A 113,505-nucleotide genomic window follows, 5' to 3' on the forward strand; every position below is an offset into this window, starting at 1 on the left:
CGCCGTCTCCCCCCCTCCCATGGAAGAGGCAAGCCCCCCCCCCCCCGGTCCTCCACCCCCCCCCCCCCCCCCCCCCCCCGGCCCCCCCTCCCTCCCCCCCCCCCCCCCCCCCCCCCCCCCCCCCCCCCCCCGCGGCCGGCCCGGCGGCAGTCCGGCCCGCGCCGCCAGCTCGTCCAGCGCCTCCGACAGCCCCTGCGAGCCGCGTACGGCCGCCTCGCGCACCGCCTGTGCCCACGGCCCCGGCAGCCCGGCCGAGGCGCGGTCGGCCACCGTGCGGACCGCCTGCTCGACGCGCTGCCGTGCCGTGGCCTCCTCGTCGGCCTGCGTGCGCACCGCGTGGCGGCCCGTCGTGGAGTCGCCGCGCCCCTGGTACCAGCGCCACAGCCGCAGCCAGGGCGTGCCGCAGGCGCGGTTGGCGTTGCGCAGCCAGGCGCGCTCGGCGGCCTCTCCCGCCGCGGTGGCGCCCACCGCGTCGGCGAGCCGCGCGGCGAACTCCTCGCGCGCCTCCTCACTGAGACCGACCCGCCGTTCGGCGGCGTAGACGGGCCGCAGTTCGGCCGCGGCGGCGTCCACGTCGGCCGCGACCCGGCGGGCCGCCGCGCCACGCTCCGCGACGAACTGGCCGAGCGCCTCGCGCAGTTCACCGACGCCCTCGCCGGTGAGCGCGGACAGCGCGAGCACGGTCGCGCCCGGCTCGCCGTGCTCGCCGAGCGCGACGCCGTCCTCGTCCAGCAGTCGCCGCATATCGTCCAGGACCTGGTCGGCGGCCTCCCCGGGCAGCCGGTCGACCTGGTTGAGGACGACGAACATGACCTCGGCGTGGCCGGCCATGGGGCGCAGATAGCGCTCGTGCAGGATGGCGTCGGCGTACTTCTCCGGGTCGACCACCCAGATCACCGCGTCGACCAGCTTCAGGATCCGGTCGACCTGTTCGCGGTGCTGTACGGCGGCGGAGTCGTGGTCGGGCAGGTCGACCAGGACCAGCCCGCGCATCTCCGCCTCGGTGTCCGGGTTGTGCACGGGGCGGCGGCGCAGCCGCCCCGGGATGCCCAGCCGGTCGATCAGGCCCGCCGCGCCGTCGCTCCAGCTGCACGCGATGGGGGCGGCCGTGGTCGGGCGCCGTACGCCGGTCTCCGAGATGGCCACGCCGGCGAGGGCGTTGAACAGCTGTGACTTGCCGCTGCCCGTGGCGCCCGCGATGGCGATGACGGTGTGCCGGCCGGAGAGCTTGCGGCGGGCGGCCGCCTCGTCCAGGACCCGGCCGGCCTCGGCGAGGGTGCGCTTGTCCAGCCGGGCGCGGGAGAGGCCGACGAGTTCACGCAGGGCGTCGAGGCGGGAGCGCAGCGGGCCGTCGTAGGCCAGCGGGGCGGGCGGGTTGCTGCCCAGGCCCCGGCTGGTGGTCTCGCGTTCGGCGGCGAGCGCGGCGGCCCCGGCGTCCGTGACACGCCGCGCGATGAGGCCGTCGTCCCACGTCTCCGCGGAGTCGGCGTCGGCGTCGGCGTGCATGTGGGTGCCGGGGTCGGGGTCGGCGGTGCCGATGTCGGGCGTGCGGCGGGGGGTCGCCTCGTCGCTGGGGCCGGGCTGCCGGGGGGTACGGTGCGGTGGGCGGGAGCGCTGACCGACCCCCGCGCCGGCGCCGTTGCCCAGGGCGGACCTGTCCCGGCCCGCGCCCTGCTCCGCCACCCGCCCGTCGGCACCCTTCCCGACCACATCCCTGTCCCGCCCCGCGCCCCCCGCCTCGGCGCCCTTGCCGGGCAACGGCCTGCCCGGCGCCCTGTCCGCCACGCGCGCGTCCGCACCCTTCCCCACCACAGGCCTCTCCCGCCCCGCGCCCCGGTCCGCATCCGTGCCGAGCGCAGCCCCGTCCCGCCCCGCGCCCCGGTCCACCACCCCCGCCTCGGTGCCCTTGCCGGGCAACGGCCTGCCCGGCGCCCTGTCCGCCACGCGCGCGTCCGCACCCTTCCCCACCACAGGCCTCTGCCGCCCCGCGCCCCGGTCCGCGTCCGTGCCGAGCGCAGCCCCGTCCCGCCCCGCGCCCTCGGCTTCGGTGCCCTTGCCGGGCAACGGCCTGCCCGCGCCCCGGTCCGCCACCCCCGCGTCCGTGCCCTGGGCGAGCGCGGGCCTGCCCGGGGGCTTGTCCGGGACGGGCGCGTCGGCGCTCTTCCCCTGCACGGGCCCGTCCCCGCCCTGGTCCGTCACGCGCGCGTCGCGCTCGCCGGCCGGTTTCGCGGGCACCGCGCGGATCTGTGGCTCGTGGCCCGCGTCCGTGCCCCCCACGCGCGTGTGCCGCCCCTGCTCGCGGTCCTCGCTCCTGCCCGCGGCCGCACCCGGGTCACCGCCCTGGTCGTCGGCCTCGGCCGGGTTCTTCGCCGCGTCCGCGGCCGTCGCCGAGGCGGGCGGTTCGGAATCCCTGCCCGCGCCGTCCGCCCGGTTCCCGGGGGCGGCGGCGGGACCGGGCGGGGTACCGTCCTCCGGCCCGGCGCCGGCGTCGCCGGGCACGCCCGAGTTCGGGGGCGGCAGCTCCCCGAGCAGGTCGCCACGCTCCATTGGTCTCCTGACCTCGGCATCCGTGTGACCGCTGTGCTCGGTACGCGCCATGCGGTCGGTGTGCTCCCTGTGGTCCTGATCAGTGGCGGCCGTCACCGGTCACCTCTCCTTCTGCAGTACGGACAGCGCGGCGATGAGTTCGGCCTGGGGACCGGGGTTGACACCGAGGGCGTCCAGCGGGGCGAGGCGCCGCTCGCGCTCGGCCTGCATGACCCGGTCCACGTAGTCGGCCAGCAGGCGCGCCGCCCGGTCCCGCAGCCGTAGCGCGCCATGGGCGCCGAGCTTGTCGGCGAGCCCCTCGCCCACGTTGCGCGTCCGGCGCCCGCCCAGCAGCGAGGTGGCGACGACGGCGGCGACGACCTCGGGGTCGGGGGCGGACGTGCGCTCCAGCACCCGCACCTCGTCCTCGGCGTACTCCTCCAGCTCCCGCCGCCAGCGCCGTACGGCGAGGCCGATGCGGTGCTCGGCGCTCTCCGGGGAGTGGTCACGGCCGGCGAGGGCCGGGGCGCCGGCCGCGGGCTCGTGTCGCCAGGCCTCCTCGACCCGCTCGTCGGCGGCGGTGACGGAGCACAGCAGCAGGGCGGCCAGGCTCTCCACGAGCGCGTCGAGGAGTTCCCCGGGAGTGCAGTCCAGGGGGAAGGCCCGCCAGCGCTTGAGCGCGTCCCCGGCGAGCACCGCGCCGGCCTGCAGACGGCCGCGCACGCGCGCGTGCTCGCTGTCGTAGGCGGTGTCCACGGCGGCGGTGAGCCGCAGGGCGGCCGCGTACTGGGCGGCGACGGCGCTGGCCAGCTCGGGCATGCGCGACTTGAGCGAGTCGAGGAGGCCGTGCGCCGTGCGGGCGACCACCTGCTGCCGGGAGGCGGGGTCCTGGGCGTGGTGCACCAGCCAGGTCCGCAGGGGCGCGACGGCGCTGGCAGGCAGCAGCCCGGCGCCCCACGCCGACTCGGGCAGCTCGGGCACGGTGAAGCGGGGTACGTCGCCGAGCCCGGCCTTGGTGAGCAGGGCGCCGTACTGCCGGGAGACCTCGGCCACCACCTGGTGGGGTACCCGGTCCAGGACGGTGACGAGGGTGGCGTCGTACTCCTTGGCGGTGCGCAGCAGGTGCCAGGGGACGGCGTCGGCGTAGCGGGTCGCCGTCGTGACCATGATCCAGACGTCGGCGGCGCAGATCAGCTCCGCGGCGAGGACACGGTTGTCGGCGATCAGCGAGTCGATGTCGGGGGCGTCGAGGAGGGCGAGTCCGCGCGGGACGGTGTCGGTGGTCTCGATGCGCAGCACGCGCGCGGGAGTCTCGCGATCGGGCAGCAGCAGCTCGTCGACGGGGTCCTGCTGGTGCGCCCACACGCGCGTGAGCTCGGGGAGCACCCGCATCCCGCTGAACCAGTGATGATCGTCCGGGTGGCAGACGAGGACCGGCGTCCGGGTCGTCGGCCGCAGCACGCCCGCCTCGCTCACGCGCTTGCCGACGAGGGAGTTGACGAGCGTCGACTTGCCCGCGCCGGTGGACCCGCCGACGACGGCGAGCAACGGCGCCTCGGGCTCTCGCAGGCGGGGTACGAGATAGTCGTCGAGCTGCGCGAGGAGTTCGTCGCGGTTGGCACGCGCGCGTGCGGCCCCGGGCAGGGGCAGCGGAAAGCGTGTGGCGGCGACACTGTCGCGCAGAGCGGAGAGTGTGTCGAGCAGCTGAGGCCGTACGTCCAAGGTCACCACATGCGAAGAATGCCCAATTTTAGGGGAATTCTGAAGCATATAGACATGTCTGCGCGCCGAGGGGACAGAACGGACGGAAGGAACCATTGGGACACGGGCCCAGTCGAGGCATAACGAGTGCACAACACCCGGTGCGTCGGAGGCCAAAAGCGATGCACGAATCGCACCTGCCTGCGATTATCAGGACCGCTTCACCGAACCTCCACATCGAGCCACGGAGGCGAAGCGACAGGGTCAGGGAACCGGGAGCCCTATCCTTGTCTCCGGGCAACGTCAGGGATCAGCCTCTTCGGGGCACCCGGCACGAGGCCGCCACACCAGGCCCCCGTAGCTCAGTGGATAGAGCAGGCGCCTTCTAAGCGCTTGGCCGCAGGTTCGAGTCCTGCCGGGGGCGCCGGTTTCCGCCCTCCCTCCGGGAGGGCGTTTTCGTCGTTCAGGGCGACGCCGGGGCGACACACGGAGCGATCGGCCGCACACAGAAGAGCGCCGGACCCTGCCCCGGTGTTCGCGGGGAGGGTCCGGCGCCGTCTGTCCGCCGCCGGAGCCGTACAACTCCGGCGTGCGGCGCGAGCGGTCAGAGCGCCTTGCTGTTGCAGCCCATGTCCGAGCCGAGGTGGCTCTGCTGCGCGCCCGGGTTGCCTTCGCCGTTCAGCAGGTTGCCCGCCAGGCCATTGACGGCACCGACGCTGCCGAGCACATCGATGTTCATGTCGTGCGAGCGGCACTCGATGCCCTGCGTGACGTCGAGATCATGGCCCGGCTCGCCGTGTGCGGAGGCGGGGTTGACGCCGAAGGTGCCGACGCTGCCGAGAACGGCGCCCACGAGGACGGCCTTGTGAAACGTGCGCATTACTTCTCCGATGGTCTGGCGGATGCGATCTGCAGCAGATCGAGAGGGGGCGGCGGAACGCGGCGGAGCGGTCAGCCGAGGCGGGGAAGACCCAGCTGGCCGACGGGGGGCGCCGCGACCTGTCCGAGGCCGAGCCCGGGAACCTGCGGCGTGCCGGCCCCTGCGACCAGCGGATTGACGAGCGGGTTCACCTGGGGGTTCACCTGCGGGTTCACCTGAGGGGCGACACGCGGCGGGGCCTCGGTCGCACCGAAGGTCTGGGGCACGGCGACCTGCGGGGCGACCCGCGGCATGACCTCCGGCGCGGACTGCGGGCTGACCTGGGGCATGACCTGCGCCGCCGGCTGCGGCGCGGCGACGGGGGCGGCCTGGGGGGCGGCCTGCTGCGGGGCGTACGGCGAGTTGGAGGCCTGCGCGGATCCACCCGACGTGGCCGTCGCGGAGGCGTATCCGGTCTGCTGCGGCGGCGCGGGCGGAGGCGGAGGCGGCATCACCGGCTGGGCGTACGGCTGCGGAGCGGCGACCTGCGCGACGCCCCGCGAGTTGGCCGACGCCGCGGCCTGCGGACCGGGCGGCGGGGGCGGCGGGTACTGAGGAGCCGCGTACTGCGGTGGCGCGTACTGGGGAGCCGCGTACGGGGGTGGCGCGTACTGCGGTGGCGCGTACTGGGGAGCCGCGTACTGCGGTGGCGCGTACTGGGGAGCCGCGTACGGGGGTGCAGGGTACTCGGGAGCCGGCGCTGGAGCGGCACCACCGCCGTATCCGACGGGAGTGTCGGCATGGCTGACGCCGGCGCCGATGGCGGACAAGCCGCCGGCCGCCGCTACGACGAGCGCGGCCTTGTGAATCTTGCGCATGGAACCCTCGGCCCTTCAATACCTGAACAGGGAAATCCGTTGTATTCGGTGCGGTCTCGTGTGGCTCAGCCCGATGTTCGTATCGTCGTACTGCGCCGTTACAGAGGTAACTCACAGGCTGCACACGGACTTACGCCAGAGCTGGCAGCGAACTCCCTTTACCCCTCCGTGATCCATGATCGCTGCCCTCTCCCAGCTGGCAACGACATTTCCCCCACCCCGGTCACGGGGCCCAGAACTCCGTCACCCGTTTGCCATTGACGGACGGACGTGTCAGGTCAGGATCGCAGGGGAGTTCCAAACGCGATGCCGAGGCGCGCACACCCCTGGGGCAAATGGGTGACCGGGGCCCGACACCCGTATCCGGCTCCGCAGTTGTGTCGTTCCCCACGAGGACAGAGCGATGGTCCATCGCAGCCGCCCAGGGCAGCAAGAACCGCAACCGCTGCACTGAGACACCAGTATTCCGACACGTTCCGTGCACAGGTCAATGAAGGGCCGAGGGTTCCATGCGCAAGCTTCAGCAAGTCGCGCTCGTCGTCGCAGCAGCCGGGGGTCTGTCCGCCGTCGGCGCCGGCCCCAGCTCCGCCGCGGCTCCCGCCTACAACGGCTACAACGGCGCCGCTCCGCCCCCCGTTTCGCAGCTGGACGCCCAGGCCGACTCGGCCACTTCCGCCCAGGCCAGCACGCAGTCCTACGGAGCCCGGCAGGCCCCGCAGCGCGGCGCCGAGGTGACCCCGCAGGTCAACCCGACGCTGAGCCCGTCGATCAGCCCGCAGATCAGCCCGCAGGCCACCCCGGGGCAGGGCGACTCCTCGTCCCTGCAGAGCAACCTCTTCCGCCCGTCCCAGGAGTGCAGCCCGCAGTCCCTGCTCAACGCGGCCGTCCCGGTCGCCGTGCTCGCCGCCGCCGACACCCACGGCATCGACTGCGGCCAGTCCAACGTGCAGTCGAACGCCCTCGCCCACGCGACCGCGCACTAGGACCCTTCCGCCCTCGGACCGGCGTCGCACACCAGGTCAACTGGCCCTGGGGACACGGGACAAGCCAGACATCGACGCCCGTCACGGGCCCTTCAGGGATCGCCCCGAAGGGCCCGTTCGCATGCGTTGCGGCTTTCGGGTGCTTTTGCTCGGAGATCATCAAATCGGCGCGTCGATGTCCGTTTTGAGATATTTCTGATTAACCTCCCGTAACTGTAAGAAGTCGATCTGCCACAGATCGCAACTCACTTCACTCCACCGGAGATGACATGCACAAGCTTCGCAAGGCTGCCGTCCTGGTCGCGGCCGTCGGCAGCATCGCCCTCATGAGCGGCACCGCCCACGCCGGCCAGGACGGCTGGGGAGGCAAGGGCGGGGAGCGCAGCGACAAGTTCAGCGTCCTGCAGAGCTCCAACTGCAAGTCGCACGACCTGAACCTGGACGTCCTCGGCGAGGTCGGCATTCTCAACGGCCTCCTGGGCAACGCGCTCAACGGCGAGGGCGACCCGGGTGCCCAGTCGACCCACATCGGCTCGACGATGGGCTGCAACAACAGCGCCTTCTGAGGGCACGGTCGCACGGGCGACTAAAAGCGGGAAATAATACCGGCCCCGAGTCCAAGGCTCGGGGCCGGTTCCTTTCTGTGCGCGTATAGGCATTAAGAGTGACAGGAATTCCGAATTCGGCGCGTCGTCGATTGGCCTTGGTTATTTCGTATTAACCTCCATAACCGTACGAAGTCGATCTGTCACGGATCGCATCCACTTCATCACCCCACCGGAGATGACATGCACAAGCTCCGCAAGGCTGCCGTCCTGGTCGCCGCCCTCGGGAGCATCGGCCTCCTGAGCGCCGGCGCCGCCCACGCCGACCAGGGCTGGCGCAAGGGCGGCGGCGACAGCGACCGCTTCAGCGTTCTGCAGAGCACCACCTGCAGGTCGCACGACGGCAATGTCGACGTCCTCGGCGAGGTCGGCATCGCCAACGGCCTGGGCGGCAACCTGCTGAACGGCGAGGGCAACGCGGGGGCGCAGCAGTCGTCCCTCGGCTCGAGCATGGGCTGCAACAACGGCGTCGGAAAGTAAGCAGGAAAGCAAGTAGGAATCCTTCCCCGGTGTCCCGGCCGCTGGCCGGGGCACCGGGGAATTCCATGTCGCCAGAAATCCCTCTGCGGCCACGCAAAGCGGAAATGCCGGACCGGGACGATCCCGGTCCGGCATTTCGCTGTCGGTCGTCAGAACCCGATGTGGGGCTTCTTGAACTTCAGCTTCGGGATCTGGGGCTTCTTGATCTGAGGCTTCTTGAAGCCCTTGGGCAGCTCCACCTTGTTGGAGCAGTCCACAGCCGGCCCGACGTTCTTGGTTCCGCCGCCCAGCAGGTCGTCGTCGGGAAACACCACGCGCGGACGGTCGCTGACCGAGCAGTCCCGCGTCTGCTTGATGCCGTGGGTGCCGCGCTTGTCGTCGTGGGTCTCGCTCTTGCGCATGCAGATGGTGTCACCCAGAACGGTGTTCCGGCACTCGCTCCTGGGTTCATCGGCGTGCGCGTGCGCGGCGCCGACGCAGATCACGGCGAGACTTCCGACAAGCCCCGAGACGGTCGCGATCTTCTGCCGAGTGAACATGACTTGCGTTCCTTTGCACTGGAGGCCCGGGCGCCGACGCCGTCGACCGGCGTGCACCCGGGCCTTGGAGAAAGCCGAACGTGGGACCCAGCGCCTCGACGCATCGTCAGGTGCGCCCGGCGACGACACAGCCGCAGCCCGGACGCGCACCCTGAGGTGTCTGCCGCGCGTCCGGGCTGCCTTCGCCATGGGGTATTACTCAGCACACCGGCGAACAGTCCGAGTTGATCCAGGACAGGGACGTTCAGTTCGTGGGATGTGCATGTCGTGCTCCAAAGGGGTACCGATGCGCTACGACCGCAGCGCGCTCACACGTGCGCATCGAGACCTTGGGGGGTTCTTACTGCTGCTGCTGCTGACCGCCGCCCTCAGCCGGAGCGGAGTACTGGCCGTAACCCTCCTCGGGCGCGGCAGCGTCCTTGTGGCCGCCGTCACCCGGCTGGGGAGTGAAGTAACCGCCCCAGGTGGCCACGGCGTTGGCCGACGAGTTGGCCACCGCGTTGATCTGCGGAGGGGTGTCGTCGTAGCCGCCGGCAAAGCTGACGCCGACGCCGAGGGCGGACAGACCCGCAACCGCCGCGGCTACGACTGCGGCGCGCTGAAACTTACGCATGGTTTGACCCTTTCTTACCCGGGCACGAAGCCCTGGCTTGACTACTTAGTGTGAGCATATACACACGATCGGTAGCAATTTGGGATCTTCTCCACACGTCGTGTCGCATTACGGCGAGAATTCCGCCGGAAGGTTGTGCCGGAAGGTTCCGCCCGGAGGCTCAGCCCAACAGGTCGGACACCTCCGGCTTGTCACCCCTGTCGGGCGTCACACCCCTGCAGGTCACCTCGGGTCCGATCCGCATCGTCCCGTTGCCCAGGGCGGCGGGCAGCAACAGGGGCTGCACCGGCATGCAGTTCTCCTGGTGGGGGATGACACCGTTCTCGGGCAGTTCACCCTGGATCCGCTGGATGCAGCTGACGTTGCCCTGGAGGTCGCGCGTGCAGACGCCCGGACCGGCCGCGGCGTACGCCTGGGTGAGACCGGCGCAGGTCACGGCGAGGCCGCCAACAAGCCCCGAAACAGCCGCGATCTTCTTCCTACTGAGCATGTGATGCGTTTCCTTTGTTGAGATTCAGGCAACCGGCCCGGCGTGCACGGAACCCTCCGGGAGGTGGCCCGAAGGGTTCCGCGGAAGGCGTCGCACGCGATGACGCCGTCGACCTCAGCCAGTGAAAGCGTTGTTGAACTGGCCGCAGGTGGTGTCCATGGTCTGGGCGAGACCGAGCACGCCGATCGGGAGGTTGCCGTCGGCCACCGTCTGCGGGCTGCACTCCTGGTAGGGGCGGTAGAGGTCGTTCACCTCCAGCCCGCCGCCGCCGTGAGCGTAGGCGGTACCGGTGACGCCGCCGACGGCGGACAGACCGCCGGCCGCCACTGCTGCGATCACGACCTGCTGAAGCTTGCGCATGGAACCCTCGGCTCTTCTTGCTCGTACGTCGAGGCTGATTGCCTACCGTGACTGGCTGAACACTAGCAGTAGCGATACTCGGTATTCCACTTTGGCGGATATCCGTGTCCAAAAGGGGACATGAGCGCGAATGCATTTCTGGACGACGACAACTTCCGCCGCTCTGCCGCGGGTTGCCCGTCGGCCCACCAACACGAATGCAGGAAAAGGCAGTTGTATTACGAGAAGGTCGGTTCCGCGGCCCGGATGCGATCGGGTGCGGGCACGGAGACGACGAGGTCCCGCAGCGCCTCGATGTACCGCCGGATGTTCTTGTACGCGAGGTCGGTGTCGGGGTAACGGCAGGCGAGCCACAGGCCTTCGTGCAGCCGGTTGACCCAGACACACACCTGGTCGCCGTACGACACCCGGATCAGTCCGTACGCCTTCTGCTCGGTCCAGCGGGCCGAACCGGGCACGACGCGGCCGTCGACGTACGAGACGATCGAGTACAGGTCGGGCGAGGTCGGCCGGAAGTCCGCGCCGAGCAGCCGCAGTACACGGGGCAGCGGAATCCGCGCCAGCGACCGGTTGGCCTGCAACTCGGCGCGGACCGAGGCGAGCGCGGTGTCGAAGTCCCCCGCCGCGGGCACCTCGATGGGCGCGCCGCCGACGTACCACCCCACGGAGTCCGACCACGCGGATCTCACCCGGGTGTGGAACGGCACGACCGTGCGGTAGACCGGCTGCCCGCCGAGCTGGTGCACGATGACGCTGGTAGCGGCCAGGACGCCCACCATGCTGCCGCCGTAGGGCCGGCAGTACGCCTCGAACGCGGCGGCGGCGTCCGCGTCGACGAGCGGCTCGCGCAGCAGTTGCTGGGCGGGCAGTACGCCGGCGGGCCGCAGACCCAGGTCGACGGGAAAGTCCGGGAGTTTCCCGTCGCACCGGGCGATGAACTCCCGCCAGCGGGCGACGATCGCGTGCGTGTCGTCGATGCCGTCGGCGTTCGTCCGCTCCAGCTCGCAGAAGTCGACATAACTGCCCACGGCGGGATCGGCCACGGACCGGCCCGCGCGGCCCCCGCGGCCCGCCAGGTACAACTCGCGGATCTCGTCCGGGATGCGCTGGAGGGAGTAGGCGTCGACGTTGGTGTGGTCGAAGGCCAGGTACACGCTGGCGGAATCGTCACGGACCACCGCCGCGTAGATGAGGTTCGGCCAGCCGAGCGCGTCCGCCGCGACGTCGAACCGGTCCTGCAGGTACCGGGTCAGGGTGTCCGCGTCGGTGAAGTCGCCGACCACCTCGCGGCGCAGCGACACGTCGTCCTCGTCGAGCGTGAACCGGTGCATGTCGTCGCCGGCCCACCGGAAGCCGCTGCGCAGCGTCTCGTGCCTGAGCGTCCAGCCACGCAACGCCCGCTCCAGCGCGTCGAGTTCGCCTCGGCCCGGCAGATCGAACGCCGCGCCGATCCAGGTCGGCACGAACAGTCCGTCCTCGCGCACCGACCGGGCGGTTCTGATGTGCGACTCCTGGATGTACGCCGGCGGCCGCGGATCCGGCGGCAGCGCTGCCGCGGCGGCGACGGTCGCCGGCCTGAACGTCCACTCGACGAGCCGGCCGGGCCGGACTTCGCAGCGCTGAATGTCAGAAATTCGCACGGGGGCGTCTCCTTCGCAGAAGACACAGACTTGATCAAGGGGGAGCCTGGACCGAGTGGCGGGTTGCCGTGTCGCCGGCTTTTCAGCGGGACGTGTGACACCTCGAACGGCGAAGCGAACGCATGGGCACGTACGGGAAGTTGACGAAGCCCCGGACCCGGGGTGGAGCGCCGGTGTCTCGTACACCGGCGCTCCTCCTGTGTGACGTCTGCCGCAACGCGGCCTCACTCGTACCGGTAGATCCCGCTCAGGTCCTCCAACTGGTCCGGCGTCACGTCCCACGGCGGCAGTCGCTCGTGCCGGGCCACGATCCTGCCGTGCTGGGCGTCGCGCGCGCCGGGCGGCTCGGCCGGGAGGTAGCGGTGCTCGCGGTGGCGCTGCTGCCAGCGGGTCCACTGCAGGTCGACGAAGGAGTGGTGCAGCCAGAAGACGGGGTCGTTGACGGAGGCGCCGCCGACCATCACTCCGCCCACCCAGCGGTGCACCCGGTTGTGGTTGTGCCAGGAGACGCTGCCCCGGCCCTGCCCCCACCCCTCCAGCTTGTTGCGGAACCCCCTGGTGACCGTCGAGTCCCAGGGCGCCGTGTCGTAGACCGGGTCGGCCAGCGCCGACTCCAGGTCATGAGCGGTGGGCAGCTGGATCGGGTTCCGGGCACGGCCGAGGTCGCGGGTGAGGTACTGCCGGTCGGTCACGCCGTCGGTGATCTTCCAGTGGCCGGCCCGGTAGGCGAACGGACCGGTCATCACCTGCCGGTCCGAGCGCCGCCCGTCGCCGCCCATCAGATCGTCGGTCCACGGCAGCGAAGTGGGCGTGCGGTCGCGGGTCCAGTCCCAGTACGGCACCGTCACCGACGCGTCCACCCGGCGCAGCGCCCGCTCCAGTTCCAGCACCAGCTTGCGGTGCCAGGGCAGGAAGGAGGGCGTCATGTGGGCGGTGCGCAGCCCGCGTTCACCGTCGGGGGTGTTGTACGTGATGTGCATCCGCACGAACTCGTCGTACTCACCGCGCCGTTTGACCTCCAGCAGGGCGTCCACGAACCGGCGCCGCTCGGTGCGGGTCAGCTTGCTGACGTTCTTACGCGTGTACGCCATGCCCGCCTCCCCCGTGCCCCGGTGCGCCGCCCATCGGTCCCGGTGCCAGGTCTCGCACCTGCTCGTCGGGGCCCAGCTCGTCGACCGCGCCACGGGCCGCGGCGAGCGGGGTCGCGTACGAGCGGTAGTGGTCGACCATGCTCAGCCAGCTGCCGTCGGCGCGGCGCATCAGGTGCAGGGGGCGGCCGTCGATCGTGACCGCCCACTGGGCGGCGGTGGCCCGGCCGGAGGTGCGGACCTCGATACCGCGGATGTGGCGCCCACGGTAGGTCTCGTCGAAGGCGCCGGCCTGCCGGCCGTCGTCCGGGGTGTGCGGGGGCCGTCCGCAGGCCGCGGCCACCGGGGCGAGCGCCACGCCGACGGCCGAGGCGAGCAGCCTGCGCGTCACGTCCCGCCGCGTTCTGCCCCGGGGCCGCGCTCCGCCCGCGACCGGCGTCCCGCGCTGCCCGCCTCCCGGCACTCCGCCGACGCCAAGAACCATCGTTCACTCCTCGTCCGGTTCGGTTGTCCGAAGCCGTAAACCGATGTACGGCCCGGCCGGTCACCGACGTGCGGCCGGACCGGTGATCCGGACACGAGCCGGGCCTGCCGCGGGGGCGTCAGCCGAACACACGGCCCGCGTCGGCGGTCAGCCCGTACCAGCGGCGCGGGCGGCGCCGGCCGGCAGGCTCACGCCGACGCGGACCAGGGTGCCGTGGGCCACCGGACCGAGGGCGTGAGGCCGGGGCTGCCGCCCACCGTCCGGGGCACCGGTGCCGCCGCCGTCAGGCGGGGAGCCGTGCGGGCCGCGGCCCGCGCCGGCGTACCGGGCCTCGGCCCGGGCGGATCGGGACGGCACGGGGACGACCGCCCGGACCTGCCGCGCCGGCGGCGTGACCGTCCGGCCGGGCGGGACGGCCGGGCGGGACGGCCGGGCGGGACGGCCGGGCGGGACGGCCCGGGGCGGCGCGGCAAAACAGGCGCGTGCCGGTGGCGGCTGAGGTCACCGCGCGACCCTATCGGCACCTGACGGGTCGGCCCGGTGCGCGCTCAGCCGGCCGGAGGACGGCGGCCGGCGCTCCACACGATCGGGGGACGTCATGGGACGGCTCTCGACCGGGGCACCGTGGGCGCGCCCCTCGGCCCTGGTAATCGGGGGGCGCCCCACGACGCGCGCCTGGGCCGCCGCTGCGGTACGGCCCAGGTCGGTGCCTCGTCGGGAGGCCGGCAGGTCACCTTGGCGACGGTGTCCTCGACGGCCTGGACGAGGGTGGGGGCCTGATGGGTGGAGAACCGGCCGTTGCCGGCCTCGCGGGTGGACCGCCCATGGACGTTCCTTTCACCGGTGCGCCGGATCGCTGGTGCGTCGTTTCATGAGCCCACCGTGAGATCACCCGCCGACTTCGGCAACCGGTCAGGCTCATTCCGGTGAACCACCCGTCCGTTCGGGGCACGACCACCGCACGCACCCCATCGGCCACGGGCGGGCAATCGGGTGAATTCTCTGGCAATCCACGCCTCTCGGTATCTTCGGGCCTTCATATCTCGTTCACAGTTCGCAGGTCGTGGCGAGTGTGAACGTGCGGCATCACGGTCCCCTGCGGCGACCCTGTGGAACCCGGCAATGAGGAAGGCCGGATCAACGGCCGACGCCGGCTTCCCCTTCCCGCCTGAGAGAAAGACAACGAGAGTGCGACAGACCCTGACCAAGGGATTGGTCGTGGCCGCCGCCGCGACAAGCGCCCTGACTCTGTCCGGCACATGGGCGTTCGCGGACTCCGGTCCGCAGGCGACAGGGGCGGACTCACACACGGTGCTGTCGGGCGATACGGCTCCCCAGCAAGTCATCCCCGGTGAGTCAAGTGCCCTGAGGGCGATCGCTCGCGCAGAGGCCGTCGTGCGGCAGGCGCACAGGGAGGCGGGGTCCACGGCCCCGGCTTCCGACGCCCCCACGACGAAGGCGAGCGACCAGAGCTACGGATCCGACGACGACTCCAGCTCCACCGCCGGCAGCGCCAGCTCCAGCTACGGCGACGACGAGCCGAGTTACGGGTCCTCCTGCGCCTGCTACGGCGAGGACACGCCGACGCCTCCCCCCACCAAGACCGTCCCGCCACCACCCCGCAAGCACGTCCCGGCCCCCAAGCCCACCCCCGTGAAGACACCGCCCGTGAAGCGGACTCCGCCGCCCCCGGAGCTGGCCAAGACCGGCGCGGAGACCACCTCAGGAGCCATGGCCGCCAGCGGTGCGCTGCTGGTCGCCGGAACCGTCCTGTACCGGCGAGGCCGGGCCGCGGCCCGCCGCTAGTGCACCGGGTGCCGGACGCCTCGTGCCCGGCACCCACCGGTTCCGCCTGCGTCCGCTGCGCCGCCCGAGCCGGGAGCGCAGCGGACGGATGAACGTGCCGGTGAGCGTCGGCTCACGCCCGTCTGTCGAGGGCGTCGAGCAACTCCGCCGACTGCGGTGACGCGACCTTGCGGGTGAAGAACATCCGGGAGGCTTCGATCGCCGGGAGGTCGGCGAGGGTCCGCGTGCCCTTGAGCAGCCGGTCCAGGTGGTGGAAGTTGGTGAAGTCGGCGGTGCCGCGCCCGGCCCTCGGCCGCAGGACCGGGTCCTCCACCTCCTCGCGCCAGCCGCTGTTCCAGACGAGCGTGTGGAAGAACATCTCGTCGGGCGCGTGCGTCGTACGGAACAGGTTCTCCCAGCGGGGGTCCTCCGCCTTGCCGAGCAGGTCCGCGACGCAGTCGGCGGTCAGCGCCGTCCACTGACTGCCCGCCACCGGCTCGATGTCACCGAACACGGAGGGCCTGCGCCGGGGGGTCAGCTCCGAGATCCCTCTGCGCAGCAGGGCGCGGGGGAGATAGGTCGGCCCCGGTCCGGTCGGCACGGCGTCGAGACACCACCGCTTGAGGACACGGCCGGCGGTGGCCCTGTCGTCGAGCACCGCGGCCGCCCGGCAGTGCTGCCGGAACGGTGCCGAGGCGAGGTGTGCGGCGAATGCGCGCACCGGCCGGGCGGGGTAGCACTGCCCGGACAGCAGAACGATGTGGTCGGACGGCTGCGCGAACTCCAGTGCCGTGCGGTACAGGGCGAGCGTCGCGCGGACGACCGAGAAACCTCCCCACCGGACGGCGACGCGGTCGCGGACGTGCGTGGCGCGCGGCACCCCCGCGAAGTCGGCGGCGCGCGACCGTGCGTCCACGTGGACGACCACCGGGTACGGCGCCAGCCGCTCGGCGAGCCGCGCGAACAACTGGGGCTCGGTGTGGGCGAGCACGGCAAATACCGGCATCGTCATCTCCTCCCTCGGTCCACCGGCTTCTCCCCCACGGTGATCGCGAGGCCATGGGTCGCGGCGTGGGCTCGCTGGCGTGCGGGAGGGATGTCCCCCGAATGGCGCGTCACCGAAGGCCGGGCCGGCGTCACCCGGTGACGCCTGCGGGAGGGCCCCGCGGCGCTGTCACACGGCGTGGCCGAGCGGCATGGTGAAGCGCAGGGGCTGGAACATCTCGGCGTGGGCGCAGCCGACCCTGCTGCCGTGCAGGACGGCCCGCGCGCGGACCGCCTCGGCCCCCAGTTCGCTGCGGGTGCCGATCTGGGAGGCGTGCGCCGCGAGGAGGGCGGTCTTCCGCTCGATCACCGGGCTGATGTCCACGCTGATGCCCGACGACAGCAGGGGGGACCGGGGAGACTCGTACAGCAGTACGTTGTCCAGGCGCCGGGCGGCGACCCTGAGGGCCTGATGCGTCCTGACGTGGTCCTGGTGGATGTCCTCCGGCAGATGCGCGTAGACCAGGTCGGGCGCCGCGTTGGCGATCTCCTCCTCCAGGCGGCTCACCAGCTCGCGCAGCGGGCCGAGTTGGCCGTCGGGCCGGTGCAGCATCACCGCCTTGGCGCCCAGGAGCTGTGCGGCATGGTCCTGTTCGGCGGCGCGCACCACGGCGTCCCCGGCGAGGGCTCCGTCGCTGACGATGACCAAGGTGATCGACGCCCCCTGCGCCGCGTGCCGCAAGAGGGCACCTCCACAACCGAACTCGATGTCGTCCGGGTGAGCTCCGACCGCCAGCACTCTGTTCCACATAAGCGCCCCTCAGATGCGGCTGATGGTTCCTCAATGTCCTGATAGTACACATATGATCCACTTCCCCCACTGTCCTCACACACACCCCTCGCGCGCCCTCGTCACCGACCACAATCTCGTACCGAATGACATTGTTTTGTGAAGAATGCCTGATATAAGTAGTGGCCGAAGAGAGCGACTGGGGGCTTCTGAAGGAGAGCCATGGGGCGGTCCACCAACGCGGTGTCCGGGCAGGCGCCGTCCTCCACGCCGTACAGGACTCTTCACCGCGAAGGCACACGGGTTCACGGGTACGGCGCGCTCTCCGTCTGTGTGGATCTCGTCGGGGCGGCGCTGCCCCTGTCGGCGGCGATCCTGCAGGGCCGGGAGCCGCGTGCGCTGCTCCTGGCCGCTGCCGCCGCCGCGTTGTGGCCACTGATCGGCGTGGCCGGCAAGCGCTACGCCCCCGGGGTCTGGGCCGACGCGGTCGATCTGCGGGCCGTCCTGAGGGACTGGCTGATCCTGGTCGGCGCCCTGGCCGTGCTCCACGTGCTGTGCGGACCGGACAACGGCCCCATCGAGGCCTTCACCGCGCTGCTGCCCGCGCTGGCGCTCACCGCGACCTGCCAGAAGGTGATCCGTCGCCGGCTACGGGCCGCACGCAGGGACGCCCGCGTACTGCACCGGGTCCTGGTCATCGGCGAAGGGCCCCTGGTGGACGCCGTGGTCGCTCAGCTCGCCCAGCGCACCGACCACGGATACGTCATCGTCGGCGCCTGCGCGGTGGGCGGGCATCCGGTGTCCTCCGGAGTCGCCGTGTGCGTACGGCTGGCCGGCGAAGCGCCGCAGCCACCGGAGACGGACGCGGCGGGGGTGCTCGCCGCCGTCGACGAACTGGCGGCCGACCTGGTCTTCGTGGCGGTGAGCCGCCACATGTCGGGCGAGCGGCTGCGCCGGCTGTCCTGGGCGCTGCACGACCGGGGCTGCCCCCTCGTCGTGCTGCCCGGCATCGTCGACGTCGCACGCCGCCGGCTGCGGGCCACCTCCGCCGCCGGACTGACGATGCTGCACATCGCACCGCCCGCGCGTCACGGGATCCCGGCCCTGTTCAAGGCCGTCGTGGACCGGGTGGGCGCGCTACTGCTGATCGTCCTTCTCTCCCCCCTGCTGCTCGGCGTGGCACTGGCGGTGCGGCTCGGCTCACCCGGCCCCGCCCTGTACCGGCAGACGCGCGTGGGCCGGTGCGACACGCACTTCTCCATGTGGAAGTTCCGCACCATGGTGGTGGGCGCGGACCGGCTCAAGAGCGAGCTGGAAGAGGCGAACGAGAACGACGGACACATGTTCAAGCTGCGTCGTGACCCGCGGATCACCCCCGTGGGACGCGTCCTGCGCCGCTATTCGCTCGACGAGCTGCCCCAGCTGTTCAACGTCCTGCTCGGCCACATGTCCCTGGTCGGGCCGCGTCCTCCGTTGCCCGAAGAGGTCGTCAAGTACAACCCCGTGGAACGGCGCCGGCTCACCGTCAAACCGGGTCTGACGGGGCTGTGGCAGGTGAGCGGACGGGCGGACCTCTCCTGGAACGAGACCGTCGCGCTCGATCTGCGGTACATCGACAACTGGTCCCTGGCCGGGGACGTCACCGTGATGGCCCGCACCGTGCGAGCGGTACTGGACGGCCAGGGCGCCTACTGAAAGGTACAGCGTCATGGCAGCGACATGGTCTCTGCGCGGCTTCACCGGTGCCGGATACGACAAGGGGCGGCCCCTGTTCGTGCAGGCCGCCTGGTTCGCCGTCCAGCACCTGGTCTTCGTCAAGTGGTGGTGTCCGGACCGCTGGCGTCCGCCGCTGCTGCGGGCCTTCGGCGCCCGCATCGGACAGCGGGTGCTGATCCGGCACGGAGTGCGGGTGCACTGGCCGTGGAAGCTGGACGTCGGCGACGACGTGTGGATCGGCGAGAGCGCCTGGATCATCAACCTCGAACCCGTCACCATCGGCCACGACTGCTGTGTCTCGCAGAACGCGCTGCTGTGCACGGGCAGTCATCTGCGCCGTTCCCCCACGTTCGAGTACGACAACGGCCCCGTCCGCCTGGAGCCGGGCAGCTGGGTCGCCGCGCGGGCGGTCGTCCTGCGCGGCGTCACCGTCGGTCGGGGCGCCGTGGTGGGCGCCGGCGCCGTGGCCCACCGGGACCTGGCGCCGGGCACCGTCCTGACGGCGGGCGGCACACCGGGGACGGCCGCGTCCGCATCCATGAAGGAGGTCAGGGCATGAGAGTGGTCCAGGTGGTCACGCTCGTCAGCGACGACGGGACCTTCGGTGGCCCGCCGAGCGTGGCGATCGCACAGCTCCAGGAGCTGGCCGAACGCGGCCACGACGTACGGCTGGTGTCCCTGTGGCGGGGCACGGCGCTGGCTCCGCCGCGCATCGGCACCATCCCCTTCGTCTCCCGCCGGGCGCGGACCGTCGTCCCGGGCCAGGGGTGCCTCGGCCTCATGCATCCCCTGCTGCTGTGGGATCTGTGGCAGGCCATGGGGCGCGCCGGCGCCGTGCACCTCCATGTGGGAAGGGACCTCGTGTCCCTGGCCGCGCTCGCCGTCGCCCGGCTGCGCCGCGTCGACTTCGTCGTCCAGACGCATGGCATGGTCGAACCCCGGACCGGCATCGTCGCGCGCGCATTCGACAGCGTCTACGTCCCCCTGCTGCGGCGGGCGCGCCGCTGCCTCGTACTCACCGAACGGGAACGGCGGGCCCTGTCCGCGGTGCTGGGCACCGGGCACCCGCCGCTGGTGATGCTGGCCAACGGCATGCGACTGTCCCCTCACGTGGGGCACACGCAGCCGCGCGACAGCCGTGAAGTGATCTTCCTGGCCCGGCTGCACCCGCGCAAACGCCCCGAGGCGTTCGTGGAAATGGCGGCCCTGGTCCACAAGGAGATCCCCCAGGCGCGGTTCACCCTCTACGGCGCCGACGAGGGATCGCTGGGCCAGGTGCACCAGCTCGTCGCCGACCGGGGCTTGACCGACGTGGTCCGCTACGGCGGCCCGCTGGAACACTCCGCGGCGCTGGAGGCCTACCGCGGGGCGGCCGTGTACGTCCTGCCCAGTGTGAACGAGCCGTTTCCCATGACGGTTCTGGAAGCGCTGGCCGAAGGAACACCCGTCGTGTGCACGAGCAGCTGCGGCATCGCCGAGGAACTGGCGCACCGGCAGGCCGCGATGGTCACCGACGGCACCCCGGAGGCCCTGGCCGAGGCAGTGAGCACCCTCCTCACCGACGAACACCTACGCCACCGACTGACCGACGCCGGCCACCGCGCCATCGAGGAAACCTTCTCCATTCAGGCGGTAGCGGACCGCCTGGAGGGCATCTACCGCGACCAGTCCCGGTAGAGACGCCGTTGTCCGCGGGGGGCGGGGGGGCGCCGGGGGCGCTGCCACGGTGGAGTGCCGGCGGGGCGGGGCTGTCCCGCCGGGAGGCCGTCGGCCCCGGGGCGGGGCTGCCCCCGGGCGGGATCCCCACCGGCATCGGGCGGTGGTCCGGTGGGGGTCACCCGCCTGCTGGGACGGTGCCGCGCGCCGAGGTGGTGGTTGCCGTTCTGAGGATGTGCTCGAAGCGGGAGGCGGAGGCCTCCAGGGCGAACTCCCGCTCGGCCAGGACCCGGCTCTGCTTGCCCAGGGACGCGGCGAGTTCCGGGTCGGACAGGACGTCCCGGACCCACGCGGCGGCGCCCTCCAACGAGGATTCGTCCGGCGGGAAGACCACCGAGCCGGCCTGCCGCAGCAGCTGGGCGGCCAGGTTGTCCGCGGGCATCAGGCCGAGCACCGGACGCCCGGCGCACAGGTACGACAACGTCTTCGACGGCACCGAGAACGTCCCGGCGTCCCCTTCGAGAAGGACGACGAGCACGTCGCCCGTGCCCAGCACCTCGGGCAGCCGCCGGTAGGGCTGGAAGGGCAGCAGCGTCAGCTCGACCCCGCGGGCGGCGGCGGCCTCCCTGAGGACGGGCACGGCCGGGCCTTCGTTGACGACCACGAGACGCACCCGCTCGCCCCGCCGACGCAGGCGCTCCGCCAGCTGCACCAGCAGCACGGGGTTGTGCTTCAGGCCCAGGGTTCCGGCGTAGAGCAGGGTCTTCACGTCGCTCAACCGCTGCTCGTCCGACCATGCGTTGGCCCTGGCCACGGGAACGATCTCGTCCAGCGGCGCCCAGTTGGGGATCACGGTGACCTTGTCGGCGGTGCCCCACCGCCGGTGCACCGGCACGAAGGAGTCGGCGATCACCACGATGGCCGCGGCCTGCCGTGCCGCCCACTTCTCGCCGGCACCGAGGACCTTCGCCGCGATGCCCATCGCGCCGGCGACATCTGCGGCGGCGAAGCTCTTGAGCGCGACGGCGGTGATGTCCTGGTGCCACAGCACCCAGGGGATGCGCAGCCGCTTCAGGGCCGCCGCGGTCACGGCGAGGACCGGAACCGGCAGGTTGGACAACAGCGCCACCTCGGGCCTGGCCCGTGCGACCTGCTGGGCCAGCTCGACGCCGAGCCGGGTCTCCTGGCCGAGCCGGTGCACATAGGCCTGTTTCCTCAGCACCGTGCGCTCCCCGATGGTGGCGAAGCGCAGGCCGGCGACGTCCGCCCCGAGGTCGCCCTTGCCGCTGAGATAGGCCGCGCAGGTCGAGTGGACCACCGCGTGCCCGCGGCGTGCCAGCTCCCGGCTGAGCTGGGCCTGGAAGGGGTGACCGCTGTAGTCGTGAACGAAGATCCTCATCGGCTTGTCGCCCTCCCGCACCGTCGGTTCAGCCGTGCGAGCGCTTCACCTGGTCGTAGACCCAGGCGTAGGTCCGCTCCAGGCCGTTGAGCAGGGGGACCGAGGGTTCCCAGCCGTAGATCTCGCGGATCAGGGTGTTGTCGGAGTTGCGTCCGCGCACTCCCTGCGGGGCGTCGAGCCGGTAGCTGCGTTCGCAGCGGATGCCCGCGATCTGCTCGACGAGGTCGACGAGCTGGTTGATCGTCACGAGTTCCGAGGAACCGAGGTTGACCGGTACGCCGCTGTCCCCGCGCATGATCATCCGGGTGCCGTGCAGACAGTCGTCGATGTACATGAAGGAGCGGGTCTGCCGTCCGTCGCCCCAGATCTCGATCCGGTGGTCACCGCTGAGGACGGCCTCGGCCACCTTGCGGCAGACCGCGGCCGGGGCCTTCTCCCGGCCGCCGGCCCAGGTGCCGTGCGGGCCGTAGACGTTGTGGTAGCGGGCGACGCGGGTGGTGAACCCGTAGTCCTCCGCGTAGTGCCGGCACATGCGCTCCGAGAAGAGTTTCTCCCAGCCGTAGCCGTCCTCCGGCTGCGCCGGATAGGCGTCCTGCTCCTTCAGCGCGGTGACGTTCGGATCCGTCTGCTTGCCGGCGGCGTAGACGCAGGCGGAGGAGGAGTAGAAGTAGCGCTCGGCACCGGCCTCGTGTGCGGCCTGCAGCATGTGGGTGCTGGTGAGCACCGACATCATGCACGCTGCCTTGTTGTTCTCGATGAAGCCCATGCCGCCCATGTCCGCGGCCAGCATGTACACGTACCGGGCGCCCTGGACGCCCCTGCGTGCGCCGTCGAGGAGCGAGAGGTCCGCGATGACGTTCTCGGCGTCCTCGTGGACCTGGTGCCACGCGCGCAGGGGTTTGATGTCGATGGAGCGGACCGTCAGTCCCTGCGCCAGGAGGGCGCCCACGAGGTGCCCGCCGATGAATCCCCCGCCACCGGCAACGACGGCGTCGACCTGCTTGTTCATGGACAACTCCTCTGGTGATGGGGAGACCTGAGGTGGGGCCGACCGCGCCGGCACTGGACTTCCGCTCGCCCAGAGTATTCATTTCTGCCCTATTTGCCCTGCATTGGCGCGCCCTAGGTGATTTACGGCATAACGGCGCTATATATCGGCCAGTGAGGTTTCCGCAGCAGCAGTCGTCGGCCGCAGAAGTCCCGGTGCGGGACGCGGGCGTGCGCAGTGTGCCCGCGCTCTGCGTCTGGGCCGTCGTCCTGACCGTCCTGCTGCCGGTGCTGGTCCTGCGGCCGCACAACGGGCCGGTGCCGATGGCGCTCGTGCTACAGGGTGTCGTCGTGGCGCACACCGGGGCCGCCCTCGCCCGCGTGCTCACCGCACCCAAGGTCCGGCTCGTCGCTCTCGGCTTCTGGATGTTCTCCTACATCTGGTTCGGGCTGGCCCCCCTGCCGATGCTCACCTCGGACACCTATCCCTGGCCGTACCGGGCCGGCGCGGAAACCTCCCTGCGGGCCGTGGCGACGGTCGAGCTGGGGCTGCTCGCCTACAGCGCCGGAACCGCCCTCGCCGCCCGGCGTGCGCACCTGCACGCCGCCCGGCCCGGCCTGCCGGAACGGCTGCTCGCCCGCCGCCTCTCCCCCTGGCGCGTCCTGGTGCTGTGCGGCTGCGCCCTGTCCCTGGCGGTGCTGCTGCTGCACGGCCAACCGGGCGGGATCGGCGCCTACTTCACCAGCCGCGAGGCCATCAACGAGACCGGCGCCCTGGACGAGGCACCGGACGCCTTCCTGCAGCCGCTGCGCAGCTGGTCCCTGTCCGTGCCCGCGTTCTGGGGCCTGCTGAGCCTGCTGCGCCTGCCGCGCCTGCCGGACGGTGACCGTCTGCTGCGGGGCCTGCGGTGGCTGCTGCTGCCCCTGCTCGCCGCGGTCAACATCATCGTCAACAACCCCATCAGCAAGCCGAGGTTCTGGGCCGGCACGGTGCTGCTGACGCTGCTGTTCAACGTGCCCCGGCTGTGCCGGCCCCGGGCCACCCGCGCGCTCGCCGTCGCCGTACTCGCCACGGTGCTCGTCGTCTTCCCCTACAGCGACTACTTCCGCTACGACGACCGGCACGCGGTCTCCGTCGTCTCCCTGTCCGAGCAGTTCACCACCAAGGGCGACTACGACGCCTTCCAGCAGGTGCAGACCGGCCTCGACTACGCCCGCGAGAAGGGGATCTCACCCCGGCAGGCGCTCGGCCCGCTCCTGTTCATGGTGCCGCGCTCGGTGTGGCCGGACAAACCCGACGACACCGGTATCGCGCTGGCGCAGTACGCGGGTTACGACTTCCTCAACCTGTCGGCGCCCTTGTGGATCGAGAGTTACCTGTGGGCCGGCCCGCCCGCGGTGGCCCTCGTGTTCCTGCTGCTGGGCGCGGCGGGCCGCCGTATGGACGAGGTGCGGGACCGCCTGCTCGGCCGGCCCGGCACGCTGGCGGCCTTGCTGGTACCCGCCTTCGCCTTCTACCAGTTGATGTTCCTGCGCGGCAGCCTGCTCGGCATCACCGGCCCGATGCTGCTGCTGCTGACCGTCCCGCTGCTGATCTCCACGCCGGCCCGCCGGACCGTCGGACTCGCCTCACCGGCGCTGCTGTCCGCCCCCACCCCGCACGCCTCACCTTCGCACGCAGGAGGACACCTGTGACCGGCCCCATCCCCTTCGACGACCGTTACGACGAACCGGATCAGCTCCGCGAGCAACTGCGCCTGCTCCTTCGCCACCGCGTCGCGATGGCACTGGGAGTCGTCCTGGGCCTGCTCGGCGGGCTGGCCGTGGCGTGGTACGGCGCCGGCACCTACAGCTCCGCCAGCGACGTCCTCGTCCGTGTCGGCGCCGACCCGTTCGGCTCGGTCAGCGCGCCCGCCGACAACCAGATCAGCATGAGCACCGAGCAGCAGATCGCCGCCGGCGCCACCGTCGCCGTCCGCGCGGCGCACACCCTGGGCCAGCCCGCCAGCCGGGCCGCCGCACTGCAGAGGCATCTGCGGGTCACCAACCCGGGCAAGTCCCAGGTGCTCCGCTTCGAGTTCACCGCCAACGCCCCGGGGCGCGCGGCACGCGGCGCCAACGCCTTCGCCGAGGCCTATCTCGCCGACCGCGCAAGCCGCAACGACGCGGCCGTCCAGCGGGCCGTCGCCGGAATGAAGCAGCAGATCACGGCGCTGACCCGGCAGGCGAAGAAGGAAACGGACGACGACGGCGGGACCTCCCCCGCGAAGAGCGAGATCAACAGCCTGCACAAGCGCGTGTCCGAGATCAGCTCCCGTGACACCGACGGCGGCGACGTCGTGCGCAGGGCCGCCGTGCCCGCCAGGCCCTCGGGCCCGGGGATGCAGACCCTGGTCGTCCTCGGCCTGGCCGGCGGCGTCGTCCTGGGCATCATGCTGGCCTGGCTGTGCTCGGCCCTCGACCGCCGGGTCCGGTCGGTCCGCGAGGTGCAGACCGCACTGCGCGCGCCCGTACTGGGCGTCCTGCCCCACGAGCGCCGCTCCAGGAACGCTCCGCTGACGGTCGGCCGTACCCGCGGCGCCCGTGCACAGGCCTTCCGCTCGGTGGCCTACCGCCTGACGCAGGCGGGGCTCTCGGGGGGTGGCGGCTGCCTCCTCGTGGTGGCCCCGCGGCGCCACGGCGCCGCCGGGACGGTCGCCGCGAACCTGGCCGCGGCCCTCGCGGAGTGCGGGCGGCGGGCGGTGCTCGTGGACGCCGACCCCGACGCGCCCGGTCTCGCGGCGCGCCTGCCGCTGGTGCCGGAGGCGGAGCGCACCGGGCAGGAGACGCCGCTGCCCGAGGGGGGTCTCCTGGTCGACGCGGGGTCCGCGGGACGGTTCGCCCTCTGCTCCAGCGACAGGACCGGCGTGCCCCTCCAGGCCGATGTGTCCCGGACGATGGAGCAGGTGTCATCCGGCACCGGCTCGCCCGTCGCGGTCGTCGCCGCCAGGCCCCTGCTGGAGCACCCGAACGCACTGGCCGTCGCCGAGGACTTCGGCGGTGTCCTGGTCGTCACCGGACGCGACACCCGGCGGGAGGACCTCAGGCAGATGAGCGAACTGATCGGCTGCTCCGGCGGACGCCTGCTGGGCGCCGTGGTGGACGCCGGGCGCGCGCGGCGAGGCCTCGGCGCCGCCGTGCTCCGCCGCCTCAAGCCGCGCTCCCGGGCCGAGGGCGTCCGGCCGGCCACGCAGCGGGCGGGGCAGCACGACACCCTCACGGTCACCCGGGGATGACGGCGTCCGGGGCGGCCCCTGACGCCACCGCCGGGGGGGCCGGCGCCCGCGGCACGGTCGCCGCCGCCGCACGGGGCGGGGTGTGGGGCGCGGTGGGTTCCGGTACGAACGCCGTGTTCGCCTTCCTCCTGGTCGGCCTGATCACCCGGGCGGTCGGAGCCCACGGGGCCGGAGCGATCTTCGCCGGCGTCGCCCTGTTCACCATCGCCAGCAACGTCTGCAAGCTCGGCGCCGACACCGGGCTCGTCCGCTTCATCCCCGGTGACCTCGTCCTCAACGGCGGCCGCTCGGTGGGCTCGCTGCTGCGCATGGCGGTGCTGCCGGCCCTGGCGGCCTCCACCGCGGCGGCCATGGTGCTGCTGTGGTGCCCCGCGGTGGCGACCACGCTGCTGCCGCACCTGCCGCGCGCCGACGCGCTCGCGTTGATCCGGTTCTTCGGCCTGGTCCTGCCGGCCGCCACCGTCAGCCTGATCCTGCTCGGTGCCACCCAGGGGTACAGCACCGTGGTGCCGTTCGTCTCCGTGGAGCAGATCGGCAAGCCCGTGCTGCGGGTGCTGATCGCGGTACCCGTGGCGTACTGGGCGCCCGGAATGCTGACCCTGGCGGCGGCGTGGCTGCTGCCGGCGCTGGCCGGTCTCGCCGCCGCCTGGCTGGGCCTGCGCCGCTGCCGGGCCCCCCGCTCCGCACCCCTGCCCGCGGGCGGAGAGTCGGTTTCCTGGCGGGACTTCTGGGCCTTCTCCGCCCCCCGCGCGATCTCCTCCGTCTTCGACATCAGCGCGGTCTGGGTCGGGGTCCTCCTGCTGTCGGCGCTGGCCACGGACGCCGAGGCGGGGATCTACACCGCCATCGGCCGCGTCGTCACCGCGGGCACCCTTCTCCAACTCGCCGTCCGCCTGGCCGTGGCGCCCCAGCTCAGCCGGCTCCTCGCGGTCGGCGAGTTCGCCGAGGCCCAGCATCTGCACCGCACCTCGACCTGCTGGATCGTCCTCTTCTCCTGGCCGCTGTTCGTTCTGATCGCCGGATTTCCCCGCACGGTTCTCGCCGTGTTCGGGCCCGAGTTCACCCAGGGTGCCCCCGCCCTGGTCGTGCTGTGTGCCGCAGCCGTCGTCAATGTGGCGGTCGGCAACGCGCAGACCGTGCTGCTCATGGCCGGGAAGAGCTCGTGGCATCTGGCCTGCACCGCCGCGGCGTTCGCGGTGCAGCTCACCGTGGGTTTCCTCGCCGTGCCCCGGTGGGGCATCCTCGGCGCGGCCCTCTCCTGGGGTACGGCCATCGTCCTGGAGAACCTCTCGGCCGCCCTGCTGGTCCGGCTGCGCCTGGGCTTCGCGACCGTGGCCACCGGTTACACACGTGCCTTCGCCATCGCCATGGCCGTCTCGGTGGCGCTGGCAGGGGTGCGCACCCTGTCGGGTGACACCCCGTCAGGACTCGCACTCAGCCTGACAGTCGGAATGTCGGTATTTGGTACTTTTTTGTGGCGATACCGTACGCCTCTGGGAGTAAGCGAGCTGGTCCAGGTGCTGCGCCGTCGCACCGTATGAGGCATCGCCCCTCAACCTGCCCGCCCCTTTCCTTCGAGGTGTCCCTTGCGCCACAGCAAGCTCCGCAAGAAGGCGGTCACGGGTCCGGCTGCCGCAGCCCTCATGTGCGCAGGCGCCCTGCTCTGCTCCCCCGCCGCCGCGGTGACGCGGCACGATCCGGCAACACTCACCGCCGATCCCCTGGCCACCTGGCAGACGGACGGAGTCGTCTGGTCCCTGGCCTACGCCCGCGGTGTCGTCTACGCCGGGGGCAGCTTCGGCGCGGTCCGCCCGCCCGGTGCCGCCCCCGGCACCCGGCAGGTCCCGCGGCACAACTTCGCCGCGTTCGACGCCGCGACCGGCGCGCTGCTGCCCTGTGCCCCGTCCTTCAGCGAGGGTGCCGGCCCGTACAGCGCCGGCACGGTACGGGCCATGAAGGCCTCCCCCGACGGCCGGGTGCTGTACGTGGGGGGCTCCTTCGGCCACGTCGGGTCCACGGGGGTGGCCAACGCGGTGGCCCTGAACACCACCGACTGCACCCTGCGCAAGGACTTCCGACCCGCGGTGTCCGCGACCGTCCGGGCCATCGCGACCACCAGCAGAGCGGTGTACCTGGGCGGCGACTTCGACCAGGTCTACGGCCGGGGCAGGGCCCGCGTCGCCGCCTTGACCCCCGCGGGTTCCCTGCTGCCCTTCAGGGCGAACGTGGACCTTCCCGTCCGCGCCCTGTCGGCCGTGACCTCCGGGCGCCAGCTCCTGGTCGGCGGGGACTTCAAGTCGGTCAACGGCAGGCGGGTCCACGCCCTGGCCGCGCTGGACCTCACCACCGGGGCGACGGTCCGCACCTTTGCGGGCTGGCTGCCGTCCGGTTCGACGGTCAAGTCGATCGCACAGGACGGCTCCCGCTTCTACATCGGTGCCGAAGGCGAGGGGCTGGGCGTCTTCGACGGACGCATCGCGGGCCGGCTCCGCGACGGCGCCATGCTGTGGAAGGACACCTGCCTCGGCGCCACCCAGGCCGTGCTGCCCCACAACGGCGTGCTCTACAGCGCCTCCCACGCGCACGACTGCTCCCGGACCCCCGGCGGTTTCCCCGAGCGGGGTGTCCGGCACACCCTCCTGGCCCAGTCGGTCACCGACCGGAGGATCCTGCACTGGTTCCCCGACACCGACGGCGGACTCGGCGAGGGCGTGGGCCCCCGCACCCTGGCCACGGCCGGGGGCGCCCTGTGGGTCGGAGGTGAGTTCACCCAGGTCAACGACCGGCCGCAGCAGGGCCTCACCCGCTTCGGCGCCACCCCCGCCACGAGCGTGCCCCAGAGCCCCGCTCTCACGCTCCTGGCCACGCGCCCGGGAAAGGTCACCCTCGGCTGGCAGGCCACGTGGGACCGCAACACCGCCGTCCTGACGTACCGGCTCTTCCGGGACGGGCGGCTCGTCTCCCGGCAGGCCGCGTCCTCCGCGTCCTGGGACCTTCCGGTCATGAGCTACACCGACTCCGTGCCCGCCGGTTCCCGCCACCGGTACGCGATCGAGGTGACGAACGGCACCCGCACCTCTCCCCGCTCCGCCGCACTGTCCGTGACGGTGCCCGCGCGCACCGGCCGGACGAGCGGAGCGTGAGCTGTGACAGCGACACGCATCGGCTACGCGCCCGGCGTCTGGGACCTCTTCCACATCGGGCACCTCAGCATCCTGCGTGAGGCGCGCCGGCACTGCGACCGGCTCGTGGCGGGGCTGGCGTCCGACGAGCTGACCAGACGCCTCAAGGGCAGGCAGCCGGTGATCCCGCTGGCCGAGCGCCTGGAGATCGTCCGCAGTGTGCGACACGTCGACGACGTCGTCGTGGAAACCCACGGGGACAAGCTGCAGATCTGGAAGCAGGTCGGATTCCACGTCGTGTTCAAGGGCGACGACTGGAAGGGCACCCCCAAATGGGACATCCTCGAACGCCGTTTCGCGAAGGTCGGTGTCGAAGTCGTCTACTTCCCCTACACCGTGCACACGTCCAGCACGCTACTGCGCAGGGCGCTGGAGCTGATGCAGCTCGCGGAACCACTTCACCAGGAAGGCCACCATGAACAGGACATGAGCCACGAGGAGCACGCAGTACAGGGCAAGGAAGAGGTCCCGACTGCCAAGAAATAGAAAGCAGACGCAGGTCGTGCCGTAGTCGACCGGCAAAAGCAGGACGGACCCCCACGCCGAGGCAGGACCCCCGCCCCTTCCCGCCGCCACCCGCCCCTTGAGCTGCTGCGTGAGAATTCCGCCGAAAAAGATCACCACCGCGGCGAGCTGGAACAGCAGGGGGGCCAGCAGAAGGAGCGGACTGGGAAGGGCGAAGAAACGGTAGAACGCCACCAGCACCACCAGGTGCAGGGTGACGATCCTGACGCAGTCCAGCACATGGTCCAGCCATTCACCCGACAAGGTCGCGGAGCGCTGGCTCCGCGCGAGCTGACCGTCCGCGGAATCCAGGGCGAAACCCACGGCAAGGGCCACACCGACACCGACCGACATCACGGGCTCCGGCCGCAGCAGGGCCACAGCGGCCAGGGCCGGAAAAGTGAACAGGGCACCGAGTAGCGTCAGCTGATTGGGGGTCGCCCCGAACCGGGAGGCCAGCGCCGCCACCACACGGCCGGCCGGGCGATTGACGAACCGGCTGTAGACCGACACCCCCTTCGCCGGTTTCTGTGCCGTCGACAGTTGCCTCAGCATTTCCGCGAACTCGGCCATAACCCTCCTTGGTGAAAACCATGTGAGAAAGGAAGGCAACTATGACAGAACAGGGTGGCGAGATGGCCCGCAATCGTCGGCGTATCCTGCGCGGCGGAACATCGCTGCTGGTCGCGGCAGCCCTGCCCGCCAACAGTGCGTCCGCCAAAAGTGCGTCCGCCAAGCGTGCGGATATCGGGCCGATGTCCTCGGTCAATGTCACCGATCTCGGTGCCGTGGGTGACGGACGCACCGACGACACACAGGCATTCGAGACCGCGTACACGCTCGCCGCCGCCCGCGTCCGAGACGGCGTGGGCCGGCTGGTGGTCGAGATCCCCGCCGGCGACTTCCTCATCACGCGTCCGCACGCCCTGTTGAACGGCGTCGCCCCGCCACGGCCCGCGAACGGTCTGCGCTTTGTCGGGGCGGGCAAGAACATGACCGCCCTCGTCTTCCGTCCGGACACCGGCCCGGGCTCCTATCTGTGCCGGAACGAGGACAGCTGGTCCAACCTCTCCTTCGAGCGCATGCAGTTCCGCTCCGCCACGCCGGGCGCCTCCTTCTTCCGTTCGTACTCCACCGGACAGGCCCAGGACTACCGGTTCTCGGAGTGCGAATGGCTCGGGGAATGGGAGTACGGGCTGGCCCTCGACGGCACGAACACCAACTCGGAGATGCTGTGGCAGGCCTGCACGGTCGCCGGCAGCTACCGCAAGGCGTTTCTCTACTCGGGGCTCACGGGACGCAAACAGACCGCGCCGAACGACCAGGACCAGTTCCTGAACTACTGGTTCAACGACATGAAGGTCGAATACGAGTGGGGTAACTTCCTGGAGTTCCCCTACGGCGGATCCATTTCCTGCCGGGGCGGCTCCTACATCATCACCGGCAAACGCCCCGCGAGCACCGCGGAGTACGGCACCACCAGCACCTTCTTCCGCTTCCCGGTCGGCGAGCACCACGACTCGGTACAGCGCTTCCACGCCCAGGACATCCGCTTCGAGGTACGCGACCCGGACGTGCGGATCATCGACTGCGTGTGGAACAGCGGAACGGTCCACTTCACCGACTGCGACGACACCGCGAACGCCTACAAGGACTTCTCGGCCGACATCCGTCCGCACCAGTACAGCGTGGGCCCGCGGGGCCCGCTGATCCGCTACGACTCCTGCCAGCTCGTGGGCCGTCACCAGTACCGGACGACCGGCCGGCAGGACACCCAGCCGGCCGTCGTCCGCTACGACATGTGCCTGCTGCGCAGCCGGCCGCAGCGCGAGTTCGCCGTCACCGACGGCCCCCGCGCGACGCCCGCCCCCTTCGTACGCTTCACCGACTGCATCGACGCCGACCCCGCCGGCGCCAGGTCCGCACCGGCCACGCCCGCCACCCCGCCCGTGTCCCCCGGTGAGACCTCGCCCACGGACTGAACCCCGGCCGTCCGACTGCCTCCGGCGTGTGGGGGCCCGGAATGTCCCGGGCCCCCACATCTGTGTACGGCGCGGCGGTACGGCACGGTCAGGCGGTGCCGGGCGCCGCCGCGTCAGACGTACTTGGTGGGCTTGACGCAGAAGTCGATACGGGTGATGTCCGGGTCCTTACCGCTCGAGTTGGCCGGGGCGTGGAGTCCCGCGTCGGCCGCCGTGCCGTCGGGGAAGCCCGTCGAGCTGTCGTACTTGTAGACCTTGGCGCCGGTGCTGCCCGTGACCGTGACCTGGACGACGGCACGGTGAGCGGCCGAGGGGATGCTGAAGCCGAACGCCTGTCCCTGGGTGAGGTGGCTGACGGTGAGCTGGAGGTTTCCGTCGCCGGGGATCGCCACGGCTCCGCTCGCCGGATTGGTCACGCTGAACCCGGTCGAGCCCGCCGGGCAGGTCGGAGGCGGCGGGGGCGGGGTCGTCTGGCACGGCGTGCAGCCCGACGGGGGCGGCGTCGTCGGCTGGCAGGCCGAGCACCCTGACGTGCCGCTCGGCTGGCACGCCGAGCACCCCGACGTGCCGGTCGTCGGGCACGACTTGCAGGCCGGCATCACTCGGGGAACCGCGTGGGCCGACGCGGGGCCGGCGGCGATTCCGAATGCCACGGTCGCGGTCAGGCCGGCGCCGACGAGCCGCGCTCCCCAACTCCGCCCTTGTGGCTGCGTCTTCGTTCGGGCAGCTACTCGCATAACGAGTACTCCTCCTCAATGCTTGGGTACCTGACCTCGGGTACCTGATCACGCCCTGGCGAACTCTCACGCCATTTCCATTGGCAGTTCGAGCTTGACCAAGTGTCCGCCGCCGGGCGTGCCCACACTCGCACGAATGGACTGCCGTTATGGATTACGACTCCTTTTCCTAGGCCATTTGAGCTTCAGTAGGGGCCTGAAGGGTGGAGCGCCCGCTTGTCGAATCCGGTGACACGCGGCCGGGTGTCTACCTTCGGAAAGCTTCTCGCCCCCGTATCCCTCGACCCGGGATGTTCCATGCGTCTAAGGAAAAGCACTTCCAGGACCGCTACCACGGCCCTTGCCGCGGTCCTCCTTGCCGCCGCCTCACTCACCACCGCTTCCGGCGCGCAGCCGCGCGACGAAAAGACGCTGACCGCCGCCCCGTTGGCGACATGGCAGACGGACGGAATCGTCTGGTCCGTCGAGTACGCGCGGGGTGTCGTGTACGTCGGCGGCACCTTCGACAGCGTCCGCCCGCCCGGCGCCAAGCCCGGTGAGAAGGAGGTCGCCCGGAAGAACTTCGCGGCGTTCGACGCCGTGACCGGCAAACTGCTGCCGTGCGCACACTCCTTCACTGGCGGCATGGGCACGGTCCGGGCCCTGAAGGCCTCGCCCGACGGCAAAGTGCTGTACGTCGGCGGATCGTTCGGCCACGTCGACCGCACGGGTGTGACCAGTGCGGTCGCGCTCGACACGGCCGGCTGTTCACTGCGCAAGGACTTCCGCCCCGCGATGAGCGCGCTCGTGCGGACCATCGAGGCCACCGGTAAGACCGTCTACCTGGGTGGTGAGTTCACCGTCGTCGACGGCCGGTCCCGGAACCGCGTCGCGGCGTTCACCCCGAGCGGCTCGCTGCTGCCGTTCAGCGCCGACATCGACGAGCCGGTCCGCGCGATCCTGGCCGCGCCCGATCGCGGACAGGTACTCGTCGGCGGCGCCTTCCACCACGTCAACGGCCGTCCGGAGCAGGCGCTGGTCTCCCTGAATCCCACCACCGGTGCGACCGTGCGGTCCTTTCCCGACTGGATCCCGGAACGGTCCACGGTGACGTCGCTGGTGCGCAACGGCGACCGCTTCTACCTGGGTGCCGAGGGCGCGGGGACGGGCATCTTCGACGGCCGCATCGCCGGCCGGCTGTCCAACGGCGCGATGGTCTGGAAGGACACCTGTCTGGGTGCCACCCAGGATCTCGCCCTGTACAAGGGCATCCTGTACAGCGCTTCCCACGCCCACTACTGCGGGCTGACACCGGGGGGCTTCCCCGACGGGGCCCGCCGGCACTTCCTCGCGCAGTCGGCCGACGACAAGCGCATCCTGCACTGGTTCCCCGACACCGACGACGGCATCGGTGAGAAGGTCGGTCCGCGGGCGCTCGCGATGGCGGGCGACATCCTGTGGGCGGGGGGCGAGTTCACCGCCGTCAACGGCACACCCCAGCAGGGCCTGACGCGTTTCGGGGCCGGTCCCCGCAACACGGCTCCCCAGGAGACCCCCCAGCTCACGAGCGACGGCTCACGCACCGGGAAGGTCACGCTGATCTGGCGCGCCTCTTGGGACAGGGACGACGCGGAGCTGACCTACCGGATCTACCGGGACGGGTTCCCCGTGGCCACGCGGAAGCAGCGGTCGGCCGAATGGTACCGCCCGGAGATGTCGTACACGGATGCGGTCTCCCCCGGCTCTCAGCACCGCTACACGATCGCCGTCACCGACGGAAGGAACACAACACCCCGGTCGGCGCCGCTCGACGTGACCGCGTTCGCCGCCAAGTGACCGGCCGGGGCGCGGTGAGGGGACGACGCCGAAGGGACGGCGCCCTCACGTGGTGATGGACTCCCTGCTCTGGCTGGGCACGAACGGCGTGGTGCCGATGCCGAGCAGTTCGCGGTACACGTCGCTCACCGCGTCCCTGGTCTGCTGGATGTCGTGGGCGGCGACCACGTGCGCGCGGCCCTGCGCACCCAGGGCCGCGCGCAGCGGCGTACGGCGCAGCAGCGCGGTCAGCGCCCGCGCCAGCGCGTCGGAGTCCTCCGGCGGCACCAGGCAGTGCGGCAGATGGCCGGGCGGCAGGCTCTCGCGCACGCCGTCCACGTCCGTCACGAGGACCGGCCGGGCGCACGCCATGGCCTCCAGGGGGACGAGCGCCCGGCCCTCCCAGCGGGACGGCAGGACCACCACGTCGGCGGCCCGGTACCAGGGGGCGGCGTCGGCTGCCGGGCCGGCGAACTCCACCGACGCGGGCGCCGCCGCGCGCAGTCGTCCCGCATCCGGACCGCTGCCGACCAGCACCAGCCGGGCGTCCGGCACCTGCCGTACGACGGCGGGCCAGGCCCGCAGGAGCACGTCCTGCCCCTTCTGCCGGCACAGCCGTCCCACGCACACGACGAGGGGGCCGGTCGCGGACCGGGCGACGCTCCCCTCGGGCCGGAACCTGCGTGTGTCGACGCCGTCGGGGACCATGAGCCACTGGGCGGTGATGCCGTGCCGTTCCCCGGTACGCCGTTCCGCCTCGCTCACACAGAGGACGCGTGCCGCCCACCGCGCCCCGAACTGTTCCCAGCGCACGGCCGCTTGGGCCTTGACGCCGTCCACGGCCTCGAACGACCACGCGTACGGCTGGAAGACGGTCGGGAGCCGGCCGCGCACCGCGAGCCGGGTGGCCAGCCCCGCCTTGGTGCCGTGCGCGTGCACCACGTCGGGCCGCACCTCGCGCAGCACCCGGGCCAACAGGGCCACTTCACCGGGGAGCCGGGGTCCGGGTGAGCGGGTCGCGTTCCAGGGAAGCAGCCTGCAGCCCTCCGCGCGCAGCGCGTCCGCCAGCGCGCCGCGCGGGCAGGCGACACTGACCCGCAGCCCCGCGGCGAGCTGCGCCACCGCCAGGTCCGTCACGAACCGTGCGACACCGTCCTCGACCGGCTGAGTGACGTGCAGGACGTGCGGCTCACGGGGAATGCGCATGACCGAGGCTTCCCTTCCGAAGAAAAACGTGGAACCAGCGCAAAGCATCTAGTCCCTTTTTCCGCGGAACCGTCAACCGTGTCGGAAGAATTCACCTGCTTGGACCCGCGACCGGACGGCGTAACGCAAAGATAATCCGATAAGAATTCCTGCGATGTCGTTCAGGATGTATGAGTTGCGGGAACTTGCGGTCAACGGAGTTTCCCGTGGCGCCTCTCTCTCGTTAGCCCAGCGGAAGCGAGAGAAAGGAACACAATGAAGAGTCTGAAGGCTGCCGCCATCGTTGTCGGCGCACTGGCCATGGCGGGCGCCGCGGCGCCGGCTTTCGCGGCGGACGTACCGGCGCAGGGCCTCATCGATGACGGGAAGACGGTTGCCCGGTCTCTCCCCACCGCAGCCCAGATGCCGACCGGCGCACTGGCCAGCGACGTCAAGCACGCGGCGGACGGCGTGAAGAAGTCGGGTGTCGTCAAGACCCCCGTCCTGGGCGGCGCCCTGCCGAACCCCCTCAACGGCAAGCCGCCCGCCGCGCTTCCCGTCTTGAAGTAGAAGACGCATCCGCTGGGCTTTCAGGCCGGCTCCGGGGTTCTCGGAGCCGGCCTTCTCCGTGTGCGGGAAAAGCAGATGGCGGCCCGCCGAGCGTCGGCGGGCCGCCAGGCTCCGGGCTGCTCAGAACAGCAGACCACCGGTGTAGGGGGCCAGCTGCGTCTGGTCGACCGCCGCGGTGTTGCAGGCGGCGTAGTGCGAGTTCGGCGCGGCGACACCGGCGCCACCGAGGACGCCGACGGAGCCGTTGGACCACGGCGCGATGCAGCGGCCGTCGATGACCGAGCCGTTGGAGACGAGGAGGCCCTGCTGAGGGGAGTTCACGACGACCGGGGACTCCGAGAAGCCGTTGCCGCCGGTGACGGTGGTGACGTTGTCGTCGGCCGCAGCGGCGCCACCGGCCGCCAGGACGAGGCCCGCTGCCAGGACGGACAGGGCCGTAACCTTCTTACGCATGGATGCGCCTTTCGGATGGGGAGGGGCAGGTCGGGCGGGAACGTCTGCCGACGTCCCCGCCCTGCTCCGGGATGGTTCGGAGCATGAAGGGGGCTCAGAAGAGCAGGCCGCCCGTGTACGCGGCACGCTGCGACTGGTCGACGCCCGCGGTGTTGCAGGCGGCGTAGTGCGAGTTCGGCACGATGGTCGCGGCGCCGCCGAGGACACCGACGGCACCGTTGGACCAGGGCGCGACGCAGCGCAGGTCGACGAGCGTGCCGTTGGAGACGACGGCCCCCTGCTGCGGGGCGTTCACGACAACGGGGGATGACGAGAAGCCGTTGCCGCCGGTGACCGTCGTGCAGTTGTCGGCTGCGGCAGTGCCGGCGGCCGCGAGGACGACGCCCGCGGCGAGGGCGGAGATGGCCGTAACCTTGTTACGCATGGAGTGTCCTTTCCGGACTGCGAGGGGGTTCACCTGCTCGGAATGACTCGAAGCAGGGGTCAGAAGAGCAGGCCGCCCTGGTAAGCGGCCCTCTGCGACTGGTCGACCGGCGCTGTGTTGCAGGCGGCGTAGTGCGAATTCGGCACGATGGTGGCGGCGCCGCCGAGGACGCCGACGGCGCCGTTGGACCACGGCGCGATGCAGCGGCCGTCGATGAGCGCGCCGTTGACGACAACCACCCCCTGCTGAGGGGCGTTCACGACGACCGGGGACTCCGAAAAGCCGTCACCACCAGTGACGTTGGTCGTGTTCGAATGGGCGGAGGCAACGCCGGCGCTGCCGCAGAGCGCGCTAAGGGCGAGTGCAGTGACGACCGCGAACTTCCTGGTCAACTCGGTTCCTTCCTGGATTCACGGTAAGCCGCGCTTACATAGCAAGAAACCGAAATATGTGGCGAAAAGTCACGCGGACACCGGGCATACCGGGCGGATTCCACCGGATGGCGGAACGGCAGCCGTGCGCCGATTCATTCGGGCTGCACGGGTCCTGCGTCAGCGCCGACATGCGTCCGGCCCACTGGCAAGGAGGAATCCAGTGGGCCGGACAGGCTTGAGGCGGATGTGCGGCACGACATCGGCGCCGGGGTGGGTGCGCGGCACTGCGGTGTCGGGTCTCCGACGAGGGAACCGGATCAGAGTGTCAGAATCCTGGCCACGCCGACTCCTGACGGTTTCCGCGTCACCCCTGATTGAGGAGGCTACCGACCCCGGCACTGGTCGGCCCGTTCAACGGGTGGAGCTGAACGGATCCGGTTCCGAGCGGATTCTTCACCGGAATCGCGGGCTTCTTGTTGGTGCTGCGCCCCATACCGTCCAGGTATACGCCGGAGATTTTCGCGGCCTTGTTCTTGCCGGTGACCGACGACGCCTGGCTCTCGTCGAACGCGCTGCCCTTGGTAAGGCTGCCCTGCTTGGCCACTCGCATCACGGTGTCGGCCGCGGGCACGAGCGCCGGAGTGACATCGGTCTGGGACATGAGGCCGAGCGGACCGGTCGTTTCGCGAGCGGGCGCCTTGCCGGCGGCCGACGCGGCGACGGCGGAGCCACCCACGAGACTCGCGCCGATCGCCAATGCCGCAGTTGTGAAAACTGCCTTCTTCATGATTCACCTCACTTGAAGTTACCTCTGATCCGACAGACGCAGAACATAGCAGTCCGCAGTCCGCCAAAAGCGACGCACTACTCCATACGCATGAATGCCATGGGAGTGAAGGAGCGCATTCCCGGGATTTATACAGAGGTATTCACATCTGGTCGGCGAATCGATTGATCGTATGGTGCTTCAAGCATGGGAAATTCGCGGGAAAGTTATGACACCACGTCCTTGCGGGCGAACCCGCGGAAGGCCAGGGCGATGAGCACGAGTGCGTAACTCAGGGAGATCGCCGTCCCCTGGATCATGCCGGTCCACTCGGGGTGTGGCTGCACGGTGTCGGCCCAGGCGAACTGCCAGTGCGCGGGCAGGAAGTCACGCCAGTGGCCGAGGGCGGTGACGGCGTCCAGGACATTGCCGACGATGGTCAGGCCGACCGCACCGCCGACCGCGCCGAGCGGGGCGTCGGTCTTCGTCGACAGCCAGAACGCGAGCCCCGCGGTGACCAGCTGGGACACGAAGACGTACGCCACGGTCACCACCAGGCGCTGCAGCGCCGTGCCCGGGTCCAGCGCGCCACCGGTGGGGATCTGCAGCGGGCCCCAGCCGTAGGCCGCCGTACCGGCGGCGAGGGCGACCACCGGGAGCAGGATCATCGCGGCGAGACTCAGCCCGAGCGCCACGACCAGCTTGGACCACAGCAGCCGGGCCCGCGGCACGGGGGCTGCGAGCAGATAACGCAGGGAGGACCAGCTCGCCTCCGAGGCGACCGTGTCCCCGCAGAACAGCGCGACCGGGATGACCAGCAGGAAGCCGGCCGAGACGAACAGGTTCACGGCGGCGAAGTTGGCGCCGGACGCGGTGGCCGTGTCCATCAGGGTGATCCGGTTGTTCCGGCCGCCCGGGTCACCGCCGACGGCGAAGGCGATCAGCAGCACGAACGGCAGGAGCGTGAGGATCGCGCCCATGACCAGGGTGCGGCGCCGCTTGAGCTGGCGGACCAGCTCGACCCGCAGGGGCAGGGTGTGCCGCGTCCGGTAACCGGAGGCGACCTCGGTGAGCGTGCTCATGCGGAACCTCCGATCAGGGTGAGGAAGGCGTCTTCCAGGCGGCGGTGCGGGCCGACCGAGGCGACGGGCACCTCCAGCCGCACCAGCTCCGGGACCAGCCGCTCGGCCGTGCCGCCGGGTTCGAGCCGGACCAGCAGTCCGTCGTCGGTGCGCACCGCGGAGGCGACGCCGGGCAGCGCGGCGACCTTCTCCACGACCGGGTCCTCCACCGGGCCGGCGGTGCCGACGAGCAGGGTGCCGCCGGAGCCGGTGATCTCGCCGACCGGGCCGGCCTGGAGGAGCCGGCCGCGGTCCATGACCACCAGATGCGTGCAGGACTGCTCGACCTCGGCGAGGAGATGGCTGGAGACGATCACCGTACGGCCGCCGGCCGCGTAGCGGATCATCACCTCGCGCATCTCGCGGATCTGGGGCGGGTCGAGGCCGTTGGTGGGCTCGTCGAGGATGAGCAGGTCGGGCAGGCCGAGCATGGCCTGGGCGATGGCGAGCCGCTGGCGCATGCCCTGCGAGTAGGTGCGCACCGCGCGGGCGAGCGCGTCGCCGAGCCCGGCGATCCGCAGGGCCTCGTCCAGGTGGGCGTCCTCCGGCGGACGGCCGGTGGCCTGCCAGTACAGCTCCAGGTTCGCCCGGCCGGACAGATGCGGCAGGAAGCCCGCGCCCTCCACGAAGGCGCCGACCCTCGACAGCACGGGCGCGCCGGGCCGGACGGCGTGACCGAAGACGCGGATCTCGCCGGCGTCCGGGGTGATCAGGCCCATCAGCATGCGCAGGGTGGTGGTCTTGCCCGCGCCGTTGGGTCCGAGCAGGCCGAGCACCTGGCCCTTCTCGACGCGGAAGGACAGCTCACGCACCGCGTACCGGTCGGCGGACTTCGCGTACCGCTTGCTCAAGTCCCTGATCACCAGCGGGACGTCGGCCAGCCCGGGGTCGGGCGCGGGGCCGGCCGTACGGCGGCGGGCGGTGAGCAGCAGGGCGAGCGCGGCCCCCGCCGCGGCCACCGGCAGCCACCACACCCAGGCGGGCAGGGGCGCCGCGGCGGTGGTGACGGCCGGGGCCGTCGGCACGCTCAGGTCGCTCCTGAGGGAGACGGTGTAGGTGGCCGGGGCGGCCGGTGAGGCGTAGCCGAGGTCGGTGGAGGCGAGGACCAGGCGGAGCCGGTGACCCTTCTGGACCTCGTGGTCGATCGCCGGGAGGGTGAGTGAGACGTCCTTGCCGGCCTGGGCTCCGGTCACCCGGAAGGGGGCGACGAGCTGGGAGGGCAGCACCTGCTGGGTGCCGTCGGGGCCGACGTCGTAGACCTTGCCGAACAGGACGGCGTCGTCGCTGGTCGAGGTGAGGTGGACGGTCGCGGTCGGGGTGCCGGTGATCTGCAGGTCGCGGCTGAGCGGCGCGGAGTCGAACTTCGCGTACTGACCGGGGAAGTCGAGGGAGACACCGAGCCCGAGCGCGGACAGCTGGCTCAGTCCGCCCGGGCCGCCGAGGCCGGGCAGCGCGGAGACACCGGGCGGGCTGGCGCCGGCCGGGTTGGTGAGGTGCTGGGTGCCGCCGGTCAGGGCGATGCCGCGTGGGTGGTCGCGCAGGCCGGGGTAGGCGGCGGCGCTCGCGCCGCGCAGCTGGGCCGTGCCGTCGGTGGAGTTCACGCCTCCGGTGCGGGTGATCCGGAAGGCCGGGCCGGTGCCGGTGTGCTCGGCGCCCTTGAGATACCGGTCGAACCAGGCACGCACGCGCGCCTGGCTCCGGCCGCTCTCCATGTCGCCGCCGTCATGGCCGCCCGCGATCCAGTCGACGTCCACGGGGGCGCCGTTCGCCCGGATCGCCTTCTCGGCGGCGTCGGACTGGGCGAGGGTGAACAGGGAGTCCGTCTGGCCCTGCACGAGCAGCGTGGGCACCTTGATGCGGGAGCCGACGGCGGACGGAGAGCGGGCCTCGAGCATCGCGCGGGCGGCCGGGTCCGGGGTGCCGGACTCGGCGACCCGGTCGTACATCCGGCACAGCGCGGTCTCGAAGCGGGCGCAGCCGCCGCCGGTGTTGAAGAAGACCCCGGCCCACAGCTTCTTGAAGACGCCGTTCGGGAACAGGGCGTCCGCGAGGTTCCAGTAGGTGATGGCCGGGGCGATGGCGTCGACCCGGTGGTCGTATCCCGCGGCGAGCAGCGAGACGGCGCCGCCGTAGGAGCCGCCGGCCATGCCCACGCGCGGGTCGCCCGGTCTGTCGAGCTGGACCTGGGGCCGCTTCGCCAGCCAGTCGATGAGCCGGGAGACGTCGGCGACCTCGCCCTTCGGGTCGTTGAGCCCGATCTTCCCGGTGGACCTGCCGAAGCCGCGCGCGGACCAGGTCAGGACCGCGTAGCCGTCCCGGGCGAGGTCCTCGGCCTGCTCGCGCAGGTCGTCCTTGCTGCCGCCGAAGCCGTGCGCCAGCAGGACGGCGGGGTGCCGTCCGGCGGTGGCCGGGGTGAAGAACGACGTGTCCAGGCGGACGCCGTCCACCGCCATGACCTGCTCGCTCTCGCGCACCGCGGGCGGGTCGTCGGAGGCGACGGCCGCCGTCCATGTCCCGGCGCCGGCCAGCACCACGAAGGCGGCCGCGGCGACGACGAGCCGGCGCGGCCCCTTGAGCAGATCCCGCAGCGGGGGCACCCGAAGATCCATGCCTCAACGGTACGGGCCGCCACGGACGGCGGAGGAAGCCGATGGGCTGAACGCCGGGCCCTCCCCGGGGAGTACGGGGCGGGCCCGGCGTACACCAGGCGTGGTACGGCGGCCTTACGCCGCCGCCTCCTCGGCGAGCTGGACGTCCTCCGGGAGGGACACCAGCCAGCGGGTCCCGCGGCGCGGGCGGAGGTAGAAGGCCCAGTACAGGGTGGCGACGGCGGTGATGCCGCCGGTCCACCACAGGTACGTCGGGTCCTGCTCGACCAGGATGTAGACGAGGACCGCGATCAGCAGGGCCGGCATGGCCGGCCACAGCGGCATCCGCCAGGCCTGCCTGCCGCCGTGCGCCCCGCGGCGGGCGAGCAGCGCGGCGACCGCGACCAGCAGGTACAGGCCGGTGACGGCGACCCCGGTGACGCCGTAGAGCGTGTCGAGGTTGACGAAGCAGAGGAAGGCACCGGGGACGCCGACGACGAGGGTGGCGACCCACGGGGAGCCGAACCGGCCCAGCTTCGCCAGGGCCCTGTTGACCGGCGAGGGCCAGGCCTTGTCGCGGGCGGAGGCGAACAGGACGCGGGAGTTCTGGATGACCATGACGATGCCCGCGTTGATGATCGCGAGGGCGACGCACAGGCTGACGAAGGTGCCGACGGCCGAGTTGCTCCAGGCGATGACCATGCTGGAGATGTCACCGCCGGTCAGGGTCTTCAGGTCACCGGCGCCCACGGTGATCGCGGCGACCGGCACCAGGATGACCACGCTGGAGATGGCGAGCGTCGCGAGGACGGTACGGGCGACGTTGCGGCGCGGGTTCTCCAGTTCCTCGGAGAGGTAGACGGCGGTGGAGAAGCCCTGGGTGACGAAGAGGGCGATGGCGAGCCCGGAGACGACCATCATGGCCGTGACGGGGTTGACGTGCGCGTGTTCACCGGCGGCCTGCAGCGAGCCGAGGCTGCTCACCCCGCGGTGCGGGTGGCTGAAGCCGAGCACGGCCACCACACCGGCCGCGACGACCTCCAGGACCAGGAAGATGCCGGTGATCCAGGCGTTGGCGCGCAGGTCCAGCAGACCGGCGAGGGTGGCCGCGATCATCACGCCGGCGCCCGTGAAGGCGGGGTCGAGGTGGATGACCGGGGCGAGGTAGTCCGCGGTGCCCATCGCGATGACCGGAGGGACGATCATCACGACGAGCAGCGACATCACGAAGGCCAGCCAGCCGGCGAGCCGTCCGGCCAGGGTGGAGACGATGGCGTACTCGCCGCCCGCGCTGGGGATGAGGGTGCCCAGCTCCGAGTAGCAGAACGCCACGGGGATGCAGAGCAGTGCGCCGATGGCGATACAGAGTGCCGTCGCGGTGCCCAGGCTGGCGAACAGGTCGGGCACGATCACGAAGAGCGTGGAGGCGGGCGTGACGCACGAGAGAGTGAGCAGAGTGCCGCCGACGACTCCGATCGAACGCTTGAGCTTCTGAGGGCTGTCAGAAGCGTCTGCGACGGCTGTGTCGACAGGGCGGAGCGTGTCGGTCATGCGGCGGTTCCGATCGACTCGTGTGGCTGAGGGTTGGGGGACGGGAGCGCTATCGCCTCCGGCGGATCGTCGTACGTGCACTCGTCCGCTCCCGGCGCTGCCTAGAGAACCCCGACGAAAACCGCTGCGTCAATGGCCGTTTACCTTCGGAATCCGCACTTCCGACGGCACTCACGCCACATCAGATTCGTAGGTCGCGACGCCCAATGGGGGCATCCATCAAGCCTCATGGCAAAGTGACCTTGTTTTCAAAGGTGAGATGCCGAGAATCCCTTAGCCACCCGTTTCATCCCCTGTAAACGGGAACCGAAGCCGGCGGGTCAAAAAAATGTCAGGCCGTCCGGAATCCGGACGGCCTGACAGAGGGTTCGGGGCCCTCAGTGGTTGCGCGGGAAGCCCAGGTCCACGCCCGCCGGGGCGTCGGCCGGGTCGGGCCAGCGGGTGGTGACGACCTTGCCGCGGGTGTAGAAGTGCGTGCCGTCGTTGCCGTAGATGTGGTGGTCGCCGAAGAGCGAGTCCTTCCAGCCGCCGAAGGAGTGGTAGCCGACGGGGACCGGGATCGGGACGTTCACGCCGACCATGCCCGCCTCGATCTCCAGCTGGAAGCGGCGGGCCGCGCCGCCGTCCCGGGTGAAGATCGCGGTGCCGTTGCCGAACGGCGAGGCGTTGATGAGGGCCACACCCTCCTCGTAGGTGTCCACGCGCAGCACGCACAGCACCGGGCCGAAGATCTCGTCCTGGTAGGCCTTGGCGCTGGTCGGCACCTTGTCCAGCAGCGAGATGCCGATCCAGTGGCCGTCCTCGAAGCCCTCGACGGTGTAACCGGTGCCGTCGAGCACGACCTCGGCGCCCTCGGCCGCGGCGCCGGAGACGTACGAGGCCACCTTGTCGCGGTGGGCGGCGGTGATCAGCGGGCCCATCTCGGACGCCGGGTCGTTGCCCGGACCGATCTTGATCTTCTCGGCGCGCTCGCGGATCTTCTCCACCAGCGTGTCACCGATCGCGCCCACGGCCACGACCGCGGAGATGGCCATGCAGCGCTCGCCCGCGGAGCCGTAGGCGGCGGACACCGCGGCGTCGGCCGCCGCGTCCAGGTCGGCGTCCGGCAGCACCAGCATGTGGTTCTTGGCGCCGCCCAGGGCCTGCACCCGCTTGCCGGCGGCGGAGGCGGTGGTGTGGATGTAGCGGGCGATCGGGGTCGAGCCGACGAAGGAGACGGCCTTGACGTCCGGGTGCTCCAGGAGGCGGTCGACGGCCACCTTGTCGCCGTGCACGACGTTGAAGACGCCGTCCGGCAGACCGGCCTCCGACAGCAGCTCGGCGATCTTGACGGAGGCCGAGGGGTCCTTCTCGGACGGCTTCAGCACGAAGGTGTTGCCGGTCGCGATGGCGATCGGGAACATCCACATCGGGACCATCGCCGGGAAGTTGAACGGCGTGATGCCGGCGACGACACCGAGCGGCTGGCGGATGGAGGAGACGTCCACGCGGCTCGCGACCTGCGTCGACAGCTCGCCCTTCAGCTGCACGTTGATGCCGCAGGCCAGGTCGACGATCTCCAGGCCGCGCGCCACCTCGCCGAGCGCGTCCGAGTGCACCTTGCCGTGCTCGGCGGTGATCAGCTCGGCGATCTCGTCGCGGTGGGCGTCCAGCAGCGCCCGGAACCGGAAGAGGATGGTGGTCCGCTGGGCCAGCGAGGACTGACCCCAGGTCGTGAAGGCGTCCTTGGCGGCGGCTACCGCCGCGTCCACCTCCTCGACCGACGCGAACGCGACCTTCGTGGTGACCGCGCCGGTGGCCGGGTCGGTGACCGGCCCGTACGTACCCGACGCGCCTTCGGCGGTCTTCCCGCCGATCCAGTGGTTGACGATCTTCGTCATGCCCAGAGACTCCTTCTTACAGATGGCGGCGTCGGGTCGAGACGTGCCGTTCGTACAGCTCACGTGCCTTGACCGCCGACGGTCGGGTCGCGGTCTCGGCCACAGGAACATCCCACCAGGCCTGCGCCGGGGGCGCGCCCGACACAGTGTCGGACGTTTCGGTCTCCACGTAGACACATGTGGGAGTGTCGGCGGCCCGCGCCTCGGCGAGCGCCTCGCGCAGGTCCCGTACGGTCTTCGCGCGCAGCACCCGCATGCCGAGGCTGGCCGCGTTCGCGGCCAGGTCCACGGGCAGCGGGGCGCCGGTGAAGGTGCCGTCGCCGGAGGTGTAGCGGTACGCGGTGCCGAACCGCTCGCCGCCCACCGCCTCCGAGAGCCCGCCGATGGACGCGTACCCGTGGTTCTGCACCAGCAGGATCTTGATCGCGATCCCCTCCTGGACGGCGGTCACGATCTCCGTCGGCATCATCAGATACGTGCCGTCACCGACCAGCGCCCACACGTTCCGCTCGGGCGCGGCCAGCTTCACGCCGAGCGCGGCCGGGATCTCGTAGCCCATGCAGGAGTAGCCGTACTCCAGGTGGTACTGGTCGTACGACCGCGCCCGCCACAACTTGTGCAGGTCGCCCGGGAGCGAGCCGGCCGCGTTGACGATGATGTCCGACTCGTCCACCAGGGCGTCCAGGGCGCCGACGACCTGCGGCTGGCTCGGCCGGACGTCGATCTCCCCGGCCTCGAAGCAGGCGTCGACGCGCCGCTCCCAGCGCTCCTTGTCCTCGGTGTACCCGGTGACGTAGGAGTCGGCGACCCGGTGGCCGTGCATCTGCAGCCGCTCGGTCAGCTCCTCCAGGCCGCTGCGGGCGTCCGCGATCAGCGGGAGTCCGGCCAGCTTGTGGCCGTCGAAGGGCGCGATGTTGAGGTTGAGGAAACGGACGTCCGGGTTCTCGAAGAGGGTGCCGGAGGCCGTGGTGAAGTCGGTGTACCGGGTGCCGACGCCGATCACCAGGTCCGCCGTGCGGGCCAGCTCGTCGGCGGTCGCGGTGCCGGTGTGGCCGACCCCGCCGACGTCCTGCGGATGGTCGTGACGCAGGGAGCCCTTGCCGGCCTGGGTGGAGGCGACCGGGATCCGGGTGGCCGAGGCGAACTCGGCGAGAGCCCTCTCGGCCCGGCTGTGGTGGACACCGCCGCCCGCGATGACCAGGGGCCTGCGCGCCGCGCGGATGGCCCGCACCGCCTCGGCCAGCTCGGCCGGGTCCGCGCCCGGCCGTCGTACGGTCCACACGCGCTCGGCGAAGAACTCCTCCGGCCAGTCGAAGGCCTCCGCCTGCACGTCCTGCGGCATCGCGAGGGTGACCGCGCCCGTTTCCACCGGGTCGGTCAGGACCCGCACGGCCTGGAGGGCCGACGGGATCAGCGCCTCCGGCCGGGTGATGCGGTCGAAGTACTTCGACACCGGGCGCAGGGTGTCGTTGACCGACACGTCACCCGCGTACGGCAGCTCCAGCTGCTGCAGGACCGGGTCGGCGGGGCGGGTGGCGAAGACGTCGCCGGGCAGGAGCAGCACCGGCAGATGGTTGACGGTCGCCAGGGCGGCGCCCGTGACCAGGTTGGTCGCACCGGGGCCGATCGACGTCGTCACCGCGTGCGTGGACAGACGGTTCGACTGGCGGGCGTAGCCGACGGCCGCGTGCACCATGGACTGCTCGTTGCGGCCCTGGTGGTACGGCATCACGTCCGCGTACTCGATCAGCGCCTGGCCGATCCCCGCGACATTGCCGTGGCCGAAGATGCCCCAGGTGGCGCCGATCAGCCGCTGCCGCGCACCGTCGCGTTCGGTGTACTGGGCGGCGAGGAAACGGACCAGCGCCTGCGCGACGGTCAGCCGGGTCGTCGTCATCGGTAGCCCCCTGTGCTTTCTCCGTGGTCGGGGTGGAAGCAGATCCGCCACTCCCGGGTCTCGCCCGGACCCGCCATGACGTTCAGGTAGTACATGTCGTGCCCGGGCTGGGCGATGGACGGGCCGTGCCATCCGTCGGGGACGAGGACGGCGTCGCCGGAGCGGACCTCGGCGAGGACGTCCGAGCCGCCCTCGCGCGAGGGGAACACCCGCTGATAGCCGAGACCGTTCGGGCCCCCTATCTCGAAGTAGTAGATCTCCTCCAGCTCGGACTCCTCGCCCGGCCGGTGCTCGTCGTGCTTGTGCGGCGGGTACGAGGACCAGTTGCCGCCCGGGGTGACCACCTCGACGGCGATCAGCTTGTCGCACTCGAAGGAGTCGGCGGAGGCGAAGTTGCGCACCCGGCGGGCGCACCTGCCGCTGCCGCGCTCCTCGACGGGGACCTCCGGCGCGGGGCCGTAGCGGGCGGGGAGTCGTCGCTCGCACTTCGCTCCTGCCAGGGCGAAGCGGCCTCCCGCGCCGGAGGCGATCTGGACCCGGGCGTCCCGGGGCGCGTACGCGAAGTCGGAGACGTCCGCGAACACGCTTTCCCGGCCCAGGAGTTGGAACTCGCACCGCTCAGCTGATGCGGTCTCAATTTGTACGGTACATCCGCCTTGCAACGGAAGCACGATCCATTCACCGTCCCCCGTGGTGAACGTATGCGTACCGTCCGGTGTCAGCTCCACGACACGCAGGCTGCTGTGTGTCCAGCCGGCCCGCTTGGGGTCGATGTCGACGGCGTACCGGGCGTTCGCGGTGGCGCCCCGGGGCAGGTGCAGGTCGGTGCTGGTCATGCGGCCCTCACAGCAGTCCTACGGCGGTGTCCACGGCGGCGGCCACGTCGCCGTCCGCCGGGTACAGCAGTGAGCGGCCGACCACCAGGCCGCGCACGGTGGGGAGTTGCAGCGCGCCGCGCCACTTCTCGTACGCCTTCTCCTGGTCGCCTCCGACATCGCCTCCGAGGAGCACGGCCGGGAGTGTGGAGGTCTCCATCACGCGGGCCATGTCGTCGGGGTTCTCGGTGACCGGCACCTTCAGCCAGGTGTAGGCGGAGGAGCCGCCGAGGCCGGAGGCGATGGCGATGGACTTGGTGACCGCGTCGGCGGACAGGTCGTTGCGCACCTGCCCCTCGGGGGTGCGGCGGCTGATGAACGGCTCGACGAAGACCGGCAGCCGGCGCGCGGCCATCTCGTCGATGGCGCGGGCGGTGGACTCCAGGGTGGTCAGGGAGCCGGGGTCGTCGTAGTCGATGCGCAGCAGCAGCTTGCCCGCGTCGAAGCCGAGCCGCTGGATGTCCTCGGGGCGGTGCCCGGTGAAGCGGTCGTCCAGTTCGAAGCTGGCCCCCTGCAGTCCGCCCCGGTTCATGGAGCCCATGACCACCTTGTGGTCGAGGGCGCCGAGCAGCAGCAGGTCGTCCAGGATGTCGGCGGTGGCGAGGACGCCGTCGACCCCGGGGCGGCTCAGCGCCAGGCAGAGGCGTCCGAGCAGGTCGGCGCGGTTGGCCATGGCGAGCCTGCGGTCGCCGACGCCGAGGGCGCCGCGGGCCGGGTGGTCGGCGGCGACGATCATCAGCCTGCCGTTGTCGTTCAGCAGCGGGCGCCGGGCCCGGCGGACGGCGGCCTCGGCGATCGCCTCGGGATGGTGGGTGCGGACGCGGACGAGTTCGGCCACGTCGACGAGGGACCGCGCCGAGCCCGCGGCGCCCTCGCGGCGGGGGGTCGCGGTGGCGTCGGGGCCCGCCCCGCCCTCGGTGTGCGTGCCCGCGACACGACCGGCCCTCACAGCACCGCTCCGGCGTCGAGCGCGGCGGCCACCTCGTCCGGGGTGGGCATCGCGGAGGAGCACTCCAGGCGGGAGGCGACGATGGCACCGGCCGCGTTGGCGTACCGCATGATCCTCTCCAGGTCCCAGCCCTCGAGGAGGCCGTGGCAGAGGGAGCCGCCGAAAGCGTCTCCGGCGCCGAGGCCGTTGAGGACGTCGACGGGCAGGGGCGGGACCTCGGCCGAGTCGCCGTCGCGGCTGAGGGCGAGCACACCCTTCGGTCCCTGCTTGACGACGGCGATCTCGACGCCGGCCCGGAGGAGCGCCCGGGCCGCCGCATGCGGGTCGCGCACGCCGGTGGCGACCTCCACCTCGTCCAGGTTCCCGACGGCGACGGTCGTGTGCCTCAGGGCCTCGGCGTAGAAGGGGCGGGCCTCGTCGGGGTGGGTCCAGAACATGGGCCGCCAGTCGAGATCGAAGACCGTCGTGCCCGCCTTCGCCCGGTGGGCGAGGGCCGCGAGGGTGGCCGTACGGCTGGGTTCCTCGCTCAGGCCGGTACCGGTGACCCAGAAGACACGGGCCTCGTGGATGGCGTCGAGGTCCAGGTCGTGGGCGTCGATCTCCAGGTCGGGCGCCTTGGGCTGCCGGTAGAAGTAGAGCGGGAAGTCGTCCGGCGGGAAGACCTCGCAGAAGGTGACCGGGGTCGGCAGTCCGGGGACCGGGGTCACCCAGCGGTCGTCGACGCCGAAACCGCGCAGCGCCTCGTGCAGATAGGCGCCGAACGGGTCGTCGCCCGTACGGGTGATCACGGCCGTGTGCCGGCCGAGCCGGGCCGCGGCGACCGCGACGTTCGTCGCCGACCCGCCGAGGAACTTGCCGAAGGACGACACCTGGGCGAGCGGGACACCGGTCTGCAGCGGGTAGAGGTCCACTCCGATCCGCCCCATGGTGATCAGGTCGTAGGCCATCGGCTTCCCTTCGTCATGGCTCTCCCCGGCTTTGTAGTCCCGCATGCCGAGCCCTGTCAATGTTTTGTCCAGACATTCGGACCAGTGTCACCCTCTTCCCCGCTGTCCCGCATCCGGATCGGACGACCCGCGGTACCCGCCGAGGGGACCGCCCAAGAGCGCCTCGTGGGGTGCCAGGTTCCGAGGGTGCGGGCGTACCGGTTGTTCGCGGTTTCTCGCGCAGTTCCCCGCCGCCCTGCGGAAGTTGGCGTGCCGCTCGTAGCATGGCGGCGTGTGGGAGATCGTGCCCGCTTGGCCCCATCCGGCGCTGCGGCCCGGGGTGATCAGCTATCGCGGGATACGCATGGCCCTCAATCGGCCACGCCGTCGGCTGGAGACGCCGATCGGAGCCGCCACGCTGCTGCTGGGCTTCGAGCAGCCGGTGCGCATCAGCCGGGCAGGGCGGGCCCCGGTTTCGCTCGTCTCCGTGGTCAACGGGCTGACCACCACCCCCGCCCTCGGCGAGCACGGCGGCCGGCTGTCCGGGATCGAGGTGCTGCTGGAACCGTGGACCGCCTTCGCCCTGTTCGGCGTGGAGCAGCACGAACTCGCCAACCGGTCGGCCGGTCTGGACGAGTTGGACTCGGACCTCGCCCAACTGGCCGGAGCACTGGCCGTCTTGCCCGGCTGGCCGGAGCGGTTCGCTCTGCTCGACCGGGTGTTGCTGGAGCGGCTCCGCCCGGGTGCGCCCGTGTCCGAGCGGGCGGTGCACGCCTGGTCGCTGCTGCGGCGCAGCGCCGGCACGGTCCCGGTGCCCCGGCTGGCCGAGGAGGTGGGCTGGAGCGTACGTCACCTGGAGAACCGCTTCCGGGAACAGATCGGTCTGCCCCCGAAGGCGGCCGGCCGGGTACTGCGACTGCAGCGGGCGCGGCGGTTGCTGGCCGCGGGGCACGGGCAGGCGGAGACCGCGGCGATGTGCGGCTACTACGACCAGGCGCACTTCAGCGGCGACTTCAAGAACCTGACGGGCTGCACCCCGGGGGAGTTCCTGGCGGCCCGGCGGCTGCCGGCTGCGGACGCGGTGACCGACCGGCTGGCGGGCGAGCCGACCAGCCTGCTTCTCGCCTCCGGCCGCGGTGCGCTTTTTTCCAAGACCCGCGCGGGCAGGTCCTGACACGCTGATCGTCCGGCCTTCGGGGGCCCGTGGGAAGCGGGGGCCTTCGGCGGCCGGGGGGACGGGTCCAGGAGGTCCTCCCCCCGGGGGAAGTGGCCGCCGGAGGACGCGGGGAAGCCGGCGGGCCGGGTCTGACGCAGCAGACCCGGCCCGTCATCGGCCGACGGCCCTCGACGGCCGGTCCGGACGCCCACGGACCGCCACGAAGTCAACGCGACCCGCCGTTGCCCCCGGCGTACGCCTTTGTGGCGGCTGTGTCACAAACACCGCGTGTGTGTCACGCATGTCACATGTACGCCGGTTGTGCGTCACACCGTCTCGACAGGCGCTGTCCTCCAGTCACTCCGTGTCGTTCACCGGACACAGGCTTGGTGATCGCCAGCGCAGCGCCCGGCTCCCCCGACGACCGCCCCCCGGTCGCCGCTGCGGCGCGCGCAGGGAGGTGCAACTCATGACCGACCAAAGGCTCTGGTCGTGCAAGGAGATCGCGGCGCACATCAGAGTGCAGCCGGACACCGTACGGTCCTATCGCAAGCACGGGCTGCTCCCCCCGCCCGACCATGTGGAGAGCGGCAAGCCCTACTGGTACGCCGACACCGTCCGCGCCTGGGCCGCCTCCCGACCCGGCAACCGCGGCCGTCGACCGGACTGATCCAGCCGAGGGCGGCCGCGGTGGAGCACGCCATGCCGTCCGGGATCACCACCAGGGTGGCGCCGGCGTGATCGAGCGCCACGTGCTCGGCGAAGGAGCCCTGGTGGTGGCAGCCCGGCCGGGGCCGGCGTGCGCACACCTGCCGGCCGCCCGCGGCGCAGGCCGGGCAGGTGCGGCGTGGACTCCGGGTCGTGCCCCCCCGTCCAGCCGCGCCAGTCGTTTCGGCGGAGGCCGGTGTCCGCGCACGGCGGTAGCCGCGTATTCAGTGCAGCCCCGCGCTCCTGTGGGGCGCGTCTTCGCCGCCCTCACTCAGACCGAACCGTTCATGGAGGCGCCGCAACGGCCCCGGCGCCCACCACGTGGCCCTGCCCGTCAACCGCATGATCGCCGGTACCAGCAAGCTCCGGACGACCATCGCGTCCATCAGCACGGCGAGCGCGATGCCCAGGCCGAGCATCTTCGTGTTGGTCACCCGGGACGTGCCGATCGCGACCATCACCACCGCGAGGATGACCGCCGCCGCGGTGATCAGTCCACCCGTGCGCTGCAGTCCGTGCCGTACCGCCGCGTCGTGGTCGCCCGTGCGGTCGTACTCCTCCTTGATGCGGGAGAGCAGGAACACGCCGTAGTCCATGGAGAGCCCGAAGGCCACGCAGAACATCAGCACCGGAAGGGTGGTCTCGATGGAACCGGAGCTGGTGAAGCCGAGGGCGCCGGACAGATGGCCGTCCTGGAAGACCCAGACCACGGCGCCGAACATCGCGGTCAGACTGAGCGCGTTGAGCACCACGGCCTGCACGGGTATCAGCACGCTTCCGGTGAGCAGGAAGACCAGCAGGAGGGTGACGACGGCGATGAACACGGCCGCCCAGGGCAGGCGCTGGGCTATCGCGTGCTTGGTGTCGACGAGGACGGCGGCCGTGCCGGTCACCTTGGTGTCGAAGGGGGTGTGCAGCGCGCGCAGATCGCCGACCAGGTGCTGGGCCGCCTCGTCCACGGCCTCTCCCTTCGGCTGCACCGTGAAGTAGGCGGAGTCTCCCCTGACCAGTGGCCCGTCGACACGGACCACCTCGGGCAGGGCGGCCACCTGCTGCTTGTACGCGGCGTACTGGGACTCGGTGGCCCTGCCCTCGGCAAGGACCTCCAGACCACCGCCGGGGCTGCCCGGGAAACCCTCCCGGATGTGCTCCTGCACCATGTGGGACTCGGCGGCCGAGGGCAGCTGGCGGTCGTCGGCGGTGCCGAACCTCACGCCCAGGAAGGGGAGTCCGAGGGTGACCAGCAGGACGGTGGTGCCGAGCGCGAAGAGCGGGGCGCGGCGCATCACCAGGCCGGCGGTCCGTGCCCAGGCCGCCCCCTCGGCGGGCTTCGGACCGCGGTGCCGGCGCAGCAGGCGGCGCAGGTCCAGGGAGTTGACCCGGTGGCCGAGCAGGACCAGTGCGGCCGGCAGCAGGACCAGGGCGGCGGCCGCGGCGAGCAGGACCACGGCGATGCCGGCGTAGGCGAAGGACCGCAGGAAGTATTGCGGGAAGACCATCATGGCGGCCAGGGACACCGCCACCGTGAGGGCGGAGAAGAGCACCGTGCGCCCGGCCGTGCGCAGGGTCGCGCCGACCGCGGTCAACGGGCCGGCGCCCGCGGACAGTTCCTCGCGGTAGCGGCGGACGATGAACAGGGCGTAGTCGATGGCCAGGCCGAGCCCGAGGGCCGTGGTGAGGTTCAGGGCGAAGACGGAGACGTCCGTGAAGGCCGTCAGTCCGCGCAGGACGGCGTTGGTGCCGAGGATGGCGACGATGCCGACGCCGAGCGGCAGCAGGGCGGCGACGGCGCTGCCGAAGACCATCACGAGCAGCACGAGGGTGATCGGCAGGGCGATCAGCTCGGCGCGGGTCAGGTCCTCCTTGATGATCGTCTGCATCTCGTGCCGGACGGCGACGATGCCGCCGAGTTTCACCCGGACCGGGCCGTGCGTGCCCCGGTAGTGGGGCGCGAGGCGGTCGAGCGTCCTGCCCATCGCGGTCTCGTCGCCGGTGATGCGGGCGGCGATCAGCGCCTCGTGGCCGTCCTTGGCGCGCAGGGCCGGTGACCTGCTCTGCCAGTAGGAGCCGACGCCGGTCACGCCTTTCTCGCCCGCCAGCCGGCCGGCCAGGTCGCGGGCCTCGGCGGCGACCGCCGGATCGTCGACCGAGGCGCGGCCCGAGTCGACCAGGAGCAGGAGATTCGGCTGGGAGTCGGGGAACTCGCGCTCCAGCGCCTTGGCCGCGTACGTCGACTCGGCGGCCGGGTCCTCCCAGCCTCCGCTGCTCAGACGGTCCGCGACGCCGCCGCCGGCCAGCACGGCGAGCGCGGTGAGCAGCAGGGCCACCAGCAGTGACAGGCGGGGGCGCGCGGTGACGAGGCGGGTGTAGCGGCCGGTCCGGGGCGGCGCCTCTTGCGGCGCCCCCTCCCGTGTCCGCGGTGGCGTGTTGACTTCGGTCATCTTGCGGTGTCCCCTTCACCACGACCGTGCCCGCACGGACAGGCGGCACGGAGGAGTCGTTGCCATAAACTGGCAAACACGAGAGATCGCTCGCGTTTCTCCAGAATGCGAGCGACCACTCGCGTTTGTCAATGACCTTTGGAGAGCTGGGGATCACGCGTGTCCGACACCTCGGAGAAGGAGCAGCCGCGGGAGAAGGAGCAGCCGCGCCGCCGGCAGGCCCGCGGGGAGCGCCGTATCGCCCAGCTGCTCGAAGCGGCCGCCCGGGTCTTCTGCACCACCGGCTACACCTCCGCCAGCACCAACGCCATCGCCCGCGAGGCCGGCGTCTCGCCGGGCACGCTCTACCAGTTCTTCCCGAACAAGGAGGCGATCGCGATCGAGCTGGGCGACCGGCTCGTCCACGAGATGCGGGCGGCCTACGGCGAGGCGCTGGGCCCCGTCGACCCGGCCACCCCGCTGGAGCAGGCCATCGGGTCCGCCGTCGACCGGTTCATCACCTTCAACACCGAGCACCCGGTCTTCTTCGCGCTGATGCACGGCCCCGACGTCCCGGGCCGGATGGCCGAGCAGCACGACCAGCTGCACACCACCGTGCTCGGCCGGATCGAGGGCCTGCTCGCCTCGCTCATGCCCGGCGCCGCCCCGGCCGACGTCACCCGCACGGCGCATGTCTGCCTCGGTGTCTACAAGGCCGGCCTGGAGCTGGTCCTCGCCCACGACGGCGCCGAGCGGGCGGCCTATGCCCAGGAGATCAAGGACGTCCTGATCCGCTATCTGGAACCACTGGTGGGTGACCGGCCCGGCCGCGGGTGACGCCGGAGGCGGCCCCGAGCGGTGACCCCGGCAATCACCCGGACTGCGACACCCGGCACATCTGCCTAGAGTGCGGATAAATCGCCCAGCAGCCGTCCGAGGGGACCCCCGTGAGCCACTCCCCGCCTCCCGGCACACCCAAGGCCCGCATACCCGGCCCGCAGCAGCCCCCACCGCCGTACCCCCGCATCCCCGCCGGCCTGTGGCGGCGCTGCCTCGGCGGCGGGTTCGCCGTGTGGGCACTGACGGCGTGGGTCACGTACGAGACGCGGAACGGCGCACTGCTGCCCACACTGATCCTGCTCGGCGGCTTTCTCGTACCGGTCGCCTTCGTGCTGTGGGCGTACGAGCGGCACGGCCGCGACCTGGGCGTCAGCGCGGTCCTCGGCTGCTTCCTGGCGGGCGGGGCCCTCGGTGCGCTCGGGGCCTCGCTGACGGGGTCGTATCTGCTGCGCCCCTCCCCCGGGATGTTCGTCGGGGCCGGCCTGATCGAGGAGGCGGCCAAGCTCGCGGCGCTGGCGTTCGTGCTGCGCCGGCAGCCGGGCATCCGCGGACTGCGCGCCGGACTGGTGCTCGGCGCGGCCGTCGGCTTCGGCTTCGCGGCCCTGGAGAGCGTCGGGTACGCCTTCACCGCGGCCGTCTCCGCCGAGGGCATCGAGCTGCGGGCACTGCTGGAGACGGAGTTCCTGCGCGGGGTGCTCGCCCCCTTCGGGCACGGGCTGTGGACCGCGATCGCCGGGGGTGCGCTGCTGTCCCGGCGCCGCCTGAACGGACACTTCCGGTTCGCCGCGCCGGTGATCGGCACCGGCCTGGGCGTCTCCCTGCTGCACGCCCTGTGGGACTCCACGCAAGGGATCGCGATCTGGATGGTCGCCCGGCTGACGGGCACCGGCATACAGGGGCGGCTGTTCACCCAGGGGTACCTCGTCCGGCCGAGCCCCGGGCAGGAGCACCTCTTCACGCTGTTCTCGGTCGGCGGACTGGCCCTGGTGGGCCTGGCGGGCATCGGGTGGGCGCGCTCGCTGGCTCGCCGGGACACTCCTTGGAGAAATACCCCCTAGGGGTATAGTGTGGAAAGCGTGGGGCTCCCACCGTGGACCCCACCGGCCCCACACGCCTCGACGAGGAGTAACGACATGACCGCCCACACCGACACCCCGGGCTCCGTCACCACCGTCTACAAGGTGACCGGCATGAGCTGTGGCCACTGCGAGGGCTCCGTCTCCGGTGAGATCTCCCAGATCCCCGGCGTCAGCTCGGTGAAGGCCGTCGCGTCGACCGGCGAGGTGACCGTCGTCTCCGCCGCCCCGCTGGACGACGAGGCCGTACGCGCCGCCGTGGACGAGGCCGGCTTCGAGCTGGCCGGCAAGGCCTGAACACCACCCCTTCCCCGACCGGGCCGTGCCGACCAGCTCATACTGGATCCGTACGGTCCGGTCCGATGTCTGGAGTCCGGACATGACCAGCACCACCGCAGAGACAGCCATAGCAACGGGTACGACCTCCGAGGTCGAGCTGCTCATCGGCGGGATGACCTGCGCCTCCTGCGCCGCCCGGGTGGAGAGGAAGCTCAACCGGATGGAGGGCGTCAGCGCCACCGTCAACTTCGCCACCGAGAAGGCGAGGATCGCCTTCGGCGGGGGCGTCCAGGTGGCCGACCTGATCGCCACCGTGGAGAAGACGGGGTACACCGCCGAGGAGCCCGCGCCGCCCGAGCCCGAACCCGAGACGGCACCGGAAACCCCCGGGCAGGACCCCGGACTCGGCGCCCTGCGCCACCGCCTGCTCGTCTCCGCGCTGCTCGCCGCGCCCGTGGCCCTGCTCGCGATGGTCCCGGCGCTGCAGTTCGACAACTGGCAGTGGCTGTCGCTGACCCTCGCCGCGCCCGTCGTCGTCTGGGGCGGCGCGCCCTTCCACCGGGCCGCCTGGACCAACGCCCGGCACGGCGCCGCCACCATGGACACCCTGGTCTCGGTGGGCACGCTGGCCGCGTTCGGCTGGTCGCTGTGGGCCCTGTTCTTCGGTGACGCGGGCATGCCCGGCATGCACGACGAGTTCCGCTTCACCGTCTCGAGGATGGACGGCACCTCCACCATCTACCTGGAAGTCGCCTCCGGAGTCGTCGCGCTGATCCTGCTCGGCCGCTATCTGGAGGCCCGCTCCAAGCGGCGCGCCGGGGCGGCCCTGAAGGCGCTGATGGAGCTGGGCGCCAAGGACGTGGCGGTGCTGCGGGACGGCGGTGAGGTGCGGGTTCCGGTGGCGGATCTGGCCGTGGGCGACCGGTTCGTCGTACGGCCCGGCGAGAAGATCGCCACCGACGGCACGGTGGTCGAGGGCGTCTCCGCCGTCGACGCGTCCATGCTGACCGGCGAGTCGGTGCCGGTGGACGTGGGGCCCGGCGACCGGGTCACCGGCGCCACGGTCAACGCGGGCGGCCGGCTGGTCGTCGAGGCCACCCGGGTCGGCGCCGACACCCAGCTCGCCCGGATGGCGAAGCTGGTGGAGAACGCGCAGAACGGCAAGGCGGAGGTGCAGCGGCTCGCCGACCGGATCTCGGCGGTGTTCGTCCCGGTCGTCATCCTCATCGCGCTCGGCACCTTCGGCGTCTGGCTGGGCGTCACCGGTGACACGGTCGCCGCGTTCACCGCCGCCGTCGCCGTCCTGATCATCGCCTGCCCCTGCGCGCTGGGGCTCGCCACGCCGACCGCGCTGATGGTCGGCACCGGCCGCGGCGCCCAGCTCGGCATCCTCATCAAGGGTCCCGAGGTCCTGGAGTCCACGCGCCGCGTCGACACGGTCGTCCTCGACAAGACCGGCACCGTCACCACCGGCCGGATGACCCTCCAGGCGGTGTACGTCGCGGGCGGCGAGGACGAGAAGGAGCTGCTGCGGCTCGCGGGTGCCCTGGAACACGCCTCCGAGCACCCCGTCGCCCGCGCGATCGCCGCGGGCGCCGAGGAGCGGGCCGGAAGGCTGCCCGAGGTCGAGCACTTCGAGAACGTCCCCGGGCGGGGCGTACGCGGGCGCGTTGACGGCCGTGAGGTGGCCGTGGGGCGCCTGTACGACGAGCTGCCCCAGGAGCTGGCCGGCGCGGCACGCGAGGCCGAGCAGGAGGGCCGTACGGCCGTCGTGGCCGGCTGGGACGGGCGGGCCCGCGGGGTCCTCGCCGTCGCGGACGCGGTCAAGGAGACCAGCGCCGAGGCGGTGCGGGAACTGCGCACGCTGGGTCTGCGGCCGGTGCTGCTCACCGGGGACAACCGCACGGTCGCCGAGGCGGTCGCACGCACCGTCGGCATCGACGCCGGGGACGTGTTCGCCGAGGTGCTGCCCGAGGACAAGGTGGACGTCGTACGGCGGCTGCAGCACGAGGGGCGGGCCGTGGCCATGGTCGGCGACGGCGTCAACGACGCGGCCGCACTCGCCACCGCCGACCTGGGCCTCGCCATGGGCACCGGCACGGACGCGGCGATCGAGGCCGGCGATCTGACGCTGGTGCGCGGGGACCTGCGGGTGGCCGCCGACGCCATCCGGCTGTCCCGGCGGACGCTGGCCACGATCAAGGGCAACCTGGTGTGGGCCTTCGGCTACAACGTGGCCGCGCTGCCGCTGGCCGCCGCCGGACTGCTCAACCCGATGATCGCCGGCGCGGCCATGGCCTTCTCGTCGGTCTTCGTGGTCACCAACAGTCTGCGGCTGCGCCGGTTCCGCTGAAGTACCTCGGGGTTACCGGCGGTTCACCGCCAGCCGAAGCACGAGACCCTCTAGAGTCCTGCGCGAGCCTCACATAAGCTCTTCACAAGGCTCGCGCATCATCCTTACGCTTGAGCCTCGATCGCCGTATCGGGGCTCTTGCGCACCTAAAGGACATATGCAAGAGACGCAGATCACAGTGATGCGAACGTAACCATCGAAGGGGTTCGAAGGTCTAAGTTGGCGATGTCGGTTCGGCGTCTTGGGGGGCGCCGGTCGGCATCTGGGGATGTCTTGGGGGACTTCCTCAGAGATGCGTTGCCGGGGCACGCACACCGGGGAGCTTTGAGCGGCCCTCCCAGCGTGCGTTGTCCCGGCAGATCGCACCGCATCACCGGGGCAGGACGAGTTTTGCTCATTCTGCCCACAGACAGCGATTCAGGCGCTGTCCTCTCCGAGCGCCCGGCCGGATCCCGTGGGGGGAATCCGCACCGGGACATGGGAAGGCGCCCTGATCGTCGGCCCGTGGGGGGACCGGCGTCAGGGCGCCTTCCGCTTTTCCGCTCGTCGCTGCGACGTCTCTCCGCGGCCTTTCCTCGAGAGCCCGTCAGGCGCCCGGAGGGCTCACCGCCCCCAGGCGCCCGGAAGCAGGGCACACCACCCAAGCGGCGGCGCCACCGGCAGGTGTCAGCGCCACTGAACCGGCACGAAGTCGCGCTCGACCACGCCCGTGACCGGGCCACCCCGGGAGCAACCCCCGGGACCAACGGCCACCCAGAGGGACACCGCCCAGGCGGCGCCCCCACCGGCAGGTGTCAGCGCTCCTCGACCGGCACGAAGTCGCGCTCGACGACACCCGTGTAGATCTGGCGCGGGCGGCCGATGCGCGAACCCGGCTCCTTGATCATCTCGGTCCACTGGGCGATCCAGCCCGGCAGGCGGCCGAGGGCGAACAGGACCGTGAACATCTCGGTCGGGAAGCCCATGGCCCGGTAGATCAGACCGGTGTAGAAGTCGACGTTCGGGTACAGCTTGCGCTCGACGAAGTAGTCGTCCGACAGCGCGTGCTCCTCCAGCTTCAGGGCGATGTCGAGGAGCTCGTCCTCCTTGCCCAGCGCGGAGAGCACATCGTGCGCGGCGGCCTTGATGATCTTGGCACGCGGGTCGAAGTTCTTGTAGACCCGGTGGCCGAAGCCCATCAGGCGGACGCCGTCCTCCTTGTTCTTCACCTTGCGGATGAAGGTGTCGACGTCGGAGCCGGAGTCGCGGATGCCCTCGAGCATCTCCAGCACGGACTGGTTGGCACCGCCGTGCAGCGGACCCCACAGCGCGCTGATGCCGGCCGAGATCGACGCGAACATGTTGGCCTGCGAGGAACCGACCAGGCGGACCGTCGAGGTCGAACAGTTCTGCTCGTGGTCGGCGTGCAGGATCAGCAGCTTGTCCAGCGCCGCGACGACGACCGGGTCCAGCTCGAACTCCTGCGCCGGGACCGAGAAGGTCATACGCAGGAAGTTCTCGACGTAGCCCAGGTCGTTGCGCGGGTAGACGAACGGGTGGCCGATCGACTTCTTGTACGCGTACGCCGCGATCGTCGGCAGCTTCGCGAGCAGCCGGATCGTGGAGAGGTCACGCTGCTTCTCGTCGAACGGGTTGTGGCTGTCCTGGTAGAAGGTGGACAGCGCCGAGACGACCGAGGACAGCATGGCCATCGGGTGGGCGTCGCGCGGGAAGCCCTTGTAGAAGTTCTTGACGTCCTCGTGCAGCAGGGTGTGCCGCGTGATGTCGTTCTTGAACGTCGTCAGCTCGTCGACGGTGGGCAGCTCGCCGTTGATCAGCAGATACGCCACCTCGAGGAAGGTGGAGCGCTCGGCCAGCTGCTCGATGGGGTAGCCGCGGTAGCGGAGGATGCCCGCCTCGCCGTCGAGGTAGGTGACCGCGGATTTATAGGCGGCCGTGTTGCCGTAACCGCTGTCCAGAGTCACCAGACCGGTCTGGCCGCGGAGCTTCCCGATCTCGAAGCCCTTGTCACCGACGGTGCTGTCGACCACCGGGTAGGTGTACTCGTCGTCGCCGTACCGCAGTACTACAGAGTTGTCGCTCACGTCTTCCCTCACCGACGTAGTGCCTCATCTTCGAGGTGCCCTGACTGTCTCTACCATCCCCCATTTGGCTCAGGAGAGTGCACTCGGGGTCGACCATTGGGCCTATCGGCGGCACTCAGTGCCGCCAACCTGCTCATCCTGCCCCCTCCGAACGGCATCTGGAAGTGCTCTGTGACCTTCACGACTCATTTGATCGATCATTTTTTGTGATGCCGTCCGCCAGGCGTACGAGCCGGTTACGCCAGCCTGAAGTCGAGGGCCGTGCACCGCCGTCCGGCCGACACCGTGCGCACCGCCTGTCCGATCGCCTTGCGCGAACCGACGAGGACGACCAGCCGCTTGGCCCGGGTGACCGCCGTGTAGAGCAGGTTCCGCTGGAGCATCATCCATGCTCCGGTCGTGACGGGAATCACCACGGCGGGGTATTCACTCCCCTGCGACCGATGGATGGTCACCGCGTACGCATGCGCCAGTTCATCCAGTTCGTCGAATTCGTACGGAACCTCCTCATCCTCGTCCGTCAGCACCGTCAGGCGCTGGTCGACCGGGTCGAGCGAGGTGACGACGCCGACGGTGCCGTTGAAGACACCGTTCTTCCCTTTCTCGTAATTGTTGCGAATCTGGGTGACCTTGTCGCCGACACGGAACACCCGGCCTCCGAACCGCTTCTCCGGCACGTCGGGCCGCCCGGGCGTGACGGCCTGCTGCAGCAGGCCGTTGAGCACACCGGCCCCGGCCGGCCCCCGGTGCATGGGCGCGAGCACCTGCACGTCCCGGCGCGGATCCAGCCCGAACCTGGCCGGAATCCGCCGCGCGGCCACGTCCACGGTGAGCCGCCCGGCCTCCTCGGTGTCGTCCTCGACGAAGAGGAAGAAGTCCTTCATCCCGTCGGTGAGCGGATGCTGCCCGGCGTTGATCCGGTGCGCGTTGGTGACGACGCCGGACTGCTGGGCCTGCCGGAAGACCCGGGTGAGCCGGACGGCGGGGAGGGGGCTGCCGTCGGCGAGCAGATCCCGGAGCACCTCACCGGCGCCGACGCTGGGCAGCTGGTCCACGTCTCCGACGAAGAGCAGATGAGCACCGGGGGGCACGGCCTTGACGAGCTTGTTGGCGAGGAGGAGGTCCAGCATGGAGGCCTCGTCCACGACGACGAGGTCGGCGTCGAGCGGCCGGTCCCGGTCGTACGCCGCATCCCCTCCCGGCTTCAGCTCCAGCAACCGGTGCACGGTGGAGGCCTCGGCTCCGGTCAGCTCGGCCAGCCGCTTGGCGGCACGCCCGGTCGGGGCGGCCAGCAGCACCTTGGCCTGCTTGGCCCGGGCCAGCTCCACGATCGAGCGGACGGTGAAGGACTTGCCGCAGCCCGGCCCGCCGGTGAGCACGGCGACCTTCTCGCTGAGCGCGAGCTTGACGGCGGCCTCCTGCTCGGGTGCGAGGTCGGCGCCGGTACGGCCCTTCAGCCAGCCGAGGGCCTTGTCCCAGTCCACGTCCCGGAAGGCGGGCATCCGGTCCTGGTCGGTCCGCAGGAGGCGCAGCAGCTGGGCGGAGAGGGACAGCTCGGCGCGGTGGAAGGGGACGAGGTAGACGGCGGTGACGGGCTCGCCGGCGTCACCGTCCGGTCCGGGCACCTTCTCCCGTACGACACCGGGGTCGGCGCCGTCCTCTGCGGGTTCGGCCAGCTCGGCGAGGCACTCGATGACGAGCCCGGTGTCGACGGCGAGCAGCTTCACCGCGTCCGAGATCAGCCGCTCCTCGGGAAGGAAGCAGTGACCCTGGTCGGCGGACTGGGACAAGGCGTACTGCAGCCCGGCCTTCACCCGCTCCGGGCTGTCGTGCGGGATACCGACGGACTGGGCGATCCTGTCGGCGGTGAGGAAGCCGATGCCCCAGACGTCGGCGGCCAGGCGGTACGGCTGTTCCTTCACGACCCGGATCGACGCGTCCCCGTACTTCTTGTAGATCCGCACGGCGATGGACGTGGACACCTCGACGGTCTGGAGGAAGAGCATGACCTCCTTGATCGCCTTCTGCTCCTCCCAGGCGTCGGCGATCTTCTTGGTCCGCTTGGGGCCGAGGCCGGGCACCTCGATGAGGCGCTTGGGCTCCTCCTCGATGATCCGGAGCGTGTCCAGGGCGAAGTGCTGCGTGATCCGGTCGGCGAAGACCGGCCCGATCCCCTTGACCAGCCCGGATCCCAGGTAGCGCCGGATGCCCTGGACGGTGGCGGGCAGGACGGTCGTGTAGTTCTCGACATGGAACTGCTTGCCGTACTGCGGGTGCGATCCCCAGCGGCCCTCCATCCGCAGGGACTCCCCGACCTGGGCACCGAGCAGCGCGCCGACGACCGTGAGGAGATCGCCGCCGCCTCTTCCGGTGTCGACCCGGGCGACCGTGTAGCCGTTCTCCTCGTTGGCGTACGTGATCCGCTCCAGCACGCCTTCGAGCACAGCGAGCCGCCGCTCACCGCTCTGGGTCCCCGCCTGTTGAGCCATGACTCCGACAGTACCGGTGGGGTCTGACACGGAGCCCTGGACAGCAGGTCAGGTCACGTCCGACGGGTTCAGGCGGTACAGGGCGGACCGGTCGGCCGAGGAGGGCGGGGACGAGGGCGACTTCGAGGTCGAGGTGATCGCGAGCAGCGCCGGCAGGGACCAGCGGGGTGCCCGGTCCGCCGGCCCGGCCGGGGCGGGGCGTTCAGCCACACGTCCGGTATCGACTGGAACGCGTCGCGAACGGCCGTCGCGCTTACCTCTGTTGACCTTCCCTTTGTTCCCGCGTGAACGAATCACTGCCACCCGTCGGCCACTTGGAACTCCCGCCCTGGGAACATGCGTACAACTTCCGGCCGCCGCGACGAGTCAACCCAGAAGGCGCCGGTGTTGCGCCCACAACGACGTTCCCAGGGGGACCCTTCCATGACCCACCGCATGACCCGACGCGCCAGAGTGCTGGCGGCAGCCCTCGGCGCCGGCGTGCTCATACCCACCGTGGCCGCCGCCACCCCGGCCGCGGCGGCCCCGCCCACCGTCAGCTGTACCTCCGCCAAGGCGGGCCTCGCCGCCAAGCTGCAGAAGGACATCACGGCCGCTCTCGCGAACCGCAAGGGCACGGTTGCCGTCGGCCTGTACGACCGCAGCACCAGCACCACCTGCACCCTGCGCGCGACCAGCTCCTACGACTCGGCCAGCACCGTCAAGGTCACCGTGCTCGCCACGCTGCTGTGGGACGCCAAGAAGCACAACCGCTACCTGACCGACCGTGAGACGTCGCTCGCCAAGGCCATGATCACCCAGTCGGACAACGACGCGACGACCGCGCTGTGGAAGCAGCTGGGCATGACGAAGATCAAGGGCTTCCTGGCCGCCGCCGGGATGACCCGGACCGTGCCGGGCGCGGACGGCTACTGGGGCCTGACCCAGGAGAACGTCACGGACGAGCAGAAGCTGCTCAAGCTCATCACCGCCAGGAACAGCGTGCTGAGCGACAACGCCCGCGCCTACATCCTGAAGCTGATGGGCCAGGTCGTCTCCGACCAGCGCTGGGGCACCCCGGCCGGCGCTCCGTCCACGGTCTCCGTGCACGTCAAGAACGGCTGGCTGCAGCGCGCGACGCACGGCTGGCGGGTGCACAGCCTCGGCACCTTCAACGGCGCCGGCCACGACTACATGATCTCGGTGCTGACGCAGGACAACAGCACCATGGACTACGGCGTCAGCACCATCCAGAGCGTCGCCAGGGCCATCCACAGGGACATCGTGCCGGCCACGCCCGGCACGGCCGTCTACACCCCGACCAGCGAGCCCAGCGAGGCGTTCGTCGCGGTGCCGCCGCAGGGCTGACGCCGCGCGAGGTGGTTCACGGGGCGGACTCCCGCCGGACACCCGCCCGCCCTACGGTGACCGGCATGCGCCTGAGAACCGTACTCGCCGTCCTCACCGCCGGCCTGGCGGCGGCCAGCTCCCTGACCGCCGCCGGGCCCGCGACCGCCGCCAACTCCGCGAACGGCAATGCCTGTTCGCCGGCCGTCTCCCTCGACCGCTTCTCCGACGCGCTCGACAAGACGACGTACGACGGCACGTTCGTCGGCAACTTCTCCGCCCTCGCGGTGGACCGGGACGGCTCGCTCGCGGCCCTGGAGGACCGCTCGTCCCTGTTCACCCTGGACCCGACGACCCTTCAGCCGAAGGCGGCCGTCCACCTCGCCGACGAGAAGGGTGCCGACCTCGATTCCGAGGGCCTGGTCGTCGACAGGGACGGCACCCGGCTGATCACCTCCGAGACCGAGCCGTCCGTCCGCCGCTACTCCGTCGACGGCGGGATCCTCGACCGGCTCCCGGTCCCGTCCCCCCTCCTGGCCGCCCCGGCCGGCCGCGCCACGGCCAACCAGACCTTCGAGGGCCTGACCCTGCTGCCCGGCGGTCGCACCCTGCTGGCCTCCATGGAGGACGCGATCTCGGGTGACGCCACCGGGATCGTCCGCTTCCAGACCTGGACCCGCCACCACGGCCGTTTCCGCCTCGCCGCCCAGTACGCCTACCGCACCGACGCCGGCCTCGGCGTCCCCGAGGTCCAGGCCACCCCCGACGGCCGCCTCCTCGTCCTGGAGCGCGGCTTCACCGCCGGCGTCGGCAACACCGTCCGCCTCTACCTGGCCGACCTCCGCCGGGCGACCGACACCAGCGGCGTCGAGAACCTGACCGGTCAGTCTTCCGTCCGCCCGATCGGGAAGACCCTGCTGACGGACATCGCCGACTGCCCGAGCCTCGGCGCCGCGGCCAGACAGCCCCAGCCCAATCCCCTGCTGGACAACATCGAGGGCATGACGATCACGGGGCGTGACCGCACCGGCCGTCTGAAGGTCCTGCTGGTGAGCGACGACAACCAGAATCCGGCCCAGACGACGCGGTTCTTCTTCCTGAGGGTGCGGGTGCCGTTTGTTGCGGAGGGATGAAATCCGCATCCGCCGGCGTTGGTGCCTTCCGGTAGAGCAGGACAACAGGAGGGCACCGGCGTGGCAGCGCAACGGGGATGGGCACGACGTCTGGCGGCATACGCCTGGCGGTATCCGAAGGACGTCGTCCTCGCCCTCGCATCGTCGCTCGCCGGCATGGCGGTCATGGCCGTGGTCCCGCTGATCACCAAGGTGATCATCGACGATGTCATCGGGAACCACACCCGCTCCATGGGCCCCTGGGCCGGCGCTCTCATAGCCGCCGCCCTGCTCGTCTACGTCCTCACCTACATCCGCCGCTACTACGGCGGCCGGCTCGCCCTCGACGTCCAGCACGACCTGCGGACCGAGATGTACGGCACGATCACCCGCCTCGACGGCCGGCGCCAGGACGAGCTGTCGACGGGGCAGGTGGTCGGCCGGGCCACCAGCGACCTGCAGCTGATCCAGGGCCTGCTCTTCATGCTCCCGATGACCCTCGGGAACGTCCTGCTCTTCCTGATCTCCCTGGTGATCATGGCGTGGCTGTCGCTGCCGCTGACCGTGGTCGCCCTGGCCGTGGCACCGGCCCTGTACGCGATCGCCAAGCGCAGCCGCAGCAAGCTCCACCCCGCCACCTGGTACGCCCAGGCCCAGGCCGCCGCCGTCGCGGGAGTGGTCGACGGCGCCGTCAGCGGCGTACGCGTGGTGAAGGGCTTCGGGCAGGAGGAGCAGGAGACCGGGAAACTCCGGGAGGTCGGCCGCCGGCTCTTCGCCGGGCGGCTGCGCACCATCCGGCTGAACAGCAGGTACACCCCCGCCCTGCAGGCCGTCCCCGCCCTCGGCCAGGTCGCCATGCTGGCCCTCGGCGGCTGGCTGGCCGTGCGCGGGCACATCACGCTCGGCACGTTCGTCGCCTTCTCCAGCTATCTCGCCCAGCTGGTCGGCCCGGTACGCATGCTCGCGGTGGTCCTCACCGTCGGCCAGCAGGCCCGGGCCGGCACCGAGCGCGTCCTGGAGCTGATCGACACCGAGCCGACGATGCGGGACGGCACGAAGACGCTGCCGGCCGACGCGCCCGCGACCGTCGAGTTCGACGACGTGTCCTTCGGGTACGACGGCGGGTCCAAGGTCCTGGGCGGGCTGAGCTTCGAGATCCGGCCGGGCGAGACCCTGGCCGTCGTCGGCTCCTCCGGCTCCGGCAAGTCCACCCTCTCCCTGCTGCTCCCCCGCTTCTACGACGTCACCCACGGCGCCGTCCTGATCGGCGGCCACGACGTGCGCGAGCTGACCCTGGACTCGCTGCGGGCGGCGATCGGGCTGGTGCCGGAGGACTCCTTCCTCTTCTCCGACACCGTCCGCGCCAACATCGCCTACGGCCGCCCGGACGCCACACAGGAGGAGATCGAGGCCGCCGCCCGCGCCGCCCAGGTGGATCGTTTCATCGCCGAGCTGCCCGAGGGCTACGACACCAAGGTCGGCGAGCAGGGCCTGACCCTGTCCGGCGGCCAGCGCCAGCGCGTCGCACTCGCCCGCGCCCTGCTCACCGACCCGCGCCTGCTGGTCCTGGACGACGCCACCTCGGCCGTGGACGCCCGCGTCGAGCACGAGATCCACGAGGCGCTGAAGCACGTCATGCAGGACCGTACGACCCTGCTCATCGCGCACCGCCGCTCCACCCTCAACCTCGCCGACCGCATCGCCGTGCTCGACGGCGGCCGGCTCGCCGACCTCGGCACCCACGAGGAACTCCAGCAGCGGTCCGCGCTGTACCGGCGGCTGCTCACCGACCCGGACGAGCTGGGCGGGGTCTCGCCGGGCCACGCCGAGCCCGCCCTGCCGGACGAGGACACCTCCGTCCGCGAGGAGCTGGACGCCGAGTTCGACGCCGAGCGGGGCGTGACCCCCCGGCTGTGGACCGGCGACCGGGAGCCCAAGGACCAGGCGCTGTCCGGCACCCCGGCCACCCCGGAACTCCTCGCCCAGGTCGAGGCGCTGCCGCCGGCCACCGACACCCCGGACGTCGACGAGGCCCGGGCGGTCCGCCGCGAGAACTCCTACGGCCTGCGCCGCCTGCTGCGCGGTTTCGGCGGGCCCCTCCTGCTCAGCCTGCTGCTGGTCGCCGTGGACGCGGGCGCGGGCCTGCTGCTGCCGGTGCTGATCCGGCACGGCATCGACTCCGGTGTGACGAAGGCGGCCCTCGGCGCGGTCTGGGCGGCCTCGCTGGTCGCGCTGGTGACCGTGCTGGTGCAGTGGGCCGCGCAGATCGGCGAGACCCGGATGACCGGCCGTACCGGCGAGCGGGTGCTGTACACGCTACGGCTGAAGATCTTCGCGCAGCTCCAGCGGCTCGGGCTCGACTACTACGAGCGCGAGCTGACCGGCCGGATCATGACGCGGATGACGACGGACGTCGACGCCCTGTCGACCTTCCTGCAGACCGGCCTGGTCACGGCCTTCGTCTCGGTCGTCACCTTCTTCGGCATCATGGCCGCCCTGCTGGTGATCGACCCCCAGCTCGCCCTCGTGGTCTTCGCGACGCTGCCCCCGCTGATCGTCGCGACCTTCTTCTTCCGCCGGGCGAGCGTGAAGGCGTACGAACTGGCCCGGGAACGCGTGTCGTCGGTCAACGCCGACCTGCAGGAGTCGGTGGCCGGGCTGCGGATCGTGCAGGCCTTCCGGCGCGAGCGGGACAGCCGGCGGCGGTTCACCGAGCGCAGCGACAGCTACCGGAGCGCCCGCATCCGCGGCCAGCGGCTGATATCGGTCTACTTCCCGTTCGTGCAGCTGCTGTCGTCGGTCGCGGCGGCGAGTGTGCTGATCGCGGGCGCACACCGGATCGAGGCGGCCACGCTGACGACCGGCGCCCTGGTCGCGTACCTGCTCTACATCGACCTGTTCTTCGCCCCGGTCCAGCAGCTCTCCCAGGTCTTCGACGGCTACCAGCAGGCCACGGTGTCCCTGGGCCGCATCCAGGAGCTGCTGCGCGAGCCGACGTCCACGAAGTCGGCGGACGAGCCCCTGGAGGTCCTCTCCCTGCGGGGCGACATCGCCTTCGAGGACGTGCACTTCGCGTACGGGGGCGAGGAAGAGGCGCTGACCGGCATCGGCCTGACGATCCCCGCCGGGCAGACCGTGGCCTTCGTCGGCGAGACCGGTGCCGGCAAGTCGACCCTCGTCAAGCTGGTCGCGCGCTTCTACGACCCCACCGCGGGGCGGGTCACGGTCGACGGCACGGATCTGCGCGCCCTGGACCTGACCTCGTACCGGCACCGCCTCGGGGTCGTCCCGCAGGAGGCCTACCTCTTCCCGGGCACGGTCCGGGACGCCATCGCCTACGGCCGTCCCGACGCCACCGACGCCGAGGTGGAGGCTGCGGCGCGGGCGGTCGGCGCGCACGACATGATCGCCACGCTGGACGGCGGTTATCTGCACGAGGTCGCCGAGCGCGGCCGTAACCTCTCGGCCGGCCAGCGCCAGCTGATCGCGCTCGCCCGCGCCGAGCTGGTCGACCCCGACATCCTGCTGCTGGACGAGGCCACGGCCGCCCTGGACCTGGCCACCGAGGCCCAGGTCACCCAGGCCACCGACCGCCTGGCGGGCCGCCGTACGACGCTGGTGGTCGCCCACCGGCTGACCACGGCGGCCCGCGCGGACCGGGTGGTCGTGATGGACCACGGCCGGGTCGCGGAGGACGGCACCCACGACGAGCTCCTCGCCCGCGACGGCCGGTACGCCGAACTGTGGCGCACCTTCATCGGCCGCCCCGAGCCCGAGGAGCCGGTCACCGCGTCCCGCTGAGGACGTTTCCGAGGACCCCGTCGACGCGTGCCGCTGACGGCCGTGCAACCATCCGACATACGTCGCGCGTCCGTACATCAGTACGGCATCCGCGGGTGCGCGACCGCATGCGGGGGAGGACGACAGTGGACAGTGGTGGGATACGTCGGCGCCTGGCGCTCGGCGCGGCTGTGCTGGCCGCGACCGGAGTGCTCGGTCTCGTGACATCGGGCACCGCCGAGGCGGGCACGGCCGGCGGGTGCGCCGGGCGGGAGGTACGGACCCTGCCGTTCAGCAGCGGGGTCACGCACGTCTACAAGCGCGACGGCTACATCTGCGCCGTCACCATGGCCCGGCACCCCGGCCCTACGCAGACGATGTCGGTGAGCGTCCAGGCACGCGGCGGCCGGGCGGTCGTCGACCAGGGCAGCTACCGGCACCACGCGGGCCCGGTGACGGTGCACGCCGGCCGTCGCTGTGTGTGGATCAGGGGCTCGGTGGGGCCGCACGGGTCGACCAGCTCGGGCTGGATCCTGTGCTGACGGACGGCCCGGTCACCGCGCTTCCCGCAGCCGCGCGAACGTCTCGTGGAACTGCGGGAACGTCTTGCGGACGCAGCCCGGGTCGTCGTAGGTGAGACGGGTGTGCCGGGCCGGATCCCGATCCGGCCGGGGCCGGTCGTCACGCCCACGCCGAGCCGCCGCAGGTCGTCCGCGCATGCCTTGAGCCGGTCGCACTCCCTCACCCGGGTGTGGGCCACGTCCTCGATGCGGGCCGGGCCGGAGGCGAACGGCGCGATCGCGGCCGGCGTCGGCATGGTGTCGGAGATGCCCCGCATGTTCACGGTGAGCCCGCGCACAGGGACTGGAACGGGCACCGTTCGCGCTCGTCCCACCGGCCGCGCACGGCGGCCCACCCTCTGCGCCGCGGCACGGCCGACGGTGCGCCGCCCCGACGCGCCCCCTCCCCTGCGCCGGTGACGGCCCCTTCTGCGGTTACTGTGCATTCCCTTGACGGAAAGAAACTTCCTGGATATTGGTGACTCCTCGGAAGTTTCCTTCAGCGGTTCTCCTCTGGAAGGAGCGCACGTGCCCGACACCAGCACGGGAAGCGACACCAGCACGGGAAGCACGGGAAACACCGCACGGCCCTCCAGACGCGCCGTCCTCGCCGCCACCGCGGGCCTCACCGCCGCGCTGACCGTACCGACGACCGCCCGCGCCGCCGCACCCGGTGACGACCGCCGGCTGCACGCCCTGATCTCCCGGATGACGCTGCGGGAGAAGGTCGGCCAGCTCTTCGTGATGCGGGTCTACGGCCACTCCGCCACCACCCCCGACCAGGCCGACATCGACGCCAACCTCAAGGAGATCGGCGTCCGCACGGCCGCCGAGCTGATCGCGAAGTACCGCGTCGGCGGGATCATCTACTTCACCTGGGCGCACAACACCCGCGACCCGCACCAGATCGCGGACCTCTCCGCCGGTATCCAGCAGGCCTGCCTGGACCAGCCGCGCGGCCTGCCGGTGCTCATCGCCACCGACCAGGAGCACGGCGCGGTCTGCCGGGTCGGCAAGCCCGCCACCCTCTTCCCCGGCGCCATGGCCGTCGGCGCCGGCGGCTCCCGCTCCGACGCGCACACCCTCGGCCGGATCTCCGGCGCCGAGCTGCGCGCGATGGGCATCAACCAGGACTACTCCCCGGACGCCGACGTCAACGTCAACCCGGCCAACCCGGTCATCGGCGTACGGTCGTTCGGCGCCGACCCGGACGCGGTCGCCGCGCTGGTGGCCGCCGAGGTGAGGGGCTATCAGGAATCCCGGGTCGCGGCCACCGCCAAGCACTTCCCGGGCCACGGCGACACCGCCGTCGACAGCCACACCGGCTTCCCCGTCATCACCCACAGCCGGGACCTGTGGGAGAAGCTGGACGCCGTACCGTTCCGGGAGGCGATCGCCGCCGGCATCGACTCCGTCATGACCGCGCACATCCAGTTCCCGGCCCTCGACGACTCCGGCGACCCGGCCACCCTCTCGCACCCGATCCTCACCGGCATCCTGCGCGGCGAACTCGGCTACGACGGGGTCGTGATCACCGACTCCCTCGGCATGGAGGGTGTGCGCACCAAGTACGGCGACGACCGGGTGCCGGTGCTCGCGCTCAAGGCCGGCGTCGACCAGCTGCTCAACCCGCCGTTCCTGGACGTGGCCTGGAACGCCGTACTGAAGGCCGTCCAGGACGGTGAGCTGACCGAGTCCCGGCTGGACGAATCGATCCTGCGCATCCTGCGCCTGAAGGCCCGGCTCGGCCTCCTCGACGACCCGTACCCCGACCGGACCCGCATCGAGCGCACGGTGGGCACCAAGGCGCACCTGGCCGCCGCCGACCGGATCGCCGAGCGGACCACCACCCTGCTGGTCAACGAGGGCCGCACCCTCCCCCTCGCCCCCCGCACCGCGCCCCGCCTCCTCGTCGTCGGCGCGGACCCGGCCTCCCCCTCCGGCACCACCGGCCCGCCCACCGCCGTGCTGGCGGACGCCCTCACCGAGCTGGGCTTCACCGCCACGGCCCTGGCCACCGGCACCTCGCCCTCCGCCGCGGCCATCGCCCGGGCGGTCGCGGCCGCGCAGGACGCGGACGCGGTGATCGTGGCGACGTACAACGTGACGGCAGGCAGTGCCCAGCAGACGCTGGTGGACCAGCTGCTGGCCACCGGCAGCCCCCTGGTGGCCCTCGCCGTCCGCAACCCCTACGACGTGGCCCAGCTCCCCGCCGTGCGGGCCTGCCTGGCGTCCTACGGCTGGACAGACGTCGAAGTCCGCGCCGCCGCCCGCGTGATCGCCGGACGCGTGGCGCCGCGCGGCAGGCTGCCGGTGCCGGTGCAGCGGGCCGACGACCCCACGCAGGTGCTGTACCCGATCGGGCACGGGCTGACGTACTAGCCGTACGCCACACACCGGGCGCAATACCCCCAATGGGCGGAAACCCTCCCGCATGTCTGGCGTGGCCGCGCTGCCAAGGGCCACGCTGGACCGGGGTGTCAGGGGGGTTGCCATGCCTGGGAAGGGTGCCGCAGGACTCGCGTGCCTGCTGCTGGCCGTCCTGCTGACCGGCTGCCGGGGCCCGGCGGGCGCCCCCGTCGGCGACGCCCGCCCCACCCCCGCCGCGACCAGCGGCTACGGCGCCGAGTTCCTCGCGGTCGGCGAGTGCAGCTCCTTCGGCACGACCAGCTTCACCGAGGTGCCCTGCACCAGCGAGCGGGCGGCGGCCAGGGTCGTCGCCCGCTACGACGGCGCGGCGAGCGACGGCCCCTCGTGCCCGGCGACGACCGACTTCGTGCTGCACGTCAGCGCCCAGGCCGCGGCCGGCGACGAGGACGGCGACGGCGCCATCCCCCAGGGCTACGCCTGCATGCGCGACCTGGAGCCCCCGCACCCCGGCGACCCCGGCGGCGGGGGCGGCCCGCGCACGATCCCCGGCGACTGCGTGTACACCTCCGGCGAGGGCCAGGTCCGCGAGACGCCGTGCGACGGCTCCGGCGGACACCGGCCCCAGTACCGGGTCACCAAGGCGGCACCGGACCGCGAGGACTGCCCGGCGTCGACGACGTTGTACGTCCAGCTGGGGGGCCGGAATCCGGTGGGGTGCGCCAGGCGGGTGTGACCGACCGCTACGGCCTCAGCGCGGGCTCGCGCTCGACGTCCCGGCCGTCCAGCCCGGCGTCGAACCTCGCCAACGGCCTGGCCCGTGCCACGTCGGCGGAGGAGACCCCGGCCCACTGCAGGATGCGCTCCGTGGCGAGGCCCTTCTGATCCGGCACCAGGCCCGCCACGTTCGCGCCGTGGTTCATGCCGGGCGCCGTGAGGACATACGAGTCACGCGCCCCCGAACCGAGCCGGAACCGCTCCGAACCCCAGGGGTCGTTCTGGCCGTACACGAAGAGCATGTGCGTGGCGTGGTGCCGCACCCACGTGTCCACGTCCCGCATCACACCGGGCTGCCACCGCATCGGGATGGAGCGGGGCACGTAGTTGCGCGGCGGCTGGTAGCCGTAGCGGATCAGCTTCCGCCCGATGTACGGGAAGTGGATGGTCGGCGCGCCGAGCTGGGTGCCCGCCTGGTAGTAGTACGGCGTGTACTGCGCGAGGCCCTGGTCGGTGTAGGCGGAGAAACCGGAGATGGTGTCGACCGAGTTCCAGATCTCCTCGTCGCTCGCCGTGGCCGCGTCCGCCGGGACGGTGTCGCAGTCCTTCAGCAGGCTGTACTGCCAGAAGCCCCACACGTAGTCTAGGACGACCGCCTCGTACGCCTTGTCCAGCCCGCCGACGGTGTCGAAGGTGTAGCCCTTGTCGGCGGCGTACTTTGCGTACCGCTGCTCCAGCGGCTTCCGGCGCACCAGCGCCTCCCGCTGGACGGCGTTCAGCCGGTCCCGGCACCGCTTGGTGCCGACGTGCGCGAAGAAGCGGTCGTAGGCGGAGTCCTCGTCGTTGACGACGTCGTTGGGGGCGACGTAGGCCACCACGCCGTCCATGTCACGCGGGTAGAACCGCTCGTAGTACGTCGCCGTCATACCGCCCTTGGAGCCGCCGGTGGCGAGCCAGTGGCCGCCGTAGACCGGCTTCAGCGCCTCGTAGACCCGGTGCTGGTCACTGGCCGCCTGCCAGATGTCGAGCTTGGACCAGTCGGCGGGGTCGGGGCGGGACGGAGTGAAGAAACGGTACTCCAGGGAGACCTGGTTGCCGTCCACGATCTGCGTGGGCTCGCGGCGCGAGGGGGCCGTGGAGACGTTGTAGCCGCTGGTGTAGAAGACCGTCGGGCGGCTGGTGTCCTTGTGCAGCACGGTGATCCGCTGCTGGAAGGTGCCACGGTCCGGGTGCCGGTGGTCGATCGGCTGGGTGTAGTTCAGGACGAAGAAGCGGTAGCCGGGATACGGCTTCTCCTCGATCAGGCTCATGCCCGGTATGGACAGCAGCCGGTCCTTGATGTCGGTGGGCCCGGACCGTGCGGCGGTGGCCGCGCCGGCCGCTGTGCTGCTGAGCGTTCCTATGAACACCGCGAGCGCCAGCAGCCATCTGAGCACCTTGCGCATGCGCACTCTCCCCTGTGTGACTGTTGTGAGACACATGTGCGCCGGAAGCTATCGGAGCAACTGGTGTCACGCCAGGGGGAATTGCGCGAGTGTGAGGTCAAGTGAGCGTTCGGGGCGGTTGGTGAGGACCCGTCAACTGCCGGGCGCGGTCGCGGGGCAGCGCCCCGTCAGGGGCGCGCGGAACTGCGCGAGAAACCACGACGGACCCGCACCCGGCCATGGTGCCGCAGCCCGTGGCCGGTAGCCGCAGTGGACCTACGCCGCCTCGTCCAGCAGGCGCAGCAGATGTTCCCTACCAGCGCCCAGCAACCCCGCAAGCGGGGCGGCAGCCTCATACCACCGCTTCTCGTACTCCCAGCACAACCACCCGTCCCACCCGTGCCGCAAGAGCACATCCACGCACTCCGTGAGCGGCAGCACCCCCGAGCCCAGCGGCAGCGGCAGCGTGTCGTCGGCCGACGCGATGTCCTTGACCTGCACGTACCCCAGGTGCGGGGCGAGCGCCGCATAGGTGTCGGAGGGCTGCTCACCGCCCAGCCAGGTATGCATGACGTCCCACAGCGCACCCACCTGCCGGTGCCCCACCGGCCCCAGCACCCGGATCGCGTCGGCACCCGTGCGATGCGAGTCGTGCGTCTCCAGCAGGATCCGCACCCCCAGCGCGGCAGCGTCCTCCGCGGCGGTGCCGAGCCGCCGGGCGGCGAGCGCGTCGGACTCCTCGGCGGGACGCTCGGGGTCGGCGCCGGGGAAGACCCGGACGAAGGGCGCGCCCAGGTCGTGGGCGAGGTGGAGGAGGTCCCGGATCTCCGCCAGTACGGGCGCGTCGTCACCGGGGGCGGCGACGCGCGCGTACCCGGCGACGCCCAGCACCTCGACCCCGGCCGCCTTGAACAGGGCGGCCGTCTCGGCGCGTTCGGCGGCGGGGAGACCGGGGTGCACCGGTTCCTCCGGGTGGGCGCGCAGTTCGACGCCGTGGTAGCCGTGCGCCGTCGCGAGCGCGAGGACCTCCGGGACGGGCAGGCCGGGGACACCGAGAGTGGAGAACGCCAGCTTCATGGGGCGGACCCTACTCGCCACGCGCCCGATTCGCGTAGATCCAGCACCCGGTATTGGCCGATCAAGACCTCGCCGAAGGGACGGTCCGGTCTATCGGCGGCACGGACGACGCGCCGCCGATCGCGGACGGGCGGGTGCCACCGACGGACAGGGCAGGGCAGGCGCGGTTCCTCACGTACCCGGTCCGCGTAGATCCAGCCGCCAGTCCTGGCCGATCAGGTCCTTGCCGAAGGAGCGGTGTGGTTTCTCGGTGGTGAGGGTGAAGCCGTGCCGCTGGTAGATGCGGCGGGCACCGCTCAGTACGTCGTTGGTCCACAGCACCAGGTCCCGGTAACCGGCCCCGCGCGCGAAGTCGATCACGGCCCGCACCAGCCGGTCCCCGATGCCGTGCCCGCGCGCCTCGGGCTCGACGAGCAGCAGCCGCAGCCGCGCGGTACCGGGCGCGTCGTCCCGTACGCACATCACACAGCCCACCGGCCGCCCGCCCCGCTCGGCGATCCACACCCGCTCCAGATGAGGGTCGTGATCCTCGGCGAAGTCGGCGACGATCCGGGCGACCAGCCCCTCGTAGTCGGCGTTCCAGCCGTACTCGGCCGCGTACAGCGCGGCGTTGCGCTGCACGATCCAGCCGAGGTCGCCCGCGAGCGGCTCGCGCAGCACCACCTCGCCGGACCGGGCGCGCCCCTCGCCGAGGAGGTCCCGGATGGTCCGCATGGCCTCCGCGAGCCGTGGCCGGTCGTCCGGGGCCACGGTGTCGAGCATGGCCACGACCGTCTCCCGGGCCCGCTCGTCCAGCAGGGCGGCGGCCTCCCGGCCCCGCGTGGTCAGCCGCACCCGGCGCCGGCGCGGATCCTTCTCGGAGGGGCCGCGCTCGATCAGCCCGGCGTCCTCGAACCTGTTCAGGATCCGGCTCAGGTACCCGGCGTCCAGACCGAGCAGGGTGCGCAGGTCGACCGCGTCCAGGTGCGGCACCTGGGCGAGTTCGTACAGCACGCGGGACTCGGTGAGGCTGTACGGGGCGTAGAGATGGCGGCCGTAGTCGAGGGCGCCGATGACGCCCGTGTAGAAGCGGTTGAAGACGCGGACGTCCTGGACGGTCATGATCGCCCCCGGATGCTTGACTCAGTCAGAGATACCGTCCTCCGAGCGTAAGCCCCCGGCCCGTCCGCGTCCACGGCTGCGGAAACAGCTTGTCCGCACGGGAAGTTGGGCCTTGCCCCCGGCCCCTTGCAGCACCGCCGCTGCTTTTGACTTCGTCGCATTCTCGTCGTAGTTTAAGAACAAACGTCACATATGCCCGTTCTGTAACGGAAGTGACGATCCGCCGCCCGAGCGCATCGTGGGCGGCGGGATGACGCACGGAGCTACGCGCAGGCTCCGGAGCGCGGACTGCGGCCCGTCATGGCCGCCGGAAATCAATCACACCCTCCCGAGAGGGGCTCATCATGCGCGCACACACGACCCGCATCAAGAGAGTGGCCGTCGCGGTCTGCTCGGCACCGATCCTGGCCATCGCAGCCGGAGCGGGAGCCGCCAGCGCGGCCACCACCACTGCCGCTCCCGACCACGTCGTCGCCTCCGACAACGGTGGCGGCTGGGGCGGAGACCACGGCGGCGGGGGCGGAGACCATGGCGGCGGTTGGGGCGACCATGGCGACGGTTGGGGAGGAGGAAACGACCACGGTGGCTGGGGCTGGGGCGATGACGACGACGACTACTGAGCCGGCCGTCGTGATCGACACGCTCTGACAGCGACAGGGGATCCGGGTGCCCGACCCACGGGGCGCCCGGATCCATGTCAGGACAACTGCGGTGGGCACGACGCAGGGGCCTTCGGGCCCCGCGACCGCGAAGGCGGCGGGAGGACCTGATGAGGATCGTCTGCGTGGGCGGAGGCCCTGCCGGGCTGTACTTCTCGATCTCCGCGAAGCTGCGGGACGCCGGGCACGAGATCATCGTCATCGAGCGCGACCCGCCCGAGGCCACGTACGGCTGGGGGGTCGTGTACTGGAACGACCTGCTGGACATCCTGCACCGCAACGACCCCGAGAGCGCCCGCGCGGTGAGCGCCGGTTCCGTGCTCTGGCAGGACCAGGAGATCCACCTGCACGGCAGCCGCCACGACGGCACGGCGTACTTCGGGGGCTACGGCTACAGCATGGGCCGCGCGGCCCTGCTGGACGTCCTCACCCGGCGCGCGCGGGCACTCGGCGTCGACGTCCGGCACGGTCAGAAGCCCGAGGACCCGGCCGATCTGCCGGAGGCCGACCTGATCGTGGCCGCCGACGGCGCGGGCAGCCGGATCCGGCAGAGCCGCGCCGGCCACTTCGGCACCCGGATCGAGACCGGCCGCAACCCCTACATCTGGCTCGGCACGGACCGGCGGTTCGACAGCTTCGTGTTCGACTTCGAGGAGACCGCCGCGGGCTGGATCTGGTTCCACGCCTACCCGTCCGTCAAGGGCCGGATCAGCACCTGCATCGTGGAGTGCTCACCGCAGACCTGGCAGGGCCTGGGCCTCGACTCGCTCGAACCCGAGGAGTCCCTGCCCCTGCTGGAGAAGATCTTCCACCGCGCCCTCGACGGCCACTCCCTGATCAGCAGCTCACGCGGCGAACCGGCGAAGTGGCAGCGGTTCCAGCACCTCAGCAACAGGACGTGGTACGACGACACCGACGGCAACCTCGTCCTCGTCGGCGACGCCGCGCACACCACACACTTCACGCTGGGCTCCGGCACCCGGCTGGCGATGATCGACGCGATCGTGCTGGCCCACGCCCTCGCCCGGTACCCGGATCCGCGGGTGGCGCTGCACGAGTACGACCGGCACCGCCGTGCGGAACTGCACCCCGTGCAGGCGGGAGCGCGCTCCAGCATGGCCTGGTTCGAGCAGCTGGACGACTACCTGGACCGCGACCCCGTCTCCTTCGCCTACGCCATGTCGGTACGCCAGGGCCGCCAGCACCCCTGGCGCTACCAGGTCCACCTCGCCACCCAGATCGCCGCGGTACGCCGGGCCCGGCGGGCCTACGACACGGGCAAGCGCTGGTACCGGGACCGCCGCAGGGGCGAGGCCCCGCTGCCGCTGCTGGGCCGGTCGCTTCCCGGCCGGCAGTGAACGGGACCCCTTACGGCGACGCCCCCTTACGGCAGTTCAGCCGCGGGGCACCCCCGAGGACCCCCGGACCATCAGCTCCCCCTGGACGGCCGCAACACCTCCGAGCGGCGGCTCGTCCCGCCCCATCGCGATGCGCCCGGCCCGCGCCCCGGCCTCCGCCAACGGCAGCCGCACCGTCGTCAGCGAAGGCACCGCGTCAATGCTGAAGGGCAGGTCGTCGAAGCCGGCGACCGACACGTCCTCCGGGATCCGCAACCCCGACTCCCGCAACGCCGCACACGCCCCCAACGCGACGGAGTCGTTCGCGGCGACGACCGCCGTCAGCGACGGATCGCGGCGCAGCAGCTCCGCCGTGGCCTCGTACCCGGACTGGCGGTCGTAGCGCCCGTGCACCGTCCGGCGCGGGTCCTCCTCGATGCCCGCCGCGGCCAGCGCCGCCCGGTGGCCCTCCAGACGGTGCCGGGTGGTCGTACGCTCCTCGGGGCCCGCGATGTAGCCGAGACGGCGGTGGCCGAGGCCGATGAGGTGCTCGGTGAGCCGGCGGGCGCCGCCCCGGTTGTCGAAGGTGAGGGCGACGGCGCCGGTGTCGGGCGCCGGCGGGCGCCCGCACAGCACCACCCGGGTCCCGGCCTCCGTGAGCTTGCGCAGCTTCGCCGCGACCGCCGCCGCGTGCGGCGCGTCCTCCACGGCCCCGCCCGTCAGCACCACCGCCGCCGCCCGCTGCCGCTGCAGCAGGGTCAGGTACGTCAGCTCGCGCTCCGGTGAGCCGCCCGTGTTGCAGACCACCGCGAGCCGCTCACCCCCCGCGCGGCCGCCTCCGACGCCCCCGATCTCGGCCTGGATCGCGCTCGCCATGATTCCGAAGAACGGGTCGGCGATGTCGTTGACGAGAATGCCGACCAGATCGGAGGTGGCCGCGGCGAGGGAGCTCGCCGGACCGTTGAGGACGTAGTCCAGCTCGTCCACCGCCCGCAGGACCCGTTCGCGCGTGGAGGCGGCCACCGGGTAGTTGCCGTTCAGCACGCGCGACACCGTCGCTGGGGAGACCTGGGCGCGGGCCGCCACATCCGCCAGGGTCACCGTCATGTCGTCGTCCTCCGGTCGCGCATCGTGTCGTACGCCCTCGTAGACAGCCAGGTCGTGCTGCCGGTTCCGGGAATCCGTCGAGCAGACCTTAAAGCCATGGCCCTCGATCGTTCGCCCCCTCGAACGACTCGAAGGGGACACGGTCTTGTACAGACACCGTCGAGAGGCTAGCTTCTGATCAGATAGAAAGCGCTTGCTGCACGTGTGTCCATGCCGGCGAAGGGAACTGACGTGACACGCAAGACGGTGCGTATCGCGATGAACGGCGTGACCGGGCGCATGGGCTACCGCCAGCACCTCGTCCGGTCGATCCTCGCCCTGCGCGAGCAGGGAGGCCTCGACCTCGGCGACGGCACCGTGCTGTGGCCGGAGCCGATCCTGCTGGGCCGCCGCGAGCGCGCGCTGCGGGAGATCGCCGACCGGCACGGTCTGGAGCACGTGTCCACCGACGTGGACGCGGTCCTCTCCGACCCCGCCGTCGACCTCTACTTCGACTCGCAGGTCACCTCCGCCCGCGAGGAGTCGGTCAGGAAGGCGATCGCCGCGGGCAAGCACGTCTACACCGAGAAGCCGACGGCGACGGGACTGACGGGCGCCCTCGAGCTCGCCCGGCTCGCCCACGAGAAGGGCGTCAAGCACGGGGTCGTCCAGGACAAGATCTTCCTGCCGGGCCTGCTGAAGCTGAAGCGGCTGATCGACGGCGGCTTCTTCGGCCGGATCCTCTCCGTCCGCGGCGAGTTCGGCTACTGGGTGTTCGAGGGCGACTGGCAGCCCGCCCAGCGCCCGTCCTGGAACTACCGCACCGAGGACGGCGGAGGCATCGTTGTCGACATGTTCCCGCACTGGGAATACGTCCTGCACGCGCTGTTCGGCCGGGTGACCTCCGTCCAGGCGCTGGCCACCACCCACATCCCGCAGCGCTGGGACGAGGACGGCAAGCCCTACGACGCGACGGCGGACGACGCGGCCTACGGCATCTTCGAGTTGGAGGGCGGCGCGATCGCCCAGATCAACTCCTCCTGGACCGTCCGGGTCAACCGCGACGAGCTGGTGGAGTTCCAGGTCGACGGCACGGAGGGCTCCGCGGTGGCCGGGCTCAGGAAGTGCAGGGCGCAGCACCGGTCGGCGACCCCCAAGCCGGTCTGGAACCCGGACGTCCCCGCCGCCGAGGTCTTCCGCGACCAGTGGCAGGAGGTGCCGGACAACACGGACTTCGACAACGGCTTCAAGGCCCAGTGGGAGCTGTTCCTCAAGCACGTCCACGCCGACGCGCCGTACCACTGGGACCTGCTGGCCGGCGCCCGCGGCGTCCAGCTCGCCGAACTCGGCCTGAAGTCCTCGGCGGAGGGCCGCCGCATCGACGTACCGGAGATCACGCTTTGACCATCCGACTGCCGGACTTCCAAGGGGGTTCTTCCCGGGCCTACGAGCCCCGCACCGAACCGCTGACGGTGACACCGGGCATCCCCTTCACCTCCCGTACGGTGTTCTCGGCGGCCCACGTCGTCGCCGACCCGTACGCGGACACGAGCCCCGACTCCCCGGCCGCCGTCGACTGGGACGCCACCCTCGCCTTCCGCCGCCACCTGTGGTCCCACGGACTCGGCGTCGCCGAGGCGATGGACACCGCCCAGCGCGGCATGGGCCTGGACTGGGCGGGCGCGGCCGAACTGATCCGCCGGTCGGCGGCCGAGGCTCACAGCGTGGGCGGCCGGATCGCCTGCGGGGTCGGCACCGACCAGATCGCGGGCGGATCCCTGACGGAGATCCGCGCGGCCTACGAGGAACAGCTGGCCGTGGTCGAGGAGTCGGGCGCCCAGGCGATCCTGATGGCGTCGCGGGCGCTGGCTTCGGCCGCCTCCGGTCCCGAGGACTACCAGGAGACCTACGGCCATCTGCTCCGCCAGGCGGCCGAGCCGGTGATCCTGCACTGGCTGGGCCCGATGTTCGACCCGGCGCTGGAGGGCTACTGGGGCTCGGCCGACCTCGATGCGGCGACGGACACCTTCCTGGAGGTCATCACGGCCCACCCCGACAAGGTCGACGGCATCAAGGTCTCCCTGCTGGACGCGCAGCGCGAGACCGACCTGCGCCGCCGCCTCCCGCAGGGCGTGCGCTGCTACACCGGCGACGACTTCCACTATCCCGAGCTGATCGCGGGCGACGACCAGGGCTTCAGCCACGCCCTGCTCGGCATCTTCGACCCGCTGGGCCCGCTGGCGGCGGAGGCGGTACGGGTCCTGGACACGGGGGATGTGACCGGCTTCCGGGGGCTGCTGGACCCCACGGTGGAGCTGTCCCGCCACCTCTTCCAGACCCCGACCCGCTTCTACAAGACGGGCGTGGTCCTCCTCGCCTGGCTCGCGGGCCACCAGTCGCACTTCACCATGGTCGGCGGCCTCCAGTCGGCCCGCTCCCTGCCGCACCTGGCGCGCGCCTACGAACTCGCCGACCGCCTCGGCCTGTTCCCGGTACCCAAGCTCGCGGAGGAGCGGATGAAGAACCTGCTGTCCCTGTACGGGGTGGACCAGTGACCGATCTCGGGCGTTTCAGCATCAACCAGATGACGGTGAAGCAGCTGTCCCTGCCGGAACTCGCCGACTCGTGCCGCCGGTTGGGCATCGGTCAGGTCGGCCTGTGGCGCGAACCGGTCCACGAGTTCGGCTTGGAGAGGACCGCCAAGCTGGTCCGGGACACGGGCCTGACGGTGACCTCGCTGTGCCGGGGCGGCTTCTTCACGGCGATCGACCCTGCGGAGCGTTCCCGCGCCCTGGACGGCAACCGGCGAGCGATCGAGGAGGCGGCGGCCCTGGGCACGGACACCCTCCTCCTGGTCTCCGGTGGCCTGCCCGCGGGCTCCCGGGACCTGCGCGGAGCGCGCGAGCGGATCGCCGACGCCCTCGCCGAACTGGGCCCCTGCGCCGAGCAGCACGGCGTACGTCTCGCCCTGGAGGCGCTGCACCCGATGTACGCCTCCGACCGCTGTGTGGTCTCCACCCTGGCCCAGGCCCTCGACCTCGCCGAACGCTTCCCGGCCCACCAGGTCGGCGTCGCCGTGGACACGTACCACGTCTGGTGGGACGACCAGGCGCCGACGCAGATCGCCCGGGCGGGCGCGGGCGGCCGTATTCATGCCTTCCAACTCGCCGACTGGATCACCCCGTTGCCGCAGGGCGTCCTCAACGGCCGCGCCCAGATCGGCGACGGCGCGATTGACATGCGGGAGTGGAAGGGCCACGTGGAGGCGGCCGGCTACACCGGCCCGATCGAGGTCGAGCTCTTCAGCGAGCAGCTGTGGGCCAGGGACGGCCGGGAGGTGCTGGCGGAGACGGCGGCGCGGTTCGTCGAGCAGGTGATCCGCCGGTAGTCCGCGGCCCGGCCCGCGCACCGGGTCGGGCCGGGTTCGCCCTACCGTCCACGGCCGGAGATCCGGCCCTCCTTGACGGCGGTCACGAACGACCGCCAGCTGTCCGCCGGGAAGAGCAGGGCCGGACCGGTCACGGCTTTGCTGTCGCGGACGGGGACGACGGCGTGGCCGCGGGCGACTTCGAGGCACTCACCCTGGTCGCCGCCGCTGTAGCTGGACTTGTACCACTCGGTGAGCGTGGACGAGTCGTTGACGGTGTGCTCACTGCTGAACATGTACGTGTTCCTCTGCTGCCGCCCTGACGAGGGCCAGTGACTGCCTGTGCGACATCGCGTCGCTCAGGGCCAGAGCGTAGGCGGCCTGGCAGGCACTCACCAGGGCTGGGTCATCCATCAGGTTGCCGGTCAGGAAGCCCTCGACGTAGGCGACCGGGGCGGAGTCCTGAAAGCTCATGAGGGTGAGCAGGCTTTGCATGAGCGCGTGTGCCCCTACGCCGTACGGCAGAACGTGCAGACGCAGCCGCCCTGCCTCGGCCAGGTCCGCGATCCTATGCAGTTGTTCCGCCATGGCCTGTGGGCCGCTGACGCGGCGACGCAGGACGGCCTCGTCCAGCAACGTCCAGACGACCGGCTGCGACGGTCCGTCGAGGATGCGGCGGCGTTTTGTTCGGATGACGACGAACTCGTCAAGTTCCTCGGCTGTGTAATTCGGCCGGTAGGCGCAGAAGAGGGCACGCGCGTAGTCGTCGGTCTGCAGAATGCCGGGCACCAGCGACAGCGCGAACTGGTGGATCAGCGTGGCCTGTTGCTCCAGTTCGGCGACAGCGGCGAAGTGATCGGTGTACTTCGACTCCAGATCCTCCAGCCAACGCTCGAAGAACCCGTCCGTCTCCAGCGCCAGGTCGATCCGCCGCGCGTCATCCGGCTTGGGAAGCCTCCTCCCCGCCTCGTAGTGGCTGATCAGTGTCGGTGAGCACACCACGCGCTCGCCCAGATCCTCCTGAGTGAGCCCAGCCGCGATCCGCCGCAGCCTCAGCTCCTCCCCGTACTTCTCGCGCGGCGTCCGCGGCCTGCCCTCAACGCTCATCCGGCCAACTCCCGTTCCTGACAAAGGCGCTGTCAAGTCCCCGCCCCTAGAAGCGTAGCCACCACCGAACCCACTCTGTGAGTGATTCACCACAGAACGCAGTCACCGCAGGTGAGAAAGCAGGTCGGCATGAACGTCTCCTGGCCCGACAGCCCACTCGTCCGCCCGTACCTCGACCAGGTGGAGACCTACGCATGAACGAGCGCCTGCTTCCCTGGACCGGCCCGGAGGGCAAGCCCTGCTACCTCGTGGGCGACGGCACCGGCTACGTCTCCCGGCTCGCGGACCAGATCGAGAGCGTGCAACTCGACATGGCGGGCGGCCTGCTGGACCACGCGGCCGAACTCCTCGCCGAGCAGCGGCTGACCGGGGAAGAACTCCGCTACCTCGCCCGGAGGCTCAGCGAATCCCTGCGGGACGTCAAGCGGGTCGCGGAGAGCAGAGGCGCACGGCTCGGTGGGGGAACGCCCGGCCGGGTGACAGCGTCATGTACCAGTGGAACCACATCGAGCGCGTGATCACCCGCGCCCCGAGCCGAGGAGCTGACCGTGCAGCCGAAGTTGATGCGGGCCGCCGCGGTCTCGGTCGTCCTCGGTGCCGCTCTGACGGCCTGCTCGCGCGGACAGGACAGCCTTGACTACCAGACGGACTACGCGAACCACCGTCCGCTGCGGGTGACGGGCCACCCCAGCACGGGCAGTCTGGAGACGGTCCAGAAGGTCGTCTGGCGGCTCGCCGACAAGGACGCCGACGGCCTCGCCGCACTGAACTGCGAGGACGGCGACGCGGGCCCGGCGGCCCGCGCCTGGGTCAAGGCCTACGGCGAGGCGGCCCGCGCCGAGGTGACCGCCGACTTCCTCGACGAGGGTTCCGTACGCCAGGACGTGGTTCTCCATTTCTCCGGCCCGCGCCGTACCCAGGAACTCACGGTGCGGCTCGGAAAGGGCGACGCCTGGGGCATCGTCCTGGACGGTCCTCACGCGTCAGGGCGCTAGAAGAACGCGTCCGGCGCGGAACGCCGGGTCCACCACGCGCGGCCCGTGCGGGATCGGCGTCCCGCGTCGCACACCAGCACCCCGCCCTCGTGTCCCGACTCGGCGAGAGCCCCGCCGGAGGGCGGTTGGGGATCCCCGCCTTCTTCACAGGGTGTCGACCTCCTGCGCCGTCGGATACGACTCCTGCGCGCCCCGCTTCGTCACGGCCGCCGCGCCGACCCGGGCCGCGTAGGCCGCCGCCTCGGCCAGCGGGGCACCCGCGCCCAGCTGCCAGGCCAGCGCGGCCGTGAACGCGTCCCCGGCCCCCGTGGTGTCCACCGCGTCCACCTTCACCGACTCGACCCGCGTCACCCCGGAGCCGTCGCACACCAGCGCGCCCTGCGCGCCCAGCGTCACCACCACCGAGCGCGGGCCCTTGGCCAGCAGCAGCCGCGCCCAGTCCGCCGGCGCCTCGCTCACACAGGCGTCGCCGAGGATCACCCGCGCCTCGTGCTCGTTGACGATCAGCGGGTCGCAGGCCGCGAGCACCTCCGTGGGCAGGGGCCGGGGAGGGGAGGGGTTCAGCACGAAGCGGCTGTCCGGGGACAGGTTCCGTACGACCTCCACGACCGTCTCCAGCGGGATCTCCAGCTGCGCCGACACCACCCGGGAGGCCAGGAACAGGCTCACCGCCGTGCGGACGTCCGCCGGGGCGAGCCGGGCGTTGGCACCCGGCGACACCACGATGCTGTTGTCCCCGGACGGGTCCACGGTGATCAGTGCCACGCCGGTCGGCGCCCCGCCCACCAGCACGCCGACCGGGTCGACGCCGGCCGCGCGCAGGGAGTCAATGAGCAGCCGGCCGTGGCCGTCGTCGCCGACCCGAGCCAGCAGGGCCGTGTCCGCGCCGAGCCGGGCGGCGGCGACCGCCTGGTTGGCGCCCTTGCCGCCGGGGTGGACGGCCAGGTCGCCGCCGAGCACCGTCTCTCCGGCGGCCGGCCGCCGCTCGACATCGATCACCAGGTCGGCGTTGGCCGAACCCACGACCAGCAGGTCGTAGTCGTACATCCCGTGACTCCCCATGACTCCCCGCGACTCCCCGTGTCAGCCGCTGAAACCGGCCACGTCGTCCTTCGTGACCACCTTCACCGGCACCTTCACCGTCGGCTCCACCTTCTTGCCCTGAACCGCCTTCAGGGCGTCGTCCACGGCGATCCTCCCAACTGCTCCGGCTGCTGGACGACCGATGCGTACAGCGTGCCGTCCTTCACCGCCGTCACGCACCGCATCACTTGGAGCACCGCCCGCGGCAAACGTGCGGAGCTGTCGTCAGGCCGGGCCGGCAGGGGCTGGTCGACGTCGAACTGGGCGTCCTCGACCATCTGGATCCCGAGGTCCACACCCGGCAACTCAGGCGCGCGCACCTGGTCGGTGTCGCCCGCAGCGGTCATCCCCTCTTCGGCCGGCGGATCGACGCCCGCCGTTTCGCCGCGGCCGACCACATCGCTGTCTCCCGGCTCGGCAAGCGCACCGGGCCGATCGACCGCGCGCTCGCGGACCTCGGACTGCGGCGCCGGACCGCGGTGGTCGTGCCCGGTTACACGGCCGCGCTGATGCTGGCCCGGGACACCGACCTCGTCGCGCTCACCCTGCCCGACCGGCTCCCCGGCACCATCGCCGCGCCGGGCCTGCGTACCTTCCCGGTCCCCCTCGACCCGGCGCCCCTGGACCTCGGGATGGCCTGGTACCCCCGCAACGCGGCCGACCCCGGCCACCGCTGGTTCCGCGACCATCTGGCGGCCGCGGTCCTGGCACCGGACGGGAACGCCTGAGGAACGACGAACGTCCGCGGACGCGCCGCTACCCCTGCGTGCCGAAGCAGTGCCGTTCGCCGTCGCGTACCAGGCAGGCGCGTACGTGGTCCAGGTCGGACCGGGAGGCGGCGACCATCGGGGTGGACAGGGAGTCCTTGGCGTCGTACCGGTCCTTGACCTGGATGCGCCACGGCGCGTGATGCGGTACGAGGATCTCCGCCCGGTCCCCCACCTTCCCGAGGTCGATCCGCGCCCACACCGCACCGCAGGCGGTACTGTGCCGGATCTTGACCACGGTCGGCCCCGGGAAGCTCTGCCGGCCCAGGGTCACCGGCACGGGGGCGGCTCCGCAGCCGTACGTCTCAGGGTCCTTGCCCGTGCAGCCACTGCCGTGGCATCCCTGCACCAGCACGGAGGGGGACGCCGAGCGCGGGGTGCGCGGGCCCGGGCCGGACCCGCTGAAGGCGCCGGTGAGCAGCAACGGCACGACGACCGCGACGACCGCGAGCCCCCCACCCACGGCTCCGGCGATCAGGCGCCGGGACGGCCGCCCGGACGGGCGCTCGCCCTCTTCGGGCGGGAGAGTCCCGGCCGTGGACGCAGCGGGCGACGGCACCTCCGTGAGCGGGCGCCCACCGGGCGCGGCCACGCCTGCGGCACACCCGCCGGCCACACGCCCGCCGACCACACGCCCGCCGTCCGCACGCCCGCTCGACACCGCGTCGGCCAGTTCCCACAGCGCGACCAGTCGGCCCGGGTCCTCGCCCGCCAGCTCGCACAGTTCCGCCACGGCCTGCCGGGGCGGAACGGTCCCGCCACGGAGATAGCGGTCCCAGGACGACTTGCTGTACGGCGTCTTCGCGGCCAGTGCGGCCAGGCTCAGCCCGGTCCGGGCCCGAAGCCCGCGCAGCGCCTCCGCCAGCCGCTCGCACTCCACCGCCCGGTCGCCGGACGTCATTTCCGCAGCACCCCCCAGGTGTCCTCGCCGACGACCCCGTCCACGCGCAGGTGCGCCCCCTCCTGCAACCGCTCCACCGCACGCTCGGTGCGGGAGCCGAACGCGCCGTCGGCGAGCCCCGGCGAGAGGCCGTGGTGGCGCAGCAGGCACTGTGCCTCGACGACGGACCACTGTGCGGATCCCTTGCCGATCAGGCCGACACGGGTCGTGCTGTACCCCGCGTACAGCAGCCCGTCCCGGGCCCGGTGCACCCTGCAGGGGTAGTCCTTGCCGGCCCGGAACACGAACGCCCCCTTTCCCGCACCCGACTCCGTCTCCGCCCCCGAGGCCGATGCCGTGGCCTGTGCCGGGGCCGGTCGGCCGTCGGTCCGCCCCGGTCCGCCGTGCCAGGGCGCGGCCACCAGCAGGACGACCACCGCGGTGACGAGCAGGACCGAGGTCAGTACGGCGGCGAGCACCTTCCGCCCCCGTACGCCCTTCTCCTGGTCCGTGCCCGCCGGTTCCTCCCCGACCGGACCGGAGTCCGGATCCGCGTCCGCTTCCGGATCCGCCGGCCGCCCCGGGCCGCCCCCGCCCCCCGCCGCCACGGCCACCTCGTGCAGGGCCAGCAGCCGGGCCGGGTCCATGTCGCAGGCGCGGGCCAGCGCGGCCACCGCCTCCTGCGGCGGTAAGGAACGGCCGTTGAGGTAGCGGTCCCAGGAGGCACGGCTGTAGCCCGTCCGGGCGGCCAGTGCCTGCAGGCTCAGACCGCTGTGGTCCTTGATACGGCGCATCTGTACGGCGAGTTGCCGCACTCGCGGGTCGAGCGAGTCCGGCAACTGTTTCCAACGAGACATGCTCCACCCCATGTCTGTTGCAGCTCCCCGCAAGGAGGATGCCCCACAAAGAGCGCCCGGTTCCCGTGGCCTGCCGTGTGAGCGCATGGTTTCGGCCGCCTCGGGGGACGTTCCCGCGTCCCGCCAGTGCCTCATGGCGCACGGCGTTTCCACAGGTCGGAGGGTGGGACGTCCCGCGTCGGCGGCACCTGTCCGGCGGGTCTGGCCCCGTCCTGGACTCGGCTTGCACTGTCGGTGCTGCACGACGGGCGGTGCGGTCCACCCCGCACCGCCCCAAGGCACCCGGCGGCCCGCCCTCACGGGGGTGGGGCGGGCCGCCTCAGGCAACCGAACCCAAGGAGCGTCCATGCGATTCCGTATCGCGACCGCAGCCGTCCTGACCGCGTGCGCCATGGCCGGCAGCGGCCTGGCCCTGTCCGCGCAGACCGCATCCGCGTCCACCGCGGCCCGCCCCAGCTGCCCGTATCCGTACGTGTGCTTCTACAACGGCAACACGATGACGGGGAAGTTCAAGGACACCGGCTACTGGCAGACCCTCGGCGCGAGCCGCAAGGCGAAGGGCGCGGTCAACACCCGGCACGACGACGTGGCCTACGTGAAGTTCTCCGACTACCCCACGATCTGCATGAAGCCGGGCCAGGGCTGGTCCTTCGGCTCGGCGCACCCGACGCAGGTGTACATCAGCACGTCGAGCACGTGCCACTGAGGCACCCGCGGATCCGGCGGTCCCGGATCACGCCGTGAGGTGCGTCGGCGCGAACATCCGCAGGACCGCCGGGAGTACGACCACCGAAGGTCCGGGCGCGGACAGCGCCTTCGCCAGGTCCTCCTCCAGGGTCTCCGGGGTCGTACGGACCCCGGGGACGCCGAAGGACTCCGCCAGGGCCACGTAGTCCGGGCGGGTCAGCTCCGTCGCCGTCGCCCGGCCGAAGGCGTCCGTCATGTACTCGCGGAGGATGCCGTAGCCGCCGTCGTCGACGATGAGCCAGGTGACCGGCAGGTCGTACTGCTTCGCCGTCGCCAGTTCCGCGATCGAGTACAGCGCGCCGCCGTCGCCCGACACCGCCAGCACCGGGCGGGTCGGGTCGGCCGCCGCCGCGCCCAGCGCCGCCGGGAAGCCGTAGCCGAGGCCGCCTGCGCCCTGCGCGGAGTGCATGGCGTTCGCACCGCGGGGATCGAAAGCGGACCAGGCCCAGTACGCCAGGATCGTCATGTCCCAGAAGGACGGGGCACCGGCGGGCAGGGCGCGGCGGACGGCCCCCAGTACCTCCTGTTCCAGGGCGAGTTCCTGGGAGGCGATACGGGAAGCCACCTTCTCCAGCAGCTCCCGCACCCGCCTCGGCGCCGACTCGTCCGTCCGCTCCTCCACCGTCTCCAGCAGCGCCTGCAACGCCAGCCGGGCGTCCGCGTGGATGCCCAGTGCCGGGTGGTTGGACTCCAGCTTGCCGAGGTCGGCCTCGATCTGGACGACCCGGCCGCGGGGCTTGAACGTGTGGTAGTTGGAGGAGAGTTCGCCGAGCCCCGAGCCGATCACCAGCAGGACGTCCGCGTCCTCCAGGAAGTCCGTGGTGTGGCGGTCCTCCAGCCAGGACCGGAGCGACAGCGGGTGCTCCCAGGGGAACGCGCCCTTGCCGCCGAACGTCGTCACGACCGGCGCGTCCAGCTTCTCGGCCAGCTGCAGCAGCTTTCCCGAGGCGTCGGATCGTACGACCCCGCCGCCCGCGATGATCGCCGGGCGGGCCGCACGCGACAGCAAGTCGGCCGCCACCGCCGTCAGTTCGGGGCGCGGGACCAGGTCCTCCGGGGTCGCGTCCGGCGCCGTCACCACCGGCAGCGCGGTCGGAGCCAGCAGCACGTCCTGCGGGATCTCCACCCACACCGGGCCGTGCGGTGCCGTCAGCGCCGACTTCCAGGCCGCCGCGATCGCGGAGGGGATCTGGGACTGGGTGCGGACCGTGTGGACGGACTTGACCACACCCCGGAAGGATGCGGCCTGGTCCGGGAGTTCGTGGAGGTAGCCGTGACGGCCGCCGCCCAGGCCGGCGGTCGGGATCTGGCTGCTGATCGCCAGTACGGGGGCCGAGGCCGCGGCGGCCTCCTGCAGGGCGGCCAGGGAGGTCAGGGCTCCCGGGCCGGTCGAGAGGAGCAGCGGGGCCGCCTCACCGGTGACCCGGCCGTACGCGTCCGCCGCGAAGCCCGCGTTGTTCTCCACCCGCAGACCGACATACCGCAGGGAGGAGCGGCGCAGGGCGTCGAACATCCCGAGGGCGTGCTGGCCGGGCAGGCCGAAGACGGTCGTCGCGCCCAGCCCGGCCAGGGTCTCCACGACCAGGTCTCCGCCGTTGCGGCCCGGGGGAGGGTTCAGCGCGGCCTCCTGCTGTGCCTCGGTAGGGCGGAGTACCAGGTCGTGGTCGTGAGTCACTGCTCTCGGTCCCCTAAGGAGAGTTAGGCGTTGCGGGCCGCCGCGATCTGGCGGCTCATGATGGTGGTCAGTTCGTAGGCCGTGTGCGAGGCCGCGACCGAGGTGATCTCGGCGTGGTCGTACGCGGGCGCCACCTCGACGACGTCCGCCGAGACCAGGTTGCAGGACGCCAGGCCGCGCAGGATCTCCAGCAGCTCGCGGGAGGTCATGCCGCCGGCCTCGGGGGTGCCGGTGCCGGGCGCGTGGGCCGGGTCGAGGCAGTCGATGTCGATGGAGATGTACAGCGGGCGGTCGCCGATGCGCTGGCGCAGCTGGTCGGCGACCTCGTCGGCGCCCCGGCGGTAGATGTCGGCGGACGTGACGATGCCGAAGCCCATCTTCTCGTCGTCGGTGAGGTCCTGCTTGCCGTACAGGGGGCCGCGGGTACCCACGTGCGACAGCGCCGACGTGTCGAGGATGCCCTCCTCCACCGCGCGGCGGAACGGGGTGCCGTGCGTGTACTCGGCGCCGAAGTAGGTGTCCCAGGTGTCCAGGTGCGCGTCGAAGTGCAGCAGGGCGACCGGGCCGTGCTTCTTGGCGACCGAGCGCAGGAGGGGCAGTGCGATGGTGTGGTCGCCGCCCAGGGTCATCAGGCGGGCGCCCGTGCCGAGCAGCTCGTCCGCCGCCGCCTCGATCGTCTCGACGGCCTCGTTGATGTTGAACGGGTTCACCGCGATGTCGCCGCCGTCGGCGACCTGCGCCAGGGCGAAGGGGGAGGCGTCCTGCGCCGGGTTGTAGGGGCGCAGCAGCCGGGACGCCTCGCGGATGGCGTTGCCGCCGAAGCGGGCGCCCGGCCGGTACGAGACGCCGGAGTCGAACGGCACGCCCACGACGGCGACGTCGGCGGTGCCGACCTCGTCCAGGCGGGGCAGCCGGGCGAAGGTCGCGGGTCCGGCGTACCGCGGGATGCGGGAGGAGTCGACAGGGCCGCGGGGCGTCTCGTTGCTGCTCATGGTGAATTGCCTTCTTTCTTGCGCTTCATCGCGCATGTACTGCTTTCCCTACGACTCTACTGGGGAGCCGGGACCGGTTCGGACACGAGTTCGGGGTTCTGTCCGGCGAGGCGCCCGCGCCAGACGGCGAGGACGGTCTCGTCGGTGGGCCTCGTCGCCAGGGAGACGGCGAGGTAGGCGGCGAGGGAGGCGAGCAGGCCGTAGTAGACCGGCTCGTTGGCGAGGATGCCGTAGCCGGCCATCAGGCCGATCACGGCGAGGCCGCCGACGATCACGGAGGCCAGCGCGCCCTGGACGGTGCCGCGCTTCCACAGCAGGCCGCCGAGGATGGGGACCAGCAGGCCGCCGACGAGCAGGTTGTAGGCCACGGTCAGCGCCTCGACCACGTTGTTCAGGGCGATCGCCGTACCGATCACCGCCACGCCCATGATCAGGATGAAGGCGCGGTTGCCCGCGACCTCGTCGTGCTGGTCGCCGTCACGCCGCACGGCACCCTTCAGGCGCGACCAGATGTCGTTGTTCGCGACCGTGGCGCAGGCGATCAGGGCGCCGGAGGAGGTGGACATGACGGCGGCGAGGGCGGCGGCCAGGACCAGGCCGCGCACGCCGACGGGCAGTTCGTCCTTGACGATGGTGGCGAAGGCGTCGTCGGGGCTGCCCAGCTTGGGGTAGAGCACCTTGGCGGCGGTGCCGATCACCGCGCCGGCGAGGGCGTAGGCCAGACAGTAGGTTCCGGCCACCGTGCCGCCCCACCTGGCGGTCCTGTCGCTGCGGGCGGTGAACACGCGCTGCCAGATGTCCTGGCCGATCAGCATGCCGAACGTGTAGATCAGGACGTAGGTGAAGACCGTCTCGCCGCCGATGCCCAGCGGGTCGAAGTACGAGGCCGGCAGCTCGGCCTTCATCTGGGCGAAGCCGCCCGCCTTGACGACGGCGATCGGCAGGAGCAGGAGCAGCACGCCGATGGTCTTCACCACGAACTGGACCATGTCGGTCAGCGTGATGGACCACATGCCGCCGAGAGTGGAGTAGGCGACGACGATGGAGCCGCCGAGGATGATCGCGACCGTCCGGTTCAGGTCGAAGAGGACGTCGAAGATCGTGGCGTAGGCGATGGTCGAGGTGACGGCGAGCATGAGGGTGTACGCCCACATGACCACGCCGGAGATGACCCCGGCCCGGCCGCCGTAGCGCAGGTCCAGCATCTCGGAGACGGTGTAGACCTTCAGGCGGGCGATGCGGGCGGAGAAGAAGACGGAGAGCGCGAGGAGCCCCAGGCCGATGGTGAAGACCATCCAGGCGCCGGACAGTCCGTACCGGTATCCCAGCCCCACGCCGCCGATGGTGGAGGCGCCGCCGAGGACGATCGCCGCCATGGTGCCGGAGTACATGGCCGGCCCCAGGCGGCGGCCCGCCACCAGGAAATCGCTCTTGGACCTGGCGCGGCGCATGCCCCACCAGCCCATGGCCAGCATGCCGGCGAGATAGACGACGATCACTGTGTAGTCGACGGCCATACGGGGCCCTCCTTCGCGCACTGTCCGGTGGCGTGTCGTGCAGATGCAGTGGGGACGGACGGCAGCGGCTCGCGAGGACATCCGCCCGTACCCGCGGCTGCCGTGCTGACTTGACACTAGGTGGCCGGAAAGCGACTGCGAAGTGTACGTTTCATCCATATGGACGGGGCGGGATGGAGGGAAAGCACACCATGCCGGAGACGATCACCCCAGCGGTCCCACCGACCCCACCGGTACCGCTGTCGGCACTGCTCGCCCGCGAGGATCTCGGTCTACGGCAGATCGCGGGCCCGTCCGATCCCTCCCTCGTGATCCACTGGGCGCACACCTCGGAGATGGCCGACCCGTACCCGTACCTGCTGGGCGGCGAGCTGCTGCTCACGGCGGGGGTGCACGTCCCGGAGGCGGCGGGTTCGGGCACCTACTTCGACGACTACGTCTCGCGGATCGTGGCCGCGGGCGGGGCCGCCCTGGGGTTCGGCCTGGCGCCGGTCCACGACACGGTTCCGCGCGCGCTGGCCGCCGCCTGCGAGCGCCACGGGCTGCCGTTGCTGGAGGTCCCGCCCCAGACCACCTTCTCGGGGGTGGCCCGCGCGGTGTGGCAGCTGATGGCGCAGGAGCGGCTCGCCGAGCTGCGCCGCGTCACGGAGGCCCAGCAGGGCCTCGCCTCGGCCGCCGCCCGCCCGGACCCGGTGCCGTCGGTGCTGCGCCGCCTGGCCCAGCACCTCTCCGGCCACGCGGTGCTCTACGGCCCGGACGGCACGGCCCTCGCCGCCGCGGGCCGCGACCCGGCCGACGAGGTACGCGACGCACTGGCCGAACTGGCGACGGTCGTACGCGCCACCGGCGACCCGGCACCCGAGGCGGCCCCGCACGCACCGGGCGCAGACGCGGCCCCCGCCCCCTCCCGTCCGCTCCCCACCTCCGCCACCGACACCGGCGGCTCCGCGCACCTCGCCGTCTACGCTCTCGGTGCCGGTGACGGGTTCGTACTCGGAGTGGCCGGCGCTCGGCGGGAGCCCGCGGACCACACCATCGCCTCCGTCGCCGCGGTGCTGCTGTCGCTGCTGACCGGGGAGCACCACAGCGGTGCCGGGGCGGCGCGGTCCTCGGCGCTGGTGCGGCTGCTGCTCGGTGCCCCGCCGGAGGCGGTCGCGCCGCTGCTGGGGGAGGGCGGCTGGGTCGTCGTACACGCCCGGCCCGAGGGGCAGCTCCCGGACGCCGTCGCCGCCTCCGCGCTCGGCGCCGCCCTGGTGTCACCGCTGGTCGACCTCGCCCATGACGTCGTACGGGTGCTGGTGCCGGGCGGCCGGGTACCGGAGCCGCAGGCCGGCTGGACGCTCGGGGTGAGCGCCGCCGTCACGCCGCGGGAGTGGGCGGACGCCGACGCCCAGGCGGCCCGTGCCCTCGCCCGGGCCCGCGCCACCCGCACCCCGCTGGTCCGGCACGGCACCCGGCCGGGGTGGCAGACCCTGGTGCCGCGGGCGGACGCCGAGGCGCATGCCCGGGCCGTACTCGCGCCGCTCGCCGGCCGGCCCGAGCTGGCTGAGACCCTGCGCACCTGGCTGTCCCTGCACGGGAGTTGGGACCGTACGGCGGTGGCGCTGGACGTGCACCGCAACACCGTGCGGCAGCGGATCGCCCGCTGCGCCGCCCTGTTGGACGCCGACCTGGACGACCCGGACGTACGCATGGAGTTGTGGTTCGCGCTGCGACAGGGCTGATCCGGCGGGTGAGCCGCGTCCCACCGGGCGATACGCCGAGGACGCCCGCAGTGCGCTGCCCCACAATGGGAGGCATGCCGATATCCGGGACACCCAGCCGCGCCCAGCTCGTCGACCACCTGGTGAGGACCCGTATCGCGGGGGACGTCGCCACACCCCGTGAGAACAACCTCTCCCACTACCGCCAGCTCGCCAACGGTGTCCGCGCCTTCTGGTTCGGCCTGGAGTTCGGCGAGCGCTGGACGGACGAGCAGGACGTGCTCGCGGTGATGGCCGAGCGGGTGGGGGTCAGCGACGATCCCGAGTACCGGTACGGGCAGGACACGATCGACCCCGAGTTGACCGTGGACGCGCTGGAGCGAATGGCGGCGCGGTTGCGCAAGGCGGCCGAGGGGCAGCAGCGGGTGCTGTTCGCGACCGGTCACCCGGGCGGCCTGCTGGACGTGCACCGGAGCACGGCCGCCGCGCTGCGCGCCGCCGGCTGCGAGATCGTGGTCATCCCGGACGGGCTGCAGACGGACGAGGGGTACGTCATGCAGTTCGCGGACGTGGCCGTGCTGGAGCACGGGGCGACACTGTGGCACACCCACTCGGGTGAGCCGATGCGGGCCGTTCTGACGGGACTTGAGCGGGAGGGCCGCCCGCTGCCGGACCTGGTGGTCGCCGACCACGGCTGGGCCGGGTACGCCGGACAGCACGGCCTGGACGCGGTCGGGTACGCCGACTCCAACGACCCGGCGCTGTTCCTCGCCGAGTCCGAGGGCACCCTGCAGGTCGCCGTACCGCTCGACGACCATGTGGTCAGCCCGCGTCACTACGACCCCCTGACGGCGTATCTGCTGGCCGAGGCCGGACTGGCGTAACACGGTACGCGGCACCCCGGGAAGGACGGATCCGCCAAGGGCTCAGCGCGGGACGCGGACCACGCCCTCCTGGATGACCGTGATGGCGAGCCGGCCGTCCTGCGTGTAAATACGGGCCTGGCCGAGGCCCCGGCCGCCGTGCGCGGACGGCGACTCCTGGTCGTACAGCAGCCATTCGTCGGCACGGAAGGGCCGGTGGAACCACATCGCGTGGTCCAGGGAGGCGCCCACGACATCCCCTACGGCCCAGCCGCCGCGGCCGTGCGCGAGCAGCACGGAGTCGAGGAGGGTCATGTCGGAGACATAGGTGGCGAGGACGACGTGCAGCAACGGGTCGTCGTCGAGCTTGCCGTTGGTGCGGAACCACACCTGGCTGTGCGGCTCGCGGGGCGCGCCGAACCGCCCGTACGGCGGCTCGTCCACGTACCTGAGGTCGATCGCCTCCCGGGCCTGAAGGAACCGCTCGACGACCTCGGGCGCGAGGTGGTCGTAGCCGCGCAGCCGCTGCTGCGAGGTGGGCAGGGTCGCCGGATCGGGCGAGGCGGGCATCGGCGCCTGGTGCTCCAGCCCCTCCTCGTACGTCTGGAAGGACGCCGAGAGGTGGAAGATCGGCTTGCCGTGCTGGACGGCGACCACGCGGCGGGTGGTGAAGGAACGGCCGTCGCGGATGCGGTCGACGGTGTAGACGATCGGCGCGCCGGGGTCGCCCGGGCGCAGGAAGTAGGCGTGGAGGGAGTGGGCGGGACGGTCCGCGGGGACCGTCCGCCCGGCGGCGACCAGCGCCTGCGCCGCGACCTGCCCGCCGAAGACGCGGGGGACGACGGCGGAGCGGGACTGGCCGCGGAAGATGTTCTCCTCGATCTGCTCCAGGTCGAGCAGATCGAGGAGATCCTGGAGTGCCTGACTCATGGGTTCTGGTGGTACCAGCCGGTGACCGCGCCCGGTCGCACGGCCCTTACAGGCCCATGTCCTTGGCGATGATCGTCTTCATGATCTCGCTGGTGCCGCCGTAGATGCGGTTGACGCGGTTGTCCGCGTACAGGCGGGCGATCGGGTACTCGTTCATGTAGCCGTAGCCGCCGTGCAGCTGCAGGCAGCGGTCGATCACGCGGTGGGCGACCTCGGTGCAGAACAGCTTGGCGCTGGCGGCCTCGGCGGGGGTCAGCTCACCGGCGTCGAGGGCCTCCGTGGCGCGGTCGGCGACGGCCTCGGCGGCGTCCACCTCGGCCTGGCAGGCGGCCAGCTCGAACTTGGTGTTCTGGAAGTGGGCGACCGGCTTGCCGAAGACGGTGCGCTCCTGGACGTACTGCTTGGCGAACCGGACGGCGGCCTTGGCCTGCGCGTAGGCGCCGAAGGCGATGCCCCAGCGCTCGGAGGCCAGGTTGTGGCCGAGGTAGTAGAAGCCCTTGTTCTCCTCGCCGAGCAGGTCCTCGACCGGGACCTTGACGTCGACGAAGGCCAGCTCGGCGGTGTCGGAGGTCTTCAGGCCGAGCTTGTCCAGCTTGCGGCCGACGGAGTAGCCCTCGGACTTGGTGTCCACGGCGAACAGGGAGATGCCGTGGCGGCGGTCCTCGGCGGTCGGCGCGGCGGTGCGGGCGCAGACGATCACGCGGTCGGCGTGGACACCGCCGGTGATGAAGGTCTTGGCGCCGTTGAGGACGTAGTGCGTGCCGTCGTCGGAGAGCTTGGCCGTGGACTTCATGCCCGCGAGGTCGGAACCGGTGCCCGGCTCCGTCATCGCGATGGCCCACATCTCCTCGCCGCTGACGAACTTCGGCAGGTAGCGCTTCTTCTGCTCGTCGGTGGCGAGCATCTTGATGTACGGCAGGGCGAGCAGCACGTGCACGCCGGAGCCGCCGAAGTTCACGCCCGCGCGGGCGGTCTCCTCGTAGATGACGGCCTCGAACTTGTGGCTGTCCAGGCCCGCGCCGCCGAACTCCTCGGGCACGCTGATGCCGAAGACGCCCAGCTCGCCGAGCTTGTAGTAGAAGTCGCGCGGCGCCTGGCCGGCGGCGAACCACTCGTCATAGACGGGGACGACCTCGGCCTCGATGAAGGCGCGCAGGGTCTCCCGGAACGCCTCGTGATCCTCGTTGAACACCGTACGGCGCACGCCGCCCACCTCCACGTACCTGTCTAAGCGCTTGCTCAGACTCGAAGATACCGGCGAGTACGGCCAGGCGTCCAGAGATACAGGTCACTCCGGCGACAAGGAGACGGCACTCACAGGGCGCGATGCCCACAGGCACCTCGACGGCGCCCAGCACGCGCGCGTGGGCGAGGAGGGCCACACGGGGCGCCGCGGCCCGGCTGGACACCGGTGCGGCCGAGCCGGCAGCCCGTGACCCGGCAGGGCCGATCGGCGGCGACGAGGCCGCCCGCTCACCCACGCGCGCAACCCGAAGCGGACCCCGGCACCCCCGGACATCAGCGGACGCAGGACGAGACCGGGAACGCGGGTCGGCAGACCGGGCCGGCAGGGAGACGGCACCCACAGGGCCATGCCCACACACACCCCGGTGCCGCCAGCACGCGCGCGTGGCGAGCAGGGCCGCACAGACCACCGCGACCCGGCCGGCGCAGGTCCGGGTGCGGTCGAGCCGGCAGCCCGTGGCCCGGCGCGGCCGATCGGCGGCGACGAGGCCGCCCGCTCACCCACACGCGCAACCCGAAGCGGACCTCGGCGCCCCCGGACGTCAGCGGACGCAGGACGAGACCGGGAACGCGGGTCGGCAGACCGGGCGCCGGACCTGCGGTGGGCCCTCAGCCCTCCCCCGCCGCCTCGAACGCCCCCCGCGCCATCCGGTGCAGCAGCGCCGCCGTCGCCCCCCGCCCCGGCAGGGTCCCCGCCCGGCCCAGGTGCGGCGTGGAGTTCAGCAGGCCGAAGACCGAGTGGACCGCCGAGCGGGCCGAGGGCTCCGACAGGCCCGGATAGACCTCGCGCACCACCTCCACCCACAGCTCCACGTACTGCCGCTGGAGCTGGCGGACCAGCTTGCGGTCGCTGTCGCGGAGGCGGTCCAGCTCACGGTCGTGCAAGGTGATCAGGGGACGGTCGTCCAGGGCGAAGTCGATGTGGCCCTCGACGAGGGAGTCGAGGACGGCGGAGGCGCCCATCCGGCCGTCCGCCTCCGCCAGGCGCCGCTTGGCCCCGGTCAGCAGCTGGCCGCTGATGCCCACCAGCAGCTCGGCGAGCATCGCGTCCTTGCCCGGGAAGTGCCGGTACAGACCGGGGCCGCTGATCCCGACCGCAGCGCCTATCTCGTCGACACCGACGCCGTGGAAGCCGCGCTCGGCGAAGAGCCGGGCGGCCTCCTTGAGGATCTGCTCGCGGCGGGTCGGGGCGTCGGTTCTGGTGACCATGCAGGCAATTCTAGACAGCGAGGTTAGCGGTCGTTAACCTGGAGGAAATGGTTAACGCTCATTAACTCGTTCGACCAACAGGTTCGATCACCGGTGAGGGGACCGCAGGATGCAGGAGGCACCGGAGCTCCGGAGCGCGGCAGATCCCGCGTCGGAGGCCTGGCGGGCCAATGAACAGGCTCATCTCGCGCTCGTCGAGGAGCTGCGCGGCAAGCTGGCCGCGGCGGCGCTCGGCGGCGGCGAGAAGGCGCGGGCCCGGCACACCGCGCGCGGCAAGCTGCTGCCCAGGGACAGGGTGGACACACTGCTCGACCCCGGGTCGCCGTTCCTGGAGCTGGCCCCCCTCGCGGCCGACGGGATGTACGACGGCCAGGCCCCGGCGGCCGGGGTGATCGCCGGCATCGGCCGGGTCGGCGGACGCGAGTGCGTGATCGTCGCGAACGACGCCACGGTCAAGGGCGGCACGTACTACCCGATGACCGTGAAGAAGCATCTGCGCGCCCAGGAGGTGGCCCTCGACAACCGGCTGCCGTGTGTGTACCTGGTCGACTCCGGTGGCGCCTTCCTGCCCATGCAGGACGAGGTCTTCCCCGACCGGGACCACTTCGGGCGGATCTTCTACAACCAGGCCCGGATGTCCGGCGCCGGGATCCCGCAGATCGCGGCCGTCCTCGGCTCGTGCACGGCCGGCGGGGCGTACGTCCCGGCGATGAGCGACGAGGCCGTGATCGTCCGCAACCAGGGGACGATCTTCCTCGGCGGTCCGCCGCTCGTGAAGGCCGCCACCGGTGAGGTCGTCACGGCGGAGGAGCTGGGGGGCGGCGAGGTCCACTCCCGGGTCTCCGGTGTCACCGACCACCTCGCCGAGGACGACCCGCACGCCCTGAGGATCGTCCGGAACATCGTCGCCACCCTCCCGGCCCGGCGGTCCCTGCCCTGGGAGGTGCTGCCGGCGGTCGAGCCGAAGGTGGATCCGTACGGCCTGTACGGCGCGGTCCCGGTCGACTCCCGCACCCCCTACGACGTCCGCGAGATCATCGCGCGCGTGGTCGACGGCTCCCGGTTCGCCGAGTTCAAGGCCGAGTTCGGGCAGACGCTCGTCACCGGCTTCGCGCGCATCCACGGCCACCCGGTCGGCATCGTCGCCAACAACGGCATCCTCTTCTCCGAGTCCGCCCAGAAGGGCGCCCACTTCATCGAGCTGTGCGACCAGCGCGGCATCCCGCTGGTGTTCCTGCAGAACATCTCCGGGTTCATGGTCGGCAAGGACTACGAGGCGGGCGGCATCGCCAAGCACGGCGCCAAGATGGTGACGGCGGTGGCGTGCACGCGCGTGCCGAAGCTGACCGTGGTGGTCGGCGGGTCGTACGGCGCGGGCAACTACTCGATGTGCGGCCGGGCCTACTCCCCCCGCTTCCTGTGGATGTGGCCCAACGCCAAGATCTCCGTCATGGGCGGCGAGCAGGCCGCGTCCGTCCTCGCCACGGTCAAGCGCGACCAGCTGGAAGCGCGCGGCCAGGAGTGGCCCGCCGAGGACGAGGAGTCCTTCAAGGCACCGATCCGGGCGCAGTACGAGCGCCAGGGCAACGCCTACTACGCCACCGCCCGCCTCTGGGACGACGGCGTGATCGACCCGCTGGAAACCCGTCAGGTGCTCGGACTCGCCCTGACGGCCTGCGCCAACGCGCCCCTGGGAGAGCCCCAGTTCGGCGTCTTCCGGATGTGAGGAGGGGAACCGTGTTCGACACAGTGCTGGTCGCCAACCGGGGCGAGATCGCCGTACGCGTCATCCGTACGCTCCGCTCGCTGGGCGTGCGCTCGGTGGCGGTCTTCTCCGACGCCGACGCCGACGCGCGGCACGTCCGGGAGGCCGACACGGCGGTGCGGATCGGGCCGGCGCCCGCGGCCGAGAGCTATCTGTCCGTCGAGCGGCTGCTGGAGGCCGCCGCCCGCACCGGCGCCCAGGCCGTGCACCCCGGTTACGGCTTCCTCGCCGAGAACGCGGGCTTCGCGCGCGCGTGCGAGGAGGCGGGGCTTGTCTTCATCGGCCCGCCCGCCGACGCGATCGCGCTCATGGGCGACAAGATCCGCGCCAAGGAGACGGTGCAGGCGGCCGGGGTTCCGGTGGTGCCGGGTGGCCGTGATCCCGACCTCGCCGGGGCGGCCCGCGAACTGGGCGCGCCCGTGCTGCTCAAGCCCTCGGCCGGGGGCGGCGGCAAGGGCATGCGACTGGTGCGGGACATGACCGTGCTGGAGGAGGAGATCGCCGCGGCCCGCCGCGAGGCCCGCGCCTCCTTCGGCGACGACACGCTGCTGGTGGAGCGGTGGATCGACCGGCCCCGGCACATCGAGATCCAGGTGCTGGCCGACGGCCACGGGAACGTCGTCCACCTCGGCGAGCGCGAGTGCTCGCTCCAGCGGCGGCACCAGAAGATCATCGAGGAGGCGCCCTCGGTCCTGCTGGACGAACGGACCCGCGCGGCGATGGGCGAGGCGGCCGTGCAGGCGGCCCGGTCCTGCGGGTACCGGGGCGCGGGCACGGTGGAGTTCATCGTGCCGGGCGGGGACCCGACGCAGTACTACTTCATGGAGATGAACACCCGTCTCCAAGTGGAGCACCCGGTCACCGAGTTGGTGACCGGACTCGACCTGGTGGAGTGGCAGCTGCGGGTCGCCGCCGGGGAGCGGCTCGGCTTCGGGCAGGAGGACGTGCGGCTGACCGGGCATGCCGTGGAGGCCCGCATCTGCGCCGAGGACCCCGCGCGCGGGTTCCTGCCCTCCGGCGGCACGGTACTGCTCCTGAACGAGCCGCAGGGCGACGGCGTGCGCACCGACTCCGGGCTCAGCGAGGGCACCGAGGTGGGCAGCCTGTACGACCCGATGGTGTCCAAGGTGATCGCCTACGGCCCCGACCGGGCGACGGCGCTCAGAAGGCTCCGGGCGGCACTGGCGGAGACGGTCACGCTGGGTGTGCAGACCAACGCGGGCTTCCTGCGCCGGCTGCTGGCGCATCCGGCGGTCGTGGCCGGCGAGTTGGACACGGGGCTCGTGGAGCGGGTGGTGGACGAGCTCGCACCGTCGGGGGTACCCACGGAGGTCTACGCGGCGGCGGCCCTGCTGCGGCAGACCGCGCTCGCGCCCGCGGGCGGCTCCGGCCGGGCGGACCCGTTCGCCGCCGCCGACGGCTGGCGCCTGGGCGGGACGCGGGCCTGGACGCCGCATCATCTGCGCGTGCCGGGGCACGACCCGGTGACCGTGCGCGTGCGCACCACGCCGGACGGCGGCACGGAGCTGCTGCCGCCCGGTGCGGACGAGCCGCTCCGGGGGTCCGGGGGTGTGACCTCGCGGCCCGGCGCCGAGCACCGGTTCACGTTCCTGCTGGACGGCGTCTCCCACACCTTCGCCACCGCGCCGGACGGCACCTGGCTGGGCCGGGACGGCGACGCCTGGCACGTGCGCGACCACGACCCGGTCGCCGCATCCCTCACCCGGTCCGGACACGCGGGCGCGGACTCGCTGACCGCGCCCATGCCCGGGACGGTGACCGTCGTGAAGGTCGCGGTCGGCGATGAAGTGGCCGCGGGCCAGAGCCTGCTGGTGGTCGAGGCGATGAAGATGGAGCACGTCATCTCCGCCCCGCACGCCGGCACGGTCGCCGAGCTGGACGTGACGCCGGGCACGACGGTCGCCATGGACCAGGTGCTCGCCGTGATCGCACCACACGACGAGGAAGGGGTGGTGGCGCAGTGACCGCCGACGGACTGCCCATGGTCGTACCGGCCACCGACCTGCCCGCTCGGGTGCGGATCCACGAGGTCGGCGCGCGTGACGGGCTGCAGAACGAGAAGATGGCCGTACCGACGTCGGTCAAGGCGGAGTTCATCCGCCGCCTGGCCGAAGCGGGCCTGACGACGATCGAGGCGACGAGTTTCGTGCACCCCAGGTGGGTGCCCCAGCTGGCGGACGCCGAGCAGCTGTTCCGGCAGGTCGCCGATCTCGGCGTGGACCTGCCCGTCCTGGTGCCGAACCAGCGTGGCCTGGACCGCGCGCTGGCACTCGGCGCCCGCCGGGTCGCGGTGTTCGCCAGCGCCACCGAGTCCTTCGCCAAGGCCAACCTCAACCGCACACTGGACGAGTCGCTGGCCGTGTTCGAGCCGGTGGTCCGGCAGGCGAAGGACGCGGGCGTGCACGTACGCGGCTACGTCTCCATGTGCTTCGGCGACCCCTGGGAGGGGGCAGTCCCCCTCCACCAGGTGGCCCGCGTCTGCACGGCCCTCAGGGACATGGGCTGCGACGAGCTGAGCCTCGGCGACACGATCGGCGTGGCCACGCCGGGCCATGTGCTCGAACTGCTCAACCTGCTCAACGAGAAGGGCGTGCCGACCAACATGATCGGCGTGCACTTCCACGACACCTACGGCCAGGCGCTCGCCAACACCTATGCGGCCCTGGAGCACGGGGTGACCACGATCGACGCCTCGGCCGGCGGGCTCGGCGGCTGCCCGTACGCCAAGTCCGCCACCGGCAACCTCGCCACCGAGGACCTCGTCTGGATGCTGCACGGCCTCGGCATCGAGACCGGCGTCGACCTCGGCCGTCTCACCGCCACCAGCGTGTGGATGGCCGCCCATCTGGACCGGCCCAGCCCGTCCCGTACCGTCCGCGCTCTCTCCCACAAGGACCAGTGATCAGCATGGACCACCGTCTCAGCCCCGAGCTGGAGGAACTCCGCCGTACGGTGGAGGAGTTCGCGCACGACGTGGTGGCGCCGAAGATCGGCGACTTCTACGAGCGGCACGAGTTCCCGTACGAGATCGTCCGCGAGATGGGCCGCATGGGCCTGTTCGGGCTGCCGTTCCCGGAGGAGTACGGCGGCATGGGCGGCGACTATCTGGCCCTCGGCATCGCCCTGGAGGAACTGGCCCGGGTGGACTCGTCCGTGGCGATCACCCTGGAGGCGGGCGTCTCCCTGGGCGCCATGCCGATCCACCTCTTCGGTACGCAGGAGCAGAAGCGCGAGTGGCTCCCCCGCCTGTGCGCGGGCGAGATCCTCGGCGCGTTCGGCCTGACGGAACCGGACGGCGGAAGCGACGCCGGAGCCACCCGTACGACGGCCCGGCTGGACCCGGACACCGACGAATGGGTCATCAACGGCACGAAGTGCTTCATCACCAACTCGGGCACGGACATCACGGGCCTGGTGACGGTGACCGCCGTGACCGGCCGCAAGCCGGACGGCAAGCCGCAGATCTCGTCGATCATCGTCCCGTCCGGCACGCCGGGCTTCACGGTCGCGGCCCCCTACTCGAAGGTCGGCTGGAACGCCTCGGACACCCGCGAGCTGTCGTTCCAGGACGTGCGCGTCCCGGCCGCCAACCTCCTGGGCGAGGAGGGCCGCGGTTACGCCCAGTTCCTGCGCATCCTGGACGAGGGCCGCATCGCCATCGCGGCGCTGGGGACGGGCCTGGCGCAGGGCTGCGTCGACGAGTCGGTGAAGTACGCGAAGGAGCGCCGCGCCTTCGGCAAGCCGATCGGCGCCAACCAGGCCATCCAGTTCAAGATCGCCGACATGGAGATGAAGGCCCACACGGCGCGCCTCGCCTGGCGCGACGCCGCCTCCCGCCTGGTCGCGGGCGAGCCCTTCAAGAAGGAGGCGGCCCTGGCCAAGCTCTACTCCTCCACCGTCGCCGTCGACAACGCCCGCGACGCCACCCAGATCCACGGCGGTTACGGCTTCATGAACGAGTACCCGGTGGCCCGCATGTGGCGCGACTCCAAGATCCTGGAAATCGGCGAGGGCACGAGCGAGGTGCAGCGGATGCTGATCGCAAGGGAGTTGGGGCTGGTGAGCTGAGGTCCTGCTCGGGTGCGTAGCCGTGGGGTCCGCCGCCGGGCACGGCGAGCAGGCCGAGCCGCCGGGTCCGCAGTGCCTCTCCGGCCCTCACCTGTCAGGGCCTGTCGACCGACTGCGCGAAGTCCGCGAAAGGGAGGGCGAACAGCCGCTTCCCTCCCCATGGCGCCGGGCGCGGTCCGCCCTGACCCTGGACATCGACTGAGGTTAGGCTAACCTACCTTCGAACCTGTCCGGCGGGCGCTCCGCCCCGTTCGAAAGCAGTCATGCCCATGCCCCACGCCCGTGCCACCCACCTCACTCGCCGCGGCCTCCTCGCCGCGGGCGGCGCCGTCGGACTGGCCGCCGCGGTCACCGCCTGCGGGGACGACAAGGGCAAGGACAGTGGCGCGGGCAGTGGGTCGAAAGCGGCCAAGTCCGGCCCCTGGTCCTTCAAGGACGACCGCGGCACGGCCGTGAAGCGTGACCACGTCCCGGCGGACATCGTCGCCTTCACCGGCGTCGGCGCCGCGCTCTACGACTACGGCATCCAGGTCAAGGGCGTCTTCGGCCCGACGACGACCAAGGCCGGCAAGGCCGACGTCCAGGCCGGCGACATGGACGTCAGTAAGGTGACGGTCCTCGGCAACACCTGGGGCCAGTTCAACATCGAGAAGTACGCCTCGCTCGCGCCGGACGTGCTGATCTCCACGATGTTCGACGACGCCGGCACGCTCTGGTACGTCCCCGAGGAGTCGAAGAAGAAGATCGCCCAACTCGCGCCCAGCGTGGGCATCTCCGTCTACGACCGTCAGCTCACCGAGCCGCTGCAGCGCATGTGGGACCTGGCCGAGTCGCTCGGCGCGGACATGAAGGCCGCGAAGGTCACCGACGCCAAGAAGCGGTTCGAGGCCGCCGCCGCCCGGCTGCGCGCCGCCGCCAAGGCCAAGCCCGGCCTCAAGGTGATGGCCGGCAGCGCGAGCGACCAGCTGTTCTACGTCTCCGGCACCGACCTCTCCGTCGACCTGGAGTACTTCAAGGCCCTCGGTGTGAACTTCGTGGAGCCGCCGGAGAGCGCCAAGAAGCAGGGCGGCGGCTGGTTCGAGTCGCTGAGCTGGGAGAACGTCGACAAGTACAAGGCCGACATCATCATGATGGACGACCGGTCCTCGGCGGTCCAGCCCGCCGCCATCACCAAGGCGACCTGGAAGAAGCTGCCCGCGGTGAAGGCCGGGCAGGTCATCCCCCGCTCCCCCGAGCCGATCCTGTCGTACGACAAGTGCGTGCCGCTGCTGACGAAGTTGGCCGAGGCCCTGGAGAAGGCGAAGAAGGTCAGCTGACCCGGGCAGACCCTGACACAGCCCTGAAACCCACCCTCAGGAGCCACCCATGACGACGGCCGTAGCCGCCCCGTTCCGTTTCTTCTCCCTGCAGGTTGTACGGACCAGGCGGCTGGGGCCGTCTCTGGTCCGCGTCACCTTCGGCGGAGCCGACCTGCACGCCTTCCACTCCGGCGGACGTGACCAGTCCCTGTCCCTCTTCCTGCCCCATCCGGGTCAGGCCGAGCCCGTCGTCCCACTGGAGCTGGGGGACGGCTGGTGGCAGGGGTGGCGGGAACTGCCGGACGACGTGCGGGCCGTGATGCGCTCGTACACACTCCGGGCCCTCAGGCGGGACCCGGACGAGATGGACATCGACTTCGCGCTGCACGGCGTCGAGCCCGCCGCGTCCCCCACTCCCGGCTCCGCCCGCGCGGGGGGACCCCCGCCCCCGGCCGGACCCGCCTCCCGCTGGGCCTCCCGGGCGACCGCCGGTGACCGGGTGCTGCTGCTCGGGCCGGCCGTCGCCGACAACCGCGCGATCCGCTTCCGCCCGCCCGAGGACACCGACCTCGTCGTCCTGTGGGGCGACGAGACCGCCGTACCGGCCGCGACGGCGATCCTCGAATCCCTGCCCGTCGGCACCCGCGCCCGCGCCTGGCTGGAGGTGCCGCACGCCGGGGACATCCAGGACGTGCGCACGGAGGCGGACGCGGAGATCACGTGGTTCGTACGGCACGACGGGTCCCCCATGGCCGTCGATGCCGTACGAGCCGCCCAACTGCCCGCCGCCGAGCGGCCGTACGTGTGGATCGCCGGTGAGTCGGGGCAGGTCAAGGCGCTGCGGCGGCACTTCGTCGGCGAGCGTGGCGTCGACCGGCGGCGGGTGACCTTCGTCGGGTACTGGCGGCGGGGGATGACCGAGGAACAGCTGCGGGCCGCCGAGTAACTCCCCTGGAGTGACGCCGGTCACGGGTCAGGCATGCCTTGATCCAAATAACTTAGGTTAGGCTAACCTAAGTTAAACCCCCGCACGGACTGTCCCCTCGGAGGACCCCCACATGCGCTCGCACCTGCTCAATGGCCTCACCGCGGAGCACTACCGCAGCTCCGTGACCGAAGGAGTCGAGCGGGTGGCGGCCAAACTCGCCACCACCGACCGTCCGTTCACCGGCGTCACCGTGGACGCCCTCTCCCCCCGGATCGACGCCATCGACCTCGACCGGCCACTCGGCGACACCGCCGCCGTACTCGACGAACTGGAGGACGTCTACCTCCGGGACGCCGTCTACTTCCACCACCCCCGCTACCTCGCCCACCTCAACTGCCCGGTGGTCATCCCGGCGGTACTCGGCGAGGCGGTCCTCTCCGCGGTCAACTCCTCCCTCGACACCTGGGACCAGTCGGCCGGCGGCACCCTCATCGAGCGCAGGCTCGTCCACTGGACGGCCGAGCGCATCGGCCTGGGCCCCGCCGCCGACGGTGTGTTCACCTCCGGGGGCACCCAGTCCAACCTGCAGGCGCTGCTGCTGGCGAGGGAGGAAACCAAGACCGGCACCCTGGCCGAACTGCGGATCTTCGCCTCCGAGGTCAGCCACTTCAGCGTGCAGAAGTCCGCGAAACTCCTCGGACTGGGCCCGGACTCCGTCGTCGCCGTCCCCGTCGACCGCGACAAGCGGATGCGGACCGTCGCCCTCGCCCACGAGCTGGAGCGCTGCCGGCGCGACGGGCTGGTGCCGATGGCGGTCGTCGCCACCGCCGGCACCACCGACTTCGGCTCCGTCGACCCGCTCCCGGAGATCGCCGAACTGTGCGCCCAGTACGCCGTGTGGATGCACGTGGACGCGGCCTACGGCTGCGGTCTGCTCGCCTCCCTGAAGTACCGGCACCGCATCGACGGCATCGAGCGCGCCGACTCGGTCACCGTCGACTACCACAAGTCCTTCTTCCAGCCGGTGAGTTCATCCGCCGTCCTGGTCAAGGACGCGGCCACCCTGCGGCACGCCACCTACCACGCCGACTACCTCAACCCGCGCCGCATGGTGCAGGAACGCATCCCCAACCAGGTGGACAAGTCCCTGCAGACCACCCGCCGCTTCGACGCCCTGAAGCTGTGGGTGACCCTGCGGGTGATGGGCGCCGACGGCATCGGCGAACTCTTCGACGAGGTCTGCGACCTGGCGGCCGAGGGCTGGAACCTGCTCGCCGCCGACCCCCGCTACGACGTCGTCGTCGAGCCCGCCCTCTCCACCCTCGTCTTCCGTTACATCCCGGCGGCCGTCACCGACCCGGCCGAGATCGACCGCGCCAACCTCCACGCCCGCCAGGCCCTGTTCGCCTCCGGCGACGCCGTGGTCGCCGGCACCAAGGTCGGCGACCGCCACTACCTGAAACTCACCCTGCTCAACCCCGAGACACGGACGGCCGACATCGCCGCCGTCCTCGACCTGATCGCCGGCCACGCCGAGCAGTACCTGGGAGAATCCCTTGACCGCGCGTCCTGAAGCCCTGGAGAACACCTACGACTTCGTGGGGATCGGGCTCGGCCCCTTCAACCTCGGCCTGGCCTGCCTCACCGAACCGATCGCCGGTCTGAACGGTGTCTTCCTGGACTCCAAGCCGGACTTCGAGTGGCACGCCGGAATGTTCCTGGACGGCGCCCACCTGCAGACCCCGTTCATGTCGGACCTGGTCACCCTCGCCGACCCGACCTCGCCGTACTCCTTCCTCAACTACCTGAAGGAGAAGGGACGCCTGTACTCGTTCTACATCCGCGAGAACTTCTATCCGCTGCGGGTCGAGTACGACGACTACTGCCGCTGGGCGGCGAACAAGCTGAGCAGCGTCCGGTTCAACACGACGGTCACCGAGGTGACCTACGAGGACGAGCTGTACGTCGTCCGCACCGAGTCCGGTGACACCTACCGCGCCCGGCGCCTGGTCCTCGGCACCGGCACGGTCCCCTATGTGCCCCCGGCCTGCCACGCGCTCGGCGGTGACGCCGTCCTGCACAACTCCCGGTACATGCACCGCAAGGCGGAGCTGCAGGCGAAGAAGTCCATCACGATCGTCGGCAGCGGCCAGAGCGCGGCCGAGATCTACTACGAGCTGCTCGCCGAGATCGACGTCCACGGCTACCAGCTCAACTGGGTTACCCGCTCCCCGCGGTTCTTCCCGCTGGAGTACACCAAGCTGACCCTGGAGATGACGTCCCCGGACTACATCGACTACTTCCGGGCCCTTCCCGAGGAGACCCGCTACCGGCTGGAGAAGCAGCAGAAGGGCCTGTTCAAGGGCATCAACTCGGATCTGATCGACTCGATCTTCGATCTGCTCTACCAGAAGAACGTCGTCAGCGGCGACCGCCCGGTCCCCACCCGCCTGCTCACCAACTCCACCCTGACGACCGCCCGTTACGACGCCGACGGCGGCTACACCCTGGGCTTCCACCAGGACGAACAGGGCAAGGACTTCGAGATCCGCACGGAGGGCCTGCTGCTGGCCACCGGCTACCACTACGAGCCCCCGGCCTTCCTCGCGCCCATCCAGGACCGCCTCCGCTTCGACGGCCACGGCCGCTTCGACGTCGCCCGCAACTACGCCGTCGACGTCACCGGCCGCGGCGTCTTCCTGCAGAACGCCGGCGTCCACACCCACAGCATCACCAGCCCCGACCTGGGCATGGGCGCCTACCGCAACGCGTACATCATCCGCGAGCTGCTCGGCACCGAGTACTACCCGGTCGAGAAGACCATCGCGTTCCAGGAGTTCGCCGTATGACCAGCACGGACCTGACCTTCACCTTCCGTCCCGTCGATCCGCTGAAGGACGGCGAACTCCTGCACGCCTGGGTCACCCACCCCAAGGCGTCCTTCTGGATGATGCGGGACGCGAAACCGGAGGACGTCGAGCGGGCCTACATGGAGATCGCGGCGGACGAGCACCACCACGCACTGCTCGGGCTACGCGACGGAGAACCCGCCTTCCTCATGGAGGAGTACGACCCCGCGCACCGCGAACTGGCCGGCCTGTACGAGGCGCAGCCGGGGGATGTCGGCATGCACTTCCTGGTGGCACCCACCGACACACCCGTACACGGCTTCACGCGGGCCGTCATCACGGCCGTGGTGGCGCACCTGTTCGAGGACCCGGCGGTCGAGCGCGTCGTAGTCGAACCGGACGTCCGCAACACGGCCGTACACGCGTTGAACGAGGCCGTCGGGTTCGTGCCGCAGCGGGCGGTCCGGAAGCCGGAGAAGGAGGCGCTGCTGAGCTTCTGCACACGCGAGCGGTTCGCCGCCGCGACGGGGGTGGCCCGATGACCCCCGCCGACGCCGTGGCCCACCTCTCCCCCGAGCGCTGGGCGACCGCCAACCGTCTGCTGGTCCGCAAGGCCCTCGCCGAGTTCGCGCACGAGCGCCTGATCACGCCCGTGCGGGAGGGTGACGGGTACGTCGTCCGCAGTGACGACGGCCTGACCTCCTACCGCTTCTCCGCCGTCCGGCGCGCCCTCGACCACTGGCAGGTCGACGCGGAGTCCATCACCCGGCACCGCGACGGCGGTGAACTCCCGCTGGCCGCCCTGGACTTCTGCATCGAGCTGAAGGAGTCCCTGGGGCTGGGCGACGAGAACCTGCCGGTCTACCTGGAGGAGATCTCCTCCACCCTCTCCGGCACCTGCTACAAGCTCACCAAGCCGCGCACCACCTCCGCGGAGCTGGCGGACGGCGGCTTCCAGACGATCGAGACGGGGATGACCGAGGGCCACCCCTGCTTCGTCGCGAACAACGGCCGGCTCGGGTTCGGCATCCACGAGTACCTCTCCTACGCCCCCGAGACCGCGAGCCCCGTCCGGCTGGTGTGGCTGGCCGCGCACCGCTCGCGGGCCGCGTTCACGGCGGGCGTCGGGATCGCGTACGAGGACTTCATCCGGCAGGAGCTGGGCGCCGGCACCGTCGAGCGGTTCCACGCCCGGCTGACCGACCAGGACCTCGACCCCGCCGACTACCTCCTCATCCCCGTCCACCCATGGCAGTGGTGGAACAAGCTGTCCGTCACGTTCGCCGCCGAGGTGGCCCGCCGGCACCTGGTCTGCCTGGGCGAGGGCGACGACGAGTACCTGGCCCAGCAGTCCATCCGGACCTTCTTCAACACCTCGCACCCGGAGAAGCACTACGTCAAGACGGCCCTGTCCGTCCTCAACATGGGCTTCATGCGCGGCCTGTCCGCCGCCTACATGGAGGCGACCCCGGCCATCAACGACTGGCTGGCCCAGCTGATCGAGAACGACCCGGTACTGAAGGCCACGGGCCTGACGATCATCCGGGAGCGGGCGGCCGTCGGCTACCGGCACCTGGAGTACGAACAGGCCACCGACCGCTACTCGCCGTACCGCAAGATGCTGGCCGCACTGTGGCGGGAGAGCCCGGTGCCCTCGCTGCGGGCCGGCGAGTCGCTCGCGACCATGGCCTCGCTGCTGCACGTGGACCACGCGGGCGCCTCCTTCGCGGGCGCACTGATCGCCCGCTCGGGACTCCCGCCGGCGGAGTGGCTACGCCAGTACCTGCGGGCGTACTACACCCCGCTCCTGCACAGCCTCTACGCCTACGACCTGGCCTTCATGCCGCACGGCGAGAACGTGATCCTGGTGCTGAAGGACGGGGTGGTGCAGCGGGCCGTCTACAAGGACATCGCCGAGGAGATAGTGGTGATGGACCCGGACGCGGTCCTGCCGCCGGAGGTCCGGCGGATCCGTGCCGAGGTCCCGGACGACAAGAAGCTGCTGTCGATCTTCACGGACGTCTTCGACTGCTTCTTCCGCTTCCTCGCCGCCGACCTGGCCGCCGAGGGGATCCTGGAGGAGGACGCCTTCTGGCGCACGGTCGCGGAGGTCACCCGCGAGTACCAGGAGGCGACCCCCGAACTGGCCGACAGGTTCCACCAGTACGACATGTTCGCCCCCGAGTTCGCCCTGTCCTGCCTCAACCGCCTCCAGCTGCGCAACAACAAGCAGATGGTGGACCTCACCGACCCGTCGGGCGCGCTGCAGCTGGTCGGCACCCTGGAGAATCCCCTCGCGGGGTTCTGACAGAGAGACGGGCGGGCACCCCGGAGCAGGGTCCTCCGGGGTGCCCGTCGACAGCCACCGGGCCTCAGCTGACCAGCGTTTGCGGCACGGGTGCGTCAATCATGACCAGGCCACGGCCGGACCCGTCGGCCGCACCGGCGGGACTGAGTACAAGCAGGCGCGACGGTGCTCGGTCCACCCGGACGCGGGTCACGTTCTCCCCCACACCTGGGCACGGCATTCAGCCCACCCACCCCCGCAACAACCCCTCCCGCTCCGCCCTTCGAGGCGACCCGCCTTCCCACGCCCGGCCCCACTCCGACATCGCCGCCAGCGTCGTCGCCATCGTCGCGGCGCCTTCCGTGAGGCGGGACAGGAGAGCGCGGGAGAGATCGACCTCCGTCTGGGAGTAGCCGACGGCCGCTGCGACGTACGCCCACAACTCGTGGTCACCGTCGGTCGATTCCACGTGTACCGTCATCGTCGGCGGGTCCTCGCCCGTCAGGCTGACGCCCCCGGACAGAGCCACGTCCAGCACCATGCCCAGAGCCAGGTCCTTGACCGCTCCGGCCTGCCGCTTCAGGGATTTCACGGGGACGTCCGCCACCGTCAGGGCATGCACGTCCTCCCACAGGTGGAGGCCGGACTGTCTGTCGCCGAGGGCCACCACGCCCTCGGGGGTCAGACGTACCCCGGGAGCCAGACCGGACGGCTTCGCGCCCAGGTACACGTCGCTCCCGGCGATGCAGAACAGCCCCACCATGGCCATGGGTGTGCTCACTCCCCGCGACGACGGCACCGCCGT

The 113,505-nt window shown here is 71.5% G+C and carries 98 protein-coding genes, 1 tRNA gene and 2 pseudogenes; 49 read left to right on the forward strand and 52 right to left on the reverse strand.

The window, feature by feature from the left end; translation table 11 throughout:
* Nucleotides 1–1,506 (reverse strand): YfjP family GTPase (locus ACZ7GZ_RS04115; protein WP_471021230.1); only part of this gene is annotated, 1,506 nt, incomplete at its 3' end.
* A gap of 1,140 nt (nt 1,507–2,646) precedes the next feature.
* Nucleotides 2,647–4,257 (reverse strand): dynamin family protein, encoded by a 1,611-nt coding sequence (locus tag ACZ7GZ_RS04120; RefSeq protein WP_471020794.1) that lies wholly within the window; start codon nt 4,255–4,257, stop codon nt 2,647–2,649.
* A 321-nt stretch (nt 4,258–4,578) separates the two neighbouring features.
* On the opposite strand from ACZ7GZ_RS04120, the gene ACZ7GZ_RS04125 reads away from it, so the two are divergent.
* Nucleotides 4,579–4,651: transfer RNA gene (locus ACZ7GZ_RS04125), tRNA-Arg, on the forward strand.
* Nucleotides 4,652–4,831: 180 nt separating this feature from the next.
* Here ACZ7GZ_RS04125 and ACZ7GZ_RS04130 read toward each other — a convergent pair.
* Together ACZ7GZ_RS04130 and ACZ7GZ_RS04135 are read right to left on the reverse strand one after the other, a co-directional pair.
* Complete coding sequence (locus ACZ7GZ_RS04130; RefSeq protein WP_351245773.1) at nt 4,832–5,107, reverse strand: hypothetical protein; 276 nt, start codon at nt 5,105–5,107, stop codon at nt 4,832–4,834.
* A 71-nt stretch (nt 5,108–5,178) separates the two neighbouring features.
* On the reverse strand, nt 5,179–5,964 hold the full coding sequence (locus ACZ7GZ_RS04135) for a hypothetical protein (protein WP_471020795.1): 786 nt from the start codon (nt 5,962–5,964) through the stop codon (nt 5,179–5,181).
* Nucleotides 5,965–6,473: 509 nt separating this feature from the next.
* Here ACZ7GZ_RS04135 and ACZ7GZ_RS04140 point away from each other — a divergent pair.
* From ACZ7GZ_RS04140 to ACZ7GZ_RS04150, 3 genes are all read left to right on the forward strand, one after another.
* On the forward strand, nt 6,474–6,947 hold the full coding sequence (locus ACZ7GZ_RS04140) for a hypothetical protein (protein WP_471020796.1): 474 nt from the start codon (nt 6,474–6,476) through the stop codon (nt 6,945–6,947).
* A 269-nt stretch (nt 6,948–7,216) separates the two neighbouring features.
* Nucleotides 7,217–7,513 carry a hypothetical protein gene (locus tag ACZ7GZ_RS04145; protein ID WP_471020798.1) on the forward strand — a complete coding sequence of 99 codons (297 nt, stop codon included), beginning with the start codon at nt 7,217–7,219 and terminating at the stop codon, nt 7,511–7,513.
* 222 nt (nt 7,514–7,735) lie between these two features.
* Entirely contained in the window at nt 7,736–8,032 is a 297-nt protein-coding gene (locus ACZ7GZ_RS04150; RefSeq protein ID WP_471020799.1) for a hypothetical protein, read from the forward strand.
* Nucleotides 8,033–8,181: 149 nt separating this feature from the next.
* On the opposite strand, the gene ACZ7GZ_RS04155 is transcribed toward ACZ7GZ_RS04150, so the two are convergent.
* The 8 genes from ACZ7GZ_RS04155 to ACZ7GZ_RS04190 form a co-directional block, all read right to left on the reverse strand.
* Entirely contained in the window at nt 8,182–8,571 is a 390-nt protein-coding gene (locus ACZ7GZ_RS04155) for a hypothetical protein (protein ID WP_471020800.1), read from the reverse strand.
* Nucleotides 8,572–8,911: 340 nt separating this feature from the next.
* On the reverse strand, nt 8,912–9,184 hold the full coding sequence (locus ACZ7GZ_RS04160) for a hypothetical protein (protein WP_471020802.1): 273 nt from the start codon (nt 9,182–9,184) through the stop codon (nt 8,912–8,914).
* Nucleotides 9,185–9,344: 160 nt separating this feature from the next.
* Nucleotides 9,345–9,674, reverse strand: a complete 330-nt coding sequence (locus ACZ7GZ_RS04165) for a hypothetical protein (protein WP_471020804.1) — start codon at nt 9,672–9,674, stop codon at nt 9,345–9,347.
* A gap of 114 nt (nt 9,675–9,788) precedes the next feature.
* Nucleotides 9,789–10,034, reverse strand: a complete 246-nt coding sequence (locus tag ACZ7GZ_RS04170) for a hypothetical protein (RefSeq protein WP_471020806.1) — start codon at nt 10,032–10,034, stop codon at nt 9,789–9,791.
* Between the two features lie 218 nt (nt 10,035–10,252).
* Entirely contained in the window at nt 10,253–11,674 is a 1,422-nt protein-coding gene (locus ACZ7GZ_RS04175; RefSeq protein WP_471020807.1) for a condensation domain-containing protein, read from the reverse strand.
* 224 nt (nt 11,675–11,898) lie between these two features.
* A complete protein-coding gene (locus tag ACZ7GZ_RS04180; protein WP_471020808.1) occupies nt 11,899–12,765 on the reverse strand; it encodes a tyrosinase family protein in 867 nt (288 codons plus the stop codon).
* Nucleotides 12,749–13,246 carry a tyrosinase family oxidase copper chaperone gene (locus ACZ7GZ_RS04185; RefSeq protein WP_471020809.1) on the reverse strand — a complete coding sequence of 166 codons (498 nt, stop codon included), beginning with the start codon at nt 13,244–13,246 and terminating at the stop codon, nt 12,749–12,751. Before ACZ7GZ_RS04185 ends, ACZ7GZ_RS04180 begins: the two co-directional genes overlap by 17 nt.
* A 147-nt stretch (nt 13,247–13,393) precedes the next feature.
* Nucleotides 13,394–13,603, reverse strand: a complete 210-nt coding sequence (locus tag ACZ7GZ_RS04190; protein ID WP_471020811.1) for a hypothetical protein — start codon at nt 13,601–13,603, stop codon at nt 13,394–13,396.
* A 1,038-nt stretch (nt 13,604–14,641) separates the two neighbouring features.
* Between ACZ7GZ_RS04190 and ACZ7GZ_RS04195 the strand changes: the two genes are divergently transcribed.
* A complete protein-coding gene (locus tag ACZ7GZ_RS04195; RefSeq protein ID WP_471020812.1) occupies nt 14,642–15,052 on the forward strand; it encodes an LPXTG cell wall anchor domain-containing protein in 411 nt (136 codons plus the stop codon).
* Nucleotides 15,053–15,164: 112 nt separating this feature from the next.
* On the opposite strand, the gene ACZ7GZ_RS04200 is transcribed toward ACZ7GZ_RS04195, so the two are convergent.
* On the reverse strand, nt 15,165–16,037 hold the full coding sequence (locus ACZ7GZ_RS04200) for a beta-1,6-N-acetylglucosaminyltransferase (RefSeq protein ID WP_471020813.1): 873 nt from the start codon (nt 16,035–16,037) through the stop codon (nt 15,165–15,167).
* Between the two features lie 168 nt (nt 16,038–16,205).
* Nucleotides 16,206–16,826 carry a PIG-L deacetylase family protein gene (locus tag ACZ7GZ_RS04205; RefSeq protein WP_471020814.1) on the reverse strand — a complete coding sequence of 207 codons (621 nt, stop codon included), beginning with the start codon at nt 16,824–16,826 and terminating at the stop codon, nt 16,206–16,208.
* 312 nt (nt 16,827–17,138) lie between these two features.
* Between ACZ7GZ_RS04205 and ACZ7GZ_RS04210 the strand changes: the two genes are divergently transcribed.
* From ACZ7GZ_RS04210 to ACZ7GZ_RS04220, 3 genes are read left to right on the forward strand one after another with little or no spacing between them, the layout of a single operon-like run.
* Nucleotides 17,139–18,500 (forward strand): sugar transferase, encoded by a 1,362-nt coding sequence (locus tag ACZ7GZ_RS04210; RefSeq protein ID WP_471021231.1) that lies wholly within the window; start codon nt 17,139–17,141, stop codon nt 18,498–18,500.
* Nucleotides 18,501–18,513: 13 nt separating this feature from the next.
* Entirely contained in the window at nt 18,514–19,080 is a 567-nt protein-coding gene (locus tag ACZ7GZ_RS04215; protein WP_471020816.1) for a DapH/DapD/GlmU-related protein, read from the forward strand.
* Nucleotides 19,077–20,198 (forward strand): glycosyltransferase, encoded by a 1,122-nt coding sequence (locus tag ACZ7GZ_RS04220; protein WP_471020817.1) that lies wholly within the window; start codon nt 19,077–19,079, stop codon nt 20,196–20,198. Before ACZ7GZ_RS04215 ends, ACZ7GZ_RS04220 begins: the two co-directional genes overlap by 4 nt.
* A 157-nt stretch (nt 20,199–20,355) precedes the next feature.
* Here the strand turns inward: ACZ7GZ_RS04220 and ACZ7GZ_RS04225 are convergent, their stop codons facing one another.
* A complete protein-coding gene (locus ACZ7GZ_RS04225; RefSeq protein ID WP_471020818.1) occupies nt 20,356–21,576 on the reverse strand; it encodes a glycosyltransferase family 4 protein in 1,221 nt (406 codons plus the stop codon).
* Nucleotides 21,577–21,604: 28 nt separating this feature from the next.
* Nucleotides 21,605–22,585 carry an NAD-dependent epimerase/dehydratase family protein gene (locus ACZ7GZ_RS04230; RefSeq protein ID WP_471020819.1) on the reverse strand — a complete coding sequence of 327 codons (981 nt, stop codon included), beginning with the start codon at nt 22,583–22,585 and terminating at the stop codon, nt 21,605–21,607.
* Between the two features lie 152 nt (nt 22,586–22,737).
* On the opposite strand from ACZ7GZ_RS04230, the gene ACZ7GZ_RS04235 reads away from it, so the two are divergent.
* Genes ACZ7GZ_RS04235 through ACZ7GZ_RS04255 form a run of 5 tightly spaced genes read left to right on the forward strand, consistent with a single transcriptional unit; the run spans nt 22,738 to nt 29,506 of the window.
* A complete protein-coding gene (locus ACZ7GZ_RS04235) occupies nt 22,738–24,258 on the forward strand; it encodes a hypothetical protein (protein ID WP_471020821.1) in 1,521 nt (506 codons plus the stop codon).
* Nucleotides 24,255–25,838 carry a YveK family protein gene (locus tag ACZ7GZ_RS04240; RefSeq protein WP_471020823.1) on the forward strand — a complete coding sequence of 528 codons (1,584 nt, stop codon included), beginning with the start codon at nt 24,255–24,257 and terminating at the stop codon, nt 25,836–25,838. Before ACZ7GZ_RS04235 ends, ACZ7GZ_RS04240 begins: the two co-directional genes overlap by 4 nt.
* Entirely contained in the window at nt 25,835–27,379 is a 1,545-nt protein-coding gene (locus ACZ7GZ_RS04245; protein ID WP_471020824.1) for a lipopolysaccharide biosynthesis protein, read from the forward strand. The genes ACZ7GZ_RS04240 and ACZ7GZ_RS04245 overlap by 4 nt, the downstream gene beginning before the upstream one ends.
* A gap of 45 nt (nt 27,380–27,424) precedes the next feature.
* A complete protein-coding gene (locus ACZ7GZ_RS04250) occupies nt 27,425–28,981 on the forward strand; it encodes a fibronectin type III domain-containing protein (RefSeq protein ID WP_471020826.1) in 1,557 nt (518 codons plus the stop codon).
* Between the two features lie 3 nt (nt 28,982–28,984).
* Nucleotides 28,985–29,506, forward strand: coding sequence for an FAD synthase family protein (locus ACZ7GZ_RS04255; protein ID WP_471020827.1), 522 nt, complete (start codon nt 28,985–28,987; stop codon nt 29,504–29,506).
* Here the strand turns inward: ACZ7GZ_RS04255 and ACZ7GZ_RS04260 are convergent.
* A pseudogene (locus tag ACZ7GZ_RS04260) lies at nt 29,390–30,097 on the reverse strand (CDP-alcohol phosphatidyltransferase family protein); the annotation flags it as partial. The gene ACZ7GZ_RS04255 and the pseudogene ACZ7GZ_RS04260 overlap by 117 nt on opposite strands.
* A gap of 41 nt (nt 30,098–30,138) precedes the next feature.
* On the opposite strand from ACZ7GZ_RS04260, the gene ACZ7GZ_RS04265 reads away from it, so the two are divergent.
* Complete coding sequence (locus ACZ7GZ_RS04265; RefSeq protein WP_471020829.1) at nt 30,139–31,506, forward strand: glycosyl hydrolase family 28-related protein; 1,368 nt, start codon at nt 30,139–30,141, stop codon at nt 31,504–31,506.
* 113 nt (nt 31,507–31,619) lie between these two features.
* Here the strand turns inward: ACZ7GZ_RS04265 and ACZ7GZ_RS04270 are convergent, their stop codons facing one another.
* Nucleotides 31,620–31,922: a hypothetical protein gene (locus tag ACZ7GZ_RS04270; RefSeq protein WP_471020831.1), complete on the reverse strand. Its 303-nt coding sequence runs from the start codon at nt 31,920–31,922 to the stop codon at nt 31,620–31,622.
* 618 nt (nt 31,923–32,540) lie between these two features.
* Between ACZ7GZ_RS04270 and ACZ7GZ_RS04275 the strand changes: the two genes are divergently transcribed.
* Complete coding sequence (locus ACZ7GZ_RS04275) at nt 32,541–34,058, forward strand: fibronectin type III domain-containing protein (RefSeq protein ID WP_471020832.1); 1,518 nt, start codon at nt 32,541–32,543, stop codon at nt 34,056–34,058.
* A gap of 45 nt (nt 34,059–34,103) precedes the next feature.
* On the opposite strand, the gene ACZ7GZ_RS04280 is transcribed toward ACZ7GZ_RS04275, so the two are convergent.
* The gene (locus ACZ7GZ_RS04280) at nt 34,104–35,243 is read right to left on the reverse strand and encodes a glycosyltransferase family 4 protein (protein ID WP_471020833.1); all 1,140 of its coding nucleotides are present in this window, start codon (nt 35,241–35,243) and stop codon (nt 34,104–34,106) included.
* A 255-nt stretch (nt 35,244–35,498) separates the two neighbouring features.
* Here ACZ7GZ_RS04280 and ACZ7GZ_RS04285 point away from each other — a divergent pair, with 255 nt between their 5' ends.
* Nucleotides 35,499–35,792 carry a hypothetical protein gene (locus tag ACZ7GZ_RS04285; protein ID WP_471020835.1) on the forward strand — a complete coding sequence of 98 codons (294 nt, stop codon included), beginning with the start codon at nt 35,499–35,501 and terminating at the stop codon, nt 35,790–35,792.
* Nucleotides 35,793–35,912: 120 nt separating this feature from the next.
* Here the strand turns inward: ACZ7GZ_RS04285 and ACZ7GZ_RS04290 are convergent, their stop codons facing one another.
* The 12 genes from ACZ7GZ_RS04290 to iolC all read right to left on the reverse strand — a co-directional run bounded on the left by ACZ7GZ_RS04290 (nt 35,913) and on the right by iolC (nt 49,617).
* Nucleotides 35,913–36,245 (reverse strand): hypothetical protein, encoded by a 333-nt coding sequence (locus ACZ7GZ_RS04290; RefSeq protein WP_471020836.1) that lies wholly within the window; start codon nt 36,243–36,245, stop codon nt 35,913–35,915.
* Between the two features lie 94 nt (nt 36,246–36,339).
* On the reverse strand, nt 36,340–36,669 hold the full coding sequence (locus tag ACZ7GZ_RS04295; protein WP_471020838.1) for a hypothetical protein: 330 nt from the start codon (nt 36,667–36,669) through the stop codon (nt 36,340–36,342).
* A gap of 59 nt (nt 36,670–36,728) precedes the next feature.
* Nucleotides 36,729–37,061: a hypothetical protein gene (locus ACZ7GZ_RS04300; RefSeq protein WP_471020840.1), complete on the reverse strand. Its 333-nt coding sequence runs from the start codon at nt 37,059–37,061 to the stop codon at nt 36,729–36,731.
* Nucleotides 37,062–37,407: 346 nt separating this feature from the next.
* Nucleotides 37,408–37,830, reverse strand: coding sequence for a hypothetical protein (locus ACZ7GZ_RS04305; protein ID WP_363214022.1), 423 nt, complete (start codon nt 37,828–37,830; stop codon nt 37,408–37,410).
* Between the two features lie 206 nt (nt 37,831–38,036).
* The gene (locus ACZ7GZ_RS04310; RefSeq protein WP_471020842.1) at nt 38,037–38,891 is read right to left on the reverse strand and encodes an ABC transporter permease; all 855 of its coding nucleotides are present in this window, start codon (nt 38,889–38,891) and stop codon (nt 38,037–38,039) included.
* Nucleotides 38,888–41,539 (reverse strand): CocE/NonD family hydrolase, encoded by a 2,652-nt coding sequence (locus ACZ7GZ_RS04315; RefSeq protein ID WP_471020845.1) that lies wholly within the window; start codon nt 41,537–41,539, stop codon nt 38,888–38,890. Before ACZ7GZ_RS04315 ends, ACZ7GZ_RS04310 begins: the two co-directional genes overlap by 4 nt.
* Before the next feature lie 114 nt (nt 41,540–41,653).
* Nucleotides 41,654–43,069 carry an APC family permease gene (locus tag ACZ7GZ_RS04320; protein ID WP_471020846.1) on the reverse strand — a complete coding sequence of 472 codons (1,416 nt, stop codon included), beginning with the start codon at nt 43,067–43,069 and terminating at the stop codon, nt 41,654–41,656.
* Between the two features lie 377 nt (nt 43,070–43,446).
* Nucleotides 43,447–44,949: a CoA-acylating methylmalonate-semialdehyde dehydrogenase gene (gene mmsA, locus ACZ7GZ_RS04325; RefSeq protein WP_471020847.1), complete on the reverse strand. Its 1,503-nt coding sequence runs from the start codon at nt 44,947–44,949 to the stop codon at nt 43,447–43,449.
* 16 nt (nt 44,950–44,965) lie between these two features.
* Nucleotides 44,966–46,846, reverse strand: a complete 1,881-nt coding sequence (iolD, locus tag ACZ7GZ_RS04330) for a 3D-(3,5/4)-trihydroxycyclohexane-1,2-dione acylhydrolase (decyclizing) (protein WP_471020848.1) — start codon at nt 46,844–46,846, stop codon at nt 44,966–44,968.
* A complete protein-coding gene (iolB, locus tag ACZ7GZ_RS04335; RefSeq protein WP_471020849.1) occupies nt 46,843–47,682 on the reverse strand; it encodes a 5-deoxy-glucuronate isomerase in 840 nt (279 codons plus the stop codon). The genes iolD and iolB overlap by 4 nt, the downstream gene beginning before the upstream one ends.
* Nucleotides 47,683–47,689: 7 nt before the next feature.
* Nucleotides 47,690–48,559: a Cgl0159 family (beta/alpha)8-fold protein gene (locus tag ACZ7GZ_RS04340; RefSeq protein ID WP_471021234.1), complete on the reverse strand. Its 870-nt coding sequence runs from the start codon at nt 48,557–48,559 to the stop codon at nt 47,690–47,692.
* Nucleotides 48,560–48,666: 107 nt separating this feature from the next.
* Nucleotides 48,667–49,617, reverse strand: a complete 951-nt coding sequence (gene iolC, locus ACZ7GZ_RS04345; protein ID WP_471021235.1) for a 5-dehydro-2-deoxygluconokinase — start codon at nt 49,615–49,617, stop codon at nt 48,667–48,669.
* A 343-nt stretch (nt 49,618–49,960) separates the two neighbouring features.
* On the opposite strand from iolC, the gene ACZ7GZ_RS04350 reads away from it, so the two are divergent.
* Together ACZ7GZ_RS04350 and ACZ7GZ_RS04355 are read left to right on the forward strand one after the other, a co-directional pair.
* Nucleotides 49,961–50,770: a helix-turn-helix domain-containing protein gene (locus ACZ7GZ_RS04350; protein ID WP_471021236.1), complete on the forward strand. Its 810-nt coding sequence runs from the start codon at nt 49,961–49,963 to the stop codon at nt 50,768–50,770.
* A gap of 451 nt (nt 50,771–51,221) precedes the next feature.
* A complete protein-coding gene (locus ACZ7GZ_RS04355; protein WP_471020852.1) occupies nt 51,222–51,422 on the forward strand; it encodes a helix-turn-helix transcriptional regulator in 201 nt (66 codons plus the stop codon).
* Between the two features lie 262 nt (nt 51,423–51,684).
* On the opposite strand, the gene ACZ7GZ_RS04360 is transcribed toward ACZ7GZ_RS04355, so the two are convergent.
* On the reverse strand, nt 51,685–53,901 hold the full coding sequence (locus tag ACZ7GZ_RS04360) for an MMPL family transporter (protein WP_471020853.1): 2,217 nt from the start codon (nt 53,899–53,901) through the stop codon (nt 51,685–51,687).
* A gap of 159 nt (nt 53,902–54,060) precedes the next feature.
* Between ACZ7GZ_RS04360 and ACZ7GZ_RS04365 the strand changes: the two genes are divergently transcribed.
* From ACZ7GZ_RS04365 to ACZ7GZ_RS04380, 4 genes are all read left to right on the forward strand, one after another.
* The gene (locus ACZ7GZ_RS04365) at nt 54,061–54,717 is read left to right on the forward strand and encodes a TetR/AcrR family transcriptional regulator (protein WP_471020854.1); all 657 of its coding nucleotides are present in this window, start codon (nt 54,061–54,063) and stop codon (nt 54,715–54,717) included.
* Between the two features lie 110 nt (nt 54,718–54,827).
* Nucleotides 54,828–55,778, forward strand: coding sequence for a PrsW family glutamic-type intramembrane protease (locus ACZ7GZ_RS04370; RefSeq protein ID WP_471020855.1), 951 nt, complete (start codon nt 54,828–54,830; stop codon nt 55,776–55,778).
* Between the two features lie 75 nt (nt 55,779–55,853).
* Nucleotides 55,854–56,093: a heavy-metal-associated domain-containing protein gene (locus tag ACZ7GZ_RS04375; RefSeq protein WP_471020856.1), complete on the forward strand. Its 240-nt coding sequence runs from the start codon at nt 55,854–55,856 to the stop codon at nt 56,091–56,093.
* Nucleotides 56,094–56,175: 82 nt separating this feature from the next.
* Nucleotides 56,176–58,428 carry a heavy metal translocating P-type ATPase gene (locus tag ACZ7GZ_RS04380; RefSeq protein ID WP_471020857.1) on the forward strand — a complete coding sequence of 751 codons (2,253 nt, stop codon included), beginning with the start codon at nt 56,176–56,178 and terminating at the stop codon, nt 58,426–58,428.
* 794 nt (nt 58,429–59,222) lie between these two features.
* Here the strand turns inward: ACZ7GZ_RS04380 and ACZ7GZ_RS04385 are convergent.
* The 3 genes from ACZ7GZ_RS04385 to ACZ7GZ_RS04395 form a co-directional block, all read right to left on the reverse strand.
* Nucleotides 59,223–60,512 carry a citrate synthase gene (locus ACZ7GZ_RS04385; protein WP_471020858.1) on the reverse strand — a complete coding sequence of 430 codons (1,290 nt, stop codon included), beginning with the start codon at nt 60,510–60,512 and terminating at the stop codon, nt 59,223–59,225.
* Nucleotides 60,513–60,748: 236 nt separating this feature from the next.
* Complete coding sequence (gene recD2 / locus ACZ7GZ_RS04390) at nt 60,749–63,001, reverse strand: SF1B family DNA helicase RecD2 (RefSeq protein WP_471020860.1); 2,253 nt, start codon at nt 62,999–63,001, stop codon at nt 60,749–60,751.
* Between the two features lie 48 nt (nt 63,002–63,049).
* Nucleotides 63,050–63,211 (reverse strand): hypothetical protein, encoded by a 162-nt coding sequence (locus tag ACZ7GZ_RS04395; protein ID WP_471020861.1) that lies wholly within the window; start codon nt 63,209–63,211, stop codon nt 63,050–63,052.
* A gap of 213 nt (nt 63,212–63,424) precedes the next feature.
* Here ACZ7GZ_RS04395 and ACZ7GZ_RS04400 point away from each other — a divergent pair, with 213 nt between their 5' ends.
* From ACZ7GZ_RS04400 to ACZ7GZ_RS04415, 4 genes are all read left to right on the forward strand, one after another.
* Nucleotides 63,425–64,348 carry a serine hydrolase gene (locus ACZ7GZ_RS04400; protein ID WP_471020862.1) on the forward strand — a complete coding sequence of 308 codons (924 nt, stop codon included), beginning with the start codon at nt 63,425–63,427 and terminating at the stop codon, nt 64,346–64,348.
* Nucleotides 64,349–64,413: 65 nt separating this feature from the next.
* Complete coding sequence (locus ACZ7GZ_RS04405) at nt 64,414–65,460, forward strand: esterase-like activity of phytase family protein (RefSeq protein ID WP_471020864.1); 1,047 nt, start codon at nt 64,414–64,416, stop codon at nt 65,458–65,460.
* Between the two features lie 60 nt (nt 65,461–65,520).
* Nucleotides 65,521–69,240, forward strand: a complete 3,720-nt coding sequence (locus tag ACZ7GZ_RS04410) for an ABC transporter ATP-binding protein (RefSeq protein ID WP_471020865.1) — start codon at nt 65,521–65,523, stop codon at nt 69,238–69,240.
* A gap of 125 nt (nt 69,241–69,365) precedes the next feature.
* Nucleotides 69,366–69,761: a hypothetical protein gene (locus ACZ7GZ_RS04415; protein ID WP_471020866.1), complete on the forward strand. Its 396-nt coding sequence runs from the start codon at nt 69,366–69,368 to the stop codon at nt 69,759–69,761.
* Between the two features lie 12 nt (nt 69,762–69,773).
* Here ACZ7GZ_RS04415 and ACZ7GZ_RS04420 read toward each other — a convergent pair.
* Nucleotides 69,774–70,105 (reverse strand): annotated as a pseudogene (locus ACZ7GZ_RS04420) (3-phosphoshikimate 1-carboxyvinyltransferase); the annotation flags it as partial.
* A gap of 202 nt (nt 70,106–70,307) precedes the next feature.
* Between ACZ7GZ_RS04420 and ACZ7GZ_RS04425 the strand changes: the two are divergent.
* The gene (locus tag ACZ7GZ_RS04425; RefSeq protein WP_471020868.1) at nt 70,308–72,161 is read left to right on the forward strand and encodes a glycoside hydrolase family 3 protein; all 1,854 of its coding nucleotides are present in this window, start codon (nt 70,308–70,310) and stop codon (nt 72,159–72,161) included.
* Nucleotides 72,162–72,273: 112 nt separating this feature from the next.
* The gene (locus ACZ7GZ_RS04430) at nt 72,274–72,882 is read left to right on the forward strand and encodes a hypothetical protein (protein ID WP_471020869.1); all 609 of its coding nucleotides are present in this window, start codon (nt 72,274–72,276) and stop codon (nt 72,880–72,882) included.
* Between the two features lie 7 nt (nt 72,883–72,889).
* Here the strand turns inward: ACZ7GZ_RS04430 and ACZ7GZ_RS04435 are convergent, their stop codons facing one another.
* The 3 genes from ACZ7GZ_RS04435 to ACZ7GZ_RS04445 all read right to left on the reverse strand — a co-directional run bounded on the left by ACZ7GZ_RS04435 (nt 72,890) and on the right by ACZ7GZ_RS04445 (nt 76,465).
* Nucleotides 72,890–74,308: a S28 family serine protease gene (locus tag ACZ7GZ_RS04435; protein WP_471020871.1), complete on the reverse strand. Its 1,419-nt coding sequence runs from the start codon at nt 74,306–74,308 to the stop codon at nt 72,890–72,892.
* Between the two features lie 255 nt (nt 74,309–74,563).
* A complete protein-coding gene (locus ACZ7GZ_RS04440) occupies nt 74,564–75,364 on the reverse strand; it encodes a sugar phosphate isomerase/epimerase family protein (RefSeq protein WP_471020873.1) in 801 nt (266 codons plus the stop codon).
* A gap of 171 nt (nt 75,365–75,535) precedes the next feature.
* Nucleotides 75,536–76,465: a GNAT family N-acetyltransferase gene (locus ACZ7GZ_RS04445; RefSeq protein ID WP_471020874.1), complete on the reverse strand. Its 930-nt coding sequence runs from the start codon at nt 76,463–76,465 to the stop codon at nt 75,536–75,538.
* Nucleotides 76,466–76,809: 344 nt separating this feature from the next.
* Here ACZ7GZ_RS04445 and ACZ7GZ_RS04450 point away from each other — a divergent pair, with 344 nt between their 5' ends.
* On the forward strand, nt 76,810–77,085 hold the full coding sequence (locus tag ACZ7GZ_RS04450; protein WP_471020876.1) for a hypothetical protein: 276 nt from the start codon (nt 76,810–76,812) through the stop codon (nt 77,083–77,085).
* Between the two features lie 149 nt (nt 77,086–77,234).
* On the forward strand, nt 77,235–78,482 hold the full coding sequence (locus tag ACZ7GZ_RS04455; RefSeq protein WP_471020877.1) for an FAD-dependent monooxygenase: 1,248 nt from the start codon (nt 77,235–77,237) through the stop codon (nt 78,480–78,482).
* Nucleotides 78,483–78,518: 36 nt separating this feature from the next.
* On the opposite strand, the gene ACZ7GZ_RS04460 is transcribed toward ACZ7GZ_RS04455, so the two are convergent.
* Nucleotides 78,519–79,568, reverse strand: a complete 1,050-nt coding sequence (locus ACZ7GZ_RS04460; RefSeq protein WP_471020879.1) for a LacI family DNA-binding transcriptional regulator — start codon at nt 79,566–79,568, stop codon at nt 78,519–78,521.
* A 231-nt stretch (nt 79,569–79,799) separates the two neighbouring features.
* On the opposite strand from ACZ7GZ_RS04460, the gene ACZ7GZ_RS04465 reads away from it, so the two are divergent.
* From ACZ7GZ_RS04465 to ACZ7GZ_RS04475, 3 genes are read left to right on the forward strand one after another with little or no spacing between them, the layout of a single operon-like run.
* A complete protein-coding gene (locus ACZ7GZ_RS04465; RefSeq protein ID WP_471020881.1) occupies nt 79,800–80,951 on the forward strand; it encodes a Gfo/Idh/MocA family protein in 1,152 nt (383 codons plus the stop codon).
* The gene (locus ACZ7GZ_RS04470; RefSeq protein ID WP_471020882.1) at nt 80,948–82,102 is read left to right on the forward strand and encodes a dihydrodipicolinate synthase family protein; all 1,155 of its coding nucleotides are present in this window, start codon (nt 80,948–80,950) and stop codon (nt 82,100–82,102) included. Before ACZ7GZ_RS04465 ends, ACZ7GZ_RS04470 begins: the two co-directional genes overlap by 4 nt.
* Before the next feature lie 29 nt (nt 82,103–82,131).
* Nucleotides 82,132–82,935, forward strand: a complete 804-nt coding sequence (locus ACZ7GZ_RS04475; protein ID WP_471020884.1) for a sugar phosphate isomerase/epimerase family protein — start codon at nt 82,132–82,134, stop codon at nt 82,933–82,935.
* A 41-nt stretch (nt 82,936–82,976) separates the two neighbouring features.
* Here the strand turns inward: ACZ7GZ_RS04475 and ACZ7GZ_RS04480 are convergent, their stop codons facing one another.
* Both ACZ7GZ_RS04480 and ACZ7GZ_RS04485 read right to left on the reverse strand, forming a co-directional pair.
* Nucleotides 82,977–83,210, reverse strand: a complete 234-nt coding sequence (locus ACZ7GZ_RS04480; protein ID WP_471020885.1) for a DUF397 domain-containing protein — start codon at nt 83,208–83,210, stop codon at nt 82,977–82,979.
* A complete protein-coding gene (locus ACZ7GZ_RS04485; protein WP_471020886.1) occupies nt 83,197–84,021 on the reverse strand; it encodes a helix-turn-helix domain-containing protein in 825 nt (274 codons plus the stop codon). The genes ACZ7GZ_RS04480 and ACZ7GZ_RS04485 overlap by 14 nt, the downstream gene beginning before the upstream one ends.
* A 194-nt stretch (nt 84,022–84,215) precedes the next feature.
* Here ACZ7GZ_RS04485 and ACZ7GZ_RS04490 point away from each other — a divergent pair, with 194 nt between their 5' ends.
* Both ACZ7GZ_RS04490 and ACZ7GZ_RS04495 read left to right on the forward strand, forming a co-directional pair.
* A complete protein-coding gene (locus tag ACZ7GZ_RS04490; RefSeq protein WP_471020889.1) occupies nt 84,216–84,539 on the forward strand; it encodes a hypothetical protein in 324 nt (107 codons plus the stop codon).
* A 30-nt stretch (nt 84,540–84,569) separates the two neighbouring features.
* Nucleotides 84,570–85,016: a hypothetical protein gene (locus ACZ7GZ_RS04495; protein WP_471020890.1), complete on the forward strand. Its 447-nt coding sequence runs from the start codon at nt 84,570–84,572 to the stop codon at nt 85,014–85,016.
* A 144-nt stretch (nt 85,017–85,160) separates the two neighbouring features.
* Here the strand turns inward: ACZ7GZ_RS04495 and ACZ7GZ_RS04500 are convergent, their stop codons facing one another.
* On the reverse strand, nt 85,161–86,063 hold the full coding sequence (locus ACZ7GZ_RS04500; RefSeq protein WP_471021238.1) for a ribokinase: 903 nt from the start codon (nt 86,061–86,063) through the stop codon (nt 85,161–85,163).
* A gap of 224 nt (nt 86,064–86,287) precedes the next feature.
* Between ACZ7GZ_RS04500 and ACZ7GZ_RS04505 the strand changes: the two genes are divergently transcribed.
* Nucleotides 86,288–86,827, forward strand: coding sequence for a LysR substrate-binding domain-containing protein (locus tag ACZ7GZ_RS04505; protein WP_471020891.1), 540 nt, complete (start codon nt 86,288–86,290; stop codon nt 86,825–86,827).
* Between the two features lie 28 nt (nt 86,828–86,855).
* On the opposite strand, the gene ACZ7GZ_RS04510 is transcribed toward ACZ7GZ_RS04505, so the two are convergent.
* Both ACZ7GZ_RS04510 and ACZ7GZ_RS04515 read right to left on the reverse strand, forming a co-directional pair.
* Nucleotides 86,856–87,767, reverse strand: coding sequence for a helix-turn-helix domain-containing protein (locus tag ACZ7GZ_RS04510; protein WP_471020893.1), 912 nt, complete (start codon nt 87,765–87,767; stop codon nt 86,856–86,858).
* Nucleotides 87,764–88,603 (reverse strand): helix-turn-helix domain-containing protein, encoded by an 840-nt coding sequence (locus tag ACZ7GZ_RS04515; protein ID WP_471020894.1) that lies wholly within the window; start codon nt 88,601–88,603, stop codon nt 87,764–87,766. Before ACZ7GZ_RS04515 ends, ACZ7GZ_RS04510 begins: the two co-directional genes overlap by 4 nt.
* Nucleotides 88,604–88,949: 346 nt before the next feature.
* Between ACZ7GZ_RS04515 and ACZ7GZ_RS04520 the strand changes: the two genes are divergently transcribed.
* Nucleotides 88,950–89,309 carry a hypothetical protein gene (locus ACZ7GZ_RS04520; RefSeq protein WP_471020895.1) on the forward strand — a complete coding sequence of 120 codons (360 nt, stop codon included), beginning with the start codon at nt 88,950–88,952 and terminating at the stop codon, nt 89,307–89,309.
* Nucleotides 89,310–89,336: 27 nt separating this feature from the next.
* Here ACZ7GZ_RS04520 and ACZ7GZ_RS04525 read toward each other — a convergent pair whose 3' ends face one another.
* Genes ACZ7GZ_RS04525 through ACZ7GZ_RS04535 form a run of 3 tightly spaced genes read right to left on the reverse strand, consistent with a single transcriptional unit; the run spans nt 89,337 to nt 93,534 of the window.
* Nucleotides 89,337–91,025 carry a thiamine pyrophosphate-binding protein gene (locus ACZ7GZ_RS04525; protein ID WP_471020896.1) on the reverse strand — a complete coding sequence of 563 codons (1,689 nt, stop codon included), beginning with the start codon at nt 91,023–91,025 and terminating at the stop codon, nt 89,337–89,339.
* Between the two features lie 23 nt (nt 91,026–91,048).
* Complete coding sequence (gene speB, locus ACZ7GZ_RS04530) at nt 91,049–92,017, reverse strand: agmatinase (RefSeq protein ID WP_055706451.1); 969 nt, start codon at nt 92,015–92,017, stop codon at nt 91,049–91,051.
* Between the two features lie 56 nt (nt 92,018–92,073).
* Entirely contained in the window at nt 92,074–93,534 is a 1,461-nt protein-coding gene (locus tag ACZ7GZ_RS04535; RefSeq protein WP_471020898.1) for a sodium:solute symporter family protein, read from the reverse strand.
* A 173-nt stretch (nt 93,535–93,707) separates the two neighbouring features.
* On the opposite strand from ACZ7GZ_RS04535, the gene ACZ7GZ_RS04540 reads away from it, so the two are divergent.
* Both ACZ7GZ_RS04540 and ACZ7GZ_RS04545 read left to right on the forward strand, forming a co-directional pair.
* Nucleotides 93,708–95,258: a PucR family transcriptional regulator gene (locus ACZ7GZ_RS04540; protein ID WP_471020899.1), complete on the forward strand. Its 1,551-nt coding sequence runs from the start codon at nt 93,708–93,710 to the stop codon at nt 95,256–95,258.
* A gap of 74 nt (nt 95,259–95,332) precedes the next feature.
* Nucleotides 95,333–96,121, forward strand: coding sequence for a phosphatase (locus ACZ7GZ_RS04545; RefSeq protein ID WP_471020900.1), 789 nt, complete (start codon nt 95,333–95,335; stop codon nt 96,119–96,121).
* A 42-nt stretch (nt 96,122–96,163) separates the two neighbouring features.
* On the opposite strand, the gene tesB is transcribed toward ACZ7GZ_RS04545, so the two are convergent.
* The 3 genes from tesB to ACZ7GZ_RS04560 form a co-directional block, all read right to left on the reverse strand.
* The gene (gene tesB / locus ACZ7GZ_RS04550; RefSeq protein ID WP_471020901.1) at nt 96,164–97,030 is read right to left on the reverse strand and encodes an acyl-CoA thioesterase II; all 867 of its coding nucleotides are present in this window, start codon (nt 97,028–97,030) and stop codon (nt 96,164–96,166) included.
* A gap of 46 nt (nt 97,031–97,076) precedes the next feature.
* Complete coding sequence (locus ACZ7GZ_RS04555) at nt 97,077–98,234, reverse strand: acyl-CoA dehydrogenase family protein (protein WP_471020902.1); 1,158 nt, start codon at nt 98,232–98,234, stop codon at nt 97,077–97,079.
* A gap of 650 nt (nt 98,235–98,884) precedes the next feature.
* Nucleotides 98,885–99,484, reverse strand: a complete 600-nt coding sequence (locus tag ACZ7GZ_RS04560; protein ID WP_471020903.1) for an SACE_7040 family transcriptional regulator — start codon at nt 99,482–99,484, stop codon at nt 98,885–98,887.
* A gap of 109 nt (nt 99,485–99,593) precedes the next feature.
* Between ACZ7GZ_RS04560 and ACZ7GZ_RS04565 the strand changes: the two genes are divergently transcribed.
* The 10 genes from ACZ7GZ_RS04565 (at nt 99,594) to ACZ7GZ_RS04610 (ending at nt 112,721) form a co-directional block, all read left to right on the forward strand.
* Nucleotides 99,594–101,210, forward strand: a complete 1,617-nt coding sequence (locus tag ACZ7GZ_RS04565; protein WP_471020904.1) for a carboxyl transferase domain-containing protein — start codon at nt 99,594–99,596, stop codon at nt 101,208–101,210.
* Nucleotides 101,211–101,221: 11 nt separating this feature from the next.
* Nucleotides 101,222–103,234 carry an acetyl/propionyl/methylcrotonyl-CoA carboxylase subunit alpha gene (locus ACZ7GZ_RS04570; RefSeq protein WP_471020906.1) on the forward strand — a complete coding sequence of 671 codons (2,013 nt, stop codon included), beginning with the start codon at nt 101,222–101,224 and terminating at the stop codon, nt 103,232–103,234.
* The gene (locus ACZ7GZ_RS04575; RefSeq protein ID WP_471020908.1) at nt 103,231–104,172 is read left to right on the forward strand and encodes a hydroxymethylglutaryl-CoA lyase; all 942 of its coding nucleotides are present in this window, start codon (nt 103,231–103,233) and stop codon (nt 104,170–104,172) included. Before ACZ7GZ_RS04570 ends, ACZ7GZ_RS04575 begins: the two co-directional genes overlap by 4 nt.
* A 5-nt stretch (nt 104,173–104,177) precedes the next feature.
* Nucleotides 104,178–105,338, forward strand: coding sequence for an acyl-CoA dehydrogenase family protein (locus tag ACZ7GZ_RS04580; protein ID WP_471020909.1), 1,161 nt, complete (start codon nt 104,178–104,180; stop codon nt 105,336–105,338).
* Between the two features lie 269 nt (nt 105,339–105,607).
* Nucleotides 105,608–106,654 carry an ABC transporter substrate-binding protein gene (locus ACZ7GZ_RS04585; protein WP_471020910.1) on the forward strand — a complete coding sequence of 349 codons (1,047 nt, stop codon included), beginning with the start codon at nt 105,608–105,610 and terminating at the stop codon, nt 106,652–106,654.
* A gap of 49 nt (nt 106,655–106,703) precedes the next feature.
* Complete coding sequence (locus tag ACZ7GZ_RS04590; RefSeq protein WP_471020912.1) at nt 106,704–107,582, forward strand: siderophore-interacting protein; 879 nt, start codon at nt 106,704–106,706, stop codon at nt 107,580–107,582.
* A gap of 112 nt (nt 107,583–107,694) precedes the next feature.
* The gene (gene desA / locus ACZ7GZ_RS04595; protein ID WP_471020913.1) at nt 107,695–109,137 is read left to right on the forward strand and encodes a lysine decarboxylase DesA; all 1,443 of its coding nucleotides are present in this window, start codon (nt 107,695–107,697) and stop codon (nt 109,135–109,137) included.
* A complete protein-coding gene (locus tag ACZ7GZ_RS04600; protein WP_471020914.1) occupies nt 109,121–110,413 on the forward strand; it encodes a lysine N(6)-hydroxylase/L-ornithine N(5)-oxygenase family protein in 1,293 nt (430 codons plus the stop codon). Before desA ends, ACZ7GZ_RS04600 begins: the two co-directional genes overlap by 17 nt.
* Nucleotides 110,410–110,955 carry a GNAT family N-acetyltransferase gene (locus ACZ7GZ_RS04605; protein WP_471020916.1) on the forward strand — a complete coding sequence of 182 codons (546 nt, stop codon included), beginning with the start codon at nt 110,410–110,412 and terminating at the stop codon, nt 110,953–110,955. Before ACZ7GZ_RS04600 ends, ACZ7GZ_RS04605 begins: the two co-directional genes overlap by 4 nt.
* Nucleotides 110,952–112,721 carry an IucA/IucC family protein gene (locus tag ACZ7GZ_RS04610; RefSeq protein ID WP_471020917.1) on the forward strand — a complete coding sequence of 590 codons (1,770 nt, stop codon included), beginning with the start codon at nt 110,952–110,954 and terminating at the stop codon, nt 112,719–112,721. Before ACZ7GZ_RS04605 ends, ACZ7GZ_RS04610 begins: the two co-directional genes overlap by 4 nt.
* A 220-nt stretch (nt 112,722–112,941) precedes the next feature.
* Here ACZ7GZ_RS04610 and ACZ7GZ_RS04615 read toward each other — a convergent pair whose 3' ends face one another.
* Nucleotides 112,942–113,469, reverse strand: a complete 528-nt coding sequence (locus tag ACZ7GZ_RS04615) for a hypothetical protein (protein WP_471020918.1) — start codon at nt 113,467–113,469, stop codon at nt 112,942–112,944.
* Between the last annotated feature and the right edge of the window lie 36 nt (nt 113,470–113,505).

The organism is Streptomyces sp. NPDC037288, assembly GCF_055603265.1.

Coding starts and splice junctions, on each gene's coding strand:
- ACZ7GZ_RS04455 (WP_471020877.1), top strand. CDS start 77,235: ATGAGGATCGTCTGCGTGGGCGGAGGCCCTGCCGGGCTGTACTTCTCG.
- ACZ7GZ_RS04205 (WP_471020814.1), bottom strand. CDS start 16,826: ATGTGGAACAGAGTGCTGGCGGTCGGAGCTCACCCGGACGACATCGAG.
- ACZ7GZ_RS04460 (WP_471020879.1), bottom strand. CDS start 79,568: ATGACGGTGACCCTGGCGGATGTGGCGGCCCGCGCCCAGGTCTCCCCA.
- ACZ7GZ_RS04475 (WP_471020884.1), top strand. CDS start 82,132: ATGACGGTGAAGCAGCTGTCCCTGCCGGAACTCGCCGACTCGTGCCGC.
- ACZ7GZ_RS04230 (WP_471020819.1), bottom strand. CDS start 22,585: ATGAACAAGCAGGTCGACGCCGTCGTTGCCGGTGGCGGGGGATTCATC.
- ACZ7GZ_RS04515 (WP_471020894.1), bottom strand. CDS start 88,603: ATGTCTCGTTGGAAACAGTTGCCGGACTCGCTCGACCCGCGAGTGCGG.
- ACZ7GZ_RS04590 (WP_471020912.1), top strand. CDS start 106,704: ATGACGACGGCCGTAGCCGCCCCGTTCCGTTTCTTCTCCCTGCAGGTT.
- ACZ7GZ_RS04430 (WP_471020869.1), top strand. CDS start 72,274: ATGCCTGGGAAGGGTGCCGCAGGACTCGCGTGCCTGCTGCTGGCCGTC.
- mmsA (WP_471020847.1), bottom strand. CDS start 44,949: ATGACGAAGATCGTCAACCACTGGATCGGCGGGAAGACCGCCGAAGGC.
- ACZ7GZ_RS04135 (WP_471020795.1), bottom strand. CDS start 5,964: ATGCGCAAGATTCACAAGGCCGCGCTCGTCGTAGCGGCGGCCGGCGGC.
- ACZ7GZ_RS04490 (WP_471020889.1), top strand. CDS start 84,216: ATGAACGAGCGCCTGCTTCCCTGGACCGGCCCGGAGGGCAAGCCCTGC.
- ACZ7GZ_RS04185 (WP_471020809.1), bottom strand. CDS start 13,246: ATGGTTCTTGGCGTCGGCGGAGTGCCGGGAGGCGGGCAGCGCGGGACG.
- iolB (WP_471020849.1), bottom strand. CDS start 47,682: ATGACCAGCACCGACCTGCACCTGCCCCGGGGCGCCACCGCGAACGCC.
- ACZ7GZ_RS04305 (WP_363214022.1), bottom strand. CDS start 37,830: ATGAAGAAGGCAGTTTTCACAACTGCGGCATTGGCGATCGGCGCGAGT.
- desA (WP_471020913.1), top strand. CDS start 107,695: ATGCGCTCGCACCTGCTCAATGGCCTCACCGCGGAGCACTACCGCAGC.
- ACZ7GZ_RS04140 (WP_471020796.1), top strand. CDS start 6,474: ATGCGCAAGCTTCAGCAAGTCGCGCTCGTCGTCGCAGCAGCCGGGGGT.
- ACZ7GZ_RS04360 (WP_471020853.1), bottom strand. CDS start 53,901: ATGACCGAAGTCAACACGCCACCGCGGACACGGGAGGGGGCGCCGCAA.
- ACZ7GZ_RS04130 (WP_351245773.1), bottom strand. CDS start 5,107: ATGCGCACGTTTCACAAGGCCGTCCTCGTGGGCGCCGTTCTCGGCAGC.
- ACZ7GZ_RS04150 (WP_471020799.1), top strand. CDS start 7,736: ATGCACAAGCTCCGCAAGGCTGCCGTCCTGGTCGCCGCCCTCGGGAGC.
- ACZ7GZ_RS04585 (WP_471020910.1), top strand. CDS start 105,608: ATGCCCCACGCCCGTGCCACCCACCTCACTCGCCGCGGCCTCCTCGCC.
- iolD (WP_471020848.1), bottom strand. CDS start 46,846: ATGACGACGACCCGGCTGACCGTCGCGCAGGCGCTGGTCCGTTTCCTC.
- ACZ7GZ_RS04615 (WP_471020918.1), bottom strand. CDS start 113,469: ATGGCCATGGTGGGGCTGTTCTGCATCGCCGGGAGCGACGTGTACCTG.
- ACZ7GZ_RS04265 (WP_471020829.1), top strand. CDS start 30,139: ATGACAGAACAGGGTGGCGAGATGGCCCGCAATCGTCGGCGTATCCTG.
- ACZ7GZ_RS04355 (WP_471020852.1), top strand. CDS start 51,222: ATGACCGACCAAAGGCTCTGGTCGTGCAAGGAGATCGCGGCGCACATC.
- ACZ7GZ_RS04560 (WP_471020903.1), bottom strand. CDS start 99,484: ATGGTCACCAGAACCGACGCCCCGACCCGCCGCGAGCAGATCCTCAAG.
- ACZ7GZ_RS04485 (WP_471020886.1), bottom strand. CDS start 84,021: ATGAGCGTTGAGGGCAGGCCGCGGACGCCGCGCGAGAAGTACGGGGAG.
- ACZ7GZ_RS04580 (WP_471020909.1), top strand. CDS start 104,178: ATGGACCACCGTCTCAGCCCCGAGCTGGAGGAACTCCGCCGTACGGTG.
- iolC (WP_471021235.1), bottom strand. CDS start 49,617: ATGGCCTACGACCTGATCACCATGGGGCGGATCGGAGTGGACCTCTAC.
- ACZ7GZ_RS04405 (WP_471020864.1), top strand. CDS start 64,414: ATGCGCCTGAGAACCGTACTCGCCGTCCTCACCGCCGGCCTGGCGGCG.
- ACZ7GZ_RS04535 (WP_471020898.1), bottom strand. CDS start 93,534: ATGGCCGTCGACTACACAGTGATCGTCGTCTATCTCGCCGGCATGCTG.
- ACZ7GZ_RS04220 (WP_471020817.1), top strand. CDS start 19,077: ATGAGAGTGGTCCAGGTGGTCACGCTCGTCAGCGACGACGGGACCTTC.
- ACZ7GZ_RS04285 (WP_471020835.1), top strand. CDS start 35,499: ATGAAGAGTCTGAAGGCTGCCGCCATCGTTGTCGGCGCACTGGCCATG.
- ACZ7GZ_RS04435 (WP_471020871.1), bottom strand. CDS start 74,308: ATGCGCAAGGTGCTCAGATGGCTGCTGGCGCTCGCGGTGTTCATAGGA.
- ACZ7GZ_RS04170 (WP_471020806.1), bottom strand. CDS start 10,034: ATGCGCAAGCTTCAGCAGGTCGTGATCGCAGCAGTGGCGGCCGGCGGT.
- speB (WP_055706451.1), bottom strand. CDS start 92,017: ATGAGCAGCAACGAGACGCCCCGCGGCCCTGTCGACTCCTCCCGCATC.
- ACZ7GZ_RS04445 (WP_471020874.1), bottom strand. CDS start 76,465: ATGACCGTCCAGGACGTCCGCGTCTTCAACCGCTTCTACACGGGCGTC.
- ACZ7GZ_RS04245 (WP_471020824.1), top strand. CDS start 25,835: ATGACGGCGTCCGGGGCGGCCCCTGACGCCACCGCCGGGGGGGCCGGC.
- ACZ7GZ_RS04610 (WP_471020917.1), top strand. CDS start 110,952: ATGACCCCCGCCGACGCCGTGGCCCACCTCTCCCCCGAGCGCTGGGCG.
- ACZ7GZ_RS04200 (WP_471020813.1), bottom strand. CDS start 16,037: ATGCCGGTATTTGCCGTGCTCGCCCACACCGAGCCCCAGTTGTTCGCG.
- ACZ7GZ_RS04225 (WP_471020818.1), bottom strand. CDS start 21,576: ATGAGGATCTTCGTTCACGACTACAGCGGTCACCCCTTCCAGGCCCAG.
- ACZ7GZ_RS04295 (WP_471020838.1), bottom strand. CDS start 36,669: ATGCGTAACAAGGTTACGGCCATCTCCGCCCTCGCCGCGGGCGTCGTC.
- ACZ7GZ_RS04280 (WP_471020833.1), bottom strand. CDS start 35,243: ATGCGCATTCCCCGTGAGCCGCACGTCCTGCACGTCACTCAGCCGGTC.
- ACZ7GZ_RS04180 (WP_471020808.1), bottom strand. CDS start 12,765: ATGGCGTACACGCGTAAGAACGTCAGCAAGCTGACCCGCACCGAGCGG.
- ACZ7GZ_RS04540 (WP_471020899.1), top strand. CDS start 93,708: ATGGAGGGAAAGCACACCATGCCGGAGACGATCACCCCAGCGGTCCCA.
- ACZ7GZ_RS04165 (WP_471020804.1), bottom strand. CDS start 9,674: ATGCTCAGTAGGAAGAAGATCGCGGCTGTTTCGGGGCTTGTTGGCGGC.
- ACZ7GZ_RS04160 (WP_471020802.1), bottom strand. CDS start 9,184: ATGCGTAAGTTTCAGCGCGCCGCAGTCGTAGCCGCGGCGGTTGCGGGT.
- ACZ7GZ_RS04320 (WP_471020846.1), bottom strand. CDS start 43,069: ATGACCGACACGCTCCGCCCTGTCGACACAGCCGTCGCAGACGCTTCT.
- tesB (WP_471020901.1), bottom strand. CDS start 97,030: ATGAGTCAGGCACTCCAGGATCTCCTCGATCTGCTCGACCTGGAGCAG.
- ACZ7GZ_RS04155 (WP_471020800.1), bottom strand. CDS start 8,571: ATGTTCACTCGGCAGAAGATCGCGACCGTCTCGGGGCTTGTCGGAAGT.
- ACZ7GZ_RS04480 (WP_471020885.1), bottom strand. CDS start 83,210: ATGTTCAGCAGTGAGCACACCGTCAACGACTCGTCCACGCTCACCGAG.
- ACZ7GZ_RS04510 (WP_471020893.1), bottom strand. CDS start 87,767: ATGACGTCCGGCGACCGGGCGGTGGAGTGCGAGCGGCTGGCGGAGGCG.
- ACZ7GZ_RS04310 (WP_471020842.1), bottom strand. CDS start 38,891: ATGAGCACGCTCACCGAGGTCGCCTCCGGTTACCGGACGCGGCACACC.
- ACZ7GZ_RS04545 (WP_471020900.1), top strand. CDS start 95,333: ATGCCGATATCCGGGACACCCAGCCGCGCCCAGCTCGTCGACCACCTG.
- ACZ7GZ_RS04440 (WP_471020873.1), bottom strand. CDS start 75,364: ATGAAGCTGGCGTTCTCCACTCTCGGTGTCCCCGGCCTGCCCGTCCCG.
- ACZ7GZ_RS04375 (WP_471020856.1), top strand. CDS start 55,854: ATGACCGCCCACACCGACACCCCGGGCTCCGTCACCACCGTCTACAAG.
- ACZ7GZ_RS04605 (WP_471020916.1), top strand. CDS start 110,410: ATGACCAGCACGGACCTGACCTTCACCTTCCGTCCCGTCGATCCGCTG.
- ACZ7GZ_RS04400 (WP_471020862.1), top strand. CDS start 63,425: ATGACCCACCGCATGACCCGACGCGCCAGAGTGCTGGCGGCAGCCCTC.
- ACZ7GZ_RS04380 (WP_471020857.1), top strand. CDS start 56,176: ATGACCAGCACCACCGCAGAGACAGCCATAGCAACGGGTACGACCTCC.
- ACZ7GZ_RS04315 (WP_471020845.1), bottom strand. CDS start 41,539: ATGGATCTTCGGGTGCCCCCGCTGCGGGATCTGCTCAAGGGGCCGCGC.
- ACZ7GZ_RS04215 (WP_471020816.1), top strand. CDS start 18,514: ATGGCAGCGACATGGTCTCTGCGCGGCTTCACCGGTGCCGGATACGAC.
- ACZ7GZ_RS04500 (WP_471021238.1), bottom strand. CDS start 86,063: ATGTACGACTACGACCTGCTGGTCGTGGGTTCGGCCAACGCCGACCTG.
- recD2 (WP_471020860.1), bottom strand. CDS start 63,001: ATGGCTCAACAGGCGGGGACCCAGAGCGGTGAGCGGCGGCTCGCTGTG.
- ACZ7GZ_RS04350 (WP_471021236.1), top strand. CDS start 49,961: ATGGCCCTCAATCGGCCACGCCGTCGGCTGGAGACGCCGATCGGAGCC.
- ACZ7GZ_RS04520 (WP_471020895.1), top strand. CDS start 88,950: ATGCGATTCCGTATCGCGACCGCAGCCGTCCTGACCGCGTGCGCCATG.
- ACZ7GZ_RS04450 (WP_471020876.1), top strand. CDS start 76,810: ATGCGCGCACACACGACCCGCATCAAGAGAGTGGCCGTCGCGGTCTGC.
- ACZ7GZ_RS04145 (WP_471020798.1), top strand. CDS start 7,217: ATGCACAAGCTTCGCAAGGCTGCCGTCCTGGTCGCGGCCGTCGGCAGC.
- ACZ7GZ_RS04275 (WP_471020832.1), top strand. CDS start 32,541: ATGCGTCTAAGGAAAAGCACTTCCAGGACCGCTACCACGGCCCTTGCC.
- ACZ7GZ_RS04290 (WP_471020836.1), bottom strand. CDS start 36,245: ATGCGTAAGAAGGTTACGGCCCTGTCCGTCCTGGCAGCGGGCCTCGTC.
- ACZ7GZ_RS04565 (WP_471020904.1), top strand. CDS start 99,594: ATGCAGGAGGCACCGGAGCTCCGGAGCGCGGCAGATCCCGCGTCGGAG.